The organism is Goodfellowiella coeruleoviolacea (genome assembly GCF_024171785.1).
GTDB lineage: Bacteria > Actinomycetota > Actinomycetes > Mycobacteriales > Pseudonocardiaceae > Goodfellowiella > Goodfellowiella coeruleoviolacea.
Map to the genome: position 1 here is coordinate 82,043 of NZ_JAMTCK010000010.1, position 114,936 is coordinate 196,978.

The 114,936-nt window shown below is 72.4% G+C and carries 99 protein-coding genes, 2 pseudogenes and 1 riboswitch (1 of these 102 running past the window's edge); of the genes and pseudogenes, 47 read left to right on the forward strand and 54 right to left on the reverse strand.

The window, feature by feature from the left end; all coding sequences use genetic code 11:
- Window positions 1-55: 55 nt before the first annotated feature.
- Window positions 56-8,533, forward strand: a complete 8,478-nt coding sequence (locus LX83_RS21745; RefSeq protein ID WP_253774312.1) for a type I polyketide synthase — start codon at window positions 56-58, stop codon at window positions 8,531-8,533.
- Here the strand turns inward: LX83_RS21745 and LX83_RS21750 are convergent.
- The 4 genes from LX83_RS21750 to LX83_RS21765 form a co-directional block, all read right to left on the reverse strand.
- The gene (locus LX83_RS21750; RefSeq protein WP_253774314.1) at window positions 8,464-8,982 is read right to left on the reverse strand and encodes a serine hydrolase family protein; all 519 of its coding nucleotides are present in this window, start codon (window positions 8,980-8,982) and stop codon (window positions 8,464-8,466) included. The two genes, LX83_RS21745 and LX83_RS21750, sit on opposite strands and share 70 nt — an antisense overlap.
- Before the next feature lie 416 nt (window positions 8,983-9,398).
- Complete coding sequence (locus LX83_RS21755) at window positions 9,399-10,430, reverse strand: hypothetical protein (protein ID WP_253774316.1); 1,032 nt, start codon at window positions 10,428-10,430, stop codon at window positions 9,399-9,401.
- Between the two features lie 32 nt (window positions 10,431-10,462).
- On the reverse strand, window positions 10,463-11,038 hold the full coding sequence (locus LX83_RS21760) for a hypothetical protein (RefSeq protein ID WP_253774318.1): 576 nt from the start codon (window positions 11,036-11,038) through the stop codon (window positions 10,463-10,465).
- A gap of 36 nt (window positions 11,039-11,074) precedes the next feature.
- A complete protein-coding gene (locus LX83_RS21765) occupies window positions 11,075-13,522 on the reverse strand; it encodes a glycoside hydrolase domain-containing protein (RefSeq protein ID WP_253774320.1) in 2,448 nt (815 codons plus the stop codon).
- Window positions 13,523-13,544: 22 nt separating this feature from the next.
- On the opposite strand from LX83_RS21765, the gene LX83_RS21770 reads away from it, so the two are divergent.
- The 3 genes from LX83_RS21770 (at window position 13,545) to LX83_RS21780 (ending at window position 16,760) form a co-directional block, all read left to right on the forward strand.
- Window positions 13,545-13,865 (forward strand): hypothetical protein, encoded by a 321-nt coding sequence (locus LX83_RS21770; RefSeq protein ID WP_253774323.1) that lies wholly within the window; start codon window positions 13,545-13,547, stop codon window positions 13,863-13,865.
- Between the two features lie 538 nt (window positions 13,866-14,403).
- Window positions 14,404-15,924: a non-reducing end alpha-L-arabinofuranosidase family hydrolase gene (locus LX83_RS21775; protein WP_253774325.1), complete on the forward strand. Its 1,521-nt coding sequence runs from the start codon at window positions 14,404-14,406 to the stop codon at window positions 15,922-15,924.
- Window positions 15,925-16,193: 269 nt separating this feature from the next.
- Window positions 16,194-16,760, forward strand: a complete 567-nt coding sequence (locus LX83_RS21780; RefSeq protein ID WP_253774327.1) for a dihydrofolate reductase family protein — start codon at window positions 16,194-16,196, stop codon at window positions 16,758-16,760.
- On the opposite strand, the gene LX83_RS21785 is transcribed toward LX83_RS21780, so the two are convergent.
- Window positions 16,757-16,909: a hypothetical protein gene (locus LX83_RS21785; RefSeq protein WP_253774329.1), complete on the reverse strand. Its 153-nt coding sequence runs from the start codon at window positions 16,907-16,909 to the stop codon at window positions 16,757-16,759. The two genes, LX83_RS21780 and LX83_RS21785, sit on opposite strands and share 4 nt — an antisense overlap.
- Window positions 16,910-17,016: 107 nt before the next feature.
- Here LX83_RS21785 and LX83_RS21790 point away from each other — a divergent pair, with 107 nt between their 5' ends.
- The 4 genes from LX83_RS21790 (at window position 17,017) to LX83_RS21805 (ending at window position 19,468) form a co-directional block, all read left to right on the forward strand.
- Window positions 17,017-17,607 carry an RNA polymerase sigma factor gene (locus LX83_RS21790; protein WP_253774331.1) on the forward strand — a complete coding sequence of 197 codons (591 nt, stop codon included), beginning with the start codon at window positions 17,017-17,019 and terminating at the stop codon, window positions 17,605-17,607.
- Window positions 17,604-18,284 carry a hypothetical protein gene (locus tag LX83_RS21795; protein ID WP_253774333.1) on the forward strand — a complete coding sequence of 227 codons (681 nt, stop codon included), beginning with the start codon at window positions 17,604-17,606 and terminating at the stop codon, window positions 18,282-18,284. Before LX83_RS21790 ends, LX83_RS21795 begins: the two co-directional genes overlap by 4 nt.
- A 589-nt stretch (window positions 18,285-18,873) precedes the next feature.
- The gene (locus LX83_RS21800; RefSeq protein ID WP_301328696.1) at window positions 18,874-19,176 is read left to right on the forward strand and encodes an RICIN domain-containing protein; all 303 of its coding nucleotides are present in this window, start codon (window positions 18,874-18,876) and stop codon (window positions 19,174-19,176) included.
- A 73-nt stretch (window positions 19,177-19,249) separates the two neighbouring features.
- Window positions 19,250-19,468: a hypothetical protein gene (locus LX83_RS21805; RefSeq protein ID WP_253774336.1), complete on the forward strand. Its 219-nt coding sequence runs from the start codon at window positions 19,250-19,252 to the stop codon at window positions 19,466-19,468.
- A gap of 30 nt (window positions 19,469-19,498) precedes the next feature.
- Here LX83_RS21805 and LX83_RS21810 read toward each other — a convergent pair whose 3' ends face one another.
- From LX83_RS21810 to LX83_RS38755, 12 genes and pseudogenes are all read right to left on the reverse strand, one after another.
- Window positions 19,499-20,284, reverse strand: coding sequence for an alpha/beta fold hydrolase (locus tag LX83_RS21810; protein WP_253774337.1), 786 nt, complete (start codon window positions 20,282-20,284; stop codon window positions 19,499-19,501).
- 84 nt (window positions 20,285-20,368) lie between these two features.
- Window positions 20,369-21,784 carry a dihydrolipoyl dehydrogenase family protein gene (locus LX83_RS21815; RefSeq protein WP_253774338.1) on the reverse strand — a complete coding sequence of 472 codons (1,416 nt, stop codon included), beginning with the start codon at window positions 21,782-21,784 and terminating at the stop codon, window positions 20,369-20,371.
- Window position 21,785: 1 nt separating this feature from the next.
- A complete protein-coding gene (locus LX83_RS21820) occupies window positions 21,786-22,349 on the reverse strand; it encodes a hypothetical protein (RefSeq protein ID WP_253774339.1) in 564 nt (187 codons plus the stop codon).
- Window positions 22,350-22,886: 537 nt separating this feature from the next.
- Window positions 22,887-23,453, reverse strand: coding sequence for a TetR/AcrR family transcriptional regulator (locus LX83_RS21825; RefSeq protein WP_407649643.1), 567 nt, complete (start codon window positions 23,451-23,453; stop codon window positions 22,887-22,889).
- A 139-nt stretch (window positions 23,454-23,592) separates the two neighbouring features.
- A complete protein-coding gene (locus LX83_RS21830) occupies window positions 23,593-24,327 on the reverse strand; it encodes a 7-cyano-7-deazaguanine synthase (RefSeq protein WP_308204022.1) in 735 nt (244 codons plus the stop codon).
- 330 nt (window positions 24,328-24,657) lie between these two features.
- Window positions 24,658-25,392 carry an SAVMC3_10250 family protein gene (locus LX83_RS21835; protein WP_253774341.1) on the reverse strand — a complete coding sequence of 245 codons (735 nt, stop codon included), beginning with the start codon at window positions 25,390-25,392 and terminating at the stop codon, window positions 24,658-24,660.
- Window positions 25,393-25,443: 51 nt separating this feature from the next.
- Entirely contained in the window at window positions 25,444-27,285 is a 1,842-nt protein-coding gene (locus LX83_RS21840) for a protein kinase domain-containing protein (RefSeq protein WP_253774342.1), read from the reverse strand.
- Complete coding sequence (locus tag LX83_RS21845) at window positions 27,278-29,143, reverse strand: vWA domain-containing protein (RefSeq protein ID WP_253774343.1); 1,866 nt, start codon at window positions 29,141-29,143, stop codon at window positions 27,278-27,280. Before LX83_RS21845 ends, LX83_RS21840 begins: the two co-directional genes overlap by 8 nt.
- Window positions 29,140-30,411 (reverse strand): KH domain-containing protein, encoded by a 1,272-nt coding sequence (locus LX83_RS21850; RefSeq protein WP_253774344.1) that lies wholly within the window; start codon window positions 30,409-30,411, stop codon window positions 29,140-29,142. Before LX83_RS21850 ends, LX83_RS21845 begins: the two co-directional genes overlap by 4 nt.
- Window positions 30,408-31,748 carry a hypothetical protein gene (locus LX83_RS21855; RefSeq protein WP_253774346.1) on the reverse strand — a complete coding sequence of 447 codons (1,341 nt, stop codon included), beginning with the start codon at window positions 31,746-31,748 and terminating at the stop codon, window positions 30,408-30,410. The genes LX83_RS21850 and LX83_RS21855 overlap by 4 nt, the downstream gene beginning before the upstream one ends.
- 96 nt (window positions 31,749-31,844) lie before the next feature.
- On the reverse strand, window positions 31,845-33,350 hold the full coding sequence (locus LX83_RS21860; RefSeq protein ID WP_253774348.1) for a caspase family protein: 1,506 nt from the start codon (window positions 33,348-33,350) through the stop codon (window positions 31,845-31,847).
- A gap of 196 nt (window positions 33,351-33,546) precedes the next feature.
- Window positions 33,547-33,714: pseudogene (locus LX83_RS38755) on the reverse strand (hypothetical protein); the annotation flags it as partial.
- On the opposite strand from LX83_RS38755, the gene LX83_RS37955 reads away from it, so the two are divergent.
- Window positions 33,683-33,808 carry a hypothetical protein gene (locus tag LX83_RS37955; RefSeq protein WP_301328682.1) on the forward strand — a complete coding sequence of 42 codons (126 nt, stop codon included), beginning with the start codon at window positions 33,683-33,685 and terminating at the stop codon, window positions 33,806-33,808. The pseudogene LX83_RS38755 and the gene LX83_RS37955 overlap by 32 nt on opposite strands.
- Window positions 33,809-33,884: 76 nt before the next feature.
- Here the strand turns inward: LX83_RS37955 and LX83_RS21865 are convergent, their stop codons facing one another.
- The 3 genes from LX83_RS21865 to LX83_RS21875 are packed head-to-tail and all read right to left on the reverse strand — an operon-like array spanning window position 33,885 to window position 39,684.
- Window positions 33,885-38,876, reverse strand: a complete 4,992-nt coding sequence (locus tag LX83_RS21865; RefSeq protein WP_253774350.1) for an RHS repeat-associated core domain-containing protein — start codon at window positions 38,874-38,876, stop codon at window positions 33,885-33,887.
- Window positions 38,873-39,355 (reverse strand): YbaB/EbfC family nucleoid-associated protein, encoded by a 483-nt coding sequence (locus LX83_RS21870; RefSeq protein WP_253774352.1) that lies wholly within the window; start codon window positions 39,353-39,355, stop codon window positions 38,873-38,875. Before LX83_RS21870 ends, LX83_RS21865 begins: the two co-directional genes overlap by 4 nt.
- The gene (locus LX83_RS21875) at window positions 39,352-39,684 is read right to left on the reverse strand and encodes a type VII secretion target (protein WP_253774354.1); all 333 of its coding nucleotides are present in this window, start codon (window positions 39,682-39,684) and stop codon (window positions 39,352-39,354) included. Before LX83_RS21875 ends, LX83_RS21870 begins: the two co-directional genes overlap by 4 nt.
- Before the next feature lie 579 nt (window positions 39,685-40,263).
- On the opposite strand from LX83_RS21875, the gene LX83_RS21880 reads away from it, so the two are divergent.
- Window positions 40,264-40,563, forward strand: coding sequence for a hypothetical protein (locus LX83_RS21880; RefSeq protein ID WP_253774356.1), 300 nt, complete (start codon window positions 40,264-40,266; stop codon window positions 40,561-40,563).
- Window positions 40,564-40,954: 391 nt separating this feature from the next.
- Here LX83_RS21880 and LX83_RS21885 read toward each other — a convergent pair whose 3' ends face one another.
- From LX83_RS21885 to LX83_RS21900, 4 genes are all read right to left on the reverse strand, one after another.
- Window positions 40,955-41,944 carry an inorganic phosphate transporter gene (locus tag LX83_RS21885; RefSeq protein ID WP_253774358.1) on the reverse strand — a complete coding sequence of 330 codons (990 nt, stop codon included), beginning with the start codon at window positions 41,942-41,944 and terminating at the stop codon, window positions 40,955-40,957.
- Entirely contained in the window at window positions 41,944-42,564 is a 621-nt protein-coding gene (locus LX83_RS21890) for a DUF47 domain-containing protein (protein WP_253774360.1), read from the reverse strand. The genes LX83_RS21885 and LX83_RS21890 overlap by 1 nt, the downstream gene beginning before the upstream one ends.
- A 286-nt stretch (window positions 42,565-42,850) precedes the next feature.
- Complete coding sequence (locus tag LX83_RS21895; RefSeq protein ID WP_253774362.1) at window positions 42,851-43,996, reverse strand: cytochrome P450; 1,146 nt, start codon at window positions 43,994-43,996, stop codon at window positions 42,851-42,853.
- Window positions 43,997-44,215: 219 nt separating this feature from the next.
- On the reverse strand, window positions 44,216-44,788 hold the full coding sequence (locus LX83_RS21900; protein WP_253774365.1) for a CGNR zinc finger domain-containing protein: 573 nt from the start codon (window positions 44,786-44,788) through the stop codon (window positions 44,216-44,218).
- 78 nt (window positions 44,789-44,866) lie between these two features.
- On the opposite strand from LX83_RS21900, the gene LX83_RS21905 reads away from it, so the two are divergent.
- Both LX83_RS21905 and LX83_RS21910 read left to right on the forward strand, forming a co-directional pair.
- Window positions 44,867-45,340: a mycothiol transferase gene (locus tag LX83_RS21905; RefSeq protein WP_253774367.1), complete on the forward strand. Its 474-nt coding sequence runs from the start codon at window positions 44,867-44,869 to the stop codon at window positions 45,338-45,340.
- Window positions 45,333-46,535, forward strand: coding sequence for a MalY/PatB family protein (locus LX83_RS21910; RefSeq protein ID WP_253774369.1), 1,203 nt, complete (start codon window positions 45,333-45,335; stop codon window positions 46,533-46,535). The genes LX83_RS21905 and LX83_RS21910 overlap by 8 nt, the downstream gene beginning before the upstream one ends.
- Before the next feature lie 31 nt (window positions 46,536-46,566).
- Here the strand turns inward: LX83_RS21910 and LX83_RS21915 are convergent, their stop codons facing one another.
- A complete protein-coding gene (locus LX83_RS21915) occupies window positions 46,567-46,881 on the reverse strand; it encodes a DMT family transporter (RefSeq protein ID WP_253774371.1) in 315 nt (104 codons plus the stop codon).
- A 33-nt stretch (window positions 46,882-46,914) separates the two neighbouring features.
- A riboswitch (guanidine-III (ykkC-III) riboswitch) is annotated at window positions 46,915-46,976 on the reverse strand.
- Window positions 46,977-47,073: 97 nt separating this feature from the next.
- On the opposite strand from LX83_RS21915, the gene LX83_RS21920 reads away from it, so the two are divergent.
- The gene (locus tag LX83_RS21920) at window positions 47,074-47,949 is read left to right on the forward strand and encodes a coiled-coil domain-containing protein (RefSeq protein ID WP_253774373.1); all 876 of its coding nucleotides are present in this window, start codon (window positions 47,074-47,076) and stop codon (window positions 47,947-47,949) included.
- A 135-nt stretch (window positions 47,950-48,084) separates the two neighbouring features.
- On the opposite strand, the gene LX83_RS21925 is transcribed toward LX83_RS21920, so the two are convergent.
- Complete coding sequence (locus LX83_RS21925) at window positions 48,085-49,047, reverse strand: helix-turn-helix transcriptional regulator (protein ID WP_253774375.1); 963 nt, start codon at window positions 49,045-49,047, stop codon at window positions 48,085-48,087.
- A gap of 230 nt (window positions 49,048-49,277) precedes the next feature.
- Here LX83_RS21925 and LX83_RS21930 point away from each other — a divergent pair, with 230 nt between their 5' ends.
- From LX83_RS21930 to LX83_RS21940, 3 genes are read left to right on the forward strand one after another with little or no spacing between them, the layout of a single operon-like run.
- Entirely contained in the window at window positions 49,278-49,604 is a 327-nt protein-coding gene (locus tag LX83_RS21930) for a carboxymuconolactone decarboxylase family protein (protein ID WP_253774377.1), read from the forward strand.
- A 48-nt stretch (window positions 49,605-49,652) separates the two neighbouring features.
- Window positions 49,653-49,844 (forward strand): hypothetical protein, encoded by a 192-nt coding sequence (locus LX83_RS21935; protein WP_253774379.1) that lies wholly within the window; start codon window positions 49,653-49,655, stop codon window positions 49,842-49,844.
- Window positions 49,845-49,898: 54 nt separating this feature from the next.
- Complete coding sequence (locus LX83_RS21940) at window positions 49,899-50,915, forward strand: zinc-dependent alcohol dehydrogenase family protein (RefSeq protein WP_253774381.1); 1,017 nt, start codon at window positions 49,899-49,901, stop codon at window positions 50,913-50,915.
- A gap of 25 nt (window positions 50,916-50,940) precedes the next feature.
- Here the strand turns inward: LX83_RS21940 and LX83_RS21945 are convergent, their stop codons facing one another.
- Together LX83_RS21945 and LX83_RS21950 are read right to left on the reverse strand one after the other, a co-directional pair.
- Window positions 50,941-51,405, reverse strand: a complete 465-nt coding sequence (locus LX83_RS21945; protein WP_253774383.1) for a PPOX class F420-dependent oxidoreductase — start codon at window positions 51,403-51,405, stop codon at window positions 50,941-50,943.
- A gap of 216 nt (window positions 51,406-51,621) precedes the next feature.
- Entirely contained in the window at window positions 51,622-52,575 is a 954-nt protein-coding gene (locus LX83_RS21950) for a helix-turn-helix transcriptional regulator (protein ID WP_253774385.1), read from the reverse strand.
- Window positions 52,576-52,676: 101 nt separating this feature from the next.
- On the opposite strand from LX83_RS21950, the gene argG reads away from it, so the two are divergent.
- Window positions 52,677-54,125 (forward strand): argininosuccinate synthase, encoded by a 1,449-nt coding sequence (gene argG / locus LX83_RS21955; protein ID WP_253774387.1) that lies wholly within the window; start codon window positions 52,677-52,679, stop codon window positions 54,123-54,125.
- A gap of 213 nt (window positions 54,126-54,338) precedes the next feature.
- Here argG and narI read toward each other — a convergent pair whose 3' ends face one another.
- The 9 genes from narI to LX83_RS22000 all read right to left on the reverse strand — a co-directional run bounded on the left by narI (window position 54,339) and on the right by LX83_RS22000 (window position 66,858).
- The gene (narI, locus tag LX83_RS21960; RefSeq protein ID WP_253774389.1) at window positions 54,339-55,076 is read right to left on the reverse strand and encodes a respiratory nitrate reductase subunit gamma; all 738 of its coding nucleotides are present in this window, start codon (window positions 55,074-55,076) and stop codon (window positions 54,339-54,341) included.
- Entirely contained in the window at window positions 55,073-55,753 is a 681-nt protein-coding gene (narJ, locus tag LX83_RS21965) for a nitrate reductase molybdenum cofactor assembly chaperone (RefSeq protein WP_253774391.1), read from the reverse strand. The genes narI and narJ overlap by 4 nt, the downstream gene beginning before the upstream one ends.
- Window positions 55,750-57,333, reverse strand: a complete 1,584-nt coding sequence (narH, locus tag LX83_RS21970) for a nitrate reductase subunit beta (protein ID WP_253774393.1) — start codon at window positions 57,331-57,333, stop codon at window positions 55,750-55,752. The genes narJ and narH overlap by 4 nt, the downstream gene beginning before the upstream one ends.
- On the reverse strand, window positions 57,333-61,067 hold the full coding sequence (locus LX83_RS21975; RefSeq protein ID WP_253774395.1) for a nitrate reductase subunit alpha: 3,735 nt from the start codon (window positions 61,065-61,067) through the stop codon (window positions 57,333-57,335). Before LX83_RS21975 ends, narH begins: the two co-directional genes overlap by 1 nt.
- Window positions 61,068-61,478: 411 nt before the next feature.
- Window positions 61,479-62,531, reverse strand: a complete 1,053-nt coding sequence (locus LX83_RS21980; protein ID WP_253774397.1) for a tellurite resistance/C4-dicarboxylate transporter family protein — start codon at window positions 62,529-62,531, stop codon at window positions 61,479-61,481.
- Between the two features lie 356 nt (window positions 62,532-62,887).
- Entirely contained in the window at window positions 62,888-63,964 is a 1,077-nt protein-coding gene (locus LX83_RS21985) for a 3-deoxy-7-phosphoheptulonate synthase (protein WP_253774399.1), read from the reverse strand.
- Window positions 63,965-64,223: 259 nt separating this feature from the next.
- A complete protein-coding gene (locus LX83_RS21990; RefSeq protein WP_253774401.1) occupies window positions 64,224-65,342 on the reverse strand; it encodes an SGNH/GDSL hydrolase family protein in 1,119 nt (372 codons plus the stop codon).
- Window positions 65,343-65,521: 179 nt separating this feature from the next.
- Window positions 65,522-66,085: a hypothetical protein gene (locus LX83_RS21995; RefSeq protein ID WP_253774403.1), complete on the reverse strand. Its 564-nt coding sequence runs from the start codon at window positions 66,083-66,085 to the stop codon at window positions 65,522-65,524.
- 143 nt (window positions 66,086-66,228) lie between these two features.
- Window positions 66,229-66,858: a DUF1152 domain-containing protein gene (locus LX83_RS22000; protein ID WP_253774405.1), complete on the reverse strand. Its 630-nt coding sequence runs from the start codon at window positions 66,856-66,858 to the stop codon at window positions 66,229-66,231.
- 417 nt (window positions 66,859-67,275) lie between these two features.
- On the opposite strand from LX83_RS22000, the gene LX83_RS22005 reads away from it, so the two are divergent.
- The 15 genes from LX83_RS22005 (at window position 67,276) to LX83_RS22075 (ending at window position 83,551) form a co-directional block, all read left to right on the forward strand.
- Entirely contained in the window at window positions 67,276-67,452 is a 177-nt protein-coding gene (locus LX83_RS22005) for a PspC domain-containing protein (RefSeq protein WP_253774407.1), read from the forward strand.
- Window positions 67,453-67,602: 150 nt separating this feature from the next.
- Window positions 67,603-69,363 carry an RNA ligase family protein gene (locus tag LX83_RS22010; protein WP_253774409.1) on the forward strand — a complete coding sequence of 587 codons (1,761 nt, stop codon included), beginning with the start codon at window positions 67,603-67,605 and terminating at the stop codon, window positions 69,361-69,363.
- A 3-nt stretch (window positions 69,364-69,366) separates the two neighbouring features.
- Window positions 69,367-71,754, forward strand: coding sequence for a poly(A) polymerase (locus LX83_RS22015; RefSeq protein WP_253774411.1), 2,388 nt, complete (start codon window positions 69,367-69,369; stop codon window positions 71,752-71,754).
- 1,948 nt (window positions 71,755-73,702) lie between these two features.
- On the forward strand, window positions 73,703-74,044 hold the full coding sequence (locus LX83_RS22020; RefSeq protein ID WP_253774413.1) for a TcmI family type II polyketide cyclase: 342 nt from the start codon (window positions 73,703-73,705) through the stop codon (window positions 74,042-74,044).
- On the forward strand, window positions 74,041-75,738 hold the full coding sequence (locus tag LX83_RS22025; protein WP_253774415.1) for an acetyl-CoA carboxylase carboxyltransferase subunit alpha: 1,698 nt from the start codon (window positions 74,041-74,043) through the stop codon (window positions 75,736-75,738). Before LX83_RS22020 ends, LX83_RS22025 begins: the two co-directional genes overlap by 4 nt.
- Window positions 75,739-76,227 carry an acetyl-CoA carboxylase biotin carboxyl carrier protein gene (locus LX83_RS22030; RefSeq protein WP_253774418.1) on the forward strand — a complete coding sequence of 163 codons (489 nt, stop codon included), beginning with the start codon at window positions 75,739-75,741 and terminating at the stop codon, window positions 76,225-76,227.
- A gap of 159 nt (window positions 76,228-76,386) precedes the next feature.
- On the forward strand, window positions 76,387-77,742 hold the full coding sequence (locus tag LX83_RS22035; RefSeq protein WP_253774420.1) for an acetyl-CoA carboxylase biotin carboxylase subunit: 1,356 nt from the start codon (window positions 76,387-76,389) through the stop codon (window positions 77,740-77,742).
- Between the two features lie 55 nt (window positions 77,743-77,797).
- Entirely contained in the window at window positions 77,798-78,064 is a 267-nt protein-coding gene (locus LX83_RS22040) for an acyl carrier protein (RefSeq protein ID WP_253774422.1), read from the forward strand.
- A gap of 2 nt (window positions 78,065-78,066) precedes the next feature.
- The gene (locus tag LX83_RS22045) at window positions 78,067-78,537 is read left to right on the forward strand and encodes an SRPBCC family protein (RefSeq protein ID WP_253774424.1); all 471 of its coding nucleotides are present in this window, start codon (window positions 78,067-78,069) and stop codon (window positions 78,535-78,537) included.
- Between the two features lie 86 nt (window positions 78,538-78,623).
- Window positions 78,624-79,043: a cupin domain-containing protein gene (locus LX83_RS22050; RefSeq protein ID WP_253774426.1), complete on the forward strand. Its 420-nt coding sequence runs from the start codon at window positions 78,624-78,626 to the stop codon at window positions 79,041-79,043.
- A complete protein-coding gene (locus LX83_RS22055; RefSeq protein WP_253774428.1) occupies window positions 79,040-80,317 on the forward strand; it encodes a beta-ketoacyl-[acyl-carrier-protein] synthase family protein in 1,278 nt (425 codons plus the stop codon). Before LX83_RS22050 ends, LX83_RS22055 begins: the two co-directional genes overlap by 4 nt.
- On the forward strand, window positions 80,314-81,621 hold the full coding sequence (locus LX83_RS22060) for a beta-ketoacyl synthase N-terminal-like domain-containing protein (protein ID WP_253774430.1): 1,308 nt from the start codon (window positions 80,314-80,316) through the stop codon (window positions 81,619-81,621). The genes LX83_RS22055 and LX83_RS22060 overlap by 4 nt, the downstream gene beginning before the upstream one ends.
- Window positions 81,618-81,983 (forward strand): antibiotic biosynthesis monooxygenase family protein, encoded by a 366-nt coding sequence (locus LX83_RS22065; RefSeq protein ID WP_253774432.1) that lies wholly within the window; start codon window positions 81,618-81,620, stop codon window positions 81,981-81,983. Before LX83_RS22060 ends, LX83_RS22065 begins: the two co-directional genes overlap by 4 nt.
- Before the next feature lie 94 nt (window positions 81,984-82,077).
- Entirely contained in the window at window positions 82,078-83,013 is a 936-nt protein-coding gene (locus LX83_RS22070) for a phosphotransferase family protein (RefSeq protein ID WP_253774434.1), read from the forward strand.
- A 148-nt stretch (window positions 83,014-83,161) separates the two neighbouring features.
- The gene (locus tag LX83_RS22075; protein ID WP_253774436.1) at window positions 83,162-83,551 is read left to right on the forward strand and encodes a SchA/CurD-like domain-containing protein; all 390 of its coding nucleotides are present in this window, start codon (window positions 83,162-83,164) and stop codon (window positions 83,549-83,551) included.
- A 61-nt stretch (window positions 83,552-83,612) separates the two neighbouring features.
- Here LX83_RS22075 and LX83_RS22080 read toward each other — a convergent pair whose 3' ends face one another.
- Window positions 83,613-84,281 carry a lytic polysaccharide monooxygenase auxiliary activity family 9 protein gene (locus tag LX83_RS22080; RefSeq protein ID WP_253774438.1) on the reverse strand — a complete coding sequence of 223 codons (669 nt, stop codon included), beginning with the start codon at window positions 84,279-84,281 and terminating at the stop codon, window positions 83,613-83,615.
- Between the two features lie 380 nt (window positions 84,282-84,661).
- Window positions 84,662-85,129 carry an NUDIX domain-containing protein gene (locus LX83_RS22085; RefSeq protein WP_253774440.1) on the reverse strand — a complete coding sequence of 156 codons (468 nt, stop codon included), beginning with the start codon at window positions 85,127-85,129 and terminating at the stop codon, window positions 84,662-84,664.
- Between the two features lie 183 nt (window positions 85,130-85,312).
- Between LX83_RS22085 and LX83_RS22090 the strand changes: the two genes are divergently transcribed.
- Window positions 85,313-86,419, forward strand: coding sequence for an NAD(P)/FAD-dependent oxidoreductase (locus tag LX83_RS22090; protein WP_253774442.1), 1,107 nt, complete (start codon window positions 85,313-85,315; stop codon window positions 86,417-86,419).
- Between the two features lie 63 nt (window positions 86,420-86,482).
- Here LX83_RS22090 and LX83_RS22095 read toward each other — a convergent pair whose 3' ends face one another.
- On the reverse strand, window positions 86,483-87,385 hold the full coding sequence (locus tag LX83_RS22095; protein ID WP_253774444.1) for a DMT family transporter: 903 nt from the start codon (window positions 87,383-87,385) through the stop codon (window positions 86,483-86,485).
- Between the two features lie 295 nt (window positions 87,386-87,680).
- Here LX83_RS22095 and LX83_RS22100 point away from each other — a divergent pair, with 295 nt between their 5' ends.
- From LX83_RS22100 to LX83_RS22110, 3 genes are all read left to right on the forward strand, one after another.
- A complete protein-coding gene (locus tag LX83_RS22100) occupies window positions 87,681-88,013 on the forward strand; it encodes an ArsR/SmtB family transcription factor (protein WP_253774446.1) in 333 nt (110 codons plus the stop codon).
- 119 nt (window positions 88,014-88,132) lie between these two features.
- On the forward strand, window positions 88,133-88,990 hold the full coding sequence (locus LX83_RS22105) for a TIGR03620 family F420-dependent LLM class oxidoreductase (protein WP_253774712.1): 858 nt from the start codon (window positions 88,133-88,135) through the stop codon (window positions 88,988-88,990).
- A 160-nt stretch (window positions 88,991-89,150) separates the two neighbouring features.
- Window positions 89,151-90,056 (forward strand): universal stress protein, encoded by a 906-nt coding sequence (locus LX83_RS22110; RefSeq protein ID WP_253774448.1) that lies wholly within the window; start codon window positions 89,151-89,153, stop codon window positions 90,054-90,056.
- Here the strand turns inward: LX83_RS22110 and LX83_RS22115 are convergent.
- Genes LX83_RS22115 through LX83_RS22125 form a run of 3 tightly spaced genes read right to left on the reverse strand, consistent with a single transcriptional unit; the run spans window position 90,042 to window position 93,485 of the window.
- Entirely contained in the window at window positions 90,042-91,052 is a 1,011-nt protein-coding gene (locus tag LX83_RS22115) for an NAD-dependent epimerase/dehydratase family protein (protein ID WP_253774451.1), read from the reverse strand. The genes LX83_RS22110 and LX83_RS22115 overlap by 15 nt on opposite strands.
- Entirely contained in the window at window positions 91,037-92,218 is a 1,182-nt protein-coding gene (locus LX83_RS22120; RefSeq protein WP_253774453.1) for a GNAT family N-acetyltransferase, read from the reverse strand. Before LX83_RS22120 ends, LX83_RS22115 begins: the two co-directional genes overlap by 16 nt.
- Before the next feature lie 31 nt (window positions 92,219-92,249).
- On the reverse strand, window positions 92,250-93,485 hold the full coding sequence (locus LX83_RS22125; protein WP_253774455.1) for an aminotransferase class I/II-fold pyridoxal phosphate-dependent enzyme: 1,236 nt from the start codon (window positions 93,483-93,485) through the stop codon (window positions 92,250-92,252).
- On the opposite strand from LX83_RS22125, the gene LX83_RS22130 reads away from it, so the two are divergent.
- The 4 genes from LX83_RS22130 (at window position 93,466) to LX83_RS22145 (ending at window position 97,219) form a co-directional block, all read left to right on the forward strand.
- The gene (locus LX83_RS22130) at window positions 93,466-94,575 is read left to right on the forward strand and encodes a phosphatase PAP2 family protein (protein ID WP_253774457.1); all 1,110 of its coding nucleotides are present in this window, start codon (window positions 93,466-93,468) and stop codon (window positions 94,573-94,575) included. The genes LX83_RS22125 and LX83_RS22130 overlap by 20 nt on opposite strands.
- 62 nt (window positions 94,576-94,637) lie before the next feature.
- Window positions 94,638-95,621 (forward strand): NAD-dependent epimerase/dehydratase family protein, encoded by a 984-nt coding sequence (locus LX83_RS22135; protein ID WP_253774459.1) that lies wholly within the window; start codon window positions 94,638-94,640, stop codon window positions 95,619-95,621.
- A 186-nt stretch (window positions 95,622-95,807) separates the two neighbouring features.
- Window positions 95,808-96,842, forward strand: coding sequence for an ABC transporter substrate-binding protein (locus tag LX83_RS22140; protein WP_253774462.1), 1,035 nt, complete (start codon window positions 95,808-95,810; stop codon window positions 96,840-96,842).
- 89 nt (window positions 96,843-96,931) lie between these two features.
- Window positions 96,932-97,219: a cold shock domain-containing protein gene (locus LX83_RS22145; RefSeq protein WP_253774464.1), complete on the forward strand. Its 288-nt coding sequence runs from the start codon at window positions 96,932-96,934 to the stop codon at window positions 97,217-97,219.
- A 25-nt stretch (window positions 97,220-97,244) separates the two neighbouring features.
- Here the strand turns inward: LX83_RS22145 and LX83_RS22150 are convergent, their stop codons facing one another.
- Window positions 97,245-98,192 (reverse strand): 5'-3' exonuclease, encoded by a 948-nt coding sequence (locus LX83_RS22150; protein ID WP_253774466.1) that lies wholly within the window; start codon window positions 98,190-98,192, stop codon window positions 97,245-97,247.
- A gap of 104 nt (window positions 98,193-98,296) precedes the next feature.
- Here LX83_RS22150 and LX83_RS22155 point away from each other — a divergent pair, with 104 nt between their 5' ends.
- Together LX83_RS22155 and LX83_RS22160 are read left to right on the forward strand one after the other, a co-directional pair.
- Entirely contained in the window at window positions 98,297-99,454 is a 1,158-nt protein-coding gene (locus tag LX83_RS22155; protein WP_253774468.1) for a M24 family metallopeptidase, read from the forward strand.
- Window positions 99,455-99,515: 61 nt separating this feature from the next.
- Window positions 99,516-99,974, forward strand: coding sequence for an Lrp/AsnC family transcriptional regulator (locus LX83_RS22160; RefSeq protein ID WP_407649639.1), 459 nt, complete (start codon window positions 99,516-99,518; stop codon window positions 99,972-99,974).
- Between the two features lie 43 nt (window positions 99,975-100,017).
- On the opposite strand, the gene LX83_RS22165 is transcribed toward LX83_RS22160, so the two are convergent.
- The gene (locus LX83_RS22165; protein ID WP_253774470.1) at window positions 100,018-101,691 is read right to left on the reverse strand and encodes an FAD-binding dehydrogenase; all 1,674 of its coding nucleotides are present in this window, start codon (window positions 101,689-101,691) and stop codon (window positions 100,018-100,020) included.
- A 355-nt stretch (window positions 101,692-102,046) separates the two neighbouring features.
- Here LX83_RS22165 and LX83_RS22170 point away from each other — a divergent pair, with 355 nt between their 5' ends.
- Entirely contained in the window at window positions 102,047-102,649 is a 603-nt protein-coding gene (locus LX83_RS22170) for a YceI family protein (protein ID WP_253774471.1), read from the forward strand.
- Between the two features lie 111 nt (window positions 102,650-102,760).
- Here LX83_RS22170 and LX83_RS37960 read toward each other — a convergent pair whose 3' ends face one another.
- Together LX83_RS37960 and LX83_RS22180 are read right to left on the reverse strand one after the other, a co-directional pair.
- Window positions 102,761-102,976, reverse strand: a complete 216-nt coding sequence (locus tag LX83_RS37960) for an MmyB family transcriptional regulator (RefSeq protein WP_301328708.1) — start codon at window positions 102,974-102,976, stop codon at window positions 102,761-102,763.
- A 122-nt stretch (window positions 102,977-103,098) separates the two neighbouring features.
- Window positions 103,099-103,806 carry an ArsR/SmtB family transcription factor gene (locus tag LX83_RS22180; RefSeq protein WP_253774475.1) on the reverse strand — a complete coding sequence of 236 codons (708 nt, stop codon included), beginning with the start codon at window positions 103,804-103,806 and terminating at the stop codon, window positions 103,099-103,101.
- Between the two features lie 267 nt (window positions 103,807-104,073).
- On the opposite strand from LX83_RS22180, the gene secA2 reads away from it, so the two are divergent.
- Window positions 104,074-106,422, forward strand: a complete 2,349-nt coding sequence (gene secA2, locus LX83_RS22185) for an accessory Sec system translocase SecA2 (RefSeq protein ID WP_253774477.1) — start codon at window positions 104,074-104,076, stop codon at window positions 106,420-106,422.
- 65 nt (window positions 106,423-106,487) lie between these two features.
- Here secA2 and LX83_RS22190 read toward each other — a convergent pair whose 3' ends face one another.
- From LX83_RS22190 to LX83_RS22205, 4 genes are all read right to left on the reverse strand, one after another.
- On the reverse strand, window positions 106,488-107,042 hold the full coding sequence (locus LX83_RS22190; protein ID WP_253774479.1) for an EF-hand domain-containing protein: 555 nt from the start codon (window positions 107,040-107,042) through the stop codon (window positions 106,488-106,490).
- 123 nt (window positions 107,043-107,165) lie between these two features.
- The gene (locus tag LX83_RS22195; RefSeq protein WP_253774481.1) at window positions 107,166-108,230 is read right to left on the reverse strand and encodes a cobalamin-independent methionine synthase II family protein; all 1,065 of its coding nucleotides are present in this window, start codon (window positions 108,228-108,230) and stop codon (window positions 107,166-107,168) included.
- 324 nt (window positions 108,231-108,554) lie between these two features.
- Entirely contained in the window at window positions 108,555-109,358 is an 804-nt protein-coding gene (locus LX83_RS22200; protein WP_253774483.1) for an SDR family oxidoreductase, read from the reverse strand.
- Between the two features lie 122 nt (window positions 109,359-109,480).
- Window positions 109,481-109,954: a MarR family winged helix-turn-helix transcriptional regulator gene (locus tag LX83_RS22205; protein WP_253774485.1), complete on the reverse strand. Its 474-nt coding sequence runs from the start codon at window positions 109,952-109,954 to the stop codon at window positions 109,481-109,483.
- Window positions 109,955-110,086: 132 nt separating this feature from the next.
- Here LX83_RS22205 and LX83_RS22210 point away from each other — a divergent pair, with 132 nt between their 5' ends.
- Complete coding sequence (locus tag LX83_RS22210) at window positions 110,087-110,611, forward strand: GNAT family N-acetyltransferase (protein WP_253774487.1); 525 nt, start codon at window positions 110,087-110,089, stop codon at window positions 110,609-110,611.
- A gap of 22 nt (window positions 110,612-110,633) precedes the next feature.
- Here the strand turns inward: LX83_RS22210 and LX83_RS22215 are convergent, their stop codons facing one another.
- From LX83_RS22215 to LX83_RS22225, 3 genes are read right to left on the reverse strand one after another with little or no spacing between them, the layout of a single operon-like run.
- Window positions 110,634-111,164: a hypothetical protein gene (locus tag LX83_RS22215; RefSeq protein WP_253774489.1), complete on the reverse strand. Its 531-nt coding sequence runs from the start codon at window positions 111,162-111,164 to the stop codon at window positions 110,634-110,636.
- A gap of 23 nt (window positions 111,165-111,187) precedes the next feature.
- A complete protein-coding gene (locus LX83_RS22220) occupies window positions 111,188-112,243 on the reverse strand; it encodes a GDSL-type esterase/lipase family protein (RefSeq protein WP_253774492.1) in 1,056 nt (351 codons plus the stop codon).
- A 6-nt stretch (window positions 112,244-112,249) separates the two neighbouring features.
- Window positions 112,250-113,026 (reverse strand): helix-turn-helix transcriptional regulator, encoded by a 777-nt coding sequence (locus tag LX83_RS22225; protein WP_253774494.1) that lies wholly within the window; start codon window positions 113,024-113,026, stop codon window positions 112,250-112,252.
- 54 nt (window positions 113,027-113,080) lie between these two features.
- Between LX83_RS22225 and LX83_RS38760 the strand changes: the two are divergent.
- Together LX83_RS38760 and LX83_RS38765 are read left to right on the forward strand one after the other, a co-directional pair.
- Window positions 113,081-114,202 (forward strand): annotated as a pseudogene (locus LX83_RS38760) (MFS transporter); the annotation flags it as partial.
- A gap of 168 nt (window positions 114,203-114,370) precedes the next feature.
- Window positions 114,371-114,936, forward strand: the 5' portion of a protein-coding gene (locus LX83_RS38765) for an ABC transporter ATP-binding protein (RefSeq protein ID WP_253774715.1). The gene runs 262 nt beyond the window's last position; 566 of the gene's 828 nt are visible here — the first part of the coding sequence; its start codon is at window positions 114,371-114,373; its stop codon lies beyond the right edge, outside the window.

A 114,936-nucleotide genomic window follows, 5' to 3' on the forward strand; every position in this document is an offset into this window, starting at 1 on the left:
CGTCGAACCCGGCGCGGTCGTCGGGCACAGCCAGGGGGAGATCGCGGCGGCGGTGGTGGCGGGTGGGTTGTCGCTTGTGGATGGTGCGCGGGTGGTGGCGTTGCGCAGTGCGGTGATTCGGGATCGGTTGTCGGGTGGTGGGGGGATGGTGTCGGTGGGGTTGTCGGTGGGGGAGGTGGAGGAGCTTCTTGGGTCGTGGGGTGGTCGGGTGTCGGTGGCGGCGGTGAACGGGCCGGGGGCGACGACGGTGGCGGGTGAGGTTGGGGTGTTGGGTGAGGTGGTGGGGGAGTGTGTGCGGCGGGGGGTGCGGGTGCGGCGGGTGGAGGTGGATTACGCGTCGCATTCGGCGCAGGTGGCGGTGGTGGCGGGGGAGTTGCGGGAGGTGTTGGCGGGTGTGGTGCCTGGGGTGGCCGAGGTGCCGTTCTTCTCGACGACTCGGCCTGGTCGGCTCGACACCACCGAGTTGACCGCCGACTACTGGTACACCAACCTCCGCGAAACCGTCGAGTTCGAGTCCGCCACGGCGGAGATGATGCGCCGAGGCTTCAACGTCTTCGTCGAGATCAGCCCGCACCCGGTCATGGCCGTCCCGCTGCAGCAGACCGCCGAGGCCGGCGACCGGCCGATCACCGTGCTCGGCTCGCTGCGGCGCGACGAGGGCGGCACCCGCCGCTTCCTCACCTCTCTCGGCGAGGCCTTCACCGCCGGCGTTGCCGTGCACTGGTCCGCGGCGTGCCCGGGCGGGCGCCGGGTCGCCCTGCCCACCTACGCGTTCGACCGGCACAGCTTCTGGCTCGACCAGTCCACCCTCACCGCCGCCGACCCCGCCACGGCCGCGTTCTGGACCGCCGTGGAGAACGCCGACCTCACCGCCCTCGCCACCGAACTGGGCCTGCCCGACTCGGCGCTCGTCGAGGTGGTGCCCGCGCTCTCGGCCTGGCGGCGGCGCAGCGCCGGCCAGGCCACCATCGACAGCTGGCGCTACCGCGTCGACTGGCAGCCCGTTCCCGCGCGCGACGGCGTGGTCCTCGCCGGCACCTGGCTCGTCGTGGCGCCCGAAGGCGTTGACCACTCGGCCGTCACCGACGCCATGACCGGCGCCGACCTGGTCACCCTGACCGTGCCGGCCGACACCACCCGCGAGGCACTGGCCGAGGCGCTGCGCCCGCACACCGACCTGGCCGGCGTTGTCTCGCTCATGGCCTTCGCCGAGGGCCGACACCCACAGCACGACGCCGTGCCCCTGGCCACCTCCGCGACGCTGCTGCTCGCGCAGGCGCTCGACGACGCCGGCGTGACCGCCGCGCGCCACCTGCTCACCCCCGGCGCGACCGAGACCGGCGCGGCCGCGCAGACCTGGGCCCTTGCCCAGATCACCGGCCTGGAAGCGGCCGAGACCTGGGGCGGCGTCATCGCCCTCGACGCCGGCTGGACCGCGTCCTCCCTCACCGACGCGCTCACCAGCGACGAGGACCAGCTCCGGCTCGGACCCGACGGCCCGCGCGCGCGTCGCCTCGTCCGCGCCCCGCTCGCCCCGACCGGCCCGGTGCGCGAGTGGACACCGCGCGGCACGGTCCTGATCACCGGCGGTACCGGCGGCATCGGCGCGCACCTGGCCCGCTGGGCCGCCGCGCACGGCGCCGAGCACCTCGTGCTGCTGAGCCGCCAGGGGCTCGCGGCGCCCGGCGCGGAGGCGCTGTGCGACGAACTCGCCGCCACCGGGGTGGCCCTCACGGTCACCGCCTGCGACGTCACCAACCGGGACGCCCTGGCCGCGGTGCTCGCCGCCATCCCGGCCGAGGTGCCGCTCACCGCCGTGCTGCACACCGCCGGCGCCACCCTCGGCTACCTCGGGGTCAACGACACCACCGCGGCCGACCTCGCCTCGGTCGCCGGTGGCAAGGTGCTCGGCGCGCGCCACCTCGACGAACTGACCGCGGACCTGCCGCTCGACGCGTTCGTGCTCTTCTCCTCCGGCGCGGCCGTGTGGGGCAGCGCCGGCAGCGCCGCGTACGGGTCGGCCAACGGATACCTCGACGGCCTCGCGGCCCAGCGCCGCGCCCGGGGCCTGCCGGCCACCTCGATCGCCTGGGGCGCCTGGCGCGGGAGCGGCATGGCCGGCGGCGACAACGCCGAGGTGCTCGGTCGCATCGGCTTCGCCATGATGGACCCCGACCTGGCCGTCACCGCGCTCAGCCAGGCCGTCGCGCACGCCGACACCGGGCTGGTCGTGGCCGACCTCGACTGGGAGCGCTTCGCGCCCAGCTACGCCATGTCCCGCCGCCGCCCGCTCATCGAGGGCGTGCCCGAGGCGGTGCACGCGCTGCGCGGCTCGGCCGGCGACGGCGCCGAGGCCGACGCGTCCGGCCTGCGCTCCCGGCTGGCCGGCCGCTCCGCGGCGCAGCGCCGCGAAACCCTCACCGAACTCGTGCGCGCCGAGGCCGCGGCCGTGCTGCAACTCGCCTCGCCGCAGGAGGTCGCCGTCACCAAGCCGTTCCAGCGGCTCGGTTTCGACTCGCTCACCGCCATGGAACTGCGCAACCGGCTGCAGACCGCCACCGGCCTGGCGCTGCCCGCCACCCTGCTCTTCGACCACCCGACCGCCCGCGAGCTGGTGGCCGAGCTGGACGTGCGCCTCGGCGGCCCGGCCGAGGACGTGCCCCGCCGGGACGTGGTGGCGGCGCCGACCGCCGGCGACCCGATCGTCGTCGTCGGCATGGCCTGCCGCTTCCCCGGTGGCGTCACCGACCCGGACGGGCTCTGGGAGCTGCTGGCCAACGGCGTGGACGCCATGGCCGAGTTCCCGGCGGACCGCGGCTGGCGGACGCTCGGCCGGGACGGCGAACAGGACCCCGACCTCACCTTCGTCGAGCGCGGCGCCTTCCTCTACGACGCGGGCGACTTCGACGCCGAGTTCTTCGAGATCTCGCCGCGCGAGGCCGCCGCGACCGATCCGCAGCAGCGCGTGCTCCTGGAAACCGCCTGGGAAACCCTGGAACGCGCCGGCATCGACCCGAGATCACTGCGGGGTAGCCGGACCGGCGTGTTCGTGGGCGCCACCACCCAGGAGTACACCGCGCTCACCATGAACTCGCCGGCCGCGGTCAGTGCGGGGTACTCGCTCACCGGCACCTCGGCCAGTGTCATGTCGGGCCGCATCTCCTACGTCCTCGGCCTCGAAGGTCCCGCCGTCACGGTGGACACGGCCTGCTCGTCGTCACTGGTGAGCCTGCACCTGGCCGTGCAGGCCCTGCGCAACGGCGAATGCGACCTGGCCCTCGCCGGTGGCGTCACGGTGATGGCCACGCCCGGCGTCTTCATGGAGTTCACCCGGCAGGGCGGCCTGGCCGGCGACGGCCGGTGCAAGTCGTTCGCTGACGAGGCCGACGGCACGGGCTGGGGCGAGGGCGTCGGCCTGGTCGCCGTGCAGCGGCTCTCGGACGCCCGGCGCGCGGGCCGCCGCGTCCTGGCCGTGATCGCCGGCTCAGCCGTCAACCAGGACGGCGCCTCCAACGGCCTCACCGCCCCGAGCGGCCCCGCCCAGCAGCGGGTGATCCGCGCCGCGCTGGGCGGCGCCGGGCTGACACCGTCCGATGTGGACGTGGTGGAGGCGCACGGGACGGGCACGCGGCTGGGCGACCCGATCGAGGCGCAGGCGCTGCTGGCCACCTACGGCGCCGACCGCCCGGCGGACCGGCCGTTGCTGCTCGGCTCCATCAAGTCGAACATCGGCCACACCCAGTACGCCGCGGGCATCGCCGGCGTCATCAAGATGATCCTCGCCATGCGCCGCGGTGTCGTACCGCCCACCCTGCACGCCGAGCACCCCACCACCCAGGTGGACTGGACCACCGGGGCCGTGGAACTGGTGACCTCGGCGCGCGCGTGGCCGGCCGCCGACCGCCCCCGCCGGGCCGGTGTGTCCTCATTCGGCATGAGCGGGACCAACGCCCACCTGATCCTCGAAGAACCCCCCGCCGGCGAGCCCGAGCCGCCGGCGGGGGAACCGGTCAGGCTGCTCGTGGTGTCGGCGCGGTCGTCGGCCGGGCTGGCGGAGCAGGTCGAGCGGGTGCGGGCCTGGTTGGACCAGCATCCCGACGTGCCAACCGCGGACGTGGTGTGGACGCTGGCCACCGGGCGGGCCGGGTTGGAGCACCGGGCGTTCCGGCTGGACGACGCGGCGTGGGAGCGCGGTGCCGTGTCGTCGGGCGGCGTCGGTCTGCTGTTCACCGGCCAGGGCTCCCAACACCCCGACATGGGCACCCACCCGTTGCTCGCCGAGGAGTACGCGCGGGTGAAGGCGTTGTTCGACCCGGCGGTGTTCGACGGTGACCCGGATTCGACGGGGGTGGCTCAGCCCGCGGTGTTCGCCCTGCAGATCGCGTTGTGGACCCTGTGGGAGTCCTGGGGTCTGCGACCGGATCGGCTGATCGGGCATTCGGTGGGTGAGCTGGCCGCCGCCGTGGTCGCGGGGGTGTGGTCGTTGGAGGACGCCTGCCGGGTGGTGACCGCCCGAGCCCGCCTCATGCAGGCACTCCCCGCTGGCGGGGCGATGCTGGCCGTGGACCGGCCGGTGATCGACGTGCCCGAGAGCATTTCGATCGCCGCGGTCAACAGCCCCACCTCCACCGTCCTTTCCGGACCGGAGGCCGAAATCGACGCGATCGCCGAGACACTGCGGGAATCCGGTGCGCGGGTGAAGCGGTTGCGGGTCTCGCACGCGTTCCACTCGGCGTTGATGGAGCCGATGCTGGCCGACTTCGCCGCGGTCCTGGCCACCGTCACCTTCCACCAGCCCCGCATCCCGGTCATCACCACCAGCGGCGCGGGCGGCGACATCACCACACCCCAGTACTGGGTGGACCAGGTGCGCGCCACGGTGTGCTTCGCCGACGCCGTGCGCACCGCCGTGGCCGACGGGGTGGACACGTTCCTGGAGATCGGCCCCGACGCCGTCCTCACCCCCATGGCCCTGGAAACCGCACCCGACATCACCGCCATCCCCGCGCAGCGCAAGGACCACGACCAGCTCTTCGCGGCCCTCGGCCGGATGTGGCAGCGGGGCTTCGACCCCGACTGGACCAGGGTCCTGCCCCGGGGTGCACACGCTGATCTGCCCACCTACGCCTTCCAACACCACACCTACTGGCTGGACGCGCCGCCGGCCGTCCGGCTGCCCGCCGGCATGCGCGCCACCGACCACCACTTCCTCACCGCCGTGCTGCCGCTGGCGGACACCGGCGCCCACCTGCTCACCGGCACCCTCGACCCACAGGCGACACCGTGGCTGCGCGACCACGTCCTGGCCGGCGCCCCGGTGCTGCCCGGCACGGCCTTTGTCGACCTCGCCCTGCACGCAGCCGCCCTCATCGGCCACGACGCGGTCACCGACCTGGTCGTGCACACCCCGATCGTCCTGGCCGAGGCGGCCGACGTGCAGCTGCGGGTCGCGCCGCCGGACGCCGGTGGTCGCGCCGAGTTGACCGTCCACTCGCGACCGATCGGCGCACCCGCCGACGAGCCGTGGACCCTGCACGCCACCGGTGCCCTGGGCAGCGCGCCGTCCGCCGACCAGCTCGACGAGCGGTCCTGGCCGCCAGCGGGGGCCACGGAGGTCTCGCTCACCACCTTCTACTCCGGACTGTCCGAGGGCGGCATCGACTACGGGGACGCGTTCCACGGCCTGCAACGCCTCTGGCAGCGCGGCCCGGACCTGTTCGCCGAGGTCGCGCTGCCCGAAGGGCACGCAGCCGACGGGTACGTCGTGCACCCCGCGCTCGCCGACGCGGCACTGCAACCCCTGGCACTCGGACTGCTCGGCGCGGGGGAGCCCGACCGCGATCCCGTGCACGGCCTCCCGTTCAGCTGGTCGGACGTGCGCGCGCACGGCGTCGCCGCCGGGACCGCGCGGGTGCGGTTGACGCCGGAGGGGCGCGACGCGGTCCGGGTCCTGGTCACCGATCCGTCCGGCGCACCGCTGCTCGCCATCGGCGGCGTGGTCCTGCGACCCCCGGCCGAGGCTGTCCTGACCGCGCCGCTCTACGAACTCACCTGGCCGCCCGCACCCGCGGCGGACATCACCACCACCGGCTCGTGGGCGGTCCTCGGCGACGACCCGTGGGGCCTGGGCCTCGACACGGTCGCCGACATCCCCGACACCGCGCCGGACAACCTCGTCCTCTGCGCCCGCGGCATCGACCTGCCCGGCGCGGCGCACCGGCTCACCAACCGGATCGCCGGGGCGCTGCGGTCGCTGCTCGCGGACGGGCGCCTGAGCCGCACGCGAGTGGTCGTGCTCACCCGGCACGCGGTCGCCACCGGCGAGGAGCCCCTGCTCGACCTCGCCGCGGCCGCGGTGTGGGGCCTGGTGCGCGGCGTGCAGTCCGAGCACCCGGGGCGGGTCGCCCTGGTGGACCTCGACGACCCGTTCGGTTCGGCGACACTCTTGTCCACTGTGGACCTCGACGGGGAGCCGCAGCTCGCGGTTCGCGGCGGCGTCGCGCACGTGCCGAGGCTCGCGCGGGCGAGCCGGGCCGAGGAGGCCGACCCGCGCTCGGTGGCCCGTTTCGACCCCGACCGGACCGTTCTGGTCACCGGGGCGAGCGGAGCGCTCGCCGGCCTGGTGGCCCGGCACCTCGTGCGGGAGCACGGCGTGCGGCGGCTCACCCTCGCGTCCCGCCGCGGCGCGGACGCTCCCGGTGCGGCCGAACTGGCCGCCGAGCTGACCCAGGCCGGTGCCCAGGTGCAGGTGGCAGCCTGCGACGTGGCCGACCGGGTGGCGCTCACCGCCCTGCTCGCCGACATCCCGGCGGACGCACCGCTCGGCGCGGTCGTGCACACGGCGGGCGTCGTGGACGACGGGCTGTTCGAGGCGCTCACCCCGGAGCGGCTCACGACCGTGCTGCGCCCCAAGGCCGACGCCGGATGGTTGCTGCACGAGCTGACCCGTGACGCCGACCTGTCCGCGTTCGTGCTGTTCTCCTCGGCGGCCGGGGTGCTCGGCAGCGCCGGGCAGAGCAACTACGCGGCGGCCAACGCCTACCTCGACGCGCTCGCCGCGCACCGGCACGCGCTCGGCCTGCCCGCGCTCTCCCTCGGCTGGGGCTGGTGGGACCTTGACGGCGGCATGGCGGCGGCCCTCGACGGCCAGAACCGGGGCCGGATGACCGGCGCGGGCCTGCTGCCGTTCGACGCCGCGCGGGGCCTCGCCGCCTTTGACGCGGCCTGCGCCGCCGGCGGTCGCCCCGCCGTGGTGCCGATCCGGCTCAACCCGGCCGCTGCCGGCCCGGCCACCGCGGTGCCGCCGGTGCTGCGCGGCCTGGCCCGCCCGGCGCCACGCCGGTCCACGATCGAGAGCACGCACGAGGACCTGCGTGCACTCGAACCGCTCAACCGGTTCACGGCGGTGCTCGCGCTGGTGCGGCGGCTCACGGCGACGGTGCTCGGCCACCGGACGGTCGACGACATCGACCCGGCGCGGGCGTTCGGCGAGCTGGGCTTCGACTCGCTCACCTCGGTCGAACTGCGCAACGCCCTCAACAGCGCGCTCGACCTGAACCTGCCGGCCACGGTGATCTTCGACCACCCGACCGTGGTCGAGCTGGCGCAGACCGTGGACGGCGCGCTCGCCGACTCCGCTGGCTCCGCCCTGCCGGACGCGGCCGAACCGGCCGAGGACTCGGCGGTCGACGACGATGCCGTGTTCGAGGGCACCGAGGCGCTCTACCGCCGCGCGATCGAGGCCGGCCGCTACGAGGTGGGGGAGAAGATCCTCGCGAGCGCGGCGGCGCTGCGCCGCTCCTTCTCGGTGGGCGACGGTCAGGTGCCCGGCCCCAAGCCGGTGCGCCTCGGCAGCGGCGGGAAACACCTGCCGGTCATCGGTCTGCCCTCGACGTCGGCGTGGTGCAGCGATCAGGAGATGGTGGCCCTCGCCGGCGGCCTGCGCGGCCGGCACGACGTGTGGTCGGTGCTGGCGCCCGGCTTCGCCTCGGGTGAGCCCGTCGCCGACGACATCGACGCGCTCACCGCCTACTACGAGCGGCAGATCCGCACGGTCGTCCGTGACGACGAGCCGTTCGCGTTGGCCGGGCGCTCCTCGGGCGGTTCGGTGGCCTACGCCGTGGCGGAACGGCTGGAGGCGTCGGGTGTGCCGGTGCGGGCGGTGATCCTGCTGGACACCTACCTCAGCGGCACCGAGCAGACGAAGTACATCATGCCGGTGATGGAGGCCAAGTCCTTCGAGCTGGAGAAGAGGTTCGGCCGGATGACCGGCGTGCGGCTCACGGCCATGGCCGCGTACTTCATGATGTTCGAACTGTGGCAGCCGGCGCCGCTCAAGGCGCGGGTGCTGCTCGTGCGGGCGAGCGAGGCGGTCGGGCACGCACCGGACCAGCAGCCACCGGGCGAGGAGTGGCAGACGGTGTGGCCGATCCCGCTCGACATCATCGACGTGCCGGGCGACCACTACAGCATGATCGAGGAACACCGGGAGGTGACCTCCGGCGCCATCCACGACTGGCTGGTCGACCTGTGATGCGCTGCGGCTCCCGCGGTGCGGCGCCAGTGCCGGCGGGTGAGCCGCGGGCTGGCGAAGGCGCTGGCTCCGGCTGTCCCTCCATGTCCGAAAGCCTCAGGGCCGAGGCAGGGATAGCGAGCGTCGAAGACCTCGAAGCCGAGGGCGAAGCGGCTTTCAACGCCGCTCACCAGGTCGATGCCCTCGGAGCGGATTCGGGTGAACGTCTCGACCGTGTCCGCGTGCAGCGGAGCCGGCCCGTCGTCCAGGACTCCGAGCGCCGCCGCGTATGCCCCGGCCACGCCTCGGGCGGAGGCCACACCGCCCGCCCAGCCCTGGCCGAGGGCCCTGGTGCGGCGGAAGTTGGGGAAGACGGACAGGTCCGGCATGTACTTGTGGCTGAAGGCGATCTTCGCCAACTCCGGGGACTTTTCCGCTTCCGCACCAGAGGTCTGGATCGCCGGGGCCACCGGGACGTATCTGGATTCCAGTCGGTCCTCCCGTGGCGTGGGATCGCCATGGTGGCGGGCCTGACCGGAACTTCGTCATGCCCGCCGACCGCCGGCACTGGTACTGGTACTGGTGCGGCGAGTGCCACTACCGGACGCCCTGACTCAGCAAGCCGGACCGCGAGATTCGGTCCGCACCCACGAAAGTCGAAGTTTCCAGCGGTCGCTTCTGCGCGTCGCGCCTGACACGAACCCTCACCAGAACGGGCGCTCCCGACACCAGCCCGAGCGTTTCGATCTCCGCGAAGTCGGGAAGCCTGATCGTGTCGACCGGCATCCTGTGCACTGACCTGGCGGTGGTGTCCCGCACCGTCGAGAACCCGACAAGGCCAGATTCGTCGGCGTGTACTACGCATGCGACACCGGCGAGGTGATCGTCAGCTGGGCCCGTACCGCGTCAGGGTGGCCGCGGAGTACACGTCGTCCATCCGGGTGAGCGACTCCTGGCCGGTCGAGCGCTGCGGACCGCCGGACCCGCCCGGCAGGAACTCGACCAGCGGCGCCTCGACCTCGTCCAGTGGGCCGGTCAGCGAACGCACCTCGGCACCGCAGGTGAGAGTGATCCTGCTGCCGGCGGGAACAGCGGTGTGCGCGGTCCACGTCGCCACCGGGCGTCCCGCCGTCGTGGTGCGCTGATCCGACCCGTTGACCTGCTGGCCCGCGGGGTCGGCCGCGGCGGTGATGGCCACCGACGCGAACACGCGGCGGTCGAGCGTGACCCGGATCCCCGAGCCGGCCGGGATCTCACCCGGCCCGATCGAGTGGACGGTGACGATCGCGGGGTGCCAGGCGTAGTACTGATCGCGCCACGTCGCCTGCTGCCAGCCGGCACCGAGCTGGACGCCCCACGGCAGTCCCGCCTTGGCCGCCGGCTTGCTGAGCGTCAGCGCCGTGACCGCTCGACCGGGCTCAGCCACCCGCACGGCGGTCGGCAGTGGATCGGCGACCAGATCGGCGGGGAAGCGAGTGGGGGTGAGTCCGCCCGCGTGGACGACATAGCTACCCGGAGCAAGTTCGGGCAGGAGCAGCTCAAGCTGTCGACCGTGCGGCGCCTGGGCGGCCGCTGGTCGGCTCTCGACCGGGATCAGCCGCCCGCCACCGGTCAGGAAGGCCCGGGGCGCTGCGGAGTACAGGCGCTCGTCATAGGTGAAGGTGACGGCCGCCCCAGCCGGTACTCCGGCGGCGCCGACGGTCAACAGCACGCCAAGGTGCGCCGGGACCTGTAAGCACGACCCGTCGGGCGCGTAGATCAGTTGAGCGGCCTGCGGCTCCTGAAGCGTGAGCAACCCCGATGCGGACGGGGCGGCGGCGGCCTGGGCGGGGCGGAGTGCGGGTAGCGCGAGGGCCGCGGTGCCGGCGAGGGCGGCGGCCAGGACGGTACGACGCCGCATGCCGTCGGTGGAGGTCATCAGCTGCCTTCTTCCGGTAGGGCGGGGAGACATCATCGAGGCGGCCCCTCGAAGATGGGCAACAGGTAGGAGGTCCAGACGGCGTACTGGATCAACAGGGCGGCCACCCACACCACGACCGGAACCAGTGCCCTGATCCACCACCGCAACCGGGTGACCAACATCGCCATGGTGATCATCACCAGCCCGGTCAGCACCCCAGGCACGAGGGAGGCAACCATTTGGTGGTTGTTCGGCCAGCAGGACGGGTACAGGCAGTAGTCCTCGGGAACGAAGAGGTAGATGCCCATCACCCGAGTGACCGCGGCGGTCCAGCCAGCCACCACCACTCCGCCGATCCCCTGGAGGACAGCCCCCGCGGCCGACCCACGACCGGCCCACGCCTTGCCAATCGGTAGCCCGGCGGCGGCGATGATCGTCACCGAGGTCACCACCACGCACCAGGCCCATTGCCGGTCGAGCCCACTACCACTGACTCTGTGCCGGGGGCGCGGATCGACCCAAGGCAATGCGGATTGGAGGCCGAGCGACGCGAGGCCGAATACCAGCAGGCCCACCACCGCGATGACTCCCACCAGCACTCCGGCCACTCTGCGAATCTTGGACACCACGTCATGGTGCCCGCTCGCCTGGGCAGCCACGCGTCACCCCTGGGCGGTCAGCAGTCGTGCGAACACCTCGCCGCAGATGCGCGCTTCGGCCGCGGTGGGCATTGCGTCCGCGCCGGCGGCATCACGCAACCGGTTGGTGGTAATCGGGAAGTTGACCCCACCGACGTCGATGCCGTCGGCCAGCCTGCCGAACGCGGCGACCACGTTGTCCTCCGACCGCCCGAACCGGTCGTTGTAGAACTTGGCCACCCGCTGCTTGTCGGTGAGCTTCAGCAGGCCGCGGAGCGCGCCGGACATCGAGTGGTTGTCCTGCAGCGAACGGGCGACGAGATACGCGTCGCAGTCCGCCACCACGTCACTCCAGTCGAAACCACCGTCGGCACCTGCCACGCCGATCCGCTCCGTCAGGAACTGCCGCTGGTCGAGCCCCGGACTCGCCTGCCGCGCCTTCTCGTACACGCCCCAGGCCTGCAGTAAGTCCAGCGGCCAGCCGCCGAGGTCACCGAAGCCGTAGTCGTTCGCGGCGGACGGAATCCCCCAGACCGTGTAGCCGCGCAGCGTCGCCGCGTAGTGCGCGATGTCCCGGTTGGAGACCGGCTTGTTCGGGCTGAGCCGGCCGAGTTCCTCCTCGGCGGCCAGCCTGGCGAGCACCGCGGTGCTGCCCTGGTCAGCGGTCGGCGTGTAGTTCGGCCAGAGGTCGGTGTAGCCATCTGACCAGTACTTCGGTCGCTGTAACCAGTGCGCGACGTAGTCGGGGACGAACGCCGCGTACGGCTTGAGGTTGGTGAGCAGCGTGCTCGACTGGACCAGTCCTCGTTCGCAGGCCACCTCGGCTCGGACCAGCCATTCGAAGAACGCGTCGAAGCCGGTGGCACTCGGCGAGTTGTCCCGCTCGATCGGCGGCGAGACCACCGAACTCAGGTCGACCGGTCTGGCCTTGACCGAGACGACGTCCTTGTCGATCGGGATGGTCCGGTCGCTGCCGGGCAACTGGGTCTGGATCTCGATGATCTGGTTGTAGTGCCACTGGGCTGGCATCGGGAAGCCCATGTTGCCGGAGAAGCCGGTGGACATGACCGCGACGAAGGCGGCTTCGGCGAGTTCCTTCTCGTCGATGATGATCGAGCAGACGTTCCGGGTGCCGTAGACGCCGACCTTCAGGTGGGCGGTCAGCGACGTCTCGAAGGCGTCGGCGACACCCTGGAAGTAGTCGGCGACCGGACCGTGGATGGTCTCGCCGAGCGCGTCGAAGTCGACCGAGAAGAAGACCAGGCTGTCGGTCGGCAGACCGAGGGTGAGGCATCGCTCGATCGCCTCGATGCCGTGCGTGCGGCCGTTCGCCCGGGTCATCACCTCGGGAGCGTTGTTGAAGCGCTGGTGGATCGGCACCAGCTTGAGCCCCGCCGCACGCAGCCCGTCCAGCTCGTCAGCGGTGATGAACTTGTTCGCGCCGACGGTGTAGCGCCCCACCGTCGTGTAGCCGGCCTGTCTGGCTCCCTGCGCCTCGGTGGCACTGAGCTGCTTGTTGGTGTCGAAGCCCTTGGTCGAGATGCTGGTGTCACCCGATGAGACCAGCAGCGCGCACCAGGTGCTGTAGTCACCGCGGCCGGTGACCGGAAGCTCCATGAACGACTGGAAGCTGCGGGTGTGGTCGGCTGTCGCCGAGTCGAAGGTGCCGTTGAACGGAGCGTCGTAGCGGTTGAAGCGCAGTACGGCCTGGTACAGCCGGACGAACCGCTTCGCGCCGTCCACCGAGCCCGGCGAGACGGTGGCCTGGTTGCGGATGCCGTCGCGGGTGCCGGGGCCGAAGTTGCCGTTCGCGACGCCGTCGGCCATGCCGATCTCGTACTGCAGGCCGTACAGCATCGCGGTCTGCACCGGTCGGCCGTAGATGCCGTCGCACGGCACGATCGCGAAGTCGGCACGGTTCAGGTACGTCGCGTTCAGCCAGCGCTGGACGTCGCGGACCGCGCTGGTGCCTGAGCCGACCAGGACATAGGCGTCCATCGTCAGCAGCGAGGCCATCAGCTTCACGTCGACGTACGGGTTGGCCGAGCCGAGTCCGAGGTCGTCGCGAACCCAGCCGACCGACGTGCTGAGGCTCGTCCAGCTGATCGCGGCGCCGTCGTAGAAGCCGGGATAGCCCTTGCACCACAGGGCCGCGCTGAGCAGCCGCAGCAGGTTCTCCTTGGTGGTGCCGCCGTCGATCCGGCCGATCTGCGCCTTGAACGCGGCTGTGGTGGCCGGACCGAAGCCCGACGTCACCGGCGAGATGCCGAGTTCGTGTTGCAACCCGCGGCGCAGCCCGTACATGACCGGCCAGCCGGTCTGTCCGTTCTCCTCCAGTGGAACCCATCCGTTGACGCCGCCGTAGGTCTGGTTGAGCCAGTGCTGCGCCGCTTGTACCTGGGGATCCACTGGTGCACCTTTCAGCCGGCAGACTACGAAAAGTATTCGATCGAACACGGCTTGTGCAAGCAAATTGTTGCTCCGCGCGGACTCCGTGGCTGCGGCGTGGTACCGAGCCACCCCGGTTGAGACGTTCGACGAAACCGAGTTTTCGAGCGTGTGCCATGTCGAAGCTGTCAGCGACCGTCCAATCTGGGCTAATCGCCTCAGTCGAGATCAGCTGTCCGCCATGCCCAAAGTGGGACCACGCGGATTCTCCCAAGTGTGGGGCAGCCTCAAGACCGTCGAGCTGGCCAATCTTTGCCCCGGCACCATCGACGAAGCCCACACCGCCGCGCAGGCCGGTTGGGGACGCATTGGCTGCGGCCGCCAGCTGTGCTTCGCATTTCTCGACCACGCCGGCCTTTTCCTGTGAACATCCTCACTCAAATACGGAAAGATCAGTAAGAGGGCGCCTGTCCAGTGTCCGGTGGCGCGGTCGCGGATTTGCTGCGCACAGGTATGTTGTCCATTTTGGAGTCTCCTCGTCGTCGCTGACGAGGCGGTTCGATGGCGGTGTCCCCGACCCGTGAAAGCGTGGTTTTCGTCCGATGTGGCCGCCCTTCGGGCGTAACCGTCAAGGACTCGACACCCGTCGAGACGCGGTCGGGTCGGTGGTCCCCGTTGTCGAATGTCATTCGACGTCATTCGACTACGTCGCAGGTCGTCACCTTGGCCGGACGGTTGCCCCTTGAAGGTTCGGAAAGAATCTGGGAACCTCACGAAGCGGCGATGTTCACCCTTCCCCTCGATGTCCTGTTGCTGTGAGCGGCTCTGTGGGAATGGAGGTTAGCGCTAACACTGCGGGTGGTGTTCCAATCTCCGTCTTTACCCCGACAAGGGGCTGCCACGAGATCTGACGGCGAATCCGAGTGTAGTGGCCATGACTCTGAAGGAGAATCACCGTGGATTCGATGGGCCAAGTCCCGCCGAGCGGGCCGAGCCGGGTGGCGCGTCGCCGTGCGGCTGGCGTCCGGCGTGGCCGTTGGGCGTCCGTGCTGCGCCCCCTGCTCGCGACCGCGCTCGTGGCTGGCGCTGTGGCCGCGCTCAGTCCGAGCGCGGCGTCGGCGGCGACCGTCGACACGAACGCGTGGTACGTGCTGGTCAACCGCAACAGTGGCAAGGCACTGGACGTCGCGAGTGCTTCCACCACCGACGGGGCGGTGGTCCAGCAGTGGTCCCGTCATGACGGGGCCAACCAGCAGTGGCAGTTCGTGGATTCCGGTGGCGGCTACTACCGGCTGAAGTCGAAGAACTCCGGCAAGGTCCTCGATGTGGACAACTGGTACACTGTGGACGGTGGGAAGGTGCAGCAGTGGACGGATCTCAACGGTACCAACCAGCAGTTCCGGCTCGTGGACTCGGACAGCGGCTATATCAGGTTGATCAACCGCAACAGCGGTAAGGCCGTGGAGGTGACCGGCCTGTCGACCGCGGACGGAGCGGCGGTCGTGCAGTACGGCGACTGGAACGGCGCGAACCAGCAGTGGCAACTTGCCCGCGTGGATGACACCCCGCCGAGCGGATCGTGCCGGCTCCCGTCGAGCTACCGCTGGTCGTCGACGGGCGTGCTGGCGAACCCGAAGTCGGACTGGGTCTCGCTCAAGGACTTCAGCAACGTCGTCTACAACGGCAAGCACCTGGTCTACGGGTCGACGGTCGACGCGTCGGGGCAGCGTTACGGCTCGATGAACTTCGGGCCGTTCACCAACTGGTCGGACATGGCCTCGGCCCCGCAGAACGCGATGAATCTCGGCACCGTCGCGCCCACGTTGCTCTACTTCGCCCCGAAGAACATCTGGGTGCTCGCCTACCAGTGGGGTGCGACCACTTTCAGCTACCGGACCTCCAGCGACCCCACCAACGCCAACGGGTGGTCGGCGCCGCAGGAACTCTTCTCGGGAAACATCCCCGGCGGCGGCGCACTCGACCAGACGCTGATCGGCGACGGCACGAACATGTACCTGTTCTTCGCCGGTGACAACGGCAACATCTACCGTGCCAGCATGCCGATCGGGAACTTCCCCGGCAGCTTCGGCACGTCGTACACGACGCTCATGAGCGACACGACGGCCAACCTGTTCGAAGCGGTCGAGGTCTACAAGGTCAAGGACCAGAACCAGTACCTCATGATCGTCGAGGCGATGGGGGCCAACGGACGCTACTTCCGCTCGTTCACCGCCAACAGCCTCGGCGGTTCCTGGACCCCGCAGGCCGCCACCGAGAGCAACCCGTTCGCTGGCAAGGCCAACAGCGGTGCCACCTGGACCAACGACATCAGCCACGGCGACATCGTGCGCACCAACCCGGACCAGACCAAGACCATCGATCCCTGCAACCTGCAGTTGCTCTACCAGGGGCGCGACCCCAGGTCCGACGGCCTGCCCTACAACTCCCTGCCCTGGCGGCCGGGCGTGCTGACGCTCCAGCGCTGATCGCCTGACACAGGGCCATCTTCGGCGTGGCTCGGCGCCCCCACCGCGCACCGGGGGAGGGCGCCGAGCCGGCTGTCGCCGTGCCGACACACAGTCGATCCCGCGCATCCCGCCCAGCTCACCGACCAGGCGAACGAACGGGAGGCGCCGGTGACGACCACGACCGTGGTCCCGACGCGGCACCAGCCCACCAGGCCGGCCTTGCCGTTCGCCGCCTGTGGGCTGGTCATCTCCGATGAGTTTCTCCCGACCCGGCAGTCGGTACTGTCATGGGAAAGCTGACCTACGGCATGAACGTCTCGGTGGACGGCTACATCGCCGACGCGAACGGCGACCTCGGCTGGAGCGTGCCGGACGACGAGTTGCACCAGTACTGGAACGACCGGACCCGGGACATCGCGCTGTCGCTGTACGGGCGCAAGCTGTACGAGTTGATGTCGGCGCACTGGCCGAGCGCCGGCCAGGCACCCGGCGTGCCCCCGGTGGAGGCCGAGTACGCCCGGCTGTGGCTCGCGATGCCGAAGGTGGTGTTCTCGCGGACCCTGGAGTCGGTCCACTGGAACTCCCGGTTGGAGCGGGGTGACGTCGTCGAGGTCGCGCGGAGGCTCAAGGCCGAGACCGACGGCCTCATGGAGGTCGGTGGCGCCACGCTCGCCGCGCCCCTGGTGCGGGCCGGCCTCGTGGACGAGTTCCAGGTGCTGGTCACACCGGCCGCGACCGGCGGGGGCACCCCGTTCTTCCCGTCACTGGGCAAGTGGCTGAGGCTGGAGCTGGTGGAGAACCGCACCTTCTCCTCGGGCGCGGTCCTCCTCCGCTACGAGCCCGTGCGCGGCTAGGAGACGCTGACGACCGGGTAGTCGGTCCCGGGTGTCTCCCCGCCTCCTCGGCGATGGGTGTGGCGCTGGAACAGGAAGCGCTCGACGAGCGCGAGCGGCTGCGCGAGACCCACGAGCAAGGTGAGCGGCAGCCCCGCGTGTTCCGCCATGCCGTCCCTCCCACCGCGCCGGTAACGCGAGGACGAGTGTCGACCAAGAACTGCCGTAACACCGACCAGGACGAGACGGAGTCAACGATGGTGAACCGAGGCAGTAGATGACCCGCACGTCAGCCACCAACGCCGTCGCGCGGATCGGCCGCGATCCCGCCGCGTTCGAGGCGTTCTACCGCGACCACGTCGACGCGGTGCAGCGGTTCGTGGCGCGCCGCGTCGACGACCCGCACCTGGCGGCCGATCTGACCGCGGACGTGTTCCTCGCCGTGATCGACTCGGCCGACGGCTACCGCCCGGAGTTGGGCGAGCCAGGGCACTGGTTGTTCGGCGTCGCCCGCAACGTGGTGGCCGCGGACCGCCGCCGCACCGCACGCGGCCTGCGGGCGGCCAGCCGAGTCGCCGGCCGGGCACTCGCCGACGCCGACGACATCGCCCGGCTGGTGGACCGGATCGACGCCGAGGCGCAGGCCCGGCGGCTCTACCGGGCCATGGAACTGCTCGCCGACGGCGAGCGGGCCGTGCTGGAACTGGTGGCCATCGAGGGCCTGGCCGTCAAGGAGGCGGCCGCCGTCCTCGGCATCCGGCCGAGCACCGCCAGGGTCCGGCTGTTCCGGGCGCGCCGGCTGATGCGCGACCAGCTCACCCCCGCACCGTCCACACCAGACACCGTTGCGACGGAGGTACTGTCATGACGCCGACCCGATCACCGCGCGTCCGGTTCGAGGACCGCCTGCTCGCCGAGCTGAAGCAGGTCGTGGTCGAACGGGCGGACCTCGCCCCGGAGCCGACCGCCGAGGCCACCCCGACCCCGACCCGTCCCGCCCGGCGGACGCCCCGGCTGGCCGTGGCCACTGGCGTGGGTGCGCTGGGCGTTGCCGGCGCGGTCGTGCTGCCGGCGGTTCTCGGGGGCACCGCCGCGTACGCGGTCGAGGCCAACGCGGACGGCACGATCCACGTGGAGATCAAGGAGATCAGGGACGCCGCCGGTCTGGAGGCGGCACTGGAGAAGGCCGGCATCCCCGCCGAGGTCGACTTCCTCCCGGACGGCAAGACCTGCGCGGGGCCCCGGTTCACTCCGGCGCAGGGCGGGCCGCTGTCCCTCGGCGTGCACGGCGGCCCAAGCGCGCAGGCGCTGACCTTCACGTTGCGGCTCGGCGACTTCCAGCGAGACCAGACCCTGGTCATCACCGCCGCCGGGCAGCAGGACCTGTCCAGGGTCGACGTCGGCGTCGCGCAGGGCCCGGTGGCGCCCTGCCAGGAGGTTGACGCGCCGCCTCCGCCGCCCCGCCAGCCCGACCCGTCGTCCGGTCCCCACCTGGACAGCGGTACGGGGGAGACGCTGACCACCGAGGTGCGGCCGACCTCCTGAACCAGGAACATGGCGCCTCGGTGTGATCAGACGCGGGCGTGACGATGTCGCACCGGGCGTGGTCGTCGGTCTCCGCGGTGGCGGTTCGTGGAGGTCGCGGACGGCTACGGCCGGTGCGGCTTTCGGTGGTCCGGCCTTGCTCGCGCGATCACTGCTCACCACGTGAGGACGCGCATGGCCAGGCTTCGCACGGTCAGATTCGTGCAACGACCAGTTCGTGGTTGGGTTGCCCGGCCCCAGGGCGTCCGAGGGGACCGGGGGCGTGTCGGAACTCATGTCGACGCCTTCCCGGGCGGACTCGGCGGGCCGCTCGTGGTGATCGGTGGTTCGGCCGACGGTGGCGAGATGCCACTCGATGGACGATCAATGCGGTGGTGACCGCTGAGCATGGCCACCGTTACCGCCCGACCCGAGTCCCGCACTGTCGGGAGCGGCTTCCGCGAAGGGCAGGTGTGGGAACCGGCCCGCCAGGTTCGGCGCCGTGGTGGCGGAGGCCGCGTTTCGCGGTTTGTCGACCTCGTGTGCGTATCGCAACGGAACAGATCCCTACGGCCTGAAGTGCATTTCGGACAGTCGCGAAGAGACCATGATGAGTACTGCCCAAGCTGGAGCCACGACCACCCAGAACCTCCCCAGCAGGGTTTCCCAGTCTCCCCCTCCTCCCAGCGGGACTCATCAACGGTGGCGGTTGGTGGTGGTGGATCAGGACGACGGGGATGACGTGTACGAGATCCAGAACGTGAAGCGCGGCAAGGTCATGGAGGTCGTCGGGGCACAGATGACGGACGGGGTGATGGTCGTGCAACGCGCCTCCGTCGGTGCACATCACCAACAGTGGAACCTGATCCGGGTGAACCCCGGCGCCGCCGCCCCGCGGGTGTACCGGAGGTGACCGGGATCTCGTAGGTGTACTGCCTGCGGCTCCGTCGTTGGGTGGCGATGTCCGCACCCGCGAGTTCGGTTCGATGTCACCGGAGACCGGGGAGGTCGCGGCCCAGGTCGTGGTCAGGGTGCCGCCGACGGATGCCGTGATGCCCAACATCAGCTGGGCGCTCAGCTCGGCCGAGCCGGTGGCGCTGCCCTGCGTCGTGAACGTCCTCGCGTTCGTCACGGAGTTCGTCGTCGCGGTCTCGCTGGTGTTGGCGTTGTCCACGCCACCGAGTCCTTGCTGTTCTTGTTGGTGACGGTGTGGGTCGGCTCAGGCGGTCATCGGGTCACCGTGCGGCTTGCTCGACGAGCTTGGTGACGGCGTCCGGGCGGCTGAGCATGACCGCGTGGGAGGCGTCCACCTCGGTGATCCGGGCACCCGCGCGAGTGTCCATGAAGCGCTGCAGATCCGGGCTGATGGCGCGGTCCTGGCGGGTGAGCAGGGCCCATGACGGGATCGTCCGGAAGCCTTCGGTGACGCTGGCGTCGGTGACGGCGCGGGTGTTGGCGGGCCGCTGGGTGGTGGCGAGGTCAGCCGCGAGGATGCGGTCGAGGTCGCCGGCGAAGGCCGTGCGGAACCGCGCCGGGTCGATGGTGACCTCCGCGCCATCGGGCACCGGGGTGGTGATCAACGGCAGCGGCGCCGCCGACTTCGCGGCGAGGTCGCCGATGGTCTCCCCCCTCACCGGGATGAACCCGGCGATGTAGACGAGGGCCTTGACGTCGGGCACGACCGTGGCGGCGTTGGTGATGACCGCGCCGCCGTAGGAGTGACCGACCAGCACCTTGGGACCGTCGATGGCGGCCAGGTAGCTCGTGACGTAGGCGGTGTCGCTGGTCAGGCCGTGGAGCGGGTTGGCGATGGCGCGCACGGGGTAGCCGTCGCGGCGCAGCCGTTCGATGACGGGGTGCCAGTTCGAGGAGTCCGCCCACGCGCCGTGGACGAGCACGATGGTCGGCTTCGGGCCGCCCGATGAGCCACCGGTGGCCGAAGCCGTGGCCGACGCGGTGGTGGTGAGCAGGGCGAGGGCCGCGACACCGGCGACGGCGAGGCGGGAGATGCGGAAACGCATGCGAATCCCCTTTCCGGGATTTGAAGACGTGCCGGGGTCCCGCCCGACCGGATGGCGGCGGAGCGGGACCACCAGGTGGACGGGTCAGCGGCCGTAGGCTTCGAGCAGCCGCAGCCATACCTCGCTGACGGTGGGGAAAGCCGGCACCGCGTGCCAGAGCCGGTCCAGGGGAACCTCGCCGGCCACGGCGATCGTGGCCGCGTGCAGCATCTCCGCGACGTCGGGTCCGACCAGGGTGAAGCCGACGATCACCGTGCGGTCCTCGTCGACGACCATCCGGGCGTGTCCCTGGTAGCCCTCGGCGTGCAGGGACGACCCGGCGGTGGCGGCCAGGTCGTAGTCCACGACCCGGATGCGCAGCCCGGCTTCCTCGGCCTTGGCCGCGGTCAGTCCCACGGCCGCGACTTCCGGGTCGGTGAAGACGACCTGCGGCACCGCGCGCTCGTCGGCGGTGGCCGCATGCCGGCCCCAGGGGGCGTCGTCGACGGGCTCCCCCTTCGCGCGGGCCACGATCACGTCGCCCACCGCGCGGGCCTGGTACTTGCCCTGGTGCGTCAGCAGCACACGCCGGTTGACGTCGCCGGCGGCGTAGAGCCAACCGTCGACGCCGTCGACCCGCATGGTGTCGTCGACCGTGAGCCAGGCACCCGGCGTCAGGCCGATGTTCTCCAGACCGAGGTCCTGGGTGTTGGGCGTCCGGCCGATCGCGACGAGCAGCTCGTCGGCTTCGATCTGCTCGCCGTCGGTGAGCGTGACGGACACGGTGCCGTCGTCGTTGCGCTTGACGGACGCGGCCTCGGCGCCGATGCGCACCGAGACTCCCTTGTCCCGCAAGGAAGCCGTCACGTGCTCGCCGACGAACGGCTCGTTGAGGTGCAGCACGCCGTCGCGGGCCAGCATCGTCACCGACGACCCCAGCTGGGAGAACGCCGTCGCCATCTCCGAGGCGACCACCCCGCCGCCGATGACGACCAGGCGGGCCGGAACTTCCTTGGCTGCCACGGTTTCGCGGCTCGTCCAGGGCTTCGCGTCGCGGAGGCCCTCGATGTCCGGGACCAGCGCGCCGCTGCCGGTGGCGACGACGACCGCGTGGCGCGCGGTCAGCGTCGTGGTGGTGCCGTCGGCGGCGGTCACCTCGACCACCCGGTCGCCGGCGATCCGGCCGTGCCCGCGGAACAGCGGGACACCCACCGAGTCGAGCCAGGACACCTGGCCCTCGTCGTTCCAGTTCGAGGCGAAGGAGTCCCGACGGTGGAGCACGGCTGCCACGTCGAACTCGCCCGTCACCGCTTCACGAGCGCCGGGCACCTGCCTGGCTGCGCGGAGCGCCGCTCCGCTGCGCAGCAGTGCCTTGGTCGGCATGCATGCCCAGTAGGAGCACTCGCCGCCGACCAGTTCGCGCTCGACGATCGCGGCGGTCAGGCCGTCCTGCACCACCCGGTCGGCCACGTTTTCCCCGACCGGGCCGGCGCCGATGACGACGACGTCGTAGGTGGTCATGTCAGTTCCCCTGCGCGGCGCGGCCGAGCCGGATCGCCGAGACGAGGAAGAAGATGCCGCCAAGGACGGCGTACCCGGCCACATGGGTCAGCGACGGGTTCGCGCCGGAGGCGCCGATGATGAAGTTGGCGCCGGCCAGCACGGAGATGCCGCCGCTGAGGATCATCGGCCACTGGCCGCCCATCTTGCGGCGGATGACCCCCACGATCAGCTGGACCAGCCCGGCGACGATTGCCCAGGCGCCCCACACCCGCAGCACGGCCGGGATGCCGGACGCGGCGGCGACGCCCACGCCGATGGTGGCGAGCAGGCTGATCACCATGTTCACGTAGAGCCCGCGAACCGAGCCGTTCCCCTTCGCCGACCGGGCGTCCACGACGGCCGACCCGAGATCGAACAGCGGGTAGACGACGACCAGGACGGCGCCGACCGCCCCCAGACCCGACTTGGTCGTCAGGAACACCAGGATCGCCCACACGATGGCGAACGCGAACCGCACGAAGTACAACCGGCGCAGTGCCGGAGCGAGCCCACCGACGGCGGGCGAGTCGACTGTAGTCACCATGATCCCTTCAAGGCTGCCCGGGGAACTCCCCGCGAGACCGAACGTTCTATCTTGTCTCAGCATGGTCGTCGCGCCACCCGGTGTCAATACAGAACGTTCTATCCAAACTGTTACGTGCCTGCTGAAGGGGTCGTTGCCGGGGGTGACGTGGTGAAATCGCCCAACGGTGTGGCGGGCCGTCGGGCGGCGGGCTCAGGCCCAGCTGCGGTGCCCGTCGGCCGGAAGGGGGTGGTCGATGAGCACGACACGGAAGTGGACCGCGGTCAGGCAGCCGGGGCAGAACAGCTGGCGGAACACGACTACCGCATCGACGTACTCGGACGGGTCGTGCCAGGTGTGCGGCCCGCTTCCGTCGGCGGCGCGTCGCGGCGGGCCGGCGAAGCGACGAACGTACCGCCTTCGAGCGGCCCGATCGCGGTTCCGCAGTGGACACACGAACCGCACCGTCGGGCCGGACGGCCAGGTTGTCGTCGAGCCGCCGTGTCTCGCCGAACTCCGTCTGCCAAAACCGAACGTTCTACCCGGAGGGCGCGACGGCTACTTCGCCGCTTTGACGCGGTGCTGGAGGATTCCGTCGACGCCCTGCAGGAACGTCTCGCAGACCTCGGCCGGGTCCGCCAGGCACCCCGCCGTCATCGCGCCGTCCCGCAGCATCACGAAGTGCCGCGCGGCCGGCTCCGGCGAGCTGTCCCCGACCTGCGCGAGCAGGTCAGTGATGGTCCGGCGGAACCACTCGCGGTGTTCGAGGACGGTGCGGTGGACCGGGTGTCCGGGGTCCGGGTACTCGGCCACGGCGTTGAGGAAGGCGCAGCCGCGGAACTGGGCGGACCGGATGCTGTCGGCGATCGACCGGGCGACCGCCCGCACCGTGTCGTCCGCCGGCATGCCGCTGGAGAGCGCCTTGTCGACACTGTCGCGCTCCATGTCGTGGACCCCCTGGAGATAGGCCACGACCAGGTCGTCCTTGCTCGGGAAGTGCCGGTACAGCGTGGCGCGGGTGACCTTCGCCTCCGCGACGATCCGGTCGATCCCCACGGAGTGCAGGCCCTCGGCGTAGAAGATCCGGGTGGCCGTCGCGAGCAGCCGCGACCGCGCTTCCGACACCTGACCGCGGGCGTTTTGCGCCATGTCGCCAGTTTAGCAGATAGAACGGTCAGTATCGCTAAGCTCGCTCAGCAGGGGCATCAACGAACACGACTGCGGCAGCCTGGCGCAACCTCTCGCGCGGCACAGGTGCGGTGGGCTACCGTGCGGGTGCTTGGGCGGCAGGAACGATCCTCCGGCCCCGCCTCACGGTTCGCACCCCCCACACGCGCGAACCGTGGCCGGGAGAACGACGGCCCCGCTCAGGCCCACCTGGGGTCGCGGGTTTCTTGCTGGTCGTGGTGATGTGTTCTTTCTCGTCGCAGCGTCCGGTAGGGCGTGGGGTCGGGGATGCCGTTGTGGGTGAACGCTTCGCGGCGCTCCGTGCGGGTCCCGCACGTGCCGCAGTGCAGCTCCTCGCCCCGGTAGCAGGACCAGGGTGGTCGACGAAGGCGGGGCGGCAGTCGGGGTAGATGGTGTGGTCGCCCGCGTGGGCGCCGAAGGCCACCGCGTCGGCCCGGCGGGCGATCGCCACGGCGACGTCGAGCATGATCGCGTTGCGGTTCGGCACGACCGTGGCCCGCCTGGATTCGTCGGTGTAGTGGCCGTCCGGCACTGCCACACTGGTGTCGGTCAGCGCGGAACCACCCAGCAGACGACCCACCGAGGTGAGGTCGATGATCTCGTGTGGACAGTCGAGCAGACCGGCGATCGTTGCGGCCTGGTCGAGTTCGACGCGGTGTCGTTGCCCGTAGTCGAACGACAGCAGGCTGAGGCGGCAGCCTCGGTGGGCCAGCCAGTAGGAACACGGGGGACAGGGCGCAGCAAGCGGTGCACCGGGAGTTGGGTCAGCCAGGCAGCAAGGCGGTTCTGCGGGGTGAGCTGAGCCGATCACCTAACGTGGCTGTCGGCCGTCGATGCCTGACCGGCGACCAGCCCAGCGAGCCCCGAAAGACACCGCGTATGACCAGCGAATACGGTGCTTCGCCGGATCACCTCCGCACCTCGCGGACTCTACGGCTGGGGACTCAACGACAACCCCGGTGGCGGTCGCGCCGGCACGGCCAGGTACCTCCAGGGACCCCGGCGAGCCCGCGCCGTCCGCCGACCGCTTGTTCGCGGTGGTCACCGGCCTGACCGACCTCGGCGTGATCCTCGGTGGTGTCTCGCGCCGGCCTGGTGGTCCAGGCCGGCTTCCTGGGCTGCCGGCGCGGTGAAGGGCCGTTCAAGGGCGTTCGTGCCGTACGTACAACGGTGAGGCCAGGACTACCGGGAATGGCAGGTTCGGCGGTCGGACGACCGTGGTCACGCGGGCGCAGCCGCCCAAGAACGGTGCCGCGTCCAGAAAGGAGCTGGTTCCGGCCACCTCTCGGAACAGCGTGCCGACGTGGTGGGGCAGTGCCTCCCCGGCAGCGGTGGCTCGGTCGAACAGGCGCCAGAAGGCTCGTTCCGGTGCTGACATCGATGACCTGCCGACCGCTTCCACGACGGACTTCGCGCCGTCGAACTCGGAGAACCCGCCTGGGGTCGGGACGAGAGCCGTCGTCCGCACCGGCGGCTGGCCCCCGGTCACGATCAGGTGCCGGGCCGAGCCGTGCAGGACGATGCGAGGCGTCGTACCGGTCAGGTCGCCGGCCTCGCAGAACAGCACCGCGCCGCCTTGCAGATCGGGGCCGGTGACCTGGTAGCCGATCCGGCCCTCGAAGAACACCCACTCGCCCGCGCGCACGTCGGGCTCGGTGTACCACCGGCCGATGACGGAAACCTCCTCGATCAGGCGGTTCAGCAGGTCGGCCTTCCGCCCGACGTCCTCCGGCTCCAGTTCCAGCGACATCTCCACGCCGGAGACCTTGGCGGCGCCCGCCACCTTCTTGGCGCGCATGCGTCGCCACCACGGGAGGTCGTCCGGGATGAACTGGCGCACTTTGGCGTCGGAGAGGTAGACGTACTGGTGGAACATGGGGAAGGGCCTCCGCGTCGAGCGTGTCGTGGTCGGGTCTTGTCGGTCGGGTCAGAGGGTTCTGAGGGCTGTCGACCACCTGCCGGTGAAGTCCTCGGTCGCGACGGCGACGCGGCCGTCGACGATGGCGGCCAGCCGCAGCCGCCACGCCGCGCCCACGCCGAGCGCCACCCGGTGGCACGGCTGGTCGGTGAGCCGCTGCCACTGCGCCGGCAGGCCGTCGGAGTGGGTCGCCACCCACAGCCCCTCGTCGCACGCGACCGCGACGGTCACGCCGTCGCGGTGGCCGACGCACGCGAGGTCGATGACCCGCCCAGGCACCTCCACGTCACCGCTGGGCGTCCACGACCCGTGCAACTGGTCGAGGGTGATCACCCCGCCCGTGTCCGCCGGCACGGCGAAGCACTGCAACTCACCCCACGTGTTCAGGCAGAGGGCGGCCACGGCGATCCCGGTCGGGCCGAGCCGCCGCACGTCGTCCGCGGCCACCCCGACCAGTTCGCCGTCGGGTGCCACGGCGACGACCACCGGCTCGCCGTCGGCGTCGTTCGCCGCAGCCAGGACGCGGCGGGCGTGGGGTCCGGCCGCAACGCGCCGCAGGGAACCGTCGACGCGGACCTCGGTCCGGGTCAGCCGGTCGGCGACGGGGTCGACGGTGAACGCCGCGGTGGAGCCGTTGGCCAGCCGCACGATCGCGATGCCGCCGGCCGGCGCGGCCCCGCCCGCGTCCCGCCACTCGCCCGCACGGCCGACCCACAGCCGTTCCGCCTTGTCGACCACGAAGTCCACCGTCGTCCCCGTGCCGTCGGTCGCGGACCGCAGCGACACCGGGGCCGTCGGCGCTTCCCGGTCGGGCACGAGCGCCCACATCGCGCCGGCACCCAGCCGGGCGCGGGACAGCACCGTCGTGCCCGACGCGGTGACCACGGTGGTGTTTGACCCGTCCACGGCGAGGTCGAGGTCGCCGTAGTGCAGCGAGCGCGACCGGACCGCGCCCTTGTCGGCGAGTTCGGCCACCCAGGGCACGAGCGCGGTCGGCCGTCGCGCCGGGTCGGTCGCCAGCAGCGCGGCCACGTGGTCGGCGACGGCGGCCGGAAAGTTGGCCCGGACGAGCGTCGCCCGGCTGTCGGCCTCGGCGTTCGACTCGTCCGGCGGCCTGCCGGTGAGCAGGAAGTGCACCACGGCCCCGAACGAGTACCGGTCCGCCTCGGGGCTCCCACTGCCGGCGCGCGCTTCCGGGGCGGTGTAGCCGGGGTTCCTGATCGCGGTGACGGGCCCGCTGCGCGTGGGCACGGCGAAGGTGAAGTCGATCAGGCACACCGACCCCGACGGCTGGACCACCACGTTGGCCGGCGAGATGTCCCGGTGGACCACCGCGAGCGGGCCCGAGGCGAGGCCGTCGACGATCTCGGCGAGCCGCGCGGCGACCGCGCACACCTGCTCGAAGGTCGGCTGCTCCTTCAGCCAGTGCACGAGGTTGCGGCCCTCGATCCACGGGGAGACCACGTAGAGCGTCCGGGCGTCGCCCTCGTCGCCGGGTGGGTGCGGTTCCGCGCCGATGAAGACGTGCGAAGCGCCGACCACCCCGGCCACGCCGTGCTGCAACTGGCTGGTCTCGTCCAGCGACTCCGACACCCTGGCGTGCCACCGGGCCAGCGCTTGGGCCGGGGACTCGTCGTGGCCCGCTTGCAGGTGCTCGGCGTGCAGCACCTTCACCGCCCACCGGTGCCGGGTGCTGCCGTCCCGGCGGGCGGTGGTCGCCAGCCACACCTCGCCCTCGCCGCCGCGGCCGACGGCCTCATCCAGCCGGTACCGGTCCGGGTCGTCGGGAGGGCCGACGTGGAACCCCGGTCGCGCGCGGGCGGGGTGGGTGTGGCCCTGCTCCTCACTCAAGGTAGGTGAACCTCCGCTTGGCGGTGGTGGGGGTCCCGTCCGGTGCCCCGCCTGGCGGCTCGCCTGATGGCACGTCGGTTGTCGCGTCCGCCGGCGACACCAGGGGCCGGGCGTCGGACAGCGCCCGGTGCAGGTCCGCCAACACGTCGTGCACGCGCTGCATGACCGCGACCTGGGCACTGGCAGGCGAGTCGACCGGCAGGCCGGACACCGCGCCCAGCCGCGCGTAGTCCGCGGACTGGCCGGCGACCGCCGCGGACAGCCCGTCGAGGACCGCCCGCAACGGGGCGAAGTGCCCGGAGTCGTGGCTGGGGCGCAAACCGCCGCACAGCCCGACCAGGAACCGCGTCAGTTCGTGGTCCGCCGCCAGGAGCCGACCGAACTCGCGGGAGGACAGCCGCATGATGCTCTCCTCCTTCCACACCGGCCGGCCCAGCACGCGCTGGGCTTCGGTGTCGCACCGGCCCGCCAGTTCGGAGATGCGACCGCGCAGGTCGGCGCGCCGCTCGTCCCAGTCGCCCGTCCCGACGGAGCGGAGGCGGTCCAGCGCCGCCCTGGTGTGGTCGGGCAGCCGGCCGGGCCGGGGCGGCTCGCTGAGCCGTTCGCCGACCCGGTGGATGATGCCCCCGCCCAGGCCCGCGAAGTAGTCGGCCAGCACGTCCAGGCCACCGACCGTCGTCGGGTCGCCACCGCCGACCTTCACCAGCTCCTCCAGCAGGGCGTGGTTGGGCACGACCGACTCGTTGGGCTGGTACGCGCGGCGCCGCCGGAACAGCTCGGCCGTGCTGATGCCGATGGCGTGCAGCCGGATGCCGACGTCGCGGTGCAGGTGGGCGACCAGGCTCACCGGCTCCTCGACGGTGTGCACCACCTCGCCGGTGCCCTGGTCTCCCGCCGGTGACCAGTTCGCGCCGTCGCTGACCAGCACGATGAGCTTCTCGTTGCCCGGACGGCCGTGTTGGTAGAGCAAGTTCGCGGCCTCGTGCAGGGCGTTGCCGATGTCGGTGCCGCCGTTGGGGCGCAGGAGGGCCACCGCGTGGCGGAACTCGGTCACCAGCGACTCGGGGGAGCTGCCGTCGAGCTGGGCCATCCCGCCTTGGCGCGGGAACCGGTGACGCACGTGGGTGTTGAACTCCAGCAGCGCGAGCCGGGACACCCGCCCGGAGATCTGCAACCGCATGTCGAGCAGTTCGTGGAGGGACCGCTTGAGCGCCTCCATCCTGGTGATCCACCGTTCGGTGGAGCCGAAGAAGCGGCGCGACTCCACACCCACCGGCAGGTCGTCGACGGACATGGAGTTGCTGCAATCGGCCAGGACGACGATGTCCACGCCCGCGCGCACCGCGGAGGCGTGCAACTCGACGACGGTGTCCCGGGTCACGCCGGCCACCACGTCCGCCCGGCCACCGAGGTCGATCTCCCGAACCCGGTGGGGCAGACCGTCGACCGGCAGCGACACGTCCGCTCCGCCGGCGGGCACCCACAGCAGCGCGCCGACCAAACCGGCCCGGGCCACGTCGCGGGCGGCCTCGCCGGGGTCGCGCTCGGTCGGCAGTTCGAGGACCAGTCGGCGGACCGGTACCGGTGTCGCCCGCTCCAACAGCCATTCCGGGCGGTCCGACGCGTCGACGTCCCACGCGCCCGCCAGCTCCTCGTCCACCGCGACGAACCCGGCCGGCACCGCGTCGGACTCCGCGGCGAACACCGCCGCGCGCAGCCACCCGGATCCGGTGCGGACGCTCAGCAGGCAGGGACCGCTGCCATCACCGACGGGCACGCCGACGCGGTGGCCGGAGATCGGGCCACCGCCGGGCACGACGGCGAGTCGGTGCGAGGCCGAGTCCGCGACTCGGGTCATGGGCGCCTGCCCCCTTCGATCTTCACGTCCACGCCGAGACCGGCACCGTAGGCCTGGACGTTCTGCCCGCGCGGGCCGATGAACCTGCCCCGCAGGTGGTCGGGCACCTTCACGAACAGGGTGGCCCGCCGGGTGACGACCCCGTCCCGCTGGATCGGCGGCTTGTACTCCGCCAGTTCGATCGCCGCCGCGACCTCGACACCGAACCGGCGGTCGTGCGCGACGATCAGGCTCTTGAGCCGGTCGACCAACCGCCTGCCCTCCTGGGAGGTGGAGGCCAGGCCCGCGAGCTGCCGGGCCCACACCGGTCGCGTCTCCGAAATGGCCGCGGCCGCCGCGCGGTCCCGGCTGACCTCGCGGCCGACCACGTCGAGCAGCCGGTGGATGCGCTCGTAGTCCAGCGCCAGGTCGCGGTGGCCACTGTTGCGCAGGTTGTGGGCGAACCCCTGCAGGCTCGGCAGCCGTTCCTTGCGCTTGCGGGCCGACGCGCCCACGACGATCTGGAACACCAGTTCGTCCGGTGCGACGCCGCGCATCGAGCCGTGTCGGCCGCACCGGCCCAGGCCGACGCGTTCACCGCCGAACACCTGCCAACGCCGGGCGTGCCGGGTGCACATCCGCTGGCCGCAGCGGTGCAGGTCCCGCGACACGTGCTCGCAGCGGACCGTGCCGATGTCGGTGCAGCCCGGCGCCTCGCAACGCGGGAACACGTCGTCGTAGCAGGACGGGCAGTAGTCCACGTCCGGGTCCCGCGGGTGCGGCCTGCGGTGCGCGGCGCACCAGGCGCGTTCCCGGCGGCACGACCGCCCGGCGCAGCGGAACACCGCGGGCGCGCCGCACTCCTGGCACGGCGGGTGGTGGTCCGGGCAGGTCGCCAGCAGCGCGCCGTCGAGGATCACCACGTGCCGGTCGCACACGCGGCCGCCGGCGTCGTCACGGGGGCAGGACGCGCAGACGAACGGGGCGTAGCCGGTCTCTCCGGAGGCTTCGCAGTGCTTGCACCGGTAGCGCAGGTATGGCTGCTCGCGCACCGCGACGATCGCGAAGCGGGTGTCGTGGTCCACCACGCCCGTGCCGTGCGGCAGCCGTGCCACCTCCAGCCGCACCGACCCGTCGGGACCGTGCAGCTCGTGCACTTGGCGCTGCGCGAGGTCGCGGCCCACCAGCGCGGGCTCCACCGCGTCCCACAGCTCCGCGAACCCGTCCGGCGTCGTCGGCGCGTTCCGCAGACCGCGCAGGTCCAGGACGAGTTCGACCTCGCCGCTCATCTGCCCTCCCTCCGGTCACCGCGCTGCCTGCCGCTCCGCTTGCCGCCGCCACGGCGGTCGCCGCGGCCCCCGTGGTTCGGGCGCGCGGGCTGCCGTTCCGGTCCGGTGACGCGGGCCTCGGCAATCCTCTTGCGCCACGTGCCCATCACGACCGCCACCCGGCCGGGGAACGTCTGGTCGAGCGCGGCCAGCAGCGGACCGCCCGGGGCGGCGTCGGTCAACGCGTCAACGCACCGGGCGAGCAGGTGCGCGTCACCGCCGTCCGCCCAGTGCGCCAGGAGGTCCGCTTCCGCCGACCCGCGCTTCACCCCGAGGTCGGGCAGGTCGAGCGCGAGCAGGACCGGGGCCAGCTCCTCGGCCGAAGCGTCCAGGTTGCGCAGTTCGACGGCCACGTCGGTCACCATCGCGCGCACCACGTCCCGAGCCGGCCGCCGGCGCTTCTCCGCCGGTGCGCCACGGTCGTCGCCGGTTCCCCGCCGGGCGGGTCCGCGCTCTTCGACCGCCAGTCGCGCGCGCAACCCGTCCGCGACGGCCCGCGCCCGGTTCTCCTCCAGCAGCCGCTGCGGTTCGTGCCCGGTGCGCCTGCCGTCGCGCACCATCCGCCGGGCCCGGGTCGCCAACGCTCCGAGCACCAGCGCGTGCGCACGGGCCCCGGCCAGGGTCGCCGCGGCGTCGAGGCAGCGCACCACGACGGTGAGCGTGCCGTCGGGTTCGGCATTCGGTGAGACGTCCATCCGGTCGAGCTGTGCGACACCGTCCCGCCGCCGCAGTTCCGCCTTCACCCGGTCCAGGTGCTCGTCGGTGGTCGAGGCGAGGAACCTCGTGGCCAGGTGGGAACGCGACCCGGCGAGCCACCGGGAGCCCGTCCGGTCCACCGGCCGCCCGACACCGGTCACGCCGCGACCCGCCATCGCGATCAGTGCGGGCACCCGGCTGCGCAGCAGGTTGCACAGGACTTCCTGCTCCACCGGTGACAGGACCTCCACCACGTGCACGTCGCCACCCAGGACGCCCGCGTGCCCGGTGGTCGCGATACCCGCCGCCGCCAGGGAACCACCGGTCCGGCGCGCGATCTCGGCGAGCCGCCGGGTCGCGTCGGCCAGGTCGGCGAACAGGTCGTCCCGCGCGGGGCGACTGCCCAGCCACGACATCGGCACCCGGAGCGCGAACAGGCCGGGCGTCCCCTCGACCGGGACCACCGGTGCGGGTTTGCCGCCGATGCGGAACTCGGCCGCGGCGAACGCGCGCGCCATGGTGGCCGGCTCGACACCCAACACCGCGAACGCCTTGTCGAACCTCTGCCGAGCGCCGCCCACCCGCGTCAAGCTGACCAACATGCACCCATGATCGGGCGTGCGGCCGCGATCTGTTACCCGATCGGGGATTTCGCCGAGGTATTCCCTGAAGAGACAGAGTCGCATCGGACATCGATGTTATTCCGGTCGACCGCGCTCGGAGCGTCGTTGTCGGTGCCGCCCGGTCAGGGTGATCAAGACGAACGGGACCAGGACCGCGGCTTCCACCACCAGGGCCGTCCACGCGATGGGCGCGCAGTGCAGGCCGTGGGTGAACATCGCGCCGAGGCTTGCCAGGAAGCCCGCGACGACGGTGCCGGTGACAGCGGTGACCCTGATGCGTGGTTTCGCCTGCCGGACGTCGGCCGATGCCTTGCGGTACTTGTGCAGCAGGAACCAGGTCAGCACGACGACCAGTGCCGAGCAGGTGATCAGGACGTATCCCGTGGTGAGGTAACCGCTGAGGACGCCCATCTCCCGGTCGACCGTCCTCGTCGACACCAGGTCGTGGTAGAGCGCGACGAGCAGGAAGGCGACGGTGGGGCCACCGGCCAGGACGTTCAGGGCGGACAGGAAGAGCATGAACGGGCTCGACTTCGGTGGCGGCGGTGCGGCGCGCGGCTTCGGGATGCGGGCGGTCGTCGACCCGACGCCGGCGAGGGCCGCCGGATCGACGCGTCCGTCGGCGAGCGCCCGCAGGGCTTCCCGGTAGGCGCGGGCCCGGTCACCGGGGTTGGTGCTGCGGGCGAGGCCGGGCAACGCGGCCAACGGGATCGACTCGTCGTCCGGGGGAGTGTCGGACAGCTTGATCACACGGTCCTCGACCGCGCTCGGGCCTGGTCCAGCAGGAGCCGCATGGTCGTACGGCGGCACCGGGTTCCGGGCACGCGGCGATCCCGGTTCCCCGGTCGTCGGGTCTCCGACGACTCGCGGGATCCGCCGACCAACGGCCGCCATCTCCCGACTCAGGCGGTGGTGCAGGCCGGACGGCGCGAGCAACTCGTGAGCCCCGAGGACGCCGTCGCGCAGCAGCCTGACGAGTGTTTCGGTGAACTCCGGATAACCTGCCGGTTCCCCCGCGTCCTCCCCTTTGACGTAGGGCGGCACGGTGGTCAGCACGGTCGCACCCTCGATGCGCACCGCGTCGAGCAGGGCTTCCGCGGTCCACGCCGCAGACGGACCGGGATGGCGGCAGTCCAGCAGCACCACCTTCGTCCTGGCACGGCTCGCGCGGATCAGTGCGCGAACGTGGTCGAAGGGGATGCTGTCGGAGCGGTCCCCGTCGGGCGAGGTGTCGGACACGGTCAGGTACAGGCCCTTGTTGTCTGTTCCCGGTAAGCCGTGGCCCGCGTAGTAGACGAGCAACAGGTCTTCGGCGTCCCTCGCGGCCACGGCGATGGCGCGATCCACCTCGCCACGCGAGGCGCCGGGCGGCAACAGCGCGCACCGCTGCGGACTCACTGCACCGATGTGCGGATCGGTCAACACGTCGTGGAGCCGCGAGGCGCGATCGGCGGCGTTGAGCAGCGGCAGGTGCAGGTACCTCGCTACGCCGATCAAGACCGCACGGGACCGTTCCGGATCGAGGATTCGCAACACGGCTCCCAGTCCAGTGGAGGGGGTCGGACAGCGGCGCACTTCCATCGAATGTAGCGGCTGAGCTACCTGTCGTGACCGTCACCGACGGGTACGGCGTCGACGACGAGGAGATCATCGCCCACACCGCCAACGTGGAAGCGGTCCTCTCGCGGCCGAGCTGAAGGCGCACTGACAGCGACCTGCCGTCGTGGACCTTCTCCAGGGTGAACCCGAGCCGTTGCGCGGCCTTGATCACCCGCAGCACGGTGACCGCCTCCGGCGGGTACAGCCGGTGCCCACCCGGGGTCCGTTCCGGCTCGGCCAGTAGGCAAGCACAGGCCGCCGCCCGCGCCGGCGCCCAGCTCCAGTTGGTCTCGGTGAGCGTCGCCGGTGACACCGTGACCGTGACGATCACCGCCACCCACCCCACCCAACTTCTGGGCTTGGTCGGGATCGCCAGCCTGTCGGTTCACGGGGCGGGAAGCGCCCATCCACAGCGCGGGGTGACCGCGATCGACCCCTGACCATCCGTCACATCGGCTGGGTGCGGCCCTGACGGTCCGGCTCCTGGTCGCCCCGCCTCCACCCCACGCTGAGCGGCTACTTCGTGGGCAGGCGACTGTCCTTGCCCACGGTGGTCTTGTTGCCCCCGACCACGTCGTAGGTGCCGCCTGACGGCCCGATGTGGGTCGTAGCGACGGTGTTGCCGTTGGCGTCCTCGGTGAGCACCTCGGTGTTCTTGTTCGGGTAGTACATGGCGTAGGAGCGGAATCCGTTGGGGTCGGGGTCGTGGTAGTACTGCATGCCCGAGTGGTCGCTGTACACGACGGAGTGGGTCCACTCACTGGTCATGTCGGTGCTGGGGCGCCCCGTCACCAGTTCGGTTCTGGCGTCCGCCTCGTAGTGCGTCAACTTCCACGGGTTGCCGTGCGCGTCCACGCCGGTCACCTCGTTGTGCCCCAGGCTCGTCTGCGGGGTGCCACCCGGCGTGAACGTGTGGATGCCCTGCGGCGAGCCGACGTAGACGTTGTTCCCGCTGCTGTTCGCGAAACCCTGGAACTGCGCCTGGCACGAGTTGCACATGGGTCGCGTCACCACGATCGGGTTGCCCGGCTGGGCGTTCCACGCCTGCAACTCGGCGTGCGAGGCGTTGTACCGGCCGGGGACGCCGCCGTCGAAGTTGTGCGGCGTGAACGGCGTGCCCGAGTTGCTCATGATCGTTTGTGGCGGCACCGAGTCGTACCGGCCCTGCGGGGACGTCCAGCCGCTCTGGTACTGGTTGTAACCGGTGAACGCGAAGGTCTTGTCGCCGGGGTAGTGCCCCTGGTTGTTGAGGTCCTGGCACGGGACGGGCATCAGCCCAACCGGGTCGGTGGCCGCCGTCGGGTTGACCACGTAGGCCCTGGCGTTGGCCGACGGCGCCAGCCCCAGCGGGTCGGGTGAGGCGTAGCGGCCCACGAGCGGGTCGTAGTAGCGGTGGACGTTGTAGTACAGGCCCGTCTCGTCGTCGTGGTACTGGCCGGGGAACCGCAGCGGCGTCCCGGCCGGGTTCGGCGCGCCTCCCCACAGCGTGGTGTCCTGGTGCCAGTCCAGCGTGCCGTCGGCGCCGACCAGTTCGGTGGGCGTGCCGACCAGGTCGGTGACGATCGCCTGGAACCGCCGGTCCACCCACGCCTGGCCCGTCGCCGAGCGCTGGGTCTGGCTGATCGCGCGGTGGGTGCCCGGCTCCCAGTCCCACACCACGGCGGCCGAGCCGTTGCGGACCTGCTCGGCCAGCCTGGTGCCGTCCCAGGTGAAGTCGATCCGCTCCACCACCGCGCCGTCCGCGGCCAAACGCTGCTTCCACACCCGCCGGCCCAGCGCGTCGTAGCCGTACCGCCACACCGCGCCGTCCGGTGTGTGGGCGCGCACCAGCCGGTCCTCGGCGTCCCACTCGTAGCGCCACCGGCTCACCCGCCCGCCTGGCCCGGTGATCTCGCGCAGCACCAGCCGTCCCTCGGCGTCGTAGCCGTAGCGGACGTTGCCCGCGCGGGTGACCAGGGTGCCGCGGTACTCGCGCGGTCCCTGGCCGTCCGGTCCCCGGTGCCACGCGGCGCGCACCACGTTGCCCGCCGGGTCGTAGCCGTAGCTCTCGGTGCCGTGCGGGCCCCGCACGGCGGTGACCCGGCCCACCTGGTCCAGGTCGTAGGCACGTTCCCCGGTGAGCTGGTCGTCCACCGCGACCAACCGGCCGTCCGGCCGGTAGCGGTAGGAACGCCGCTGGAGCACCGCGGGTGTGCCCGAGTCCAGGGTGGCCACGAGCGTCTGGGCGCGCAGCCGGTCGGCTTCGTCCCACTGCTGGGCCAGCAGCACGCCGTCGCCGACGCGCCGCTCCACCTCGTGGCCGGCGGCGTCGTAGGCGAACCGGATGGTGCGCCCCGCGGTGTGCAGCGCGGTCGGGCGGCCGGCCGGGTCGTGCTCCCACGCGCTCAGCGCGCCCGACGGCGTGCGCCTGCTGATCCGGCGGCCCAGCGCGTCGTAGCGGGACGCCAGCACGCGGCCGTTCACCGCCTCCGCCAGCACGCGGCCGGCGGCGTCGTAGGTGATGGTCAGGTCCGCGTCCGGGGTGGTGGCGCGCACCAGGCGGCCAACGCCGTCGTAGGCCAGGCGGGCGGTCACCCCGTCCTGGGACCTGGCCACCACGCGGCCGCGGGCGTCCCGCGCGTACCGGACGGTCTGCCCCGCCGCGTTGGTGCGCGCGATGAGCTGCCCGGCCGCGTCGTAGGCGTAGCGCACCAGCCTGCCGTCGAAGTCCTGCTCCGAGATCAGGTTCCCGGCCGGGTCGTAGGTGTAGCGCCACACCTGGCCGTGCTCGTTGGTGACGGCCACCGGCCGCAGTTCGGTGTCGTAGGCGAACTCCAGCCGCGAGCCGTCCGGCCGCACCTCGGCGGTGGGCAGGTCGAACGGGCCGATCTCCACGCGCGTGGCGTTGCCCAGCGCGTCCACCGACTCGCGCAGGTTGCCCTCGCCGTCGTGGCGCAGCACCACCCGGGAACCGTCCGGTGCCACCCGGCTGGCCGGGCGGCCCTCCGGCGTCCAGGTGAACAGCGTCCGTCCGCCGCGCGGGTCCACCACCTGCGTCTTGCGGCCCAACTCGTCGTAGGCGTAGCGGGTGGTGCCGCCGGACGGGTCGGTCACCGACACCACCAGGCCCAGCAGGTTCACCTGGTAGGTGCTGACCCCGCCCGCCGCGTTGGTGACGGTGCGCAGGTTGCCCAGCTCGTCGTAGCCGTAGCTGGTGCGGCCGCCCATCGGGTCGGCCACGGCCGTCAGCGTGCCGGTGGGGCTGTACTCGCGCCGCCACACCGCGCCGTCCGGGTCCACCACCGTCACCAGGCGGTTGGCGGCGTCGTACTCGCCCAGCGACTGCGTGCCGTCCGGGTAGGTGACGGCCACCAGGTTGCCGCGCTCGTCGTAGCGGTAGGACGTGGTGCGGCCCAGCGGGTCGGTGCGCGAGAGCAGCTGGTGGTGCTCGTTCCACTCGCTGCGCGTGGTGGCGCCGAGCGGGTTGGTCTCGCGCACCACCTGGAAGCGTTCGTTGAGTTCGTAGACCGTGGTGTGCCCGAGGGAGTTCGTCGCGCGGGTGACGCCCGGCGCGTACTCCATCGAGTAGTTCAGGTACCCGCCGGCGCCCTCCGCGCGCACGCAGCGGTTGGCCGCGTCGTAGGCGTAGCGGTACCACATGCCGTTGCGGTCCTCGCAGCGGACGATGCGCTCCTGGTCGTCGTAGGCGAAGCGCAGCGGCTGACCGCTGGAGTTGACGACCTCGGTGAGCCGGCGCGCGGCGTCGTAGCGGAACTCGCCCAGCAGCACGTCCTGCCCGGGGCCCACCAGCCAGTAGGCGGTGATCAGGCCGTCCTGGGAGTCGACGCGCACCCGGTAGCCGCCCGAGTGCACCACTTCGGTGACCACTCCGTGCTCGTCGCGGCCGAACTCGACGCGCCGCCCGTTGGCGTCGGAGATCGCGCTCAACAGCCGTTCCCGACCGGTGGGTGCGGCGAAGTGCAGGATGTGGTCCCGCTCGGGCACCAGCACGGCGTAGCCGCCGCTCGCGGTGCGGGTGAGCGGCCAGCGGGGGCCCTGCTCGGGCAGCACCTCCTGCCCGTCGGCCGGCAGCGGGTAGAGCAGCAGCGTGCCGTCCTCGACGGCGAACGCGACGCCGGTGTCGTCCACCTCCAGCCGCTGGTCAACCGTGCACGCCCAGGAGCGCCCGAACGAGCGGCCCAGTCGGTAGTTGGACAGGTGGGTGCGGGACAGCAGCAGCGGCAGCGTCGAGTCCAGCTCCACGTCGGTCTGCGGCAGGATCATCCACCCGGTGGTGACGTCGATCGGGTCGCCGCAGGTGGGCCGGTTGTTCACCGGGTTGTTGTGCGCCTCAACGGGAGTGGCCTGGGCCGCGATGCCGCCACCACCGCGCGAACCGTCGGCGGGCGGCGGTGGCGGCGGGGCCTCGGCGCGTGGTGGTGGGGGTGGTGGTGCGCCCTCGGTCCTCGGGGGTGTGTTCACTCCGGAGGTGTTGGTGCTGTCACCGGTGTCGGTGCGGGCGGGCGGAGGTGATGCGCCCTCGATCCTCGGGGGTGCGTTCACTCCGGAGGTGTTGGTGCTGTCACCGGTGTCGGTGCGGGCGGGCGGAGGTGATGCGCCCTCGATCCTCGGGGGTGCGTTCACTCCGGAGGTGTTGGTGCTGTCACCCGTGTCGGTGCGGGCGGGCGGAGCGGCGGCACCGCCACCGACCGGTCCACCGCTGCCCCGCACGGGCGGCGGGATCTCCCGCGTCGAGGCGGGCGGCGGGGTCGGCTTGGGCGGCTTCACCTCACGCAACGCCTTGGCGGCGGCACCGAACAGCTCCTCGGCGCGCTTGAGCAGCGGCGTGAGCGCCTTGAGCGCCTGCACCAGCCGCGAGGTCAGGCGCGCGATCTGCGTGGCGGTCTCCGCGACCCGCTGGGCCACCTGCGGAACAACCCAGGTCAGGCCGATCCCCAGCGTCGCGACGACCTGCAACGCCCAACTGACCAGATGCCCGACCAGCTCGGCGATGATGTCGCGCACCAGACCCCGCACCGCCGCGACGACCTCACCGGCCGTCTGCACGCCACTGGCCGCGCCGGCCGCGCCCTCCTTGGCCGCGGTGAGCAGGTTCACCGTGTCCGCCGCGCGCTGCCGGTAGGCGTCAGCGGCCCCGCCCTGCCACTCGGCGGTGTCCGCGGCCACCATCGCACCCAGATCCGTGGCGATCGCCCCCAACTCGGTGGCGACGTTGGTCCAGGTCTGGGCGTGCGCCGTGATCTCGTCGGGGTTGCCGGCCAGCTGGTTGAGGCCCTCCTTGAGCGGGCCGACGTGCTCGATGAGCCAGCCCACCCCGGCGGCCAGGATCTCGCCGAACGGGTCCATCACCGCGCCCAGCGCGGACAGCCCGACATCCACCGCGCCCAGGGCGGTGGCGGCCCAGTCGCCCTGCTCGATGGCCGACTTGAGGTCGGCCGCGGACTCGAGCAGGCCCGCGCCGGTGAAGGCGGTGGTGGAGTCCTGCGGCTGGGCGACGAGCGGGTTCACCACAGCTCGTTCTCCTCGTCATCCGGGTCGTCGGCCTGGCGGTCGTTGGTGGCGGCGGCACCGGCGGCGGTGTCCTCGTCGTCGGGTTCGGGGAACCGGGCGCGCAGGTTGTCCAGCACCAGCGAGCGGGTCTGCTGGTCCTCGTCCCCGAGGCGGTCGGTCATCACCGCGGCGACCTGGTCGGCGATCTGGGCCTGGGCGCGTCGCACGGTGTTCATGACCTGCTGCGCCAGGTCGGGCAGGGGCAGGGTGCGGGCCCGGTCGCCGAACTCCAGGTCGTCCAGGGCGCCGTCGGCGCGGACGGTCACCCGCACGGCGCCGTCCGGGCTGGCGGCGGTCAGCCGCAGCGCCTGGGTGCGTTCACCGACGTCGCGGTAGCGGGCTGCCTTGTCGGCCAGTTGCTGAGCCCAGGCGTTCATCCGGGCCTCGGCCTGGTCGGGGTCGCGCACCGGCTCCCCGAATCCGGTGGGTGTGCTCACGAGGCACCACCCAGTGCCTGGGTCCGCAGCGCGGTCATCGTGTCCTGGTGCGCTGTCTCCTGGTCGTCGTAGGCGGTGGCGGTGTCGCGGGCGCCGTCGGCCAGGGTGGAGACCCCCTCGACGGCGGCGGCCAGCGCGTCCGCGGCCTTCTCCTCGACCGGGTTGATGATGGGGGGCAGGAACGCGCACAGCAGGCCGTAGGAGTCCTCGGACATGCTGGCGATCCGTGCCGCGTCCACCGCGGTGTTAAGCCGGTCCACCAAGCCGTCCAGGTGGCTGCCGTGCGAGCGCAGGGCCTCCGGGACGACGCTGTAACCACCCGCTGCCATGTGCGGTTCTGCCCCCTCGTCCTCATCAACCGGATGCCACCGAACCAGCACACCCGACCGACCCGGCCACCGTGACGCGTGGTTCCGCATCGAGCGGCGAACCGATCCGCGGAGCGCGGAGCGGGAAACCCCGGACTGATTTCACCCAAAATGGGATCGCTCCCAAAGCTAGGGAAAGACCGCGCGCGGCACCCGCGTCCGAATGGATGATTTCCCTAGTTTTCTCGGCGCAGTGACGTGGAATACCAGGTGGAGGTCGCGCCGCCCACGTCGTCGGGCACTTCCTGCCACGGCGACCGCCGGCCGCATCGCCGCGTGGTCGGCGGTGGTCGGTGTTCCCGCTTGGTCGTGTGCTGGCGGCGGCATTGCTGTGCTCGGGCGATGAGTGCCTACCGCAGCTTCGACGCCGCTCTCCACCAGGCCGCACGAACCATCCTCAACCCGGGTGACTGGTGAGCCACGAACCGACGCAGCCTGACACCGCTCGAACCCGCCGCACCGCTGAGCCCTGCTGCACAACACCGGTGCGCCACACCACGTCCCGCTCGGCCTCCGTCCCTTCCTGGAGGTCAACCGACCATGACCACACCAGAGCCCGAGCCCGCCCAGTCCGGCGAGTTCTCTGCCCAACTCGACCCGGCCAGCCCAGCCTTCCCCACGGGTGACGAACAGGACGAGGCGGTTTTGCTCGCCGACACCACGCGACTGATCCCGGTCGAGGGGGAGGAGTTGGTGTTCATCGACATCGACGGTGTCACCGACCCTCGCTTCCCCGCGCTGGTCGACGCGCAACGGTGGAACGGGTGGGCCTGTCCCCGGTTCCGCGCAGCGAAAGCACGGACAGAACCGTCCACCACGCACACGGTATCGCGCGAGTGATCCCCGGTGATCACTGCAGTGGGTTCATTAGGTGAAACCCACGCTGCGGGACTGGCCGCGCCAGCGCAGCGGAGCGACCAGCCGACCATCGGGCACGAGCTGCCGGCCACCACGCCGGGGGGATGTCCCAGGGTGAGACGGTGGCGATGAGTCGGTCGTACGGCGCGTGGTCGGCGTAACCGAGCCCACCGTCGTCGGTGACCGCATGGCCGCCGCCGTAGCTGGACGTTCCGGTCAGCGCAGACCGGTGCGAGCCAGGTTCGCCCGCCGGTGTCGTTGGGGGCCAAGGCCACCGACCGCGCGGGCAACACGGTCGAGCAGACGGTCATCAACGCCTACAAGCTGACCTGACCGCCACCGCGCGCCCAGCACGCCGGGCGCGCTGGCGCGTCTACAGCAGCCCGGTGACGCCGTAGGTGGCGGCGGCGACCACCGCCGCCCCCGGCAGGGTGAGGACCCAGCCCTTGGCGATGTCGCCCGCCACGGACCAGCGCACCGCGGAGCGCCGCGTGGTCGCGCCCGCCCCCATCACCGCGGAGGTGATCACGTGCGTGGTGGAGACCGGGGCGGCGAAGACGAACGCGGTCAGGTACAGCACCGAGGCGGCCGACAGCTCGGCGGCGAACCCGTGCGGCGGGGTCAGGTGGAAGATGCGCCGGCCCAGGGTGCGCATGATCCGCAGGCCCCCGGAGTAGGTGCCCGCTGTCAGCGCCAGCGCGCACGCCAGGATCACCCAGAGCGGCACCGCGTAGCCGGCCTGGTGCCCGGTGACCACCAGGGCCAGCACGATGACGCCCATGCTCTTCTGGGCGTCCTGCAGACCGTGGCCGAGCGCGAGGCTGGCGGCGGAGACGATCTGGGCCCGCCGCATCAGCCGGCCGGCGCGGTGGGCGTCGGCGTGGCGGAACGCCCACATGATCGCGGTCATCACCGCGTACCCGAGCACCAGGCCGACCGCGGGGGAGACGATCATCGGGATGACGACCTTCTCCACCACGCCCGCCCAGTGCACCTGGGTCGAGGAGGCCACCGCGGCCCCGACCAGGCCGCCGACCAGCGCGTGCGAGGACGACGACGGCAGGCCGAAGTACCAGGTGAGCAGGTTCCAGGCGATCGCGCCGACCAACGCGGAGAGCACCACGTGCAGGGCGTCCTGACCCACCGGGGTGTCGATCACGCCGGAGGCGATGGTGACGGCGACGCCCGTGCCCAGCAGTGCGCCGATCAGGTTCATCACCGCCGCCAGCGTCAGCGCGCCGCGCAGGCTGAGCGCGCGGGTCGACACGGCGCTCGCGATGGCGTTCGCCGCGTCGTGGAAGCCGTTGGTGAAGTCGAAGGCGAGGGCGAGCACGACCACGAGCACGAGCGTGGTGGTGAGCATCAGGATTCCTTCACCGCGATCGTGTGCACGACGTCGGCGACGTGCTCGAAGGCGTCGGCGGCCGACTCCAGCTCGTCCACGACGTCCTTGAGCTTCATGACCTCCAGCGCGTCGCGCCGGCCGTCGAACAGCACCGACAGCAGCCGGCGGTGGACCTGGTCGGCCTTGTTCTCCAGTTCGTTGATCTCGACCCAGTACGCGGTGAGGGTCTGGGGCGCGGCCAGCCGAGGCATGGCCTCGGCGGTGAGCTGGGCCGCCTGGCACAGCAGGTCCACCTGGGCGTCAACGCCCGGCGGGAACGCGTCCAGCTGGTAGAGGGTGGCCAGGTCGACCGCGGCGTCCATGTGGTCCACCACGTCGTCGAGCCGGCCAGCCAGGCGGTAGATGTCCTCGCGGTCGAACGGGGTGACGAACGAGCGGTCCAGGTGCTCGATGACCGCGTGGGTGGCGTTGTCGCCGGCGTGCTCAAGCGCGCGCATGCGTTGGGCGAGGTCCGCGCGCTGCTCAACGGGCGCCCGCACGAACTGCCCCAGCACCTCCACGCTGCCGCCGATGTTCGCCCCGATCTCGGCGAACAGCTCGAAGAACCTGCGCCCGGTGGGTTTCCGGCTGAACCGCATCGCCTCAGCCACCCCCACCGCGCCGGGGCCGGCCGGTGCCGGCCCGCGTCCACTGCTCGGTCATGCCACCCTCCTTACCGCTGCGGTTACCCCGGTCAGGGGCAGTGATGCAGACTAGTGTTGATCTCCGCGTGGTGGCCGGCCGGCCTCGGGAAACGGGTGCGGCAACCGTGGGCACCCTCCTAGTAAACTGACAACCACTGCCAACAAGGAGCTGGGTAACCCCAACGGGTGGCCACGGCGCCGGGGGCTTGGCAGGACGCGCGACGTGCCGCCGGTACCGGTCTCAGCCCTGGTCGCGGCGCTGCCGCGGGCTCACCCGGAGCCGCAGGCCGCGGGGAGCGTGCAGGACACCGCGTGCCGGGGTGGGGGAGCGGTGGGGCGCCAGCCGGTGCGTCCGGAGGACCGCGGCGAGGATGACCGTCAGTTCGACGAGCGCCAGTTGCGAGCCCGGGCAGAACCGGGGCCCCAGGGCGAAGGGGAAGTAGCTGCCCGGAGCCGGATGCGGGTTGGCCGGCCAGCGGTCCGGGTGGAACCGCTGCGGCTGGGCGTGGGCGCCGGGGTCGCGGTGGTTGAGGTACGGGCTGAACAACACGGTCGTGCCCGAGGCGAAGCCGACGACGGGGGCGGCGAGCTGGCGCTGGAGCTGCCAGACGGGTGGGTGCAGGCGCAGGGTTTCCCGGACGATGTCCCGGCAGAGCCGCAGATCGCGGAAGTCCTGGTGTGCTGCGGCCTCGGCGTGCGCCCGGCGCTGGAGTTCCGGTCGGGTGGACAGCTCGTGGAACACCCAGGCCAGGGCCGCGGCGGGCACGTGGTGACTGGACAGCAGCATGTTCCGCAGCGCCAGCGTGACAACGCGCTCGGACAGGCCGTGGTCGGCCAGGACGGCCAGCAGGCCGGCGCGCGCGGTGTCGGCCCGGACGTGGCGCTGGATCGCGGTGTGGGTCGCGTGCTGGGCGCGGAGCAGCCGGCGGCGGCGGAGCGGGAAAACCCCACCGGCCTGCTCCGCCGCGGTCAGCTCCCGCTCGACCAGGGCGGACAGGCGCGGGGACGGCTCACCCAGCAGGTGGTGCACGTTGACGGTGGACACCAGGCGGACGGCTTCCCGCAGCACGTCGATGCTGCCCGGCGACTGCCAGCCGGCGGTGATCCGCTCGGCGTGGCTGGTGATCACGGGGGTGAACCCGGCGACCCGGGCCGGGGCCAGCGCCGGGCGCATGGCCCGGCGGGCGGCCAGCCACGCGGCGAGGCCGTCCGCGCCCCAATCGGTCACGGCGCTGCGCTGGGCGGCGCGGACGGTGTGCGCGGCGCGGTGCGCCAGCAGCTGTTCGGTGGTGTCCGGGTCGGTCACCAGCCACAGGCCGGGCTGGAGTTCGGTGCGGCCGTTGCCCGACCGCGCCGCCGCGGCCAGGACCTCGCGCGGGTCCCTCACGCCCGCCCCGCCGACGACCCGGTGAGCGGGTCCGGGCCACCCACCGGGAGCGGCCCGGGCACCCGCGTGGTCACACCGAGGGATAGGCGTAGTAGCCGGGCTTGACGTAACGACGACGCACGAGCAGCTTGAGCAGTTTCATCGCACCGTTCCTCACGTGGCTGGGGGAGTGAGTGTGGTCAGGGCGCTGCGGGCAGGTCAAGGAAGCGGGTGCCCGCTTCACCCGTTCGCCGGCTCCCACGCGGTAGTGGTTCCCGCGCCGGCCTTGCGCGCGCGGTAGTGCGCGGCCTTGACGCGGTTGCCGCACTCCGCCATCCCGCACCAGCGCCGGTTGCCCGTGCGCGACCGGTCGACGAACAGGCGCGTGCAGCGTTCCCGCTCGCACTCCTTCAGCCTCAGTTCGCCGCACTGGGCCAGCAGATCGGCTGCGGCCCGGGAGATGACGGCGGCGACGGCCGCGCCACTGCCCCGGCGGACCAGCCCGGTGGTGGACAGGGTGACGCGGGGAGCGGGGCCGTCGGCCAGCGCGTTGACGGTGTCGACGTCCGCGGCCGGCCAGGGTTGCCCGCACAGGCTCGCCCGCACCAGCCGGTAGACGGCTTCACGCAGGTCGAGCAGTTGGGTGAACTCGGCCGGCGAGACCTGCGGCGGTTCGGTGAGGACACCGGCCGCCACCGCCCACCTGGCGGCCTCCGCCGGAGCCGTCAACTGCTCCTCCGGCGCGTCACGGCGCCACTTGAGCGTGCCGACGAAGTCGAGCGCGAGATCACCGCTGACGAACACGAACGCCATGTCACCACCTTGACAGGTGACGCGAGATCGATGCAACGTAGTCACCGGCTAAGACGGTGACGGCATCGAGGTGGTGGGATGATCAGCAGGGACCAGTACTGCTACTACGCCGGACGCGCGCTCGACGGCATGATCGACATCGTGGCGCGGCTCGGCGACGACCTCGCCAACCGCACACCCGCGATCCCCGGTGCGAACAGCCCGTACGCCCTGCTCAACCACTGCCTGGGGGTGGTGTCCTACTGGAGCGGGCAGCTGGTCGCCGGCCGGAGCGCGCCGCGCGACCGGGACGCCGAGTTCACCGCGTCGGGCCCGGTGGCTCCGCTGCTCCGGCGGGCGCGGGAGATCGGGCAACAGCTCCAGCACGACGTCGCGGCGGCCGCACCGCGCGAGCCGTTGCGCGCCCAGCCGCGGGCGGACTTCCTGGGGCCAGCGCGCGAGCTGGACCAGGGCGGTGCCCTGTTCCACGTCTACGAGGAACTCGCGCAGCACCACGGGCAGATGGAGATCATCCGCGACTGCATCCTCGCCGGGGTGCCCGCCAATGGCTGACTCCCCGTTCACCCGGATCGATCCGGCCCGCCTGCGCTCCGGGTGGGGCGTCAAGTGGGGTTCACTGCCCCAGGGCACCATCGGCGCGTGGGTGGCGGACATGGACTTCGGGATCGCGGCCCCCATCCGCCAGCAGCTCGTCGACTGGGTTGAGCGGGAGGACTTCGGCTACCCGTTCTGGCGCGGGGAGGACCCGGTTGTCACCGCGTTCCAGGACCGCATGGCCGACCGGTACGGCTGGCGGCCGGAGCCGGGGCGCACCCGCGTGTTCACCGACCTCATCCAGGTGCTCCAGGTCGTGATCGAACACGCGACCGCGCCCGGCGACGGGATCGCGCTGCACGTTCCCACCTACCCGCCCTTCCTGGCCAGCATCGCGCGCGCCGGCCGGCGGCTGGTGCCCATGCCGATGCGCTGCGGCCAGGACGGTTGGGGCTTCGACGGCGCAGGGCTCGGCGACCGGCTCCGCGCCGCCGGCTGCCGGATGATGCTGGTGGTCAACCCGCACAACCCGACCGGCCGGGTGTTCCGCCGTGACGAACTGCGGCTGCTGGCCGACGTCGCCGAGGAACTCGACCTCGTCGTCCTGTCCGACGAGATCCACGCCGATCTGACCTACCCGGGGCAACAGCACATCCCGTTCGCCGCCCTCGGCGCGGACACCGCACGGCGAACCATCACCGCCACCTCCGCGACCAAGGCGTTCAACATCGCCGCGCTGCGCTGCGCCGTCGCGCACATCGGCGCACCCGCCGTGCGCGCCGCACTGGACAAGGCGCCCCTGGACTACTTCGGCACCCCCAGCACGCTCAGCCGCGTCGCGACGGTGGCGGCGTGGCGGGACGCCGACTCCTGGCTCGACGAACTCATGAGGACGCTCACCAGGAATCGCGACACGGTCACCGACTGGATCGCCGCGATGCTCCCGGACAGCCGCTACCACCCTGCTGAGGGCACCTACCTGGCCTGGTTCGACCTGCCCGGATGGCGACCGAGCGGCAGCGGCCCGGCCGCCCACCTCGCCCGGGTGGCCGAGGTCGCGCTCAGCGAGGGCGCCGAGTTCAGCGCTGGCACCACAGTGGACACCACACCGTTCGTCCGACTCAACTTCGCCACCAGCCCGGACAACCTCGACGTCGTGCTCGACCGGATCTCCGCCGGCCTCCGCTCGGGCCTGGCTGGCTCGGTCCGCTGACCAGCGGTGTCCACAGCGGACTCGGCAGGGGTCAGTGCAGGACCTTCATCCCGACCACACCGGCGACGATGAGGGTGAGGCACACGAGTCGAGCGGCCGTGACCGACTCGCCAAGGAACACCATCCCGTACGCGGCGGTGCCGACCGCGCCGATGCCGACCCAGACGGCGTAGGCGGTGCCCAGCGGGATGGTGCGCATGGCGTAGGCGAGCCCGATCATGCTGCCGGTCAGGGCGACGACGAACAGCACGCTCGCCCCCAGCCGGGTGAACCCGCGTGCGGCGTCGAGGGCGGCGGCCCAGACGGTTTCCAGAAGACCGGACAGGACGAGGACGATCCACCCCACGGCAACCCTCCGTCGGCACACAGTTGGCGTCTGACTACGTCGTCTTGTCGTGCCGGGTACGACGTGCTCGTCCGGGGTGGGTGGGCCACCGAGGCCAAGGCTAACACCGCCCGTGGCGCTCTTCCGGCTGCGCGCCCGCATGGGGTCCGCCACAGTGGCACCAGGCGGACGGCGGGCCGGAAGGCGGGGCGGGTGGATCTCCAGTCTGTTGTGGACGAGCTGTACGGGGTGGTGCCGGAGCGGTTCACCGCGCTGCGCAACGACCGGGCCGCGCAGGCCCGCAAGGCGGGTGACCGGCGACTGGCCGACCAGATCCGCGGGCTGCGCCGACCCACCCTGTCCGCCTGGGCCAGCAACCTGCTCGTGCGGGAGCAGGCCGAGCAGGTGGAGCCGCTGCTGCGGTTGGGCGAGTCGCTGCGCCGCGCGCACCGCGACCTCGACGGCGAGCAGTTGCGGGAGCTGTCCCGTCAGCAGCACGCCCTGGTGGCCACGCTGACCCGGCAGGCGCGGCACCTCGTGGCAGCGGCGGGCAAGACGATGAGCGAGGCCGCCCAACGGGAGCTGGAAGCCACCCTGCACGCGGTGCTCGCCGACGCCGACGCCGCCCAGCAGTGGGCCAGCGGCAGGCTCACCAAGCCGCTCACCGCGGACGCCGGGTTCCCCGCATCGGTACCGGAGGCGGCGGGCGGGGTGCGGGTGCCAGCGCCCCGCCGACCCAGGGGTGGTGGGGACACTTCGGCGAGGCAACGGCGCGACCGCGCCCTCGACCACGCCCGGCGGGAGGTCCGGGACGCGGAACGGGAACTGGCGGCAGTGCGCGAACACGCGGAGCGCGCCCACCGCGGTGCCGCCGAGGCCGCGCGCGTCGTCCAGGACCTGGAGCGGCACATCGACGCCCTGACCGAGCAGATCAACGACACCAGGGCCCGGCTGCGACGGGCGAACGCCGACGAACGCGCCGCCCAGGACCAGCTGCGGCACTGCGACGAGCAGGTGCAGCAGGCCGAACGCCGCGTCGAGACCGCCGCCGAACGGCTTCAGGGCCTCACCGGGGAAGACGCCGGCTGAGCGCTCGCGCGCGGTCCGCTGTCGTCGGAGTCCCGCCGGTCAGGCTGTCTGCTGTGGACGGTCAGGGTGTTCGTGGTGCGTGCTGGCCCGCCCCGCGCGACCCGCGCGATCAGCAGGGCGAGCGACCGGTTCGGCTCAAGCCCGCTGGCCCCGCCCGTGCGGTGGGCGGTTCTCCGGCTGGTCGATCTGGTCGGTTCCGCCGACCTGGTCAGTTCCGCCGACCTGGTCGGTCTGGTCGGCCTGGTCGACCGTCGCCGCCCAACTCGCCAGGAGCTTCAGACCGTCCTGTGCCGCGGAACCCGGTTCGGCGGTGTACACGGTCATGGTCAGCCCGGGATCGGCCGGCAGCGGCATCGCCTCGAAGCCCAGCTCCAGGTCACCGACGGCCGGGTGGTGGAAGCGCTTGACCCCGGTGTGGTGCAGGCGCACGTTGTGCGCGGCCCACAGCGTGCGGAACTCCGCACTGCGCGTGCAGAGTTCGCCGACCAGATCGGTCAGCTCGCGGTTGTGCGGGTCGCGGCCGGCCTCGGTGCGCAACAGCGCCACCGTGGTGTTCGCCGAGTCATCGCCCTCCGGGTAGAACTCGGCCGCGGCGGGGTCGAGGAACCGGAACCGGGCGAGGTTGGCCGGCCGCACCGGGTTGGCGAACACCGGCCGGTACAGCGCGTGACCGAGCCGGTTGGTGGCCAGGATGTCCAGGCGCCCGTTGCGGATGAACGCCGGCGTCTCGGTCATCCCGTCGAGGATGTGCCGCAGCCCCGGCCGGACCACCTGCCGTGCCCGCCGCCGCCGGGGTGGACCGGACGTGCTGTTCGCCGCACGCGCCAGGTCGAACAGGTGTTCCCGCTCGGCGTCGTCGAGTTGGAGTGCGCGGGCGAGCGCGTCGAGCACGTTCTCGGAGACGCCGCCGAGGTTTCCCCGTTCCAGGCGGGCGTAGTACTCGACGCTGACCCCGGCGAGCAGCGCGACTTCCTCCCTGCGCAGCCCGGGGACACGCCGGTTCCCGCCGTAGGCGGGCAGGCCGGCCCGGTCCGGGGTGATCTTCGCTCGCCGCGTGACCAGGAACTGGCGAACTTCGCTCCGGTTGTCCACAGACATCGAGGCTACGTCCGACTCGGACGCTCTGGGGTGTCCTGTCAGTACACCGCTGAGCAGGTCCTCCCACACCGCCGCCGGCCGGGGTTCCATCGGTGGCGCGGGGCGGGAGCGTGGGGCCGCCGGGCGGTGGTCAACGGGTCCGCCGGGCGGACCACGACCGGCCGTGGTGTCACCAACACCGATCCGATCCCGCGCCGCGGCACCGACTGATCTGGAAAGGACGTGGGACAATGGGCACGAGCGAGGAACCGTCCGGCGCCGAGCAGATGTTCGGGGACTTCGCGCCCGCACTGGTCGATCTCACCGACGCTGTCCTCTTCGGACAGGTCTGGGAACGCCGAGAACTCTCCCCGAGGGACCGCAGCCTGGTGACGGTGGCGAGCCTGGTCACGAGCGGCAGCACCGAACAACTCGCCCACCACCTCGGCCGGGCGAAGGACAACGGCGTGAGCGAGCGGGAACTGGTCGAGGTGATCACGCACCTGGCGTTCTACGCGGGGTGGCCCAAGGCCATGTCCGCGATGGCGGTGGCGAAGAACCTCTTCCGCGCCAACTAGTTCGGCGTCGCCACTCGCCGGACGGGCCGGGGTGCTGAGGAAGGAATCATGGACTACCCCAACAGTGGGGCAACGGGTGTGCGGGTCTTTCCGCTGTGCTTCGGCACGATGTCGTTCGGCGCCGAGGCCGACGAGCGTGCTTCGGCGGAGATGTTCCACCGGGTGCGGATCTCCGCGCTGTCACCGACCCCGGCACCGGCCACCGACCGGACCGAAACCCTGAAACCCCACCGGACCTGACCGTCCACACCGGACGAGAGGGCCACATCGGACCACAGTGGAAGGAAAACGACCATGCGTGGAGCTGTGCTTTACGCTCCGGGGGACGTGCGCGTCGAGGAGCGCCCGGACCCGAAGATCATCGACCCGACCGACGCCATCGTCCGGCTGCCGGTCACCTGTGTGTGCGGCTCGGACCTGTGGGACTACCGCGGCATCAACCCCGTCACCGGGCCGGCACCGATCGGCCACGAGTACTGCGGCGTCGTCGAGGAGGTCGGCAGCGAGGTCAGGTCGGTCAAACCCGGCCAGTTCGTCATCGGCTCGTTCTTCTCCTCCGACAACACCTGCCCCAACTGCCGGGCCGGCTACCAGACCTCGTGCGTGAACCGGGCCTTTGTCGGCGGTTGCCAGGCGGAGGCGATCCGGGTGCCGCTGGCCGACGGCAGCCTGGTGGCCACCCCCGGCCAGCCGGCCGACGAGCACCTGCCCAGTCTGCTGACCCTGTCGGACGTGATGGGCACCGGCTGGTTCGCCGCGGTCGCGGCCGACGTGCGGCCCGGCATGACCGTCGCGGTGGTCGGCGACGGCGCGGTCGGGCTGTGCGGTGTGCTGGCCGCCGCGCAGCTGGGCGCGGAGCGGGTGATCGCGATGAGCCGCCACGCCAAGCGCCAGCGGTTGGCCACCAAGTTCGGCGCCACCGACATCGTGACCGAGCGCGGCGAGGAGGGCGTGGCCCGTGTCAAGGAGCTGACCAACGGCATCGGCGCGGACGCCGTGCTGGAGTGCGTCGGCACCAGTGAGGCGATGCACCAGGCCGTGCGGTCGGCCCGCCCGGGCGCGTCCGTGGGCTTCGTGGGTGTCCCGCACGGCGTGGCGCTGGACGGGGAGGAGCTGTTCTACTCCCACGTCCGGCTGCACGGCGGCCCAGCACCGGTCCGGCGGTTCCTGCCCGACCTGATCGAGCGGGTCTGGAACGGTCAGATGGACCCCGGCCGGGTCTTCGACCTGGACCTGCCGCTCGACCAGGCCGACGAGGGCTATCGGGCGATGGACGAACGCCGCGCCATCAAGGCCCTGCTGCGCCCCTGACCCGGCGCCACCCGCCGGGTGGTCCTCAGGCCCCGGCGAGGTGGGGTGGGAACCCACCGGTGGCGATCGGACCCCACCGCTCGATGGTGATGCGGATCAGGGACTTGTTCTGCCGGACCATCGCCTGGCGGTAGTCGTCCCAGTCCGGGTGCTCCCCGGAGATGCAGCGGAAGTACTCGACGAGCCCGTCCAGGGCCTCGGGCATGTCCAGCACCTCGGCCCGTCCGTCGACCTGGACGTAGGGCCCGTCCCAGTCGGTCGAGAGCACGCAGATCGACACCCGCGGGTCACGGCGCGCGTTGCGGGTCTTGGCCCGCTCCGGGTAGGTGGACACCACGATCCGGCCCTCGGCGTCCACGCCGCAGGTCACCGGGGACATCTGCGGGCGGCCGTTGGACCGGGTGGTGACCAGCAGGCCGTGGTGGCGCGGCCGCAGGAATTCCAGCAGCGCGGACCGGTCGACCTGCTCGGCGGTGGCGACACGTGGCATGTACTGGCCCTTTCAGGTAGACGCCTTCTGGCGATCAAGGATCGCGGGTAAGTATGCGTCCGCCGCGGCCGGCGCACCGGTCCGCCAGGGCTCGTGGTTGGCCGGCCGGGGCCCTGGTTGCGGAGTCAACAAACTCCACAACGGCTTCAGTGTGGAGTGAATTCACTGTCCGCCGGGGCACCCGCCCGGGAAGCGGTGGTGGTCGGGCGCTGCCGGCTAGGCCTGGCTGAACCGGGCGCTCCACCGGTGGAGCCGGTCCCGCAGTTCGGGTGGTTCGACGACGTGGAAGTCGGCGTCGGCCAACCCCAGGGCCATGACCGGCCAGTCCAGGTTGTCGGCGGCCATGCGCACCCGGCAGCGCTCGGCGTCGACCTCCTCGACCGCACCCCAGCGGCCGATCCGCTGGTGCACCACCGCGGCCGGGGCGTCGATCAGGACCTCCACCTGGTAGGGGCGGGGCAGGGAGCCCATGCCGGCGCGGACGAACTCGGCGGCGTCGGCCGCGGGCAGTTCCCGGGGGCGGAACCGGGCACCCGTGCCGTGCGGGGCGGTGAGCCGGTCGATCCGGAAGCTGCGCCAGTCGTGCCGGGTGAGGTCGTAGGCGACCAGGTACCAGCGACGACCCAGCAGGACCAGCCGGTGCGGTTCGACATGCCGGTCGGTGTGCTGGCCGCCGACCGCGGTGTAGGCGAAGCGGAGGTGTTCGCTGTCCCGGCAGGCCAGCGCGACCGCGGTGAGCACCTCGGGGTCCACGCCGGCCACGCCCGGGTTGTCCCAGGTGGCGGGCACGGTCATCGCGCGCAGTGCGTCGACCCGGCGGCGCAGCCGAACCGGCATCACCCGCACCACCTTGGCCAGCACCCGCAGCGCGGACTCGGCGATGCCCTCCACGGCCCCCTGGGCGGCGGCCTGCAGGCCCACGGCCAGGGCGACCGCCTCGTCGTCGTCGACCACCAGCGGGGGCAGTGCCGCACCCGCGGCGAGCTGGTAGCCGCCGTCGACGCCGCGCTGCGCCTCGACCGGATAGCCCAGCTCGCGCAGCCGGTCGATGTCCCGGCGCAGGGTGCGCACGGAGATGCCCAGTCGGTCGGCCAGTTCGGTACCCGGCCAGTACCGGTGGTTCTGCAGCAGGGACAACAGTCGCAGGGTCCGGGTGCTGGTACTCGCCATGGCCGCGATTCTCCCGGGAATTCAGGTCGGGAACTGACCGGTGGGGCGGGTGGCACTGCCGGCTTTGCATGATCATGCACTGGTATGCATATACTTCACCCGTGTCCAAGGTGCTCACCTCCCTGCCTGTCGGTGAACGTGTCGGCATCGCCTTCTCCGGCGGCCTCGACACGTCGGTAGCGGTCGCGTGGATGCGCGAGAAGGGTGCAGTGCCCTGCACCTACACCGCCGACATCGGCCAGTACGACGAACTCGACATCGACTCGGTGCCCGGGCGCGCCACCGCGTACGGCGCGGAGGTCGCGCGGCTGGTCGACTGCCGGGCGGCCCTGGTGGAGGAGGGGCTCGCCGCCCTGGCCTGCGGGGCGTTCCACATCCGCTCCGGCGGGCGCGTCTACTTCAACACCACCCCGCTCGGCCGGGCCGTGACGGGCACGCTGCTGGTGCGCGCGATGCTTGAGGACGACGTGCAGATCTGGGGGGACGGCTCCACCTTCAAGGGCAACGACATCGAGCGGTTCTACCGCTACGGCCTGCTGGCCAACCCCTCGCTGCGGATCTACAAGCCGTGGCTGGACGCCGACTTCGTCACCGAACTCGGTGGTCGTCGGGAGATGTCGGAGTGGCTGCTGGCCCGCGGTCTGCCCTACCGGGACAGCACGGAGAAGGCCTACTCCACCGACGCGAACATCTGGGGTGCGACCCACGAGGCCAAGGCGCTCGAACACCTCGACGCGGGCATCGAGATCGTCGACCCGATCATGGGGGTGCGGTTCTGGGATCCGGCCGTGGAGATCGCCCCCGAGGACGTCACGATCGGCTTCGAGCAGGGCCGGCCGGTGACCATCAACGGCAAGGAGTTCGCCTCCGCCGTCGACCTGGTGCTGGAGGCCAACGCCATCGGTGGCCGGCACGGCCTGGGCATGTCCGACCAGATCGAGAACCGGGTCATCGAGGCCAAGAGCCGAGGCATCTACGAGGCGCCGGGCATGGCGTTGCTGCACGCGGCGTACGAGCGGCTGGTCAACGCGATCCACAACGAGGACACCCTGGCCAGCTACCACAACGAGGGGCGGCGGCTGGGCCGGCTGATGTACGAGGGCCGGTGGCTGGACCCGCAGGCGCTGATGCTGCGCGAGTCGCTGCAGCGCTGGGTGGGCACGGCGGTCACCGGCGAGGTGACGCTGCGCCTGCGGCGCGGTGAGGACTACTCCATCCTGGACACCTCCGGGCCGGCGTTCAGCTACCACCCGGACAAGCTCTCCATGGAGCGGACCGAGGACTCGGCGTTCGGGCCGGTTGACCGCATCGGCCAGCTGACCATGCGCAACCTCGACATCGCGGACTCGCGCGCCAAGCTTGAGCAGTACGCCCGCCTGGGCATGGTCGGCGACCAGCACCCGGTGCTGATCGGCGCCGCGCAGGCGGCCTCGACCGGGCTGATCGGCGCGATGCCCGAGGGCGGTGCCCAGGCGATCGCGTCCCGGGGGACCGTGCCCGGTGACGACGAACTGCTCGATCACGCCGCGATCGAGTCCGGCACCGACTGAACCGGCGGGCCGGCGCGCCCGGTGTGGGCGGGTGCGGTGGACGAGTCCGGTGGGGTGCCGGCTCGTCCACCGCTGGTCGGGCCGCCGTTCAGGAGGTGTTCCTGTCCGCGCTCGACGAGCAGGAGCACGGACCGCTGAACGAACTGCTCCAACGCCTGTACGACGGCCACGCGCGGGCCGGCTGAGCCAGGGCCGGGCCGCGCGCGCCGCGCGTCACCGGTCCACGGGTTCCCAGCCGCGGCGGGTCGCCCGGTTGCCGACCCGGCCGGGTTCGCGGCGCCGGTAGACCACGTAGGGCCGCAGCAGGTAGTGCACGGGCGCGCTGAACGCGTGCACCAGCCGGGAGAACGGCCAGAGCGCGAACAGGGTCATGCCCAGGACCACGTGCAGCTTGTAGTCCAGGGGCACGTGGGCCATCAGCTCGGGCTGCGGGTGCAGCAGCAGGATGCCGCGGAACCAGGGGCTGATGGTCTCCCGGTAGTCGTATCCGCCGCGCAGCCCGTTGTCCAGGACGGTGGTGGTCAGTCCGGCGAGCATGGCGAGCGCGAGCACCGGGTAGGCGATCCGGTCACTGCGCAGGCTGGCGTTGCGCACCGCCGGCACCCGCAGTCGACGCCACAGCAGGATGGCGAGTCCGGTCAGCGCGGCCAGGCCGGCGATGCTGCCCATGCCCAGCGACACCAGGTGGTAGTTGTCCTCGGTGACGCCGAGCAGCTCGGTGAGGTTCTTGGGCACCAGCAGGCCGAGCACGTGGCCGCCGATCACCAGCAGCAGTCCGAAGTGGAACAGCGGGCTGCCGATGCGCAGCAGCGTTGACTCGTGCAGTTGCGAGGACCGGCTGGTCCAGCCGAACCGGTCGTAGCGGTAGCGCCAGACGCCGCCGCCGACCAGCAGGGCGATGGCGGCGTAGGGTGCCGCCCCCCACAGCAGCAGGTCGAGGCTGGTGGTCATCGGGTACCCCCGGTGTTGAGCGGATAGGGCTCCAGGCCGACGAATTCCACGAGGTTGCCGGGTGCGTCGGGCAGCTCGGCCGGTGCCGCGTGGGCGGGCGGGGCCGGCAGGGTCGCCAGCACCGCGCCGACCGCGTCCCGGTACGCGGTTTCCACGCCACCGAGGTTGTGGTGCAGCAACTCCAGGCCGGCGCGGAAACCGGCCAGTGCTCGGTCGGCGACCTCGGGGTCGCGCACCTGGGCGGCGAACTCCAGCAGCACCGGGAGGAAGTCGGGCAGTTCGTCCTCGGCGGGGGCGAAGCCGTGCTCCCGGTAGAACCGGCGCAGCGCGGCCAGGGAGGCGCCGCGCCGGCGGGTGTCCCCGTCGGCGTACCAGCTCAGGTGCAGGGTGCGGCGGGGTTTCCGGTCGAACACCTCGACGTAGTGCTCGGCCAGGGCGAGCGGTTCGGTGTCGGCGAGGAACGCCACCACGGTGTCCAGTTCGGTCCGACCCGGGGTGTGTTCCGGCAGTTCACGCAGGCTGGCGTTGAGCAGCGGCAGGCGGTCCAGCACGGTGTGGTCGGGGTACTGCAGGCACCAGCCGGCCACCGCGCGCAGCACGCGGCGGTGCCGCGGCGCCGCGATGGCGTGTCGGGTGGCCGGCTCGGCGCGGCGGCGGGCGGTGCGGAAGAGCCTCACCGGTCACCTCCGCCGCGCAGGGTGGGGAACAGCGCGTCGGGGCGGCCGGTGCCCCGCCAGCTCACCAGGTCCACCCGTCCCTGTCCGCCCGCGACAGCGGGACCGCCCATGCCGGGGCCGCCGTCGACGTCGAGGCTGCACTGGGTGGCGATCCCTTCGAGGTCGTGCGCCTGGCCGATGCCCGCGGTCGGGATCACGTACCGCTCGTCGTACTTGGCCAGGGCGAGCAGCCGGTACATGCCGAACACCTGCTCGCCGTCCAGGCCGACGGCGGCGGGCACGCGCTCGTCGGGCTCCCGGCCGAGGTTGACCGAGCGCATGTAGGAGCGCATGGCGGCGAGCCGGCGCAGCGAGGTGCGCACCGGGGTGACGTCGCCGGCGGTGAACAGCTCGGCCAGGTACTCCACGGGGATGCGCAGCGAGTCGATGGCGCCGAACAGGTTGTGGCCGTCCTCGCCGTCGAAGCCGGTGCCGGCGACCGCGTCCACCACCGGCGACAGCGGTGGGATGTACCAGACCATCGGCATCGTGCGGTACTCGGGGTGCAGGGGCAGCGCCAGGCGGTAGGTGTGGATGAGCTGGTAGACGGGGGAGCGCTGGGCGGCGGTGATCCAGTCGTGCGGGATGCCGGCCTGCTCGGCCGCGCGGATGACCTCGGGGTCGTGCGGGTCGAGCATGAGGTCGAGCTGCGCCGGGTAGAGGTCGTGCTCGTCGGCGACGCTGGCCGCCTCGGTGACCCGGTCGGCGTCGTAGAGCACCACCCCGATGTAGCGCAGCCGGCCGACGCAGGTCTCCGAGCAGACGGTGGGCTGGCCGGCCTCCACGCGGGGGTAGCAGAAGGTGCACTTCTCGGCCTTGCCGGTGCGGTGGTTGAAGTAGACCTTCTTGTAGGGGCAGCCGGTGACGCACATCCGCCAGCCCCGGCACTGGTGCTGGTCGACCAGCACGATGCCGTCCTCCTCGCGCTTGTACATCGCGCCGGACGGGCAGCTGGCCACGCAGGAGGGGTTCAGGCAGTGCTCGCAGATGCGGGGCAGGTAGAACATGAAGCTCTGCTCGAACTCGAACTTGACCTGGACGCCGAGGTCGTCGCGGAGGCGTTGCAGCACCGGGTCGGCGACGCCGTGCTCGGTGGACCCGCCGAGGTCGTCGTCCCAGTTGGGCCCCCAGTCCGGCTGCACGGGGGCGCCGGTGATGGCGGATTTCGGGGCGGCGGTGGGCACGTCGGTGCCCAGTGGCGCGTCGATGAGGGTGGCGTACTCGTAGGTCCACGGCTCGTAGTAGTCGCTGATCTCGGGCAGGTCGGGGTTGGCGAACAGCGACGCGAGCTTGCGGAAGCGGCCACCGGCGCGCAGCTTCAGCCGGCCGCCGCTGGTGCGCACCCAGCCGCCCTTCCACTGGTCCTGGTCCTCGTAGCGGCGGGGGTAGCCCTGTCCGGGGCGGGTCTCCACGTTGTTGAACCACACGTACTCGGTGCCGGCGCGGTTGGTCCACGCCTGCTTGCAGGTCACCGAACAGGTGTGGCAGCCGATGCACTTGTCCAGGTTCATCACCATCGCCAGCTGTGCCAGGACTCGCATCAGTAGCTCACCTCCTGGGAGCGGCGCCGGATCACGGTGATCTCGTCGCGCTGGTTGCCGGTGGGGCCGAGGTAGTTGAAGCCGAAGGACAGCTGCGCGTACCCGCCGATGAGGTGGGTCGGTTTCATCAGCAGCTTGGTCAGTGAGTTGTGCGTGCCGCCGCGTTTTCCGGTGGCCTCGCTGCGCGGCACGTTCACCGCGCGGTCCTGCGCGTGGTACATGAACACCGTTCCGGTCGGCATCCGGTGGGAGACGATGGCGCGGGCGACGACCACGCCGTTGCGGTTGACCGCCTCGATCCAGTCGTTGTCGCCGACGCCGATCGCCTCGGCGTCGCCGGGGCTGATCCAGATCGTCTGTCCGCCCCGGGACAGCGACAGCATGATCAGGTTGTCCTGGTAGGTCGAGTGGATCGACCACTTGCTGTGCGGGGTCAGGTAGCGCACGGTCACCTCGCGGCCGGCCGGTCCCAGCCTCGGTTCGCCGAACAGGCGGTGCATGTCCAGCGGCGGCCGGTAGACGGGCAGGGCCTCGCCGAGTTCGTGCATCCAGTCGTGGTCGAGGAAGAAGTGCTGCCGGCCGGTCAGGGTGTGCCAGGGCTTGCGGTGCTCGACGTTGATCACGAACGCCGAGTACCGCCGGCCGCCGGTCTCGCTGCCCGACCACTCCGGGCTGGTGGTCACGGCGGCCGGTTGGGCCCGGGTGTCGGCGAAGGCGACGCGCCGGCCCTCGTTCTCGGTGGCCAGGTGCGCGAGTGGCTGGCCGACGCGGCGTTCCAGGCTGCGGAAGCCCTGTGCGGCGAGGTGCCCGTTGGTGGTCCCGGACAGGGCGAGCAGGGCGTCGGCCGCGCGGATGTCGGTGTTGATCAGGGGGCGCCCGGCGGCCGGGCCGCTCGCGGCGACGCCGTTCTTCGCGGCGAGCCAGGCCAGTTCCTCGGACACGTCGTAGGTGATGCCCTTGGTGGTGGTGCCGACCGCGTCGAGCAGGGGGCCGAGGGTGGCCAGTTTCGCCGCCACCGCCGGGTAGTCGCGTTCCACCACGGTGAGCACCGGCATGGTGCGTCCGGGGACCGGGTCGGCCTGGCCGAGGCGCCAGTCCCGGACCACGCCGTGCGGCTGTGCTGTCTCGCCCGGGGTGTCGTGCGTCATCGGGGTGGCGACCAGGTCGCGGCGGACACCGAGGTGGTCCTCGGCGAGTTCGCTGAACCGGCGGGCGATGGTGTGGAAGGCGTCGAAGTCGGTCCTGGTCTGCCACGGCGGGTCCACCGCGGCGTTGAACGAGTGCACGAAGGGGTGCATGTCGGTGGAGGACAGGTCGTGCTTCTCGTACCAGGTGGCCGCGGGCAGCACCACGTCGGCGAACAGGGTGGTGCTGGTCATCCGGTAGTCCATGGCCAGCAACAGGTCCAGCTTGCCTTCCGGGGCGCGCTCGTGCCATTTCGTGGTGCGGGGCCGCCGGTCCGGTGGTGCCTCGGTGGCCCGCAGGTTGGCGTCGGTGCCGAGCAGGTGGCGCAGGAAGTACTCGTGTCCCTTGGCTGAGGAGCCGAGCAGGTTGGACCGCCACACCGTGAGCACCCGTGGCCAGTTGCGCGGGTCGTCGGGGTCCTCGCAGGCGAAGCCGAGCTGGCCGGTGCGCAGTTGCTCCACCACGTGCTCGACCGGGTCGGTGCCCGCCGCCTCCGCCTCGGCGACCAGGTCGAGCGGGTTGCGGTCGAAGGTCGGGTAGGAGGGCATCCAGCCGAGCCGGGCGGACACGGCCAGCGCGTCCGCGGCCGAGGTGCCGGCCAGCGCGCCGGTGGCCAACGGGGAGAGCAGGGCGTCGTTGCGCATGCTGTCGTAGCGCCACTGGTCGGTGTGCAGGTACCAGTAGGCGGTGCCGATCATGTGCCGCGGGGGCCGGACCCAGTCCAGCGCGCTGGCCAGGGTGGCGTGCCCGGTGAGCGGCCGGACCTTCTCCTGGCCGACGTAGTGCGCCCAGCCGCCCCCGTTGCGGCCCTGGCAGCCGGTCAGGGTCAGCAGCGCCAGGAACGACCGGTACACCGTGTCCGAGTGGAACCAGTGGTTGGTGCCGGCGCCCATGAGGATCATGCACCGGCCCCGGGACTCCTCGGCGGTGCTGGCGAACTCGCGGGCGATGCGGGCGACGCGGTCGGCGGGCACCGAGGTGATCTCCTGCTGCCAGGCCGGGGTGCAGGGCTGGCTGGCGTCGTCGTAGCCGGTCGGCCAGACTCCCGGCAGGCCGGCCCGGCGCACCCCGTACTGGGCGAGCAGCAGGTCGAACACGGTGGTCACCAGGTGTTCGCCGATGCGGCGCGCGGGAACGCCCCGGCGCAGCACACCCGCGGCGCCGTCCGGCGCGTCGAAGCGGGGCAGCAGCACCTCGACGGGTTCGTGGCGCTGGTCGCCGTGCAGGCTCAGCCGGGGCACCACCTCGCCCAGGTCGAGGTTCCAGCGCCCCTCGTCCTCGGCGTTCCAGCGGAATCCGATCGAGCCGTTGGGCACCACGGGCTGGTCGGTCACCGCGTCGATCAGCACGGTCTTCCACTCGGCCGCCTTGCCCGCCGCCTCGGGGCCGAGGTCGGCGGCGGTGAGGAACTTCGCGGGCACCAGGCCCTCGGGCCGTTCGGCCAGGGTGACCAGGAACGGCAGGTCGGTGAACTGGCGCGCGTAGTCGGTGAAGTAGTCGACCTCGCGGCGGACGAAGAACTCGGTGAGCACGACGTGGCCCATGGCCATGGCCAGTGCGGCGTCGGTGCCGGGGTGCGGGGCCAGCCACTCGTCGGCGAACTTGGTGTTGTCGGCGTAGTCGGGGGAGACCACCACGACCTTCTGGCCCCGGTAGCGGGCCTCGACCATCCAGTGCGCGTCGGGTGTCCTGGTGACCGGGACGTTGGAGCCCCACATCATCAGGTACGCCGCGTCCCACCAGTCCGCGGACTCCGGCACGTCGGTCTGGTCGCCGAAGACCTGCGGTGAGGCCACCGGCAGGTCGGCGTACCAGTCGTAGAAGGACAGCATCGGCGCGCCGATCAGCGCCATGAACCTGGCGCCGACCGCGTGCGAGACCAGGGACATCGCCGGGATGGGGGAGAAGCCGGCCACGCGGTCCGGCCCGTGGGTGGCGATCGCGTGCACGTGCGCGGCCGCGACCATCTCGGCGGCTTCGTCCCAGCTCACCCGCACCAGCCCGCCCTTGCCGCGCGCCCGGTGGTACACGCCGCGCTTGTGCGGATCGTCCACAACGGACGCCCACGCCGCCACCGGGTCGTGGTGGATCCGGCGCGCTTCCCGGTACATCTCCACCAGAACGCCGCGCGCGTAGGGGAAGCGCACCCGGGTGGGCGAGTAGGAGTACCAGGAGAACGAGGCGCCCCGCGGACAGCCGCGTGGCTCGTACTCGGGTTTGTCCGGCCCGATCGAGGGGTAGTCGGGGTCCTGGCTCTCCCAGGTGATGATCCCGTCGGAGACGTAGACCTTCCACCGGCACGACCCGGTGCAGTTGACCCCGTGCGTCGAGGGCACGACCTTGTCGTGGCTCCAGCGGTCGCGGTAGAAGGCGTCGCCGTCGCGGCCACCGGTCCGGTACACCGCGCGCAGGTCGGCCGAGGTGGTCGACCGGGTCAGGTAGCGGCCCAGGCGCAGCAGGGCGTCCGTCGCGCTGCCGTCCGTCCCCGCCGGTCTGGTGCCGCCTCCCTTGTCCGCGGAATCGCTGGCTGACGGAGTGCGCACACTCATTCCCGTGACCTCCACTCACGAACAGATGCCGATGAATCGGACAATCCGCGCCCACGTCCCCCAGTGAGGCTTTTCGCGCCCCGTCTTTTGACGCTACTCGGGTTCGCATTCCCGACGCTGCTGTCCTGGCACGTCTTTTAACCATGTTCACCCGGTCGGTCGGTATACAAACCGTGCGATTCCGACATTGTGTGGCAATATCCGCGCTCGCGTGCCGACCGGATGTGCGGATTTGTCTGGTTTGGCTGATGGGCCGCGATTGTTTCCCGTTTATCGGCTGGTGACGGCAACGGAAACAGCAGGAAAAGGACAAACATCAATTCTGTTGCGGGATTGTCCTTTTGTGTGTGGAAAAACAGCTGACCGAGGCGAGCCCGGCGTGCACGCCCGGCGGGGTGGCGCCGGTAGGGGTCACCGGCGGTGACGGGTGAGCGCCGCGACCATGGCCACCACGACCGCCACCCACACCGCCAGGGCCAGCCACGCCTCGCCGCCGCCCAGCGCGCTCAGCCACCCCGCGCCCGTGGCCCGACCCAACTGGTGACTGGCCACGCCGTACATGCCCACCGGGAACACCAGGCTCCACAGGCCCGTCTCGTAGCGCAGCGGCACCCGGCGCCGGACGTGCCGCCAGTACCCCAGCGCCACCAACAGGGGGACCAGCCACGTGCAGAACGACCACAGCACCACGGACAGCCCGAGGACCAACCCGGGGGACAGCAGGCGGGCGGCGGCCGCGACCGCGGCCACCTTGGTGCCGGCGAGCACGGTGATCGCCGCGGCACCCATGAACACCCAGTAGGCCGGCACCAGCTCGCCCGGCAGGACCGGCCGGACCAGCAGCCGGGCCAGGCCGAGCGCGGCCAACAGCAGGTACAGCACCAGGCCCAGGCCCCAGCACACCGTGGTCAGCGCGGCCAACGGCCCTGGTAGCGCCCACGCGCTGACCGTCGCGGCGGCCACGGCCACCGACTGGGCGGCCACCACCCACAGAAACCACGTGCCGGTGAAGTCACGCGCTGCCGGGCGCCGATCCGGGGCGGTGACCAGGCCGAGCGGCACGGCATAGCCGAGGCCGAGCCAGCCGAGCACACCGAACGCCAGCAGCGCCGCCGCCGGCCACCGCCACCCCACCGCGGCGGCATTGCTGGCGAGCACGTTCGTCGCGGGCACCAGGGTGAGCACCGCGAACGCCCGGGGCCCGCGCAACTCCTCGGCCACCCGGCCGGGCCAGCGCAGCACCCGCCAGCCGGTCGCGCCGAGCAGCAGCACGTACCCGGCGGCGGCGATCAGCAACAGCCACGAGGACGCGGTCTCGGCACCGTCGTCACGCAGCGCGGTCGACACGATGCCGGTGCCCATCACGAACGCGAAGGCTCCGGGGTTCAGGTCGCGCACCGTGCTCGCCACCGAGAACCGCGGTCGCGTCCCCGCGTCGATCCCGGCCGGCGCCACGCCACTCATCCGCTGGTGCCCGGGTGGCCGGTCGGATTGTGCGCGGAAAACGGCCGTCGTTTTCGCTGGTTGCCCACTGCTAATCCTCCACCGGTCGGGGCGGCGCCGCCCATTCCGATTCCGCGTGGTGCGGTCCGGCTGCCGATGATACGAATCCGGTGCTGTTTTTAGCAGGCCGTTCAACCGGATGACGCACCGGCCGGCGCCGCTCCCGCCGGCACGCGGCCGCTGGTCCGCGGAACCGTCCGCACCGGACTTCGGGTCATTCCGGGCACTGGTGCGGGGAATGCCGACCAGGGTGGGTCCGCGGGCCACGCGGTTTTGTGGGCGGGAGCGCCCCGGGGAATGGTGGGCCGCCGGTGCGGTCAGGACGTCAGCGCGCGGCGGCGGCCGGCCGCCTCGGCCAGGCGCCGCAACACCGCCTCGGTGGTCGGCCAGTCCATGCAGGCGTCGGTGATGGACTGGCCGTGGACCAGGGGCCTGGTGGGCTCCAGGTCCTGGCGGCCGGCGACCAGGAAGGACTCCAGCATCACCCCGGTGATCGCCCGCTGCCCGGACTCCACCTGGGCGGCGATGTCCTCGGCGACCACGGGCTGGCGGTGGTGGTCCTTGCCGCTGTTGTCGTGGCTGGCGTCGATCATCACCCGCTCGGGCAGGTGCGCCGCGCGCAGCAACCGCAGGGCGTTGGCGACGGAGTCCGCGTCGTAGTTCGGCCTGCCTCGGCCGCCGCGCAGCACGAGGTGGCAGTCGGCGTTGCCCCGGGTGTGCAGGACCGCGGGAGTACCGGTGACGTCGAGCCCGGGGAACACGTGGGGCACCCGCGCGGCGTTGATCGCGTCCACCGCGGTCGCGATGCTGCCGTCCGGCCGGTTCTTCATGCCGATCGGCATGGACAGGCCGGAGGCGAGCTGGCGGTGCACCTGGCTCTCCACGGTGCGCGCCCCGATCGCCGCCCACGACACCATGTCCGCGATGTACTGGGGGATCGTGGTGTCCAGGAACTCGCAGGCGGTGGGCAGCCCGGTGGCCAGCACCCGCAGCAGCAGCGACCGGGCCGTGCGCAGGCCGGTGTTGACGTCTCCGGAGCCGTCCAGGCCCGGGTCGTTGATCAGTCCTTTCCAGCCGGTGGTCGACCGCGGCTTCTCGAAGTAGACGCGCATCACGATCAGCAGGTCGTCGCGGAACCGCTCGGCCGCCTCCGCGAGCAGCTCGGCGTACTCCAGCGCCGCGACCGGGTCGTGCACCGAGCAGGGACCGACCACCACCAGGAGCCGGTCGTCCTGGCGGTCCAGCACCCGCCCGACCGCCTGCCGTCCACTCAGGACGGTGCGGCGCTCGGCGTCGCCGAGCGGGAGTTCGTGGTGCAGCAGTGCCGGGGACACCAGCGGCACCACCTTGTCGATGCGCTGGTCGTCCACTACCCCGAGGGTGATGGCAGTCATCGCAGACCCTTTCCGCCGGGGACCGGGGCCGGCGTTCCCGCGTCCGAGCCGGCGTGCTTGTCGCATGCAAAAGGGCAGGGACCGAATGGCCCTGCCCTTGCCGGCTCTTGCGGGGGCGACGTCAGAACACGGTCGAGTCGCCGGACCGCAAGGCCGGCCAACTAAACCAGTACCAACGACGCACGAGCAGACCGTAGCGCAGTCCGCGCGGGTGGAACAACCCGTGTTCCCCCGGTTGGGACGCTGCCGGCGCCGGGCGTCAGCAGCCCAGCGCGTCGCGCAGCAGCGGAACCAGCCGGTCGGCGGCCTTCTGGTGCCCGGCCACGGTGGGGTGCACGGTGTCGGTGTAGTCGGTGGCGTCGAGCCAGCCCGTGGTGTCCACGTAGACGACCCGGTCGTCAGCCAGCTCCCGCACCGCCTCGGCGATGTCCGCGCCGTGCGCGCCACCGAAGGGCCGCATCGCGAAGATCCACGCCGTCGGGTTGGCCGCCCGCAGCTGGCGCAGGTAGCCGAGGTAGGCGGGACGGAACTGCGCGCTGTCGTACTGGGCGTCGTTGGTGCCCTGGTTGACCACGACCGCGTCGGGGTGGAACGGACGCGCGGGCGAGCCCTGGAAGTTCCAGCCGAGGCTTTCCGGGGCCGGGGGCACGTTCCCGTTGCCGGTCCGGATGATGCCCTGCCGGCCGAACCCGATCTGGCTGACGCGTGCGCCCAGCTGCTGGCCGGCGCGGAACGAGTAGGTCGCGGTGCCGTCCGAGCCGTCCGGGCCGGCCACGTTGCCCAGCGCCTTGACCCCCTGGGTGATCGAGTCGCCGTAGAACTCGATCCGCGGCCCCGAGCGGGGCGGCTGGCCCAGCAGGTGACCGTGCGCGTCGAGGCGGAAGCCGGTGACGACCAGCCCGGACCGCAACGGCGGAACCCACCGGTTGGCGTGCTCGTCGACGTCCTTCACGGTGAGCACGGCGGTGTGCGTGGTGCCGGCCAGCGGGGTGGGGGTGAAGTCGATCTGGTCGGCGTCGACGACGTGGCGGACCGGCGGCCGCCCGTCGATCGACACGTAGATCTGCGGCGGATTGGTGATGCCCGAGGTGTCGAACAGGCCGCGCAGGGTGTGGCCGGTGAACCGGATCGCCAGCCGCGCCCCGGAGTTCACCGTGACCAGGCCCGCCTCCGTGCGTCCCCAGTGCCCCACCGCGTCGACGTGGGCGCTGGTGGCGGCGACGACACCGCGGCTGTCGTCCTGGTCCGCGCTCGCCGAGGCGGAGGTGTCGGCGGCGGGTGTGGTGGTGGCGGGTGTGGTGGTGGCGTCGGCCATGCTGGGCACTCCGGTGGTGAGCAGGATCGTGACAACGGCGGTGGTGAGCAGGGACTGGGGCAACGTACTTCTCCTGTCCGCCAGGGCCGGGACTGCCCGGCCACCCGAAACCAGGCCGAGCCGGTGACGCGGGGCGCGCCCGGCTCGCCGTCCATCAGACAGTGCGGGGTGCGCGGGCGCGAACCCCCAGGCGGCGGCAGGCCGCAAGTGGCCACGGGGACCACGCGGTGTGGAGCCCGGCCTCACGCGCTCTCCTGGTCGGGCTGGTCGGCCGGACCGGACTCGCGAACCAGGCGCCGCACCAGGTCGGCCTCGTCCGAGCCGGCACCGAGGCGGCACAGCGCCGCGCCGTCGCGCAGGTGGAGTTCCAGCCGGTGACCCACGAACGGGGTGGCGTTCTGCCCGTAGCTGCCCCGGACCGTCCGGTCGACCAGGGTGATCTCCGTCCACGGGTGCGCGCGGCGGGTGGCGCCCTGGGTGAGCACCAGGCCACCGTCGAACAGGTGCAGCCTGGCCAGGCGGTACTCGGTGCGGCTGGCCAGCCACAGGGTCAGCACCGGCAGGGCCACCGCGACCGCGGTCAGCCCCGCCCCGATCCCGGTTGTCAGCGGCGTGGCGGCGCTGATCAGCAGGCCCAGACCGGGGATCAGCAGCAGGACGGTGACGAACAGCGCCGCGCAGCCGGCCTGCCCCCCGGTCAGCGTCACCGTCCGCCGGTGCGCACCGAAGCCCCGGTCGGCGGCGACGTCCTCGGCCTCCCGCCGGGCCAGTGCCGCGGCCTCCCGCCAGTGCATCCCGTAGCCCACGTGACACTCCACTGTGTTCGCCTGCTGTGCCCAACCCGCGACCCCGACAGGGACGTGATCGGAACCTACGGCGTTCCCGGGAAAATTTCCGCCCTGTTTCCCGATCGCCGCCCCGGAACCGGTCGGCGGCGGGGGCCGCGGTGTCAGTGCGGGATCACCCGGCTGGCGCGCCGCCCCACCGTCTGGCGGTACTCGGCGATCGCCGCGGCGACCTGGTGGGCGTCCCGGGTGCGCTCCAGCCGGTCGAGGTAGCCGACACCGCGGGCCAGACCGGGCAGGTCGACCGCGAAGTACAGCCCCATCAGCGGGTTGACGAACAACTCACTGCCCTGCGTGCGGGTGGTGAAGCGGACGTCGCCGAACTCGCCCCGGATCGCGGCGGCGATCTGCCCGTTGACGATGCTCGGCCAGCGGGGCGTCTCGGCCCGCGCGTGGGCCACCGCGTCCAGGTAGGCCGCGCCCTCCGGGGAAGCCGCCGGAACGGAGAACGCCCCCAGGTAGGCGCCGGCGCGCTGCAGGGCGGCCAGGTTCTCCAGCACGTGTGCGTGACAGACCCCGTGGTAGGCGTCGATCCCGAAACCCAGGCAGACCACCAGCCGCTCGATGCCGTCCAGCCCGGCCACCGCGGCCAGACTGGTCATGTCCTCCTCCGGCGTGCCCAGCCCCGACTCGTCGCCCCGCAGCAGGATGTCCGTGCCGCCGTCGACCAGCACGACCGCGTCGATGTCCAGCTGCGCGACCAGCGCGGTAGGCGTCCCGCAGCGGACGCACACCGGTCCGCGGGAACGCGTACACCGGCTCGGCCACGCCGGTCGAGGCGAGCCAGCGGGCCAGTGTCCGCTCGGGGAAGTAGTCCTCGTCACCCCGGCTGTGCGGTCGCACCGCCGCCACACCCGGCGCGACCCAGTCGTCGAGGTCCAACCGGTCCAGGTCGCTGAAGGCCAGGTTGGCCAGGTGCACCCGGGTGCCCAGGCCCCGCAGCGCCAGCGCCAGCGGCAGCCCGGCGTACACGTCGAACCCTCCGCCGGCGACCAGCACGCGCCGTGCGGCGCGGAGACGGGTGAACAGTGGTGGCTCGACCAAGGAGAACACCGCGCCGAGGGTAGTGAGCGAGGGCGGACCACGATCTCAGGGGCGACTCCGGGGCACCACTGATGCGAACCCGCGCGACCCACGGCATGGTTGATGTCATGACGACGACGTTGACGAAATCGCGGGAGAACCGAGTCATCGCCGGGGTCTGCGCCGGACTGGCACACCACTTCGGCTGGAAACCCCGCACGGTGCGGCTGCTGTTCGTGTTGTCCTGCCTGCTTCCCGGTCCGCAGTTCGTGATCTACCTGGCGCTGTGGATCATCATGCGCTGACCGGGACGACGCGGCCGCCCCGCCCGGGGCGGGGTGCGGGACGAGGCGGGCGAACAGGCGCTGGGCGGGCCGGTAATTCGATGGAGCCGCCCCCACCGCCGCCCTACAGTCACCCGCATCGCAGCACCCGATCGCACCAGGAGCACCACCATGCGAGTGCCGTACCCGCGCACTCCCCACCTGCCGTGGTCGCCGGGGGCGGCCGCCGACGACGTGCGGGCCGGTGACCTGACCGGCCTGGCGGGCAGGGAAGTGGTGGTCACCGAGAAGCTCGACGGGGAGAACACCACGCTGTACCGGAACGGACTGCACGCCCGTTCCCTGGACTCCGCGCACCACCCGTCCCGCACCTGGATCAAGTCCCTGCACAGCAGGATCGCGTCCGCCATTCCGCCGGGCTGGCGGGTGTGCGGCGAGAACCTCTTCGCCCGGCACTCGATCGACTACCCGGGGCTGGAGAGCTGGTTCTACGCGTTCTCCGTGTGGGACGGCGAGCACTGCCTGGACTGGGACACCACCGTGCGCCGCACCCGGCGCCTGGGCGTGCCGGTCCCACCGGTGCTGTGGCGGGGGATCTTCGACGAGCGGGCGCTGCGCGCGTTGCGCGTGGACCAGGACCGGTGCGAGGGATACGTGGTGCGCACCGTCGACGGGTTCCACCGGGCGGAGTTCCCGCGCCGCGTGGCCAAGTGGGTGCGTGGCGGGCACGTGCGCACCGACGGGCACTGGATGCTCGCCCCCGTCGTCCACAATGGTCTGAGCCCGGCCGCGGCGCTGTGGGAGGTCCGGTCCGGTGGGGCCCCGGACGTGCCGGCGCTGCGCGCCGCCGTGGGGCTGGCGGACACCGACCCCGGCGAGCCGGGCCAGCCCGAGCGCGTGCAGGCCGAGGTGGCCGACGCCGCCGGACAGCTCGACCTGCTGGGCAGGACCGGGGACGCCCGGCTGGCGGGCGTGCTGGCGGTGCTGTGCCACCGCCAGCCGCGGTCCTGGCTGGCGCCCCGGCTGGTGGCACCGCTGGGCATGCGCCTGGCCCGCCAGGTGGCCGACCTGGTCGGCCTGCACACCCACCTGTGGCGCGATTTCCCCGACCAGGAACGCGGCGCCGGCCTGGCGCGCCTGGCCGGCGCCGCCGACCTGGGGGTGCTGCACGCGGTCGCCGCCGCTGTCCTCTGTGGACGCCAGGACGCCGAGGCGGCCGCCGCGCGCGACCAGGTCGAGTGGTCGGCGCTGCACGCCGAGGACGCCGGGCTGCTCGGCGAGGACCCGCTGGAGCCGCTGCGCACCGGGATGCGCCAGGACCTCGGCGGTCACCACCCCGACGTGGCCGACCGGTGCTGGGCGCAGGCCCGCGAGGCCTTCGCGCAGGGGCGGATCACCACCACCGCGGAAGCGCTCGCCCTGACCTGGCGGTGGCGGTCCGGCGCCTTCCCCCGGCTGGTCGTGACGGTGGGACCCGCCGGCAGCGGGAAGAGCACCTTCGCCCGAGGACTGCCCGGTGTCGACGCCGTCGTCTGCCTGGACGCCCTGCGCGAGTCCCGGGGCAGCCGGGCCGACCAGCGCGCCAACCCGGACGTGCTGCGCGAGGGACTGCACCGGCTGGACGCGCTGCTGGCCGCGGGCGCGAGCGTGGTCTGGGACGCCACCGCCCTCACCCCGCACCAGCGCGCCCTGGTCCACGCGGTGGCCGACCGGCGCGAGGCGCTGACCACCCACGCGGTCCTGCTGGTCACCGAGGAGGAGCTGGTGCGGCGCAACGCCACCCGGGCACACCCCGTGCCCCCGGGGGTGCTCGCGGCCCAGCTCCGCCGGTTCTCCCCGCCGTGGCCGGGGCAGGCGCACCGCACCTGGTACCTCGACGCGACCGGACAGGTCCAGGACACCGCCGGTGAGCTGGGCCGAGAACAGGGGTGAGCGATGCGCACCAGCGAGGAGATCTACCACCGGGTGCGCTGGGACCCGCGCTTCGACCCGGCCCGGTTCGTCCTGGGCGTGGCGGTGCGCGGAGCCGAACCCCAACGGGTGCCCCTGCCCGCGTTCGTGCCCGGCGGCGACATCCCGTGGCACCGGGTGGTGTTCGTGGAGGCCGACGGCGAGCGGGTCTGGGACCGGGCGACCGGCCTGGACCGCATCGACGCCACCTCGGCCGGCCGCACCCTGAGGCAGCGCACCCTGCGCCCACCCCTGTTCACCGCCGTGACCCCGTTCGCCTGGGACGCCCTCGCCGGGTGGCAGCCCACCGCCAACACGCAACCCCGGGCCGCCGCCAGTGCCGGCCAGGCCACGGCCGACCAGCTGCGCGTGCTGACCTGGAACACGCTGTGGGACCGCTACGACAGCGACCGGATCGACACCGCCCGACGCAGGCCGCTGCTGGTGGCGGCGCTGGCGCGGGCCGACGCGGACGTGATCGCGCTGCAGGAGGTGGAGGCCGAGCTGCTCGGCCTGCTGCTGCGCGCCGACTGGGTCCGCTCCGCCTACACGGTGAGCACCGACCCGGCCGGCGGGGACGTCGCCGACACCGGGCTCGTCCTGCTCAGCCGGCTGCCCGTGCTGGAGGCCGGCCGGCACGGGCTCGGCCCGCACAAGGCCGTGACCGCCATGACCGTGCAGGCCGCCGGAGACGCGCCGATCACGGTGGCGGTCACCCACCTGACCAGCGACCACACCCGGGACGGCGCGGCCAGGCGGGAGGCCGAACTCGCCCGGCTGGTCGACCTGCTGGCCGGGGTGCCCGGACCGGTGGTGCTGCTGGGTGACTTCAACGACGGCGGCAGCACCCCCGGTGACGTGCTGGGCCTGCGGGACGCGTGGACCGAGGTGCACGGGCCCGACGACCGGACCGCGACCTTCGACCCACCGGCCAACCCGCTGGCGGCGATCTCCTCGCTGACCGGCCGGGCCAGCCGACTGGACCGGGTGCTGCTGCGCGGCCGCACCCTGCGCGCCACCGACGCGACCCTGTCCGGCACCGCCCCCGCCACCCCGGACGGGCTGTTCCTCTCGGACCACTACGGCGTGGTCGTGGACCTGGCCGTCGGTGCGACCCGTGACCGAGCAGCCGAGGCGGTCGACGCGCGGCCGACACCCTGCGCATCGACCCGCGCCGCCGCCGAACCGGCGCACCCCACCGAGGCGGGGCAACGCCAGCAGGACGACCTGGTCGGGGACATCGTGCGGCGGCTGCGGGCCGGGCTGCCCGGGAGCGTCGTGCACGTCGTGGGCTCGCGCCGGCTGGGCTGCGCGCCCGCCGAGGCGGACCTGGACCTGGTGGCGGTGGTGCCGGGCGCGGTCGACATCGCCGACGTGCGGCACCGGGTGGGCACGGCCCTGCCGCAGGCGCGTGACGTGCGCGCGGTGACCGGGGCCCGGGTACGCGGGCTGCGGCTGCGCTGCGCCGAGTTCGGGGTGGACCTCGTCGTGGTCGGCAGCGCCGGCGTCGAGCCAGCCTCGGCCGTGGCGCGCCGGATGGACCTGGGGCGGGACGCCGCGATCGCGCTGAGCGCGGTCAGTGACGCGGACGCGCTGCTCGCCGCGGTCGGCCCGAACCGGGCCGCGTTCCAGCGGCTGGCCCGCGAGGTGAAGCAGTGGGCCCGGGCGCGCGGGCTGGACTCGGCGCCGTTCGGTGGCCTGCCGGGCCTGGCGTGGACCGTGCTGGCGGCCCACACGGTGCGCGAGGCGGGCGCACTCCCACCCGACCAGCTGCTGCGGGACTTCTTCGGCGGCTGGGCGGCCTGGGACTGGCGGCACCCGGTGGGCCTGTGGGACTCGGCCGGTCCCGCGGCGAATCCCGCACCGGACACGGGCGGGACCGCGCCGGCCGTGGCGATCACCACGCCCACCGCGCCGGTCCGACTGTGCAGCGACCAGGTCGGCACGGGCGGCCGTGACCTGCTGACCCAGGAGCTGTACCAGGCGTGGGAGGTCGTGGTGGCGGCGGCGGAGCGCGGCCAGGACCCGCGACCCGAGTTGCTGGCCGCGCCGCCGTTGCACCGCCGCCACCGGGCGTGGGCGGTGGTCACCGTGCGAGCGGAGCGCGCCGAGCGGCTCGCGGACGCGGTGGGCCGGGTCCGGGGGCGGATGCGCGCGCTGCTCGCCGCCGTGGACCACGCCGGGGCCACCGACGCGCACGCGTGGCCCCGCCCGGTCGCCTCCGAGCCGGGACTGGTGCGGTGGGCGATCGGGCTCGGGCGCACCCCACCGGACGCGGCCACGCTGGCCGGCATCGCCCAGGACTGGACGGCGGGGCTGCGCGGGGTCAGCGTGGCGTGGCTGCCCGGCGGCGAGCCGCCGACCCCGCGTTGAGCCGTGCGCCCCGCTCGGCGAGCCACCCGCATAACGCGAAGAAACCGCTGGCAGGTATTCGAATCGATGCGTCAACGAATTATGACAGCAGAATCGGCGTGAGCGCCGCTCGGTGAACTGTGCGGGACAGGATGTCATCGTGGGATCACGCCGGCCGTGATCTCGCCGTGATGCGTTCGTCTGCTTCGCGAGCTTCGCCTGATCGAGGTCGATCAGCAGGGCGGGTGGCGCTGACTTCCGACTACCTGGTTCGTGTCGAGCCGCTTCTGCGGTCGTTGTGCTTCGCGCTGTGCGCACGGTCAGGTGCTCGTCGCCTGGAAGTCGGGTGAATAACCGCGGAAAGCCGGCCGGGTGGGGCGACTGCGCCGGGCGGCGGGGGGAACTGCGGCGAACTGGTGGGAGCCCAACTCCGACGGCTTGGTGAGTGGCCGGTCGACAACGCGGACGTTATTTCCCTATTGCCGAGAACGAGCCGCAATACCCCGTTCCACGCCACCCCGGGTGGGTGACGATGGCACGGCCGTCGGGTGAGGCCGCCCAGGTGATCAACACGGTGTCGCCCTCGGCCGCCGTCCCGGTCGGATGCCCTGCTCAGCCGTGCCCGACGCGGACATCAGCACCCGGGGCAGCCGCCCGGGGCGAGCTGTCCGGCGCCGCTCGACGGGCGGCCCCACCCACCGGGCGAACGGAGCCGACGGCGAAACCGGCCACCTCGACCGACGGCGAAACCGCCCGGGCGCACCGGTCGCGTCAGTCTTCCCGCACCATTTCGGCCAGCGGCGCCAGATCCGGCCGGCGAACGGCAATTGGTTCCTCAGGACGCGGTTGGCGGGGACAGCGTGGAAAAGACACCCGCCGTGTTTCGCTGTTCGCCGTTAACCGAGCCCCGCGGTTGACGCGGTGCGCGGGCACGGGTGAGTCGAATGAGGTGAATCGGTAAAACACCGGCTCCGGTGGCGGTCGTTGCTCGGGTGTTGGCGGTGTGATCGGGTTGGCCGCCGAGTTCACCGGTGGTGGGTGTGGGAGAACCCCACTGCTCGCCCAATCCAGGTGATGGCGCAATACCGTGCGACAGCCGTGACCACATCGCCCGGGCGGCCCGCCGGATATGCGTTTGTCCCCGGGACGCCGAGCCGGGCGGGGGTGGGCGGAACGAGGACCGAGGACGGGGTGTGAGCGGGTGACGCGCCAGGCGGACGACCGGCGGCGAGACCAGGGGCGGCCCGGCTCCCGGGAGCGCGCCCGCCGGGCCGCCCGCGCGCGTGCACCGGGGTTCGGCCACCGCCACCCGGTCCCAGCCCGGGCTGTTCGGCTGTCGGAGCAGCCGGGGCGCGGTAGTTTCGCGCTCCCGATCCGCGTTCCACGTCCCGGGCACCGCGGTGTCCACATCGGAGAGACAGGGATGTGGTGTGGCCACTGGACCGGGGCGGCACCGTGCGAGGTGCTGGCGTCGAACAGCACCCACCGGGGGCTGCCGGCGTCGCCTGTCCGCGCCCGGTGTGGTTCGTGTGCCGAGCACGACCGGCTCAGTCCGATGAGGACTGTCCACACAGGCGTCCGAAGTCGTGGCCGCGCCGGCGACTCCGCCACCGTTGCGGCCATCGGGGCCGGCGGCCGGCGGACGCGGCCTTTCGCTTTCCTACGCTTTTGTTTCTCCGGTCAGCGGTATTGAGGATACGAGCAGCGGGCCGGGCCGGCCATTCCACGCCCGATCTACTGACCATTCCCACCTGACACAGCGCGTCGTCGTGCCTGTCCGCATGGAACGGGATACCGTCTGTCACGACCATTGTCGGATCAGACCCGGGCAACGTTCCTGGCGTCTCGCGGACACCCGGCTCGCACGAACCCCGGATAGCCCCGGACCGGATCTCGATGTCAACGCATTGCGGAGCAGGCACATGGTGGTCGGCTCACCGAGGCGACCACAGTGGACGGAGGACGGCGCATGAACAGAACGCTTATCGTGGCCAAGATCTCCCCCGATGCGGAGCATCAGGTAGCAGAGATATTCGCCGAGTCCGATCGCACGGAACTCCCCGAGATCGCCGGCGTCGCCCACCGCTCCCTGTATCGCCTCGACGACCTGTACGTGCACGTGATCGAAACCCGCGAGGCGGGCGGCCAGGCCGTCGAGACCGCGCGCCACCACCCCGAGTTCGCCCGGGTGAGCCAACGGCTGCGCCCCTACATCTCGCCGTACCTGCCGACCTGGCAGTCACCCAACGACGCCATCGCCCGGTGCTTCTACACCTGGGACAGCGGTGGCCGAACGGGTGAACCGCGATGACCCCGGTCGACACCACCGAGGTGGTGCGCTGGATCCGCTGTGCGGGGTGCCAGACCCTGCAGTACGCCAAGAAACTCGACCGCAACCTGCGGGTCTGCCCGGAGTGCGGGACCTACCAGCGGCTGACCGCGCAGGAGCGGCTCACCCAGCTCACCGACGCCGACAGCTTCGTCCCGCTGGCCGAGACCGTCCGCTCGGTCGACGCCCTGGGGTTCACCGACAGCGAGCCCTATCCCGAACGGCTGACCGCCGCGCAGGCGGCGACCGGGATGGCCGACGCGGTGCTGGCCGGCACCGCGACCATCGGCGGTGTGCCCGTGGCCGTGGCCGTGATGGATTTCCGGTTCATGGGCGGCAGCCTGGGCGCCGCGGTGGGCGAGGCCATCACCCGCACCGCGGAGACCGCGCTGCGGCAGCGGACCCCGCTGCTGATCGTCACCGCCTCGGGTGGGGCCCGGATGCAGGAGGGCTGTCTGTCGCTCATGCAGATGGCCAAGACCAGCCAGGCGATCGGCCGGATGCGCGCGGCCGGACTGCTGAGCATCAGCCTGCTCACCGACCCGACCTACGGCGGGGTGGCCGCCTCGTTCGCCACCAACTGCGACGTGGTCGTGGCCGAGAGCGGAGCCAGGATGGGCTTCGCCGGGCCACGGGTGATCGAGCAGACGATCCGCCAGCGCCTGCCCGAGGACTTCCAGACCGCGGAGTTCCTGCTCGCCCACGGGCAGGTCGACGCGGTGCGCGACCGACGCGAACTGAAGCCGTGGCTGGAGGCGCTGCTGCGGGCGGTCACCCCCGACCCCGCCCGACCGGAACCGTCCACACCGGACATCCTGGTCCGCGATCCCGGCCAGCTCGGCCAGGACGACGCCTGGCAGGTGGTGGCCACGGCCCGGGACGTGAACAGGCCCACCACCCTGGACTACGTCGCCCGCGTCTTCGACTCGTTCGTGGAGCTGCACGGCGACCGGGCCTTCGGCGACTGCCCCGCCGTCATCGCCGGCCTGGCCCGCTTCGACGGTCACCCGATCGCGGTCATCGGCCACCAGAAGGGGCACACCACCAAGGAGCTGGTGGCCCGCAACTTCGGCATGCCCAAGCCCGAGGGGTACCGCAAGGCGCTGCGCGTCATGCGGCTGGCCGCCAGGCTCGGTGTCCCCATCGTGACCTTTGTGGACACTCCGGGGGCCTATCCCGGCATCGACGCCGAGGAACGCGGCCAGTCGGCGGCCATCGCCGAGAACATCGTGGAGATGACCGCACTGCCCACCCCGGTGATCACCGTGGTCACCGGAGAGGGTGGCAGCGGCGGCGCGTTGGCACTGGCGGTGTCCGACCGGGTCCTGTTGCTGGCCAACGCCGTCTACTCGGTCATCAGCCCGGAGGGGTGCTCGGCGATCCTCTGGGGTGACCCGGCCGCGGCCCCCGAGGCCGCGCGCCGCCTGCGGATCACCGCGCGCGAGCTGCTCACCCTGGGCGTGGTCGACGCGGTGGTTCCCGAACCCGACGGCGGCACGCAGCACGACCCCACCCGGGCGGCCGGCCTGGTCGCCGCCGCGCTGCGGGAAAGCCTGGCCGAGCTGCGGCCGAGGGACACCGCCGAACTCGTCGAGACCCGACGGCAGCGGTTCCGCTCCTTCGGCATCACCCAGTGCACCGGATTCGACGGACGACCAAGGGGAGAGGTGGCGTAGATGTCCACGGAACCCACGTTCGCGGCCAGCATGGAACTGGCCGAGCTGCGCGAGCAGACCAGGCGGCTGGCCAACGACCTGGCCGGCTCGCTGCGCCGCATCAAGGTCAGCTCCGGGCAGACATGCATCGAGGTGGAGTGGCAGCAGCCGGCAGCCACCGGCGCCAGCCCGGTCGCGGCCCCGGCCGCCCCGGCGGAGAGCACCGGCACCGAGGAGACGGCCGAGCCCGAGCCAGGGGGAGTGCCGGTCACCTCGCCGATGGTGGGAACCTTCTACGGTTCCCCCAAACCGGGCGCGGACCCGTTCGTGTCGGTGGGCGCGATGGTCGAGCCCGGCCAGACCATCGGGCTGATCGAGGCCATGAAGCTGTTCAACCCGATCACCGCCGAATGCGGCGGTGTGGTCACCGAGATCCTGGTGCGGGACGCCGAACCGGTCGAGTACGGCCAGCCGCTGATGACTCTCGTCACAGAACCGGGCCAGCCCTGAGGAACACCGGGCACCCGAACCCGAAACACCCCGCATTCCGAGTCGCGCCCACACCCGAGTCACAGCAAGCTCAGTCGCGGTAGTCCGGTCATCGGCGACGCAACCGTCAGCACGGCGGCGGATCCGGTGGCCGTTGTTGGCCGGATAGGACGGTGTCCCATGCTCGACAAGGTTCTCATCGCCAACCGCGGCGAGATCGCGGTTCGGATCGCGCGGGCCTGCCGTGAACTCGGCGTGCGGTCGGTGGGCGTGTACTCGACGGCTGACCGGGACCCCGTGGTGTTGCGGCACTTCGACGAAGTGGTCCACATCGGACCGCCGGCCGGCCGGCGCAGCTACCAGAACGCGGCCGCGCTGATCGAGGCCGCGCTGCACACCGGTGCGGACGCCATCCACCCGGGTTACGGGTTTCTGTCCGAGGATCCCGACTTCGCCGAGATCTGCGCGGACAACGGGCTGACCTTCATCGGTCCGCGACCGGACGTGATGAGCGATCTGGGTGACAAGTCCACGGCCCGCCGGCTGATGCGCGAGCAGGGCATGCCCCTGCTGCCCGGCAGCGTCGCCGCACTGCCCACCGCCGGCAAGGCCAGGGAGTTCGCCGACTCCATCGGCTACCCGGTGATCATCAAGACGGTGGCCGGCGGTGGCGGCAAGGGCATGGTGGTGGTCGACTCGCCGGCCGACATCGAGCGCGCCTACGGCGAGGCCCGCGTCACCGCGCTGGCGCTGTTCGGTGACGACCGGGTCTACCTGGAGCGCTACCTGGCCCGCGCCCGCCACGTCGAGGTCCAGCTGCTGTGCGACCACCACGGCAACGGCGTGCACCTGGGCACCAGGGACTGCACCGTGCAGCGCCGGCACCAGAAGCTCATCGAGGAGGGGCCCGCCCCCGCGCTGGCGCCAGGTACCACCGACGAGATGGCCAGCACCGCACTGCGCGCCGCCCTGGCCGTGGGCTTCACCGGAGTGGGCACGGTGGAGTTCCTGGTCGACGCCGACGAGCGCTACTACTTCATGGAGATCAACACCAGGATCCAGGTCGAACACCCGGTCACCGAGATGATCACCGGCATCGACCTGGTGCAGGAACAGATCCTGGTGGCCGCCGGCTACCCGCTGCGCCTGCGCCAGGACGACATCACGCTGCGCGGCTGCGCCATCGAGTGCCGGGTCAACGGCGAGGACCCGGCACGCAACTTCGTGCCCACCGCAGGCACCGTGGAGCGGTTCATCCCACCCGGCGGCCCGTTCACCCGGGTGGACACCCACGCCTTCGCCGGCTACCGGCTGGGCCCGCACTACGACTCACTACTGGCCAAGGTCGTGATCTGGGCGCCGGACCGGGAACGGGCGCTCAACCGGATGGACCGGGCACTGCGCGAGTTCGATGTGGACGGTCCCGGAGTCAGGACCACCATCCCGTTCCTGCGCCAGGTGCTGGCCAACCCGGATTTCCGCAAGGCCGAGCACTCCACGGCGATCGTCGACCAGTTGCTCGACACCGACGGCTGAGTTCACGCAGGCGTTTGCGGCCGGAGTTCAGCCACGGCAGAAGGAGGCACGAGAAGTGACGGTGCAGAAACAGTTCGACAGGGTGACCCTGCGGCAGGAGATCCAGCAGATCCTGATCAGCAAAGCCGGGCTGCCCCCGGACGCGTTCGTGGGCAACGAGGACAAGTGCCTGGAGGACCTCGGCCTCGACTCGCTGGCCGCCATGGAACTGCAGGCGGTCGTGCAGGACCAGTTCGGTGTCGCCGTTCCCGAGGAGGCGCTGCAGATGACGGTCGACGAGATCGTGGCCCAGATCGAGATCTCCCACTCGGCGGTGAACTGACCATGCCCGGACAGACCGAGAACTCCATCGTCATCGACGCGCCGTTCGACATCGTCTGGGACATGACCAACGACGTGGAGAACTGGCCGACCCTGTTCACCGAGTACGCCTCGGCCGAGATCGTCGAACGCCGGGGCGACACCGTGGTCTTCCGGCTCACCATGCACCCGGACGAGCAGGGCCGGATCTGGAGCTGGGTGAGCGAACGCACGCCCAACCGGGGCACCCGAACGGTGGTGGCGCGCCGCGTGGAGACCGGACCGTTCGCCTACATGAACATCCGCTGGGTCTACCAGGACGAGGGTGCCGCCACCCGGATGACCTGGTTCCAGGACTTCGCCATGAAGCCGGACGCCCCCGTCGACGACGAGCAGATGACCGAGCGGATCAACACCAACTCCAAGATCCAGCTGGACGTGATCAAGACCAAGATCGAAGCCGCCGCGCGCGTGAGCGCGACCGGAGACCACTAGAGAACTGGGTGGGGTCTGGGCGGCCACCCCGGGCCGCCCAGACCCCGGTCGGAGTCCACGCAGTCACCACGACAGGAGAAGCGACGATGAGCGCCACCATTCACAGGACCGTCTCCGTCCGGGACATTCCGCCCGACCACCGCCGCGGCGCGGCCATCCGCGTGCTGCTCGGCCCCAAGACGGTGGGCAGCACCTCGGGCTTCATGGGAGTGGCCGTCCTCGCGCCCGGCGAGGCCATCGCCGAGCACTACCACCCCTACAGCGAGGAGTTCCTCTACGTCGTGCGCGGCACGCTCACCGTGGACCTCGACGACGAGCCCGTCGTGGTCGGCGCGGAGCAGGGCGTGCTGGTGCCGATCAAGGTCCGCCACCGGCTGCGCAACCACGGTGACGAGCCGGTGCAGGCGGTCTTCCACCTCGGCCCGCTGGCGCCCCGGCCCGACCTCGGCCACGTCGACACCGAGACCGCCGAGCAGGCGGCCGAGTTCACCGCGAGGCACGCATGACCAGCCGACCCCGCCGTGTCGTGGTGACCGGTGTGGGTGTGGTCGCACCCGGTGGTGTGACCAGAAAGGCGTTCTGGTCGTGCCTGACCGACGGGCGGACCGCCACCCGCCGGATCACCCTGTTCGACCCCACCCCGTTCCGCTCCCAGGTGGCCGCCGAGTGCGACTTCGACCCGGCCGAGGCCGGACTGTCCCCGTTGGACCAGCGCCGGTCGGACCGGTACGTGCAGTTCGGGCTGGCCGCGGCGGCCGAGGCGCTGTCGGACAGCGGCGTGGAGTGGCGGGAGGACCTGCTCGACCGGACCGGCGTGGCCATGGGCTCAGCCGTGGGCGGCACCACCGCGCTGGAGTCCGAGTACGTGGTGGCCAGCGACTCGGGCCGACTGTGGCTGGTCGACCCCGACTGCACCACGCCGTTCCTCTACCAGGCGCTGGTGCCGAGCAGCCTGGCCGCGGACATCGCCTGCCGCTACGGGGTGCACGGGCCGGCCCTGGTCGTCTCGACCGGCTGCACCTCCGGCATCGACGCCATCGGCCACGCCTTCCACCTGGTGCAGGACGGCGAGGCCGACGTGATGATCGCGGGCGCCTCGGACTCACCGCTGTCCCCGGTGACCGCGGCCTCCTTCGACGCCATCAAGGCGACCACCCCCGACAACGACGACCCGGAACACGCGTCGCGGCCCTTTGACCGCGACCGCAAGGGTTTCGTGCTCGGTGAGGGCGCGGCCGTGCTGATCCTGGAGGAACTCGACCACGCGCGGCGCCGGGGCGCGCACATCTACTGCGAGGTGTCCGGGTACGCCTCGCGCGGCAACGCCTACCACATGACCGGGCTGCGGCCGGACGGCCTGGAGATGTCCATGGCCATCGACGACGTGCTGCGGCAGGGCCGGTGGAACGCGGAGGACATCTCCTACATCTGCGCCCACGGGTCGGGCACCCGGCAGAACGACCGGCACGAGACCGCGGCCTTCAAACGCAGTCTCGGCCAGACCGCCTACGACATACCGATCAGCTCCATCAAGTCGATGATCGGCCACTCGCTGGGCGCCATCGGTTCCATCGAGATGGCCGCCTGCGCGCTGGCCATCGAGTACGACGTGGTGCCGCCCACGGCGAACTGGGCCAACCGGGACCCGGAATGCGACCTGGACTACACCCCGAACGTGGCCAGGGAACTGCCGGTCCGGGTGGCCCTGTCGGTGGGCAGCGGGTTCGGCGGCTTCCAGTCGGCGATGATCTTCGCCAAGCCGGGGGAGGGGGCGGGATGAGCGGGCGCGCGGTGATCACCGGCCTGGGTGTGGTGGCGCCCAGCGGCATGAGCCCCGGTGAACACTGGGACACCGTGGTCGAACAGCGCAACCGGCTGCGCCGCATCACCCTGTTCGACCCCAGCCCCTACGCCACCACCGTGGCCGGGGAGGTGGCCGACTTCGACGTCACCGGCCAGGTCGACGGCCGGCTGATCGTGCAGACCGACCGCTGGACCTGGATGGCGTTCGTGGCCGCGGCCCAGGCGCTGGCCGACGCGGGTATCGACCCCACCGAACTCGACCCCTACGACCTGTCCGTGATCATGGCCAGTTCCTCCGGCGGCAACCAGTTCGGGCAGCGGGAACTGCAGCGGCTGTGGAGCCAGCCCTCCCGCACGGTGGGCGCCTTCCAGTCCATCGCCTGGTTCTACGCGGCCACCGTCGGCCAGTTGTCCATCCGCCACCAGGCCAAGGGACAGTCCAGCGTGATCGTCTCGGAAGCGGCCGGGGGACTGGACAGCCTGGCGCACGCGGCCAGGCTGATCCGGCGCGGCAGCGTGGTGGTGATCGCCGGTGGCCTGGAGGCGCCGCTGAGCCCCTATGCGCTGTCCTGCCAGCAGCGCAACGGGTGGCTGAGCACCCACAGCGACCCACAGCGCGCCTACCTGCCCTTTGACGAGGACGCTCAGGGGCACGTCCCCGGCGAGGGCGGTGCCGCGCTGATCGTCGAGGACCTGGACCACGCGCTGGCCCGGGGCGCGACAACCCTGTACGGCGAGATCATCGGCTGGGCCGCCACCCACGACGGCGCCCACACCCGCCGGGGCAGCGGGGGATCGGTGAGCCAGTACGCCAGGGCCATGCGCCTGGCCGTGGACCGGGCCGGGCTGCGCCCCGGTGACGTGGACCTGTTCGTTCCCGACGCCCTCGGGGTGCCCAGCTACGACGCGACCGAGGCCGCCGCGCTGCGGGAGGTGTTCGGCACCCGGGGCGTGCCGGTCACCAGCTACAAGTCCCTGGTCGGCCGGCTCTACCAGGGCGGGTCAGCGCTGGACGTGGTCACCGCGCTGCTGTCCATGCGGACCGGGGTGCTGCCCCCGTTCGCCGGGCTGCGCCGCCCCAGGACCGACCACGGGCTCGACTTCGTCAGCGCGCCCCGCAGGACCAGACCGGACGTGGCCATGATCGGGGCGCGGGGCTTCGACGGGTTCAACAGCGTGTTGGTCATCCGCCGGTGCGGGGTGGAGACCACGAGCAGCGGTGACGGCGAGGCGAACACCAGCGCCGACAACGGCGCGGCCAGGCAGGAGCGAGCAGCGTGAACGAACAGCAGAACGATCCCCGCGCCCGGGTGGTGTTCCTCATCCGGGTGCCCCGCGCGCGCACCGAGGACTTCCTGCGCGCCTACGAGCAGATCCGCTACGAGGTCGCCGAGGGCGTGCCCGGCCACCTCGTCGACCAGGTCTGCCAGTCACCGGCCGACCCCGAGCAGTGGCTGATCACCAGTGAGTGGCGGACCCTCGCCGACTTCGAGGCCTGGGAACGCAGCCCCGGCCACCGCGAACTGGCCCGCCCCATGCGCGACTGCATGACCGAGGCCAGGTCCCTGCGGTTCGTCGTCCGCCAGCAGACCACCGCGCGCCCGGCCACCCACGACCCCGCACCGGCCACAGTGGAGGGATGAGGCCGGGGCCCTGGCACGAGTCAGACAGCCGCCAGCGAGGCGGCGGCCGTCCGCCGCCGGCCCCCGGGCCGGGCGCGTGTCACCATGATCGGCCATGGACACCCGACAGCCCGGACGGGAGACGATCGCCGCGATCGCGGCTCGCCACCGGGTCCCCGCCGAGCGGGTGCGGCCCGCCCACCCCGGTGTGGCCAACCACGTCTTCCTGCTCGGCGAGGAACTCGTGCTGCGCATCCCGCGAACCCCGGCGTTCGTCCCCGACCTGCGCAAGGAGGTGGAGGTGATCCCCGCCGCGCGCGCTGTCGGCGTGCGCACCCCCGCCGTGGTCGCCTTTGACGACAGCCGGTCCCTGCTGGACCTGCCCTACCTGGTGCTCGTCCGGACACCAGGCGCGGACCTGGCCCAACTCGACCGCGCCGAGACCGAGGCCGGGCAGGTGTTCCAGCAGGTGGGGCGGGAGCTGGCCAAGCTGCACCGGCTGACCGCCAGCCGGGCGGCCGAGCTGCCCTCGGTACCCGCCGACGACGCGGGTGAGGACCCCCGGGACCTGGTGGGCCGGCTGCGGGCCGAGGGCCACCTCGACCGCGACGCCGCGCGATGGCTCACCGGCTGGTTCGACCGGCTCGCCACCCACCTGCCGCCCGATCCGCCGCACGTGCTGGTGCACGGCGACATCGCCCCGCAGAACCTGCTCGTCGCGCCGGCGAGCGCGACGCTCACCGGCATCGTGGACTGGGGCGATGCCCAGTGGGCCGACCCCGCGGTGGAGTTCGCCAAGATCCCGCTGCGCGGTGTTCCCGCCATGCTGGACGGCTACCGCCAGGGCCTCGGGCACGGCGTGCCCGGGGCCGCTGATCGGTGGGAGGCGCGGATCCTCTGGCACCACCTCGTCTGGGCGCTCACCCGGTTGCGCGATTCCGCCGCCCGGCCCGACCACCGGCACTGGAGCGCCCCACCCGCCAGCAGACTGCTGAACCTGCTGCGCTTCTTCGCCTCGGCGCCACCAGCACCCTGGGCCGACCTGGGGTGAACCGACCGCCCCGGGTGCGCGGGCGGGCCGAGGGCGTCACCCGTCGGGTGGTGCCCGTCGATGGCGAAGTCCACAGTGGCCGGTGACCATTGGCGGTGACGACGGCCCTGGGCCATCCAGAGCGCCGGCCTGACAGGAGGTTGCCGACATGTCCACTTGGCACGCGCTGTTCTACCCGCTCAAGCCCGGTAACGAGGACACGGTCAAGGAGTTGTTCCGAGCCAGCGGACGCCCGCGCTTCGAGGTGACCGACGGCGAGGGCAACGTCGTGGGGCACCTGCTGGGCACGATGGCCTTCGTCGGCAAGGGGATGGCCGTGCGGGTCATCGAGGTCGAGGGCAGCCTGCCGCAGGTGGCCGCGCACATGAGCCGCCAGGTGGAGGTGCGCGAGTTCGAGCGGCAGTTGGAGCCCTACCTGGCCAAGCCCAGGGACATGAACACCCCGGAGGGCGCCCGCGAGTTCTTCCGGGAAGCCGCGATGGAGTGCGTGCTGGTCCGCCGCCACGACCAGCCGCTGGCCGCCCAACCCGCGCTCTGAGAAGTCCACAGTGGACGACGTGGTGGCGGGACCGGGGCCAGTGGTCCCGCCACCACGCTGATCAGCTGAAGATCACGTCACTGCACCAGTAGTAGGACTGGTCCATGTGGCTGGCCTGCCAGATCGTGTACACGATGTGGCGGCCGGTGCGGCCGGGGGCGTTGACGTTGATGGTGAAGTTGCTCGTCGGCGGAGTCTTGCCGACCTGGGCGACCAGTTCGAGATTGCCCCAGCCCAACGGCTGGGTGGTGGGGTCGAAGCCCTGCTTGGTGACGTAGACCCGGTAGTAGTCGGCGCCGTGCAGGGCCTGGTCGTAGATGTTCAGGGTGAAGTTGCGGCTCTTCTGCGCGGCCGTCCAGTTCCCTGGCTTGTCCAGCGCGTTGTACCGCCCGCTCTGGGTGTGCCCGGCGCTGCACAGCTGCCCGTCGGGGATGGCGGCCTGGTGGTTGCCCGCGACTCCCTCGCGGTACAGGCCGTTCCAGTTCCACATCGCGTTCGGGTCGGCCTGCCAGGCCTGCCAGCACATCGGGTCCTTGGTCGCCATGCTGGGGTCCTGGAAGTTGCTGCCCCACCGCTGCCAACAGCCGTAGTTGCGCGACGGCGGGTCGGTCACCGACCCGTGGGCGGACGCGCTGCCCACCAGGGTCGTGCTGACCAGCGCCAGTGCGCCCAGTACCACGGTCAGCGCGCGAACGACGAGCTTTCTGCCAACGCGTGCAGGAGAAGACATTGTGACCGCCAAGTCCGGTGGTGAGTGTTCTCGGGTTGGGTCCGGTCTTCCTCATCCGGTGCGCCGACGCCGACCGCGCTGTGCCCGCGGCGACGCGGCGTGGTGCCAGTCCGCTGGCGAGTGGGACGCGCTCACCCGCGCGGGCAAGCCCATCCGTGGCAGGAGCAGCGGCGCCGGTCCGCTCCGCGCGGGGCGGTGGGGGATGAGCAGGACGACGACGTGCCAGCCACGGTTGCCTCCTCGTTGAGGACTGTGGACGAGCGCCGGGCAGCTCCTGAGAGCGCTCCCAATACTTTAACCACCGAACTACGAACTGTGAAGAGCGGATGAACTGAGCACCACACCCGCACCGGCCGCCCCCGACGCGTCCTGGCGACGGGTCAACCGAGGGTGTCCACCAGCCGGTCGACGAAGACCCGCTGGCCGGCCACCAGCTTCTGCCTGGCCTGGTCGGGGTCGAACCACGCGACGCGGTCGATCTCCGGGAACTGCTGGATGCGGCCCGATCCCCTCGGCCACTCCAGCGCGAAGGTTCCGGGAACCACGGCGGCGGGGTCGACATCGCCCTGCACCGCCCAGATCGCCACCACCTTGCCACTGGACTGCCGAGCCTCACCCAGTGCGACGAACCCCCCGGTCGCGGGCACCGGCAGCCCGAGTTCTTCGCGGAACTCCCGTTGCGCCGCGACCAGCGGGTCCTCGTCCGGCGCGCACTCGCCCTTGGGGATCGACCACCCGCCCGCGTCCCGCCGCTGCCAGAAGGGCCCGCCCATGTGCCCGATCAGCAGCTCCAACGGTCCGTTGACCCGTCGGAACACCAGGACACCGGCACTGCGCACACCCGCCACGTCTGGTGAGTCTGCCCGGCCCGCACCGGATCGGCCACCACCGCCCCCGTCCGCCGGCCAGGCGTGGCCGGGTGCTGGCGCAGCGTCACCGGGTAGCGTGCGGCTGGGCAGGAGTTCTCCCCGCGCGGCCCGCAGTGCGCCGGCCCGGGAGAACTGGTGGCGAGAACAGCGAAGGGGCGGGCAGTGACGCGTGTCGCCGTGGTGGGAACAGGGGTGGCCGGCGCCGCGGCCGGCTACCGGCTGGCGCGGGCCGGCGCCGAGGTGATCATGGTGGACGCCGGCCGCGACGGGCAGGCCACCGCGGCGGGAGCCGGCATCGTCTGCCCGTGGTCGTCCGCTGTGGACGATCCACACTGGTACCGGCTGGCGCGGGCCGGCGCCGAGCACTATCCCGACCTGCTGGCCGCGCTGGCCGAGGACGGTGAGCCCGACGTCGGCCACCGCACCGTCGGCGCCCTGCGGCTGGCCACCGACGCCGACGTGGCCTCGATCTACCAGCGCACCGCCACGCGCGCGGCCGAATCCCGACTGGCCGGTGCGGTCAGCGTGGTCAGCGCCGAGCAGGCCAGGGAGATGTTCCCGCCACTCGGGCACACCGGACCGGCCGTGCACGTCGCCGGTGGGGCACGGGTGGACGGGCGTCGGCTCCGCGACGCGCTGCGCCGGGCCGCCGTCCGGCTGGGCGCGCACACCCTGAGCGGGCCGGCCGAACTCGACGTGGAGCGGGACCGGGTGCGCGGCGTGCTGGTCGGCGGCGAGCGGGTGGCCTGCGACAGCGTGGTGGTCGCCGCCGGCGCGTGGGCGCCGGCCCTGCTGGCGCCGCTGGGTGTGCGGCTGGCCGTGGTGCCGCAGCGCGGCCAGATCGTCCACCTCGGACTGTCCGGAACGGACACCACCCGCTGGCCGGTGGTGCTGCCGGCCAGCAGCCACTACCTGCTGGCCTTTGACGACTCCCGGGTCGTGGTGGGGGCCACCAGGGAGACCGGCAGCGGGTTCGACCACCGGGTCACCGCCGCCGGTCTGGCCGAGGTGCTCACCGAGGCGTTGGCCGTGGCACCGGGCCTGGCGTCCGCCACCCACCTGGAGACCAGGATCGGGTTCCGCCCCGTCGGCCCGGACATCCGGCCGCTGCTCGGCCCGGTGCCCGCCGTCGCCGGGCTGGTGGTCGCCAACGGCCTGGGCGCCTCCGGGCTGACCATGGGCCCCTACGTCGGCGCGGTCGCCGCCCGGCTGGCGCTGGGCGAGGACCCCGGGATCGACCTCACGGCCTACGACCCGCTGCGCGGCTGACGGCTCGGCGCGCCCTGCGGGGAGGTGCGGGCACCCCGACGGTGCCCGCACCGCGTGCGGCGCTCAGCCCTTGCTGGCCCGGGCCAGCACGATGAGCGCGGCCAGGAGCAGACCGCCGCCCACCGCGGCCGGCCCGGTCAGGCGCTCGCCGAGCGCGATCACCCCGATTCCGGTCGCGGCGACCGGTTCGAGCAGGACGATCACCGCGGCGGTCGCCGCCGGAACGGTGGCCAGCCCGGTGAAGTACCAGCGGTAGGCGATCAGCGTGTTCACCACGCCCAGGAGCAGCAGCCAGCCCACCGCCGACACGGTGCTGGCCTCGGGCGTCCACAGCCCGAGCCACCCGGCGGCCGGTGCCAGGCACACCGCGCCCGCGGTGAACGCGCCCAGGGACGCGCCCCCGCCGCGGCCGGAGCGGCCCAGCAGGGTGACGGCGGAGTAGGCGACCGCGCACACCAGGGCCAGGGCAGCGCCGAGCAGGGGGGATGACCCGGCGGGTGCCTGGTGGGAGCCGACGACCAGCAGGGTGAGGCCGCCCGAGGCGATGCCGATCGCGGCCAGGCCGCGGGCGGTCAGGGGTTCGCCGAGGAAGCAGCGGCTGCCCACGGCGGTCAGCACCGGGCTGGCGCCGACCGCCACGAGCGTGCCCAGGCTCACGCCGGCGGCGTCGACCGCGCCGAAGTAGGTCGCCTGGGACACGGCCAGGCAACAGCCGGTGATGACCACCGCGCGTCCCGAGCGCGGCTCGCCGTGGGGGAGTGGGCTGTTCTGGCGCTGTGCCAGGCGCACCAGGACGAGTGCGGCGGCTGCGATCGCGAACCGCCAGAACGTCACGGCCACCGGCCCGAGCCCGCTGGTCTGGAACAGGATGGCGGCCGCGGCCCCGCCCGTTCCCCAACAGACCGCCGCCGCCGAGATGGCCAACCAACCGCGCCCGGCGGGCGCGGCACAACGCGTTGCGCGCATGCGTTTCTCCGTGGTGGAAAGCCGAAAGAACACGATCCGCCGGGGCAGCGGGCGGCATTCACCAGGCCGACGGCAACACCGTCAGCACACGAAGATCGGAGCGGCCGCCCGCTAGCGGGCAGGCGGAGCCAGGATCACGAAACGCACGGCGGGCAGGCTACCGGACCGGCAGCGGGGACGGACCACGAGTATCTGCATATTACCCATCAAGCACTATTGTTTCAGTGTCAACCAAAAATGCCGATTGATCGTATCGAGGTCCCTCGAAAAGTCGGTCCACGCCTACAATCGGCACGTGACCGAAGCCCCTGTTGCTCCAGACTCTGACGTGGTGTCTGCTCTGCGGGCGCTGTCGAACCCGATCCGACTGCAGTTGCTGCGCTGGCTGCGCGAGCCGCGGCGGAACTTCTCGATGGACGGCGCCATCGCGGACCCCGACGAGGTCGGTGTCTGCGTGAGCCACATCCAGGCCAAGGTCGGGTTGGCCCAGTCCACGGTGTCCGCCTATCTGGCCGAGCTGCAGCGCGCCGGGTTGGTCCACGCGACGCGGGTGGGCAAGTGGACCCACTACAAGCGGGACGAGCAGCGCATCGCGCAGCTCGTCGAGGTGCTGGGGCAGACGCTCTGAGGCTGACCGTGGCATGGCGCGGCCCTTCCTGTTGCCCGACAAATCGAGAATCTGCGATACTCCGATTTGTCGATCAGGATGTGTGACGGGAGGAAGGCCCAGTGGGCAGCATTGCCGGAGTGGACCTCGGGCGGTTCGGGGTGTGGACCTTCGACTTCGAGGATCAGCCGGCGGCACGGATGCGTGCCGCCATCCAGGAGCTGGAGGACCAGGGATGGCGGGCGTTCTGGATTCCCGAGCGCGACGGCCGTGAAGCCATAACCCACGCGGGCTACCTGCTCTCGTGCACCACGCGCATGCACGTCATCAGCGGCATCGCCCGCATCTGGTCCCGCGAGGCGCGCTGGACCCACGGCGCCAGCCTGCTGCTCGCCGACGCCTACCCCGACCGCCACATCCTCGGGCTCGGCGTCAGCGGGGCCCGGCCCGGGGTCAAGCCGCTGACCGCGATGGTCGACTACCTCGACGAGCTGGACGCGCTGCGGACGCCGAACCCGGCCCCGGCCGCGCCCGTGCGCCGCATCCTCGCCGCCTACGGGCCCAAGATGCTCCAGCTGGCACGGGACCGGTCCGCGGGCGCGCACACCTACAAGGTGAACGTGGCGCACACCGCCCAGGCGCGCCAGATCCTCGGACCCGACGCCTTCCTCGGTGTCGAGCACGCCGTGGTGTTCGAGTCCGACGCCACCACCGCCCGCGCGATCGCCCGCGAACACCTGCACCCGTACCTGGCGACCGAGTACAACGTGGCGAAGTTCCGCCGCCTGGGCTACTCCGCGGCGGACATCAGCCACGGCGGCAGCGACCGCCTCGTGGACGACCTGGTGTTCTGGGGTGACCTGGACACCGTTGTGGAGAAGCTGCACGGCCATCTGCGGGCCGGTGCCGACCACGTCGGCGTGCAGGTGATCGGCGTCCGGCCCGGGCAGTCCGCCATGCCGCACTGGCGGGCGCTGGGGGAGGCGCTGCTCCCGTAGGCCCGTCCGTGTTCGCCGGGGATTCGGACACTGATATCTGCATATTACGCTTCGGTCACTATTGCTTCAGTGGCAACAAAAACAAACCCTCGTCGACATGCGATCACCTCCGCCGGAGCCCACCCTGACCGCACAGCACGCGGCACAGGAAGGACCAGCCGTGACAGCACAGGCGGACAACCGGGCGGTCGTCGTCGGCGTGGACGGGTCGACCTCGGCCCTGCACGCGGCGTGCTGGGCGGCCCGGGAGGCGGAGCGCCGCGGTGTCGAGCTGCGGCTGGTGCACGCCGACATCTGGCCGCTGGTTCGCCATCCACCGGTCGCCTCGGTGCCCGCCCAGTACCACCAGGCCCTGCGCGACCAGGCCGAGCAGTACCTGCGCACCGCCCGCGAGGCGGTGACCGGCCTCGTGCCGGGCGCCCGGGTCACCGCCGACCTGGTGACCGGGGCGGCCACCGAGGCGCTGGTCCGGGAGTCCGAATCCGCCGCCCTCGTGGTGCTGGGCTCCCGTGGCCTGGGCGGGTTCAGCGGCCTGCTCGTCGGCTCCACCGCCGTGGCACTGGCCGCCCACGGCCACTGCCCGGTGGTGGTCGTGCGCGGCCCCACCCCGGACAGCCCACCCCCACAGCGGGGACCGGTGGTGGTCGGGGTCGACGGCTCGCCGGCCAGTGACCGCGCCACCGAGTTCGCCTTCGCCGCCGCGGCCGCGCGCGGGGTCCCCCTGGTGGCGGCGCACACCTGGACCGACACCAGCATGGGCACGGTCTTCGGGCTCACCGGCGTCAGCGTCGACTGGGAGAGCCTGCTGGGGGAGGAGGAGCGCGCCCTGGCCGACCACCTGGCCGTCTGGCAGTCGCGCTACCCCCAGGTGGAGGTGCGCGCGCTGGTCACCGTGGAACGGCCCGTGCGCACCCTGCTCGAACAGTCCGCCGGCGCGCAGCTGTTGGTGGTGGGCTCGCGCGGCCGAGGCGGGTTCGCCGGCATGCTGCTCGGCTCGACCAGCCAGGCCGTGCTCCACCACGCGCTCTGCCCGGTGGCCGTGGTGCGGGCGTCAGTGCCGGTCTGAGCCCACGCGCCCGGCGAGCAGCCCGCTCAGGCCCGCGGCCAGGTCGACCTCGGCGGTGAACCCCAGTTCCGCGGCGGCGCGGTCGCTGGTGCAAGTCCAGGCGGGGCAGCGGGCTTCGCGGAGCTTGTCCGGGCTGAGCATGGGGGCGCGGCCACGGGGTGCTGCCAGGGCGTGCGCGGCGTGCGCGGCCAGGGCCGCGACCGCGGGGGGTACCGCCAGCAGGCGGGGTGGGCGGCGGCCCAGGGCGGTCGCGAGGCGGGTGGCCAGCGCGCGCAGGTTGTGCTCCACGCCGTCGCTGACGTGGTAGACGCCGGCGGTGGGGGAGTCCGCCCGCAGCAGGTGGCCGTGTTCGGTCGCGGCGAGCAGGGCGCGGCACAGGTCGTCGACGTGGATCAGGGAGTACCACCGCTCACCGGACCCGCAGGTGAGCACGGCGCCGAGACGCACCATCGCGGTCAGGGCGGGCAGGAAGTCGTGGTCGCCGGGGCCGTAGACGATCGGTGGGCGGATCACGATGCCGGGCAGGGTCAGGCAGTGGCCGCGCAGGGCGTGCTCGCCGGCGAGCTTGCTGCGGCCGTAGGCGGAGACCGGGGTGGGGGACTGGTGTTCGGCGCGCGGGCGGCCGGCGGTGGTGGGGCCGGCGGCGGCCAGCGAGGAGCAGTAGACGATGCGGGGTGGCCGTGCCTGGCGGCTGGCCGCCGCGCACAGCAGGCGGGTGCCCCAGGCGTTGACCCGGAAGAAGTCGGCGGTGGCGGCGGCCGTGGTGGCGCCGGCCAGGTGGATCACGCAGTCGGCGTCGCGCAGTGCGGGGACCAGGCCGGCGCCGGTGGTCACGTCGCCGGGGACGATCCGCGCCAGGCGGGTGGCGGCCAGCGCGGTGGCCACCGGGTCGGTGTGGTCGCGGACCAGGGCGGTGAAGGGCTGGCCGCGGGCGAGCAGGTGGTCTGCCAGGCGGCGGCCGATGAACCCGGTGGCTCCGGTCAGCAGGACGCGCACGGGGCGTCGTCCAGGCGGTAGATGCGGTGGGTCTTGGTTCGGGTCGCGCCGAGCGCGGCGACGGCCCGGTTGGCCGCGTGGTTGTCCTCCAGGATCCAGGAGATGTCGATCTCGGTGTAGCCGCGCTGGTGGGCGGCGCGCAGCAGGTCGACGTAGAAGAGCACCTCCAGGCCCCGGCCCCGGTAGCGCTCCTTGACGCCGACGGCCACGGCGCGGGCCCGGCGGATGGTGCGGGCGGCACGCAGCATCCGGACCAGTCCGAGTGGCAGGCCGCAGGTGGTCAGGCGGCCGCGGGCGGCGCGGATGGCCTGGTTGGCGTCGGGCACCAGCAGGGCGAATCCCGCGGGGTGGCCGTGCACCTCGGCGATGCGCACCAGGTCCGGGTCCAGCACGGGGCGCAGGGTGGCGGCCAGGTGGTCGAACTCGCCGTCGGTCATCGGGCTGAAGCCCCAGTTGTGCTGCCAGGCGCTGTGGTAGACGTCCTTGACGCGGGCGATCTCGGCGGCGAAGGCGCGGCGGTCCAGGGGCCGCACCCGCAGGCCGTCCCGGCGGCGGACGGTGTCGGCGACCGCGGCGAGCCGGCGCACCGGGGCGGTGGTGGGCAGCCGCCAGGACCACAGGTCCTTGGCCTTGGTCAGGCCGCAGTTCTCCAGCAGGGTGGGGTAGTAGGCGGGGTTGTGGGGCATCAGGACGGCGGGGGTGTCGGTGAAGCCGGCCACGAGCAGTCCGCACTCGTGGTTGGTGGAGAAGTTGACCGGGCCGAGCATGCTGTGGTGTCCCCGCTGGCGCAGCCAGTCCTGGGCGGTGCTGATGAGGGCGCGGGCGGTGGGCTGGTCGTTGACGCACTCGAACAGGCCGAAGAAGCCGTGCTGGGTGCCGTGGGTCTGGTTGTGGCGGGGGTTGAGCACGGCGGCGATGCGGCCGACCGGGTGGCCGTGGCGGCGGGCGAGGAAGAGTTGGACGGCGCCGAAGTCGAAGAACGGGTTGCGGCGCGGGTTGAGGAAGGCGCGGCGTTCGTGTTCCAGCGGGCACACCCAGTGCGGGTCGTCCCGGTAGAGGGGGTAGGGCTGGCGGATGAAGGCGGTGCGGTCCGCGCGGGTGCGGACCGGGGTGACGGTGAGCTGGTCGTCGTGGGTGTGCGGCGGGGGAGGTGGCCTCTGTGGCACGGGCGGGTGTCCCTTTCCGCTCAGCGGTGGGTCAGGTGGCGCGGGCGATGCTGACCGGCTGGTAGGTGCTGGGTGGGATGGGTGGGATGACGTCGAGGCGGCGGCCGACCGCGGCGAAGGCGTCGAGGGTGCGGGCGAGGTGGCTGTCGGTGTGCTGGGCCGACAGGCTGGCCCGGATGACGGCCTGGCCGTCGGGTACGGCCGGGGGCATGACGGCGTTGGTGAAGATCCCCTCGGCGAACAGTTCGGTCCAGAACCGCAGGCAGGTCATGTCGTCGCCGATGTGCACGGGCACGACCGGGCTGACGGAGCGGCCGGTGTCGAAGCCGAGGGCCCGCAGCCCGTTGTGCAGGGCCTCGGCGAGGTCCAGGGTGCGGTGTCGGCGTTCGGGTTCGGTGCGGATGATGTCCAGGGCGGCGAGCGCGGCGGCGGCGTTGGCCGGTGGCATGGCCGCGGAGAAGAGGATGGACCGGCTGCGGTGGCGCACGTAGTTGATGACCTCGGCTGGTCCGGCGAGCACGCCGCCCAGGGAGCCGAAGCACTTGGACAGGGTGGCCATGACCAGGTCGACCTGTTCTTCCAGGCGGAAGTGCTCGGCGGCGCCGCTGCCCCGGACGCCGAGCAGGCCGATGTCGTGGGCGCTGTCGACCATGACGCGGGCGTGGTGCTGCTGGGCGAGTTCGACGATGCCGGGTAGGTCGCAGAGGTCGCCGTCCATGGAGAACACGCCGTCGGTGACGATGAGGCGGCCGGCGGCCGGGTCGGCGGTGGACAGCAGTTCCTTGAGGTGGGCCATGTCGTTGTGGCGGTAGCGGCGGTGCTTGGCGTGGCCCAGTCGGATGGCGTCGACCAGGGAGGCGTGGTTGCGGCGGTCGGCGAAGACGACGTCGTCGCGGCCGAGCAGGGCGGCGATGGCCAGGTTGGTCTGGTAGCCGGTGGTGGCGACGATCGCGGCTTCGCGGTGCAGGAAGGCGGCCAGCCGGGCTTCGAGTTCCTCGTGCAGGGTCAGGGTGCCGTTGAGCAGGCGGGAGCCGGAGCAGGAGGTGCCGAACCGGTGGGCGGCGGTGGTCGCCGCGGCGATGACCCTGGGGTCGGTGGACAGGCCGAGGTAGTCGTTGGAGCCGGCCATGAGCACCTGGCGTCCCTCGATCTGCACGGTGGTGGCGTCGGTGCGGTCGGTCAGGGTGCGGTAGTAGGGGTACACGCCGGCGGTGACGACCGTCTCGTAGGCGTGCCAGGTGCGGCACTTGTCGAAGACGTCGGGCATACCGTTCCTCCCCAGCGGTGCCGTGTTTTGCCCACGTGGTGGTGTGGTGCCGTCTGCTCTCGGCCGTTTCACGCGTACCCGCGAAAACGGTTATTCTCACCTGGATCTTCTGGTGTTAATGGCCCGGGAACGGCGATCTCACCCGTTCGGGGAAGATATGCGGATACGACCTGCTGACGTGCTCACCCTGTTGTACCTTACCGTGGTTTCGCTGTTGGTCGTGGCGTTTCACGGCAGGGTGGCGGACTGGGGGTGGCTGGTGTGTTCCCTCGGTCTGTTCGCGGTGTCGGTGCTGGTGGTGGCCGTGTGGGAGGGGCGTTGTCCGACGCGGCCCTGGGTGGTGCTGTTTCACCTGGTGTACCCGTTGTTGGTGGTGCCGCTGCTGTACCCGATGGTGCAGCGGTACGTGCTGGTGTTGTGGGGGCGGTTCCTGGATTCGGAGATGATCTCGGTGGAGTGGGTCGTGTTCGGTGCGCAGCCCAATCTCCTGTTCGACCGGATCGCGTCGCGGCCGTTGAACGAGATCATGATGGCGTGTTATTCGGCGTACTACCCGTTGTTGGTGGTGCCGCCTTTGTTGCTCGTTGTGCGGCGTCGGTGGCGGGAGCTGGAATTGTTTGTCTGCCTGTTGTTGGCCGCGCTTTACGTGTGTTATCTGGGGTTCGTGGTGGTGCCGTTGCGGGGGCCGGTGGTCGCGTTGGCGGAGGTGTTCGCGCAGCCGAGCCTGTCGGGTTACGTGGTGGTTCCCGCGCAGCAGTTCGTGATGGCGCACGCCGATCCGGCGGGCGCGTGCTTTCCCTCGTCGCACGTGGCCGCGGCCTGGGTGGTGCTGCTGGTGTTGCGCCGGATCCACGGCTGGCGGGTGGTCGCCGCGCTCGTGCCGGTGGTGGTGGGGTTGACCGTGGCGGTGGTCTACACCCGCTACCACTACGTGGCCGACGCGCTGGCCGGTCTGGTGGTGGCGGGCCTGTGCTACGGGGTGGGCGGCCGGCTGTGGGCCAGGGCGAGTGCCCGGCGGCGGGGGATGGCGCGGGTGCGGCTGGGGCAGGTGTGGGTGGGTAGTCGGACCGGGTCGAGTGGTCCGCGCTGATCCGTCAGCTCACAGCGATCAGTGGCCGGGGCGGCGCGGGTGGGGTGGCAGAGTCGGGCGGCATGGAGCTGTTGATCCTCGGGGGGACGGAATTCGTGGGCCGGGCGATCGCCGAGGCGGCGGTGGAGCGGGGCTGGCGGGTGAGCGTGTTCCACCGGGGCCGTCACGCGCCGCCGCCCGGGGTGGCCGTGCTGCGCGGTGACCGGGTCGCACCCGGCGGCCTGGCGGCGCTGGAGCGGGGCGCGTGGGACGCGGTGGTGGACACCTGGAGCGGGGCGCCGCGGGTGGTGCGGGACGCGGCGCGGCTGCTGGCCGGCCGCGTTGGGCGGTTCGTCTACATCTCCAGCCGGTCGGTGTACGCCTATCCGGCGCGGCCCGGGTTGGCTGAGGACGGCCCGCTGGTCGAGGCCTCCCCGGATGACGGTGAGGTGGACTACCAGCGGGCCAAGCGCGGCGGTGAGCTGGCGGCGGGTGCGGTTTTCGGGGATCGGGCGCTGCTGGTCCGTGCGGGGCTGATCATCGGGCCGGGGGAGAACGTGGGCCGGCTGCCCTGGTGGCTGCGGCGCATCGCGCGGGGTGGCCCGGTGCTGGCGCCGGGGCCGCGCGATCTGCCGTTGCAGTACGTCGACGTGCGTGATCTGGCCGGGTGGACCCTGGAGGCGGTCGAGGCCGGCCGGGGCGGCGCCTACAACCTGGTGAGCCCGCCGGGGCACACCACCACGGGGGAGCTGCTGCGGGCGTGTGTGCGGGCCACCGGGGCCGCGGCGGAGCTGCGCTGGACGGATCCGGAGGTGATTCTCGCCGCGGGGATCCAGCCGTGGACGCAGTTGCCGATCTGGATCCCGCCGGGCGAGCTGTACGACATGCTGCACCAGGCGGACGTGACCAAGGCGGTCGCGGCCGGGCTGCGGTGCCGGCCGGTCGCGGAGACGGTGGCCGACACCTGGGCGTGGCTGCGGGGCCTGGGTGGAGAGCCACCGCAGCGTCCGGATCGTCCCGCGGTCGGGGTGGATCCGGAGACCGAGGCGCGGGTGCTGGCCGGCTGATGCGGGGTGACGGGGTGGGGACCGGTGGGTTTCACCGAGGTCACGCGCCTTGATTGCGTGGTTAGGCTCGCCTAACATCCCGGGTGTTTTCCTGAGGCCACGCCCGGTGGTGCCCCGCCGGCCGCTGTCCACCCACCCACCAGCGTTCCGCCTGGCCGAGTCGTGACCGGGCACCGAGGAGCACCCATGCGAACGTCCCTGCGTCGACTGCTACCCGTCCGCTGGGTCAGCACGGCAGCCCTGGTCGCACTCACCGTGGGCCTGGCCGGTTGCGGCGCGGGCGGTGCGGACACCACCGCGGCGGGCGTGTCCGGTTCGGGCTCGGCCGCCGCGACCGCGGCCGGTTTCCCCCGCACGGTCGAGCACGCCATGGGCAGCACCACGATCGACAAGCAGCCGCAGCGGGTGGCCGCGCTGGACGCGAGCTTCGTGGACGCCGCCATCGCGCTGCAGACCCAGGTGGTCGCCTACACCAGTTACCGCAGCATCAAGGACACGCTGCCGGCCTATTTGGGGGCGGACGCGCAGACCTACGGCAAGGACGCCGTCAGCGTCGGCACCCTGACCAGCCCGTCGGTGGAGCAGATCCTGGCCACCGAACCGGATTTGATCGTCTCGGCCAAGGTGCGCCACGAGTCGCTCTACACCCAGCTGTCCGCCCAGGTGCCGACCGTGTTCACGACCAGCACCGGCCCCACCTGGAAGGAGAACATCCGGCTGCTGGCCAGGGCGCTGGGCAAGGAGGACCTGGCCGAGCAGAAGATCGGCGACTACGAGCGGCGGGCCCAGCGCGTCGGCGACGCGATCCGCGCCAAGCTGGGCAAGAACCCCACGGTGTCGGTGGTGCGCTTCACCGACGAGCAGACCGTGCGGCTCTACACCCCGCACTCCTTCTCCGGGATCGTGCTGGCCGACGCCGGTCTGGCCCGGACCCCGGCCGCGCAGACCGACGACCCGGCCAAGATCGCCGTCGACCTCAGCCCGGAGCGCATCACCGACCTGGACGCGGACCAGATCTTCGTCAGCACCTGGCAGGACGAGAAGGGCGACTCCGCGCGGCAGCGCGACAGCTTCCAGGCCAACCCGCTGTGGGGGCAGCTCACCGGTGCCACGCGGGATGTGGACGACACCACCTGGATGACGGCGGTGGGGCTGCAGGGCGCCCACGTGATCCTGGACGATTTGGCCGCGACGTTCGGCGTCGACCCCGCCCGGAGCTGATCGTCCCCCGGCCTCCTGGGGGTCCGCCGGCCTGGCGGGCCCCCTTTTTTTCGGCGACGGGTGGGGTGCTCGGGGTCGACACTGGGGCCATGACAGGGCAGCGCGACCCGGTGCACCGGGGCCGGGTGCGGGAGTGGCACGTGGACGAGGGCTGGGGGGTCGTCGAGTCCCCGGCGGTGGACAGTCCGATCTGGACGCACTACTCGGGCATCGACCCCGCCAGCCCCGGGCTGGGTCCGGGCGGGTTCCGGCTGCTGCGCGCCGGCGAGGAGGTCGAGGTCCGGGTGGAACGCGCCGAGCAGGACGGATACCACTGGCGGGCGACGTGGGTGCGGCAACGGCCCACCCGATCACGGGGTGGCCGCGCTCGCCGCTGACCCCGCCCCGGCCGGGCCGGGCGGGTCAGCCCCGCCCGGCCTGCTCCAGTGCGGCCACCAACCGGTCCACGGTGCGGCCCAGGCCCCACCGGCGGCCCAACTCGGCCAGCCGCCGCGGGTCGGCCGGCTGGGCCGGCACCTCGTCCGGGCGGTCCAGGTGCACCGGCGCGTCGGTGGCCACCCGCACCACCGTGGGGGCCACCGCCAGGTAGTCCTCGGCGGCGGTGAGGCTGTTGCGCTCCCGGGTGCTCAGGACGCGGTCCCGGCCGTCGTGCACGGCCGCGAGCACCGCCGCCAGCGACCCGAAGTGGTTGATCAGCTTCACCGCGGTCTTCTCGCCGATCCCCGCCACCCCGGGCAGGCCGTCGGAGGGGTCGCCGCGCAGCACGGCCACGTCCGCGTAGGCCGAGCCCGGGTCGGTGGCGGGCAGCTGGTAGCGGGCCGCCAGCTCGGCTGGGCCCAGCACCTCGGCCTTGGCCCAGCCCTTGCCCACGTAGACCACGGTGGCCGGGGTGGGTTCGGCGCGCACCACCTGGAAGAGGTCCCGGTCGCCGGTGACCACCTCGACCGGCCGCTGCCGCTCCCGCGCGGTCAGGGTGCCGATCACGTCGTCGGCCTCGTAGCCGGCCGCCTCGGCCGTGGCGATGCCGGCGGCGTCGAGCAGGTCGAGGATGATCGGCACCTGCGGGGTGAGGTTGTCGGGCACCTCCTCCTCGCCGGTGCTGGTGTCGGCCACCCGGTGCGCCTTGTAGGAGGGCAGGGCCGCGACGCGGAACTCCGGTCGCCAGTCGGCGTCCAGGCACACCACCAGCCGGGCGGGGCGGCGGTCGGTCAGGATGCGCGCGAGGGTGTCGGTGAAGCCGCGAACCGCGTTGACCGGGCTGCCGTCGGGCGCCGTCAGCGACTCGGGGAGGGCGTAGAAGGACCGGAACCACAGGCTGGCCGCGTCCAGCAGCACGAGGGGCGCGTTCACGCCGCCAAGCCTGCCAGCCCACCTCCGGCCTGCCCCGCACAGGGGGCGGCGGCTGGGCGAGGCGGCGGACGCGCGCCCCGATCTCGCCGACTAGGCTTCCGCTCATGTCCACCAGCACCACCGCCACTCTTGACGTCGCCGCCCTGCGCGCCCGCCTGGAGCGCACCGCCGGTGCCGCGGCCCAGGCCGATGTCGCCGCCCTGCTGGTCACGCCAGGCTCGGACCTGCGGTACCTGATCGGCGCCGGGGGGCAGTCCTTCGAACGGCTCACCTGTCTGGTCGTGCCCGCCGCGGGCAGCTCGGCCGAGCCGGTGCTGGTGGTGCCCAAGCTGGAACAGCCCGGCTACGCCGGTCTGCCGTTGGGTGAGCTGGGTGTGGCGGTCCGGACCTGGGTGGACGGCCAGGACCCGTATGAGCTGGTGGCGGACCTGGTGCGGGCCGCGGACGGCCAGCCGCGCCGGGTGGGGGTGGCCGACATGATGGCGGCGCTGCACGTGCTGCGGATGCGGGCGGCGCTGCCCGGCGCCGAGCAGGTGCTGGCCGGCCCGGTGCTGCGGGAGCTGCGCATGCGCAAGGACGCCGCGGAGATCGCGGCGCTGCGCGAGGCCGGCGCGGCCATCGACCGGGTGCACGCCCGGATGGGGGAGTGGCTGCGGCCGGGGCGCACCGAGGCCGAGGTGGGGGCGGACATCGCCGCCGCGATCGTGGCCGAGGGCCACACCGAGGCCGCCTTCGTCATCGTGGGGTCCGGGCCCAACGGCGCCAGCCCGCACCACGAGGTCTCCGACCGGGTGATCGAGGCGGGTGACGTGGTGGTCGTGGACATCGGGGGACCGGTGGCCTCCGGCTACAACTCCGACTGCACCCGCACCTACGTGCTGGGCCAGCCCCGGGACGCGGACGTGGCGGACACCTACGCGGTGCTGCGCGCGGCCCAGCAGGCCGCGGTGGCCGCGGTCCGGCCGGGGGTGAGCGCCGAGGCGATCGACGCGGCCGCGCGGCAGGTCATCGCCGACGCCGGGTTCGGCGAGTACTTCGTGCACCGCACCGGCCACGGCATCGGCCTGGACGTGCACGAGGAGCCCTACATCGTGGGCGGCAACCCGCTGACCCTCCAGCCCGGCATGGCCTTCAGCGTGGAGCCGGGCATCTACCTGCCGCAGCGGTGGGGCGCCCGCATCGAGGACATCGTGGTGGTCACCGAGTCCGGCGTCGAGCGGCTGAACAACCAGCCGCACGAGCTGGTGGCGCTGCCCGCCTGACGCGGCGGCGCGGGGTGAGGCGTGTGCGGCGCGACATCGAGCGGCAGGAAGGGGAGGGCCGGTGAGCACGGGTAACCCGCTGGAGCCCACGGATCGGGCCATCTTGCGTGAGCTGGCCGTGGACGGCCGGTGCAGCTTCACCGACCTGGCCGAACGCGTGGGGCTGAGCGTGTCGGCGGTGCACCAGCGGGTGCGGCGGCTGGAACAGCGCGGGGTGCTGCGGGGGTACGCGGCCCGGTTGGACGGCGAGCAGATCGGGCTGCCGCTCACCGCGTTCATCTCGCTGACGCCGTTCGACCCGGCGGCGCCGGACGACTACCCGCAGCGGCTGGAACACCTGCCGCAGATCGAGGCGTGCTACTCGGTGGCCGGTGACGAGTCCTACATCCTGCGGGTGCGGGTGAGTTCACCGGCCGGCCTGGAGGAGCTGCTGCGGCAGATCCGCGAGTCGGCCAACGTGTCCACCCGCACCACGGTGGTGCTGTCCACGCCGTTCGAGGACCGGCCGCCAGCGGTCTGACGGCCGGCCGCCGCGGTGCGGGTGGTCGGGTTGGTGTCGAGGGTCAGGCCGCGGTCGCCTGGGCGGCGGCGCGGCCGGCCTGCCGGCCGCTGAACAGGCACCCGCCCAGGAAGGTGCCCTCCAGGGAGCGGTAGCCGTGCACGCCGCCGCCTCCGAACCCGGCGACCTCACCCGCGGCGTACAGCCCGGGCAGCGGGGTGGCGTCAGCGCGCAGCACCCGGCCGGACAGGTCGGTCTGCAGGCCGCCCAGGGTCTTGCGGGTGAGGATGTTGAGCCGGACCGCGATCAGCGGCCCGGCCGCCGGGTCGAGGATCCGGTGCGGGGTGGCGGTGCGCGCCAGGCGGTCCCCCAGGTACCGGCGGGCGTTGTGGATCGCGGCCACCTGCAGGTCCTTGGTGAACGCGTTGTCGATCTCCCGGTCGCGCGCGACGATCTGCCGGTGCAGCTCGGCCGCGTCGAGCAGGGGCTCGTCGGTCAGCTTGTTCATCTTCTCGACCAGTTCGGGCAGGGTGGTGGCGACGACGAAGTCGACGCCCCGCTGCTTGAACGCCTCCACCGGGGCGGGCGCGCCCGGGCGCACGCGGGCCAGGGTCAGCCGGATGTCCTTGCCCGTCAGGTCCGGGTTCTGCTCGGAGCCCGACAGCGCGAACTCCTTCTCCAGGATCTTCTGGGTGAGCACGAACCAGGAGTAGTCGTAGCCGGTGTCGCTGATCGCCTTGAGGGTGCCCAGCGTGTCGAAGCCGGGGAAGTTCGGGGCGGGGAAGCGGCGGCCCCGCGCGTCGAGCCACAGGGAGGACGGCCCGGGCAGGATCCGGATGCCGTGCCGGGCCCAGATCGGGTTCCAGTTCTGGATTCCCTCGGTGTAGTGCCACATCCGGTCCCGGTTGACCACGCGGGCGCCCGCGGCCTCGCTGATCGCGAGCATCCGGCCGTCCACGTGCTCGGGAACACCGGAGATCAGCCGGCGGGGCGGGTTGCCCAGCCGGGCCGGCCAGTTCTGCCGGACCAGGTCGTGGTTGGCGCCGATGCCGCCGGAGGTCACGATCACCACGGGGGCGTGCAGCTCGAACTGGCCGGTCTCGGTGCGGGAGCTGCGGGTGCCTCGGGCGGCCGTGCTGGGCTCCAGCAGGGCGCCGCGCACCCCGTCGACCGCCCCGTTGGTCACGGTCAGCTCGTCCACCCGGTGTCGGAACCGCAGCGTGACCAGTCCCTGGTCGACCGCGGCGCGCACGCGCCGGACGAAGGGTGCCACCAGCCCGGGGCCGGTGCCCCAGGTGATGTGGAAGCGGGGCACCGAGTTGCCGTGTCCGTCGGCCAGGTAGCCGCCCCGCTCGGCCCACCCGACGATGGGGAACCAGCGCACGCCCTGCCGGTACAGCCAGGACCGCTTCTCGCCGGCGGCGAAGTCCACGTAGGCGCGGGCCCACTGCCGTGCCCAGTGGTCCGCACCGGTGGGCTGGTCGGGGTCCCGGTCGAAGCCGGCGCTGCCCAGCCAGTCCTGCAGCGCCAGCTCGGCGGAGTCCTTGATGCCCATGCGGCGCTGTTCGGGGGAGTCGACCAGGAACAGTCCGCCGAACGACCAGAACGCCTGCCCGCCCAGGTTCGACTCCGGCTCCTGGTCCAGCAGCAGCACCCGGCGGCCGGCGTCGGCCAGCTCGGCGGTGGCGACCAGTCCTGCCAGCCCACCACCCACCACGATCACGTCAGCGTCCGGCATGGTCCCTCGTCTCGTCGGGCAGGGGTACGTCCTGCCCTGAGCATGCTGATCGCGACACGCCGACGCAATCGTCGCGTGCCACGGCGCGCCCCGGGGCCTGCTGATGCCCGCGGCCGGGGGCGGTAACGCAAGGCCTTTCCGGTTCTGTCACCCCAGCCACCCCGGAATTCACTCGTTAGGGTGATTTCAGTGTCAACCAAAAGTAGCTTTCAACCCGCACCCCCCGACCAAGCACAGAGGACGAGCACACACCGCGCATGCGCTCCGCGAACGGGTGTCGAACACTGGAGGCGTGGTGCGCTGACACGCGGGCCGGGGCGGGTCCGCGACCGACGACATCCGGTGGGAGGACGCCATGACCACCTGGATCTTCGAGCCGGGCCACACCGAGGCCGAGTTCCGGGCCCGGCACATGATGATCACGTGGGTGCGGGGGCTGTTCAAGGACATCCACGGCAGCCTGCGGTTCGACCCCGAACACGTGCTGGACACGACGTTCCAGGGCGAGATCGACGCCACCAGGCTGTGGACCGGCGAGCCCGCCCGGGACGCCCACCTGCGCAGCGCGGACTTCTTCGACGTGGAGCACTTCCCCACGATCGGCTTCGCCGGGCGGGTGACCGAGCAGACCGGCAGCACGCAGGCCTGGGCCACCGCGGACCTGACGATCCGCGGGGTGACCCGGTCGGTTCCGCTGGAGGTGGTCTACCTCGGCCAGTGGCAGACGCCGTTCTGGGAGGGGGAGGAGAACCGGGGGATGCTGCGCCGGGTCGGGTTCGAGGCGAGGGCGGTCATCAACCGGCACGACTTCGGGGTGTCCTGGCAGGACGAGCTGCCGGGCGGCGGTGTGGTGGTCAGCAACACCGTCAGGGTCGCCCTGGACGCGGAGGCGATCCGCGAGGACGACCTGGAGCGCACCGGCGCGATCTCCTACTACCGCTCACCCGAGCCGGCCTGACCGGGGGTGGGCACCGCGTACTTCGTTGAGGGTCCGCCGCTGCTTCTGGCTCTCGGCCCAGGTCGGCAGCAGTGTGCGACCGTCAGCGCTGGGCGTGCCGGGATCCGCGGTCTAGGTGGTGATGCAGACGTGCGGGTCGCCGGGCAGCGCGAAGTCGTCGTACGCCAGGTCCATCCGGCCGACGGCCGGGTGGCTGACGACCGTGCGCCCGCGCGAGTGGCGGCGCACGGTGTGCTTGGCCCAGCGGGCGCTGAAATCGGCGCTGCGGGTGCCAGAGTTCGCCGATGAGTTCGCTACGGGGGTCGAGGCACACGTAGGTCGCGGCAGCCGTCCTGTGGCTGGGCAGCCCCGGTGCCAGCTTCGTCATCCGAGGCACCCGCGGGGGTGGAGCCCGCCGGCCTGGTTGCTTGCTCTGACAAGCTGATGCCTTCAGTAGCCACAAAAAGCAGTCACCCAGAGCCCTCCGCACCGGCGACCAGCTCCTCGACGCGGACACCCAGCACGGACAACGGCTGCCGGGCGGACGGCTGCACGCGGACCTCCCGGTGCTCACCCACCGCCAGCCAGCCAGCCGCCACCGCCCGGGACAGCAGGGCCGCTGGCACCGCGCCGGCCAGGTGCTCGCGCCGCTCGGTCCAGTCCAGGCAGTCCCGCAGCACCGGCCGGCGCGAGCGTGCGGTGTCGGCGACCACCACGCCCAACTCGTCCAGCACCGACCGTCCCCGAGACGTCAGGGCCAGGCCCGTGCTGGTGTCCACCAGCCCCCGGCTGACCATGCCCTCGCGCAGCGCCACCCCCAACGCCCCGGCCAGGTGGTCATAACAGGTCCGGGCGAACGCGAGCCGGCGGGCCCGCAGCGTGGGCCGCAGCCCCACCACCGGGCGCTGCTCGGCGTGCTGCGCCAGGCGCTCGACCAGGTCGGCGATCTCGGCGTCGGCCAGGCGGACGTAGCGGTGCCGTCCCTGCCGAGCGCCGGTGAGAAACCCCGCCTCGGTCAGCCGGGCGACGTGCTCACTGGCGGTGGAGGGCGCCACCCCGGCGGCCCGGGCCAACTCGCCCACCGTCCACGCTCGTCCGTCCAGCAACGCCAGGCACATGGCGGCCCGGGCCGGCTCGGCGAGCACGGCGGCGACCCTGGCCAAGGACTCAGACTGCACCCCGCCAGGGTAGGAACCCGTCGTGTCGGCCCGGACCGACACAACCGGGGCTGACACAACCGAGACCCAAACCCCGGGGCCGACCACGGCGGGGCCGCCCGCGCACCGGGGCCGGCGCACCGGGTGGCAGAGTATCCCGGCCAGCTGGGGCAGCTGGTAGGGACGACTGCGGAACTTTGGTGCGGTGCTCACGCGTTGGCCGGGAGCGCCGTCGATGGCCAACACCATCGCGGACGCCGGTGGTGATCGAGAAGACGGAGGTCGGCCGTGGGTGCGTTCGTCGGGCGGTTGAAGGCTCGGGCGCGTCGGCTGTTGCAACGACCGGGTTCAGCCGACCTGTCGCGATACGAACCCCTGGTGCGCCAGGCTGGCGCGCGCGAGCAGTGGGCCCAGGGCCTGTCCGACGAGGAGCTGACCGAGGCCGCCGGCGCGCTGCGCGAGTCCGCCGGCGGCCGGTTCGGTGATCGCGACCTGGTGGAGCTGTGCGCCCTCGGGCGGGAGGCCGCGCGCCGGGCGCTGGACGAGCGCCCCTACGACGTGCAGCTGCTGGGCACGCTGGGGCTTTTGACCGGGCACGTGGTGGAGATGGCCACCGGTGAGGGCAAGACGCTGGCCGGCGCGCTGGCCGCCGCCGGGTACGCGCTGCGCGGCGAGCGCGTGCACGTGCTGTCGGTGAACGACTACCTGGCGCGTCGCGACGCGGAGTGGATGGCGCCGGTGTACGCGCTGCTGGGTGTGTCGGTGGCGTGGGTGGGGCAGTCCAGCACCCGTGAGGAGCGGCGCCGCGCCTACGCCGCGGACGTGACCTACGGGGCGGTCAGCGAGATCGGGTTCGACCTGCTGCGGGATCGGCTGTGCACGGACGTGGCGGAGCTGGTGCTGCCCGAGCCGGGGGTGGCCCTCATCGACGAGGCTGACTCGGTGCTGGTGGACGAGGCGCGCGTGCCGTTGGTGCTGGCCGGGTCGGCCGGTGAGGTGGAGGCCGACCGGGCGGTGTCGGAGGTGGTGCGGCGGCTGCGCGCCGAGGTGCACTACGAGATCGACGACAACCGGCGCAGCGTGTACCTGACCGGCGCGGGCGCCGAGGCGGTGGAGGCCGCGCTGGGCGGTATCGACCTGTACTCCGACGAGCACGCCGGGCGGCTGGCGGCGGTGAACGTGGCGTTGCACGCGCACGCGCTGCTGCGGCGGGACGTCGACTACATCGTCCGGGACGGCCGGGTGCAGCTGATCAGCGAGTCGCGTGGCCGGGTGGCGCGGTTGCAGCGCTGGCCGGACGGTCTGCAGGCGGCGGTGGAGGTCAAGGAGTCGCTGCCGGTCAGCCGGGGCGGGGAGGTGCTGGACAGCATCACGGTGCAGGCGCTGGTGGGGCGCTACCCGCGGGTGTGCGGGATGACGGGCACCGCGGTGGCCGTGGCCGAGCAGCTGCGGGAGTTCTACGGGTTGGAAGCCGCGGTGATCCCGCCCAACCGGCCGTGCATCCGGGTGGACGAGCCGGACCGGGTGTTCGCGTCCGTGGCCGACAAGGAGGCGGCGCTGGTGGCGGAGGTCGCCGAGGTGCACGCCACCGGGCGGCCGGTGCTGGTGGGCACGCTGGACGTGGCCGAGTCGGAGCGGCTGGCGCGGAAGCTGACCGCGGCGGGCGTGGAGAACGTGGTGGTGCTCAACGCCCGCAACGACGCCGAGGAGGCCGCGGTGGTGGCCGAGGCGGGGGCGCTGGGCGCGGTGACGGTGTCCACGCAGATGGCCGGGCGCGGCACGGACATCCGGTTGGGGGGCGCCAACGGCGCCGACCACGACGAGGTGGCCGCGTTGGGTGGGCTGTACGTGGTGGGGTCGGGGCGCTACCCGAGCAGCCGGTTGGACAACCAGTTGCGGGGCCGGGCCGGCCGGCAGGGTGACCCGGGCGGGTCGGTGTTCTTCTCCAGCATGCGCGACGAGCTGGTGACCGGGTACGCGCCCGACGCCGAGGTGCCGGGCGAGGTGGCCGACAACGGGGAGGTGACCGGTGCGAACGTCGCCGCGGTGGTGGACTTCGCGCAGCGGGTCGCCGAGGGGGTGAACCTGGAGACCCACCGCGACACCTGGCGGTACAGCAAGCTGGTGGAGCACCAGCGTGAGGTGCTGCTGGAGTACCGCGGTCGGGTGTTGCGCGAGGACGTGGCCGTGCGGCTGCTGGAGCAGCGGTGCGCCGAGCGGTGGGCCGATCTCACCGAGGGGGTGGGTGAGCAGGAGGCGGCGCGGGTGGCGCGGCTGGTCCTGCTGCACCACCTGGACCGGGGCTGGACCGAGCACCTGGAGTTCCTGACCGACCTGCGGGAGGGCATCCACCTGCGGGCGTTGGCCCGGGAGGACCCGCTGGACGAGTTCCACCGGGCGGCGATCCCGGCGTTCAAGCGGATCGTGGACCAGGCCCGTGACCAGACCGTGGAGACCGTCGAGAAGCTGGAGTGGGACGAGTCGGGTGTGGATCTGGCCGCGGTGGGGATTCGGCGGCCCTCGGCGACGTGGACCTACCTGGTGCACGACAACCCGGTCGGCTCGGAGCAGGACCGGGTGATGAAGTGGTTGCGCAGCAAGGTCGCCAGCGCGGAGCGGTCCTGGCTGCGCCGGTAGTGGTGGGGCAGCCACGGCTGGCTCTGCTGAGCTGCCGTGGCTGCCCCGGCCCGGGCAGGTGCCGGTCAGGCTCCTCCGCCGGGTCGCGGCCCCGGCGCGGGGACCGCGCCGAACAGGTGGGTGCCGGGGGCGTCCGCGTCGTCGCCGACCCAGAACTCCACCCAGTGGCGGACGAACTCCGACGTGCCGATCCACCCGTCGCCGTCCAGGTCGAGGCGGGTGAAGGCGTCGTTGGTGGGCGTGTCGGCACCGGTCCAGCCGTGGATCATGCGCCCGTACTCGGTCGGCGAGATGCGGCCGTCGCCGTCCTGGTCCACGGCCTCGAACATCGACTCGGCGGTGGCCGCCACGCGGTCGAGCATGCCGCCCAGGGTGTCCACCGCGGTCATCACCTCGTCCAGGGTGACCTTCTGGTCGCCGTTCTTGGCGGAGGCCGTGTGCACGGCGTCCCACCAGCCCATCATGATCTCGCGCAGCCGGTCCGCGCCGGTCTCGCCGCGAATGCCCACCCACCGGTCGGTCAACGCCTCGAAGTCGGCGCGTTCCAGGAAACCGTCGCGGTTGACGTCCATCGCGGTGAACACGATGGAGGTCTTTCTCCGCTGTAAATCGCTGGCCATCACGCAACCCTGGTCAGCGACCGCGCTGCGGGCAATTGACCGGCCGGGGAATACCGGTGCGCAGGTGAGTGACCGCGGTGGTGACGCTCGGTCACCCGCCGTGCGCCGTCGCGGGGCACCGGTTCAGCAGCCCAGGTGCTCGGCGGCCTGCGCGGTGCCGTCCAGCCGGGCCCGGATCTTGGCGAAGGCGATCTCGCGGGAGGTGGACTGGTCGTCGGCGAACGGGGCGAAGCCGCAGTCGTCGCAGGTGCCGAGCTGGTCCAGGGGGATGTGGCCGGCGGCCTGCAGAACCCGGTCGCGGACCTGCTCGGCGGTTTCCACCTGGGGATCGATGGGGTCGGTCACCCCGACGAACACGCGGGCCCGGGGCGGCAGGTGGTCGGCGATGACCCGCAGGACGCGGTCGGGGTCGGGCTCGCTGGCGAGCTGCACGTAGAAGTTGCCCACGGTCAGCTGGAACAGGGTGGGCAGCAGGTCGGCGTAGTCGACGTCGAGGCTGTGCGTGGAGTCGTGGTCCGCGCCGGGGCAGGCGTGCACGCCGATCCGCGCGCGGTCGGCGTCGGTGAAGCGTGCCAGCACCTGGTTGTTCAGGTGGACGAAGTCGCGCAGCACCTGTCCGCTCGGGTCCAGCTTCAGCGACAGGCGGCCCTCGGTGAAGTCCAGTTGCACGACGTGGGCGCCCGCGTCCAGGCAGCCCCGGATGTCGCGCTCCGCTTCCGCGATCAGGTCGTCGAGGAACTTCTCCCGGGGGTAGCCGGGGATCCCGTCGGCGGGGTAGAGCAGGCTCAGCGCCGAGGGCGCGATCACGGCCTGCTTGACCGGGACGGTGGCGTAGCGCTGCGCGGTGCGCAGGTACTGCTCGGCGTGCGCCTGGTAGCGGAACGGGCCAGCGGTCAGCCGAGGGAGTTGCCGCTGGTGTCCGTCCGCGAACGGGATGACGACCCCGCCGTCGGACAGGGCGGAGGCGCCCGCGATCGGATAGGTCACGAAGCTGGGTTTGCTCTGCTCACCGTCGGTGACCACGGGTGAGCCGATCGCTTCCAGCGTGGCGATCGTGTCCTGCACCGCCTGGTCCTGTAAGGCCTGGAAGGCGGCGTGGTCGAGGTCCCCGGACTGCGCGGCCGCGGCGGCGGCGAGCAGTTCGGCGGATCGGGGGATGCTGCCCACCATTTCGGTTGGAATGCCCATATTCCGAAGCCTAGGAGTACTTGCGCGGTCACAGTGCGTCGCCGAGTGATTTTCACTCGGCGGAGTGATCGTGGGTGTCTGGGGCGCCGAACTCGGCCGGCGGGCCCGAGCGGCCACGCCGGCCGAGGGGCACGCGCCGCCGGCCTGGTGATCGCGTCCGTGCCGTTGGCCGCCCACCAGCGGTTGCCCCCCGGCGGGCGGCCGCGGCGAGGCGGCGAGAAATCACGTCGTGCAGTGGCGGGTCGTTCTCCCGGACTGGCCGCCACCGCGGTGCGGGGGCCCGCCGGTTTCGCGATGGAGCTGGCGAGGCCGCGGGCGGGTTGGTCACCGACCGGCGGACAGCACGGCGCTGAGGTTCAGCGGGTAGTTCATCCCGCCGGTGACGGGAATGGCCGCCCCGCTGATCCACTCACTGGCCGGGTCCGCCAGTAGCGCGACCACCTTGCCGATGTCGGCGGGCTCGGCGATGCGTCCCCCCGGGGTCGCTGCGGTCAGGATCTTCCTGGCCTGCTCCGGGACCGAGCTGCTGCCGTCGGTGACGACCATGCCCAGTTGCAGCGCGTTGATGGTCACCCCCTCGCCGGCCAGTTCGGTCGCCGCGTACCGGACGTAGGCCTCCATGGCGGCCTTGCTCACCCCGTGCGCGGCCAGGCCGGGCGCGGTCGGGCCCCACGACGATCCCGAGGAGATCACGATCACCCGGCCGAATCGGCGCTGGCGCATGCCGGGGACGAAGGCGAGGCAGATGCGGTGCAGGCTGGCCGTGTCGATGCGCGCCTTCTCGCCGAGGTCGTCCGGGTCCAGTTGGGCCAGGGGCACCCGCGAGAACGGGGCGGGGGCGTTGACCACGACGATGTCGTACTCCTGGTGCACCGCCCGGGACGCGGTCACGATGTCCTGCCCGGGCTGGTCGGCCGCCAGGTCGGCGAGCACGGCGGAGGCGTGCGCGCCGGCGGCTCGAAGCTGGTCGACGACCGCGCTCGCCGCGGTCGCGTCGTGGCGGTAGGTGATGACGACGTCGGCGCCGAGCGCGCCGAGGGCCAGCGCGCTCGCGGCGCCGACGCCGCGGCTTCCTCCGGTGATCAGGGCGGTCCGGCCGGTCAGCGGGAGCGCACGGTGTGCGGCCATGGCGAGTCCTTTCTGGTGGGGCTGCGGGGAGTGGGGTGCCCCGGACCGGGTCGGGATCGGCTGCCCGGTCTCGGGGCAGGCCGGGGCGCATGCGTGTGCCCCGGCCTGGTGCGGTGGCGTGGTCAGGTCCTCGCGTCGGAGGGGCTGAGCTGGTCGCTGGCCAGTCGGGCGGCGTCGGCGACCTGGTTGAGGAACCGGGCGATCACGGTTTTCTCCTCCTGCGAGAACGCCGCGGTGAGGTCGCCGACGCGCGCGTCCGCCGTGGCGTAGAGGGTGGTGAGCTGCTCGATGCGGGCAGCGGCCGTGATGTGCACGGACCGGCCGTCGCTGCGGTCGGGGGTGCGGGTGATCCAGCCGTCGCGCTCCAGGCGGGCGAGCATGCCGGTGAGCGTCGCCGCGCGGACTCCGGTGCGCGCGGCCAGCTGCGTGGGGGTGCAGGGCCCGTCGTGGGTGACCACGTCCAGCAGGTCCAGGTCCCGCGGGTTGAGGCCGGCGGCGGAGGCGACCTTGTCGTTGAGGATGCCGAGTTCGATGCGCAGGCGGCGCAGGGCCGCATTCAGGTCCGGCCGCCCGGACCCGTGGCCGTCGACATCCACCGCACACCTCCAAGTAGTACGAAAACCATACTAACTAATACGGGAAGCGTACTACTCGCCGCGCCGGGGCCGCGCCGCACGGGCGGGCATATTCGCTGTGCCCACCCCGGGTGGTCCTGTGATGCTGTGCCGATGACCTCAGTGATCACCACCAGCCGACTGGATCTGGTGTGCCTGCCCGTGCCGGTGTTACAGCGGGTGGCGGCGGGCGATGTGGCGCAGTTGCGGCGGCTGCTGGGGGTGGACGTGCCGCCGGCCTGGCCGCCGATCGTGCCGGCCCAGCTGCGGCTGGCCCAGCTGAACGCCGACCCGAGCCAGCAGCCGTGGCTGAACCGGGCGCTGGTGCTGCGCGACGAGCAGCGCGTGGTGGGCACGGCCGGCTTCCACGGCGCCCCGGACGAGCGGGGCCGGGTGGAGATCGGCTACGCGGTGCTGCCCGAGTACCGCCGGCGGGGCCTGGCGCGGGAGGCGGTGCTCGGGCTGACCGGGTGGGCGGCCGGCACCGGGCGGGCCAGGACGTGCGTGGCCAGCGTGGCACCGGACAACACCGCGTCGCTGGCGCTGGTCGCCGCACTGGGATTCACCCGCGTCGGCGAGCAGATCGACCCGGAGGACGGCCTGGAGTGGGTGTTCGACCGGCCGCTGCCGCTGACCTGAGGCGACACGGGGCGGCGCGGCCTCAGTAGTCGTCGAAGTACTCCGACAGGAAGGGGGGCGGGGTGTCGTCCACCCCGATGGCCCGCAGGTCGGCGGAGGTGACGACCCGCTGGGCCGGGGCGCCGAAGGCGAGGTCGACCAGCGTGGCCAGGATGTCGAGGTGGGCCTGGCGGGACTGCTCGGTGAGGTCGTGGATCCGGTGGAGGGCGGTCAACACGTGTTCTCCGCGCTGGCCCGCGTTCTCCAGCTTCCCGATGATCAACCCGCCCTCCAGGAAGCCCGACCCCGGGGTGCGCAGCGCCAGGCAGGAGTCCACGGTGCCGCGGAACAGCATGGCCAGCGCCGCCGCGTCCGCCGGCCAGCCCTCCCGGTCCAGGCTGAACCCGAACAGCCGCTGCAACCCGTCCAGCAGCCGCTGGTGGTGCTCGCGCAGCACGGCCTCGTAGCGCCCGCTCCAGCTGTGGGTCTTGTCGGGGTGGGCGTCGAGGTGGGCCACGACCAGTGCCCTGCGGTCGTAGCTGACCTGCCGGTCGGGCGGGGGTGCGTCGGTCACCGGCACACGGTAGCGGTACCCGGTCAGCCGGTGGGGCTGGTGATCCGCAGGTCGAGGTTACCGCTCGCGCCGGGCACGCAGGCGGCCTCGCGGGCCGGCAAGACCAGGAACCGGCCCAGGCAGCGGCCGAACTGGGCGTGGCCGCGGTCGTTGGGGTGGAAGGACTCCTGCATGGCGTGCCCGGCGCGGGCCTGGTCGTTGAGGCTGGCCCAGTCCACCGTCAGCCGGGTGAACCACTCGCCGCTGTCGGCCTCGCCCCCGGTGCACGCCTCGTGGCCGGTGCCGGCGCGGGACAGGTCCAGGTACCGGGCGCCGGTGCGGCGGGCCGCGGTGCGGATGCCCTCGGCCAGCTGCGTGATGCCGGTCTCCTGCACCCAGCGCAGGTCGCTGCCGCGGAAGGGACAGCCGGAGAAGTTCTGCAGGGACGCGGGGAAACCGGGCGCCAGGGGAGCGGCGTAGGACTGGACGACCAGCGAGTAGGAGCTGTCCAGGTACCCGGCGTCGCGCATGACCGACTGGATGTCGCGCAGCGCGCGCTCGATCCTGGGGATCATCGCGTTGATCCGCAGCGGCCACTCCTGGGCCATGGCGTCGCCGCACTCGGCGCCCCGGCCCAGCCACGCCTGCACGCACCGGTTGAGGATGTCGGCGAAGCGCGGCTCGTCGTTGGCGCCCACCGCGACCACCACGGCCAGCACCCGGTGCTCGCGCGCGAGGGCGCCCAGCCGGGCGGCCTGGGACGGCTCCGTGTACTGCACGGCGTCGCCGAGGCCCACCTGCGCGGAGTTCGCCCCGGAGCAGGCCAGGTTGATGGTGGTGTCCACGCCGGGCACCCCGAGGCGGTGCACCAGCGCGCGGGTGGAGCGGTGGCACCAGTCGCCGTTCTCGCCTCGGGTGCCGGGCTCGTAGTCGCCGGCGCCCTCACCGGCCATGGTGCTGTCACCGAGGGCGACCACGGCGGTGGGCGCGTCGGGCCCGGGACCGATCCGCGGGGCGGGTGGGCGGTCGCTGACGACCAGGAGCAGGGCAAGAACCGACGCCACCGTGATGACCAGCACTCGTTTGGCACGCCCCCGCATCACCGGTCAGTGTAGGCGGCCGGCGCGCGGGCGCGGCTGGGCCCCGGGGCGTTCGGCGCCGGGGGTGTGGCCGAAGGCGCGGCGGAAGACGTCGATGAACGCGCTGGGGGAGGCCCAGCCGCAGCGGTGGGCCACGGTGGTCACCGGGGTGTTCTCGGCCAGCAGCCGCAGGGCGTGGTACAGGCGCAGCTGGGTGCGCCACTGGGGGAAGGTCATGCCCAGATCGGTGCGGAACAGGCGGGTGAGGGTGCGTTCACTGGTGCCGACGTGGGCGGCGAGCGCGGCCAGCGACCGGTTGTCGGCGGGGCAGCGGTGCAGGATCGCGCACACGTCGGCCAGCCGGGCATCGGTGGGGGTGGGCAGGTGCACGGGCTGCTGGGGTGAGCAGCGCAGCTGGTCCAGGAGCACGGCGCGCAGCCGGTGGCGCTGCGGGCTGGTGTCGTCCGGGTCGTGGGTGTAGGCCACGATCAGTTCCCGCAGCAGCGGGCTGACCGTCAGGATCGTGGGTTTGTCCAGGCCGAGCGGGTTGTCCTGGACGGGCAGCCCCAGGGTGTGCAGGTCGAGCTGGCCGTAGGCGCGGTGGGCGTGCACGGTGCCGGCCGGGATCCAGATGGCGCGGGTCGCCGGAGCCACCCAGGTGCCGGCGTCGGTGGTGATGGCCAGAACCCCGCGCGTGGCGTAGACGATCTGGTGGTCGTCGTGGCGGTGGGCGTCGACGCTCGCGCCGGCGGCCAGCAGTTGCACGCGGGTCGGCGCGGTGGACTGGTGGCGGATGGGCGACATTGTTTGGCAGGTTATCGGAAGCGCGACAACCGGTCGGGTGGCGAGGATCAGCGCGTGGTCAGAAACACCCCGCTCCTGTTGCTGTCGGTCGGTCACGCGTGCGTGGACGTCTACCAGGGCGCCGTCGCCGCGCTCGTGCCGTTCTTCGTGGCCGAGCGGCACTACTCGTACGCCGCGGCGTCCGGCATCGTGCTCGCCGCGTCGCTGTTGTCCTCGGTGGTGCAGCCGCTGTTCGGGGCGCTCACCGACCGGTGGGCGCTGCCGTGGCTGCTGCCGGTCGCCACGATCGTGGGTGGCGCGGGCATCGCGGTGAGCGGGCTGGGCTCGTCCTACGCGCTGGCGCTGGTCGGCGCGGCGGTGTCGGGCATCGGGGTGGCGGCCTACCACCCGGAGTCCGCGCGGGTGGCGCGGGCGGTCAGCCGGGGCGGCCACGCCGGGATGGGGTGGTTCTCCCTCGGCGGCAACCTGGGCTTCGCCGCGGCGCCGCTGCTGGTGGGCGCGGTGATCGCGGTGGGTGGGCTGGACGCCTCACCGCTGCTGGCCGTCCCGGCCGTGCTGGGTGGTGTCCTGGCGGTGGTGGCGGTGCGGGCGGTGCGCGCCCCGGTGGCGGGAGCGGGCCCGGCGGTGCGGGCACGCGGCGATGACGTGCGCGCGTTCCTGCGGTTGTCGCTGGCCGTCGTCGTCCGCTCGGTCGTGTTCACCGGCCTGAGTTCGTTCGTGGCGCTGTACGCCCAGCAGCGCGTGGGTGGCGGCCAGGCGGTGGGCTCGGCGGCCCTGTTCGTGCTGTACCTGGGTGGGGCGGTCGGCACCGTGCTGGGCGGCGGGTTGGCCGGCCGGTGGGGGCGGGTGCGGGTGGTGCGCTGGTCCTACGCGGCCACGGTGCTCGCGGTGGCCGGGGTGGTGTTCGTGCCGGGCCCGGCCGTGTTCGCCTGCCTGGCCCTGGCCTCGGCCGGCCTGTACGTGCCGTTCTCGCTGCAGATCACGCTCGCGCAGGACTACCTGCCCAACCGGGTGGGCACGGCCAGTGGGGTCACCCTGGGGCTGACGGTCACCATCGGGGGGCTGGCCAGCCCGCTGATCGGTGGCCTGGCCGATGTCACGTCCCTGCAGGTCGCGTTGATCCCGCTGGTGGTGCTGCCCGCGGTGGGCTGGCTGGTCACGCGCGGCCTGCCCGACCCCGTGCCGCCGGCACCAGCGGTGGCGGCACCCCCCCCGCGTCCCGGGCCGGGGCCGCCGTGGAGGCGACGTCCTGACCCCACCCCCGCGGGCGCGGACGGGTGGGTCGGGTTGACTGGCGCTGTCAGCCGCGGGCCGAGGACGGCCCGCTCCAGGCGTGGAGAACGAATGTCTGTCGATTGTGATGACCGCGACGACCCCGACCGGCCGGTGATCTCGGTGTCGGGGGTGTGTCTGGTGCGGGAAGGACGCACCCTGCTGGAGGACGTGGACCTGGCGGTGCGGCCGGGACAGCACTGGGCGCTGCTGGGCGCCAACGGCGCCGGCAAGACCACCCTGCTGCGCATCCTGGGCGCCCACCAGCACCCGACCCGGGGCAGCGCGCGCATCCTGGGCCGGCTGCTGGGCCGGGTCGACATCCGCGAGTTGCGGGTCGAGATCGGGCACGTGGACCCGCGCCACCCGGTGCGCTCGGCGTTGTCGGTGCGCGAGGTCGTGCTCACCGGCTGCACCGGCACGGTCGAGCTGATGCCGCGCTGGCGTCCCGACGCCGACCAGCTCAAGCTGGCCGCCGACTACCTGGAGCTGGTCGGTCTGGGCCACCGCGCCGAGGCGCTGTGGCCGGTGCTCTCGCAGGGGGAGCGCACCCGGACCCTCATCGCCCGCGCCCTGATGCCGGCGCCGCGGCTGCTGTTGCTGGACGAGCCGACCACGGGACTGGACCTGGCCGCCCG

Excerpts from the sequence above, each read along its gene's own strand:
- LX83_RS21755 (WP_253774316.1), bottom strand. The coding sequence starts at position 10,430 with ATGACCTCCACCGACGGCATGCGGCGTCGTACCGTCCTGGCCGCCGCC.
- LX83_RS21775 (WP_253774325.1), top strand. The coding sequence starts at position 14,404 with ATGGGCCAAGTCCCGCCGAGCGGGCCGAGCCGGGTGGCGCGTCGCCGT.
- LX83_RS21780 (WP_253774327.1), top strand. The coding sequence starts at position 16,194 with ATGGGAAAGCTGACCTACGGCATGAACGTCTCGGTGGACGGCTACATC.
- LX83_RS21785 (WP_253774329.1), bottom strand. The coding sequence starts at position 16,909 with ATGGCGGAACACGCGGGGCTGCCGCTCACCTTGCTCGTGGGTCTCGCG.
- LX83_RS21790 (WP_253774331.1), top strand. The coding sequence starts at position 17,017 with ATGACCCGCACGTCAGCCACCAACGCCGTCGCGCGGATCGGCCGCGAT.
- LX83_RS21795 (WP_253774333.1), top strand. The coding sequence starts at position 17,604 with ATGACGCCGACCCGATCACCGCGCGTCCGGTTCGAGGACCGCCTGCTC.
- LX83_RS21800 (WP_301328696.1), top strand. The coding sequence starts at position 18,874 with ATGAGTACTGCCCAAGCTGGAGCCACGACCACCCAGAACCTCCCCAGC.
- LX83_RS21805 (WP_253774336.1), top strand. The coding sequence starts at position 19,250 with ATGTCACCGGAGACCGGGGAGGTCGCGGCCCAGGTCGTGGTCAGGGTG.
- LX83_RS21810 (WP_253774337.1), bottom strand. The coding sequence starts at position 20,284 with ATGCGTTTCCGCATCTCCCGCCTCGCCGTCGCCGGTGTCGCGGCCCTC.
- LX83_RS21815 (WP_253774338.1), bottom strand. The coding sequence starts at position 21,784 with ATGACCACCTACGACGTCGTCGTCATCGGCGCCGGCCCGGTCGGGGAA.
- LX83_RS21820 (WP_253774339.1), bottom strand. The coding sequence starts at position 22,349 with ATGGTGACTACAGTCGACTCGCCCGCCGTCGGTGGGCTCGCTCCGGCA.
- LX83_RS21835 (WP_253774341.1), bottom strand. The coding sequence starts at position 25,392 with ATGTTCCACCAGTACGTCTACCTCTCCGACGCCAAAGTGCGCCAGTTC.
- LX83_RS21845 (WP_253774343.1), bottom strand. The coding sequence starts at position 29,143 with ATGACCCGAGTCGCGGACTCGGCCTCGCACCGACTCGCCGTCGTGCCC.
- LX83_RS21850 (WP_253774344.1), bottom strand. The coding sequence starts at position 30,411 with ATGAGCGGCGAGGTCGAACTCGTCCTGGACCTGCGCGGTCTGCGGAAC.
- LX83_RS21855 (WP_253774346.1), bottom strand. The coding sequence starts at position 31,748 with ATGTTGGTCAGCTTGACGCGGGTGGGCGGCGCTCGGCAGAGGTTCGAC.
- LX83_RS21860 (WP_253774348.1), bottom strand. The coding sequence starts at position 33,350 with ATGGAAGTGCGCCGCTGTCCGACCCCCTCCACTGGACTGGGAGCCGTG.
- LX83_RS21875 (WP_253774354.1), bottom strand. The coding sequence starts at position 39,684 with ATGGCAGCGGGTGGTTACAGCGTCGTCCCGGAGGCCCTGCGCTCGCAC.
- LX83_RS21880 (WP_253774356.1), top strand. The coding sequence starts at position 40,264 with ATGACCACACCAGAGCCCGAGCCCGCCCAGTCCGGCGAGTTCTCTGCC.
- LX83_RS21885 (WP_253774358.1), bottom strand. The coding sequence starts at position 41,944 with ATGCTCACCACCACGCTCGTGCTCGTGGTCGTGCTCGCCCTCGCCTTC.
- LX83_RS21890 (WP_253774360.1), bottom strand. The coding sequence starts at position 42,564 with ATGCGGTTCAGCCGGAAACCCACCGGGCGCAGGTTCTTCGAGCTGTTC.
- LX83_RS21900 (WP_253774365.1), bottom strand. The coding sequence starts at position 44,788 with ATGGCGTTCGTGTTCGTCAGCGGTGATCTCGCGCTCGACTTCGTCGGC.
- LX83_RS21905 (WP_253774367.1), top strand. The coding sequence starts at position 44,867 with ATGATCAGCAGGGACCAGTACTGCTACTACGCCGGACGCGCGCTCGAC.
- LX83_RS21910 (WP_253774369.1), top strand. The coding sequence starts at position 45,333 with ATGGCTGACTCCCCGTTCACCCGGATCGATCCGGCCCGCCTGCGCTCC.
- LX83_RS21925 (WP_253774375.1), bottom strand. The coding sequence starts at position 49,047 with ATGTCTGTGGACAACCGGAGCGAAGTTCGCCAGTTCCTGGTCACGCGG.
- LX83_RS21930 (WP_253774377.1), top strand. The coding sequence starts at position 49,278 with ATGGGCACGAGCGAGGAACCGTCCGGCGCCGAGCAGATGTTCGGGGAC.
- LX83_RS21935 (WP_253774379.1), top strand. The coding sequence starts at position 49,653 with ATGGACTACCCCAACAGTGGGGCAACGGGTGTGCGGGTCTTTCCGCTG.
- LX83_RS21940 (WP_253774381.1), top strand. The coding sequence starts at position 49,899 with ATGCGTGGAGCTGTGCTTTACGCTCCGGGGGACGTGCGCGTCGAGGAG.
- LX83_RS21945 (WP_253774383.1), bottom strand. The coding sequence starts at position 51,405 with ATGCCACGTGTCGCCACCGCCGAGCAGGTCGACCGGTCCGCGCTGCTG.
- LX83_RS21950 (WP_253774385.1), bottom strand. The coding sequence starts at position 52,575 with ATGGCGAGTACCAGCACCCGGACCCTGCGACTGTTGTCCCTGCTGCAG.
- narI (WP_253774389.1), bottom strand. The coding sequence starts at position 55,076 with ATGACCACCAGCCTCGACCTGCTGCTGTGGGGGGCGGCACCCTACGCC.
- narH (WP_253774393.1), bottom strand. The coding sequence starts at position 57,333 with ATGCGAGTCCTGGCACAGCTGGCGATGGTGATGAACCTGGACAAGTGC.
- LX83_RS21975 (WP_253774395.1), bottom strand. The coding sequence starts at position 61,067 with ATGAGTGTGCGCACTCCGTCAGCCAGCGATTCCGCGGACAAGGGAGGC.
- LX83_RS21980 (WP_253774397.1), bottom strand. The coding sequence starts at position 62,531 with ATGAGTGGCGTGGCGCCGGCCGGGATCGACGCGGGGACGCGACCGCGG.
- LX83_RS21985 (WP_253774399.1), bottom strand. The coding sequence starts at position 63,964 with ATGACTGCCATCACCCTCGGGGTAGTGGACGACCAGCGCATCGACAAG.
- LX83_RS22005 (WP_253774407.1), top strand. The coding sequence starts at position 67,276 with ATGACGACGACGTTGACGAAATCGCGGGAGAACCGAGTCATCGCCGGG.
- LX83_RS22010 (WP_253774409.1), top strand. The coding sequence starts at position 67,603 with ATGCGAGTGCCGTACCCGCGCACTCCCCACCTGCCGTGGTCGCCGGGG.
- LX83_RS22015 (WP_253774411.1), top strand. The coding sequence starts at position 69,367 with ATGCGCACCAGCGAGGAGATCTACCACCGGGTGCGCTGGGACCCGCGC.
- LX83_RS22020 (WP_253774413.1), top strand. The coding sequence starts at position 73,703 with ATGAACAGAACGCTTATCGTGGCCAAGATCTCCCCCGATGCGGAGCAT.
- LX83_RS22025 (WP_253774415.1), top strand. The coding sequence starts at position 74,041 with ATGACCCCGGTCGACACCACCGAGGTGGTGCGCTGGATCCGCTGTGCG.
- LX83_RS22030 (WP_253774418.1), top strand. The coding sequence starts at position 75,739 with ATGTCCACGGAACCCACGTTCGCGGCCAGCATGGAACTGGCCGAGCTG.
- LX83_RS22035 (WP_253774420.1), top strand. The coding sequence starts at position 76,387 with ATGCTCGACAAGGTTCTCATCGCCAACCGCGGCGAGATCGCGGTTCGG.
- LX83_RS22045 (WP_253774424.1), top strand. The coding sequence starts at position 78,067 with ATGCCCGGACAGACCGAGAACTCCATCGTCATCGACGCGCCGTTCGAC.
- LX83_RS22050 (WP_253774426.1), top strand. The coding sequence starts at position 78,624 with ATGAGCGCCACCATTCACAGGACCGTCTCCGTCCGGGACATTCCGCCC.
- LX83_RS22055 (WP_253774428.1), top strand. The coding sequence starts at position 79,040 with ATGACCAGCCGACCCCGCCGTGTCGTGGTGACCGGTGTGGGTGTGGTC.
- LX83_RS22060 (WP_253774430.1), top strand. The coding sequence starts at position 80,314 with ATGAGCGGGCGCGCGGTGATCACCGGCCTGGGTGTGGTGGCGCCCAGC.
- LX83_RS22070 (WP_253774434.1), top strand. The coding sequence starts at position 82,078 with ATGGACACCCGACAGCCCGGACGGGAGACGATCGCCGCGATCGCGGCT.
- LX83_RS22075 (WP_253774436.1), top strand. The coding sequence starts at position 83,162 with ATGTCCACTTGGCACGCGCTGTTCTACCCGCTCAAGCCCGGTAACGAG.
- LX83_RS22080 (WP_253774438.1), bottom strand. The coding sequence starts at position 84,281 with ATGTCTTCTCCTGCACGCGTTGGCAGAAAGCTCGTCGTTCGCGCGCTG.
- LX83_RS22095 (WP_253774444.1), bottom strand. The coding sequence starts at position 87,385 with ATGCGCGCAACGCGTTGTGCCGCGCCCGCCGGGCGCGGTTGGTTGGCC.
- LX83_RS22125 (WP_253774455.1), bottom strand. The coding sequence starts at position 93,485 with ATGCCCGACGTCTTCGACAAGTGCCGCACCTGGCACGCCTACGAGACG.
- LX83_RS22135 (WP_253774459.1), top strand. The coding sequence starts at position 94,638 with ATGGAGCTGTTGATCCTCGGGGGGACGGAATTCGTGGGCCGGGCGATC.
- LX83_RS22140 (WP_253774462.1), top strand. The coding sequence starts at position 95,808 with ATGCGAACGTCCCTGCGTCGACTGCTACCCGTCCGCTGGGTCAGCACG.
- LX83_RS22145 (WP_253774464.1), top strand. The coding sequence starts at position 96,932 with ATGACAGGGCAGCGCGACCCGGTGCACCGGGGCCGGGTGCGGGAGTGG.
- LX83_RS22155 (WP_253774468.1), top strand. The coding sequence starts at position 98,297 with ATGTCCACCAGCACCACCGCCACTCTTGACGTCGCCGCCCTGCGCGCC.
- LX83_RS22165 (WP_253774470.1), bottom strand. The coding sequence starts at position 101,691 with ATGCCGGACGCTGACGTGATCGTGGTGGGTGGTGGGCTGGCAGGACTG.
- LX83_RS22170 (WP_253774471.1), top strand. The coding sequence starts at position 102,047 with ATGACCACCTGGATCTTCGAGCCGGGCCACACCGAGGCCGAGTTCCGG.
- LX83_RS22190 (WP_253774479.1), bottom strand. The coding sequence starts at position 107,042 with ATGGCCAGCGATTTACAGCGGAGAAAGACCTCCATCGTGTTCACCGCG.
- LX83_RS22195 (WP_253774481.1), bottom strand. The coding sequence starts at position 108,230 with ATGGGCATTCCAACCGAAATGGTGGGCAGCATCCCCCGATCCGCCGAA.
- LX83_RS22200 (WP_253774483.1), bottom strand. The coding sequence starts at position 109,358 with ATGGCCGCACACCGTGCGCTCCCGCTGACCGGCCGGACCGCCCTGATC.
- LX83_RS22210 (WP_253774487.1), top strand. The coding sequence starts at position 110,087 with ATGACCTCAGTGATCACCACCAGCCGACTGGATCTGGTGTGCCTGCCC.
- LX83_RS22220 (WP_253774492.1), bottom strand. The coding sequence starts at position 112,243 with ATGCGGGGGCGTGCCAAACGAGTGCTGGTCATCACGGTGGCGTCGGTT.
- LX83_RS22225 (WP_253774494.1), bottom strand. The coding sequence starts at position 113,026 with ATGTCGCCCATCCGCCACCAGTCCACCGCGCCGACCCGCGTGCAACTG.